The organism is Natrialba aegyptia DSM 13077 (genome assembly GCF_000337535.1).
GTDB lineage: Archaea > Halobacteriota > Halobacteria > Halobacteriales > Natrialbaceae > Natrialba > Natrialba aegyptia.
Genome location: NZ_AOIP01000015.1, coordinates 394,897 through 510,239 on the forward strand (window position 1 = coordinate 394,897; position 115,343 = coordinate 510,239).

At 62.5% G+C, this 115,343-nt stretch carries 100 protein-coding genes, 4 tRNA genes and 1 pseudogene (2 of these 105 only partly in view); 51 read left to right on the forward strand and 54 right to left on the reverse strand.

What is annotated here, in order from left to right; all coding sequences use genetic code 11:
* Both C480_RS05965 and C480_RS05970 read left to right on the forward strand, forming a co-directional pair.
* On the forward strand, window positions 1-1,066 hold the 3' portion of the coding sequence (locus tag C480_RS05965) for a sulfatase-like hydrolase/transferase (protein ID WP_006664721.1). 407 nt of this gene lie to the left of the window's left edge; only the last 1,066 of its 1,473 coding nucleotides appear in the window; the start codon falls outside the window, past its left edge; it ends in the stop codon at window positions 1,064-1,066.
* A gap of 270 nt (window positions 1,067-1,336) precedes the next feature.
* Window positions 1,337-2,308 carry a succinylglutamate desuccinylase/aspartoacylase family protein gene (locus tag C480_RS05970; protein WP_006664722.1) on the forward strand — a complete coding sequence of 324 codons (972 nt, stop codon included), beginning with the start codon at window positions 1,337-1,339 and terminating at the stop codon, window positions 2,306-2,308.
* A 256-nt stretch (window positions 2,309-2,564) separates the two neighbouring features.
* Here C480_RS05970 and C480_RS05975 read toward each other — a convergent pair whose 3' ends face one another.
* Window positions 2,565-3,329 carry an SDR family NAD(P)-dependent oxidoreductase gene (locus tag C480_RS05975; protein WP_049903351.1) on the reverse strand — a complete coding sequence of 255 codons (765 nt, stop codon included), beginning with the start codon at window positions 3,327-3,329 and terminating at the stop codon, window positions 2,565-2,567.
* A gap of 109 nt (window positions 3,330-3,438) precedes the next feature.
* Window positions 3,439-3,879 (reverse strand): hypothetical protein, encoded by a 441-nt coding sequence (locus tag C480_RS05980; RefSeq protein ID WP_006664724.1) that lies wholly within the window; start codon window positions 3,877-3,879, stop codon window positions 3,439-3,441.
* A gap of 434 nt (window positions 3,880-4,313) precedes the next feature.
* Here C480_RS05980 and C480_RS05985 point away from each other — a divergent pair, with 434 nt between their 5' ends.
* Window positions 4,314-6,296, forward strand: coding sequence for an archaea-specific SMC-related protein (locus C480_RS05985; protein ID WP_006664725.1), 1,983 nt, complete (start codon window positions 4,314-4,316; stop codon window positions 6,294-6,296).
* Between the two features lie 250 nt (window positions 6,297-6,546).
* Here the strand turns inward: C480_RS05985 and rdfA are convergent, their stop codons facing one another.
* The 3 genes from rdfA to C480_RS06000 all read right to left on the reverse strand — a co-directional run bounded on the left by rdfA (window position 6,547) and on the right by C480_RS06000 (window position 9,664).
* A complete protein-coding gene (gene rdfA, locus C480_RS05990) occupies window positions 6,547-7,278 on the reverse strand; it encodes a rod-determining factor RdfA (RefSeq protein ID WP_241433790.1) in 732 nt (243 codons plus the stop codon).
* A 284-nt stretch (window positions 7,279-7,562) separates the two neighbouring features.
* Window positions 7,563-8,354 (reverse strand): IclR family transcriptional regulator, encoded by a 792-nt coding sequence (locus C480_RS05995; protein WP_006664727.1) that lies wholly within the window; start codon window positions 8,352-8,354, stop codon window positions 7,563-7,565.
* 146 nt (window positions 8,355-8,500) lie between these two features.
* The gene (locus tag C480_RS06000) at window positions 8,501-9,664 is read right to left on the reverse strand and encodes an acyl-CoA dehydrogenase family protein (protein ID WP_006664728.1); all 1,164 of its coding nucleotides are present in this window, start codon (window positions 9,662-9,664) and stop codon (window positions 8,501-8,503) included.
* 198 nt (window positions 9,665-9,862) lie between these two features.
* Between C480_RS06000 and C480_RS06005 the strand changes: the two genes are divergently transcribed.
* The 4 genes from C480_RS06005 to C480_RS06020 all read left to right on the forward strand — a co-directional run bounded on the left by C480_RS06005 (window position 9,863) and on the right by C480_RS06020 (window position 16,131).
* Window positions 9,863-10,900, forward strand: coding sequence for a TAXI family TRAP transporter solute-binding subunit (locus C480_RS06005; RefSeq protein ID WP_006664729.1), 1,038 nt, complete (start codon window positions 9,863-9,865; stop codon window positions 10,898-10,900).
* Between the two features lie 135 nt (window positions 10,901-11,035).
* Entirely contained in the window at window positions 11,036-13,123 is a 2,088-nt protein-coding gene (locus C480_RS06010) for a TRAP transporter permease (protein ID WP_006664730.1), read from the forward strand.
* Window positions 13,124-13,232: 109 nt separating this feature from the next.
* A complete protein-coding gene (locus C480_RS06015; RefSeq protein WP_006664731.1) occupies window positions 13,233-14,804 on the forward strand; it encodes a long-chain-fatty-acid--CoA ligase in 1,572 nt (523 codons plus the stop codon).
* 187 nt (window positions 14,805-14,991) lie between these two features.
* A complete protein-coding gene (locus C480_RS06020; protein ID WP_006664732.1) occupies window positions 14,992-16,131 on the forward strand; it encodes an acyl-CoA dehydrogenase family protein in 1,140 nt (379 codons plus the stop codon).
* A gap of 57 nt (window positions 16,132-16,188) precedes the next feature.
* Here C480_RS06020 and C480_RS06025 read toward each other — a convergent pair whose 3' ends face one another.
* Window positions 16,189-17,331, reverse strand: a complete 1,143-nt coding sequence (locus tag C480_RS06025) for a thiolase family protein (protein WP_006664733.1) — start codon at window positions 17,329-17,331, stop codon at window positions 16,189-16,191.
* Window positions 17,332-17,465: 134 nt separating this feature from the next.
* Between C480_RS06025 and C480_RS06030 the strand changes: the two genes are divergently transcribed.
* The 3 genes from C480_RS06030 to C480_RS06045 all read left to right on the forward strand — a co-directional run bounded on the left by C480_RS06030 (window position 17,466) and on the right by C480_RS06045 (window position 22,039).
* Entirely contained in the window at window positions 17,466-18,356 is an 891-nt protein-coding gene (locus C480_RS06030; RefSeq protein ID WP_006664734.1) for a 3-hydroxyacyl-CoA dehydrogenase family protein, read from the forward strand.
* Window positions 18,349-19,170, forward strand: coding sequence for an enoyl-CoA hydratase/isomerase family protein (locus C480_RS06035; protein ID WP_006664735.1), 822 nt, complete (start codon window positions 18,349-18,351; stop codon window positions 19,168-19,170). Before C480_RS06030 ends, C480_RS06035 begins: the two co-directional genes overlap by 8 nt.
* 832 nt (window positions 19,171-20,002) lie before the next feature.
* Complete coding sequence (locus C480_RS06045; RefSeq protein ID WP_006664737.1) at window positions 20,003-22,039, forward strand: lipopolysaccharide biosynthesis protein; 2,037 nt, start codon at window positions 20,003-20,005, stop codon at window positions 22,037-22,039.
* A gap of 48 nt (window positions 22,040-22,087) precedes the next feature.
* Here C480_RS06045 and C480_RS06050 read toward each other — a convergent pair whose 3' ends face one another.
* Together C480_RS06050 and C480_RS06055 are read right to left on the reverse strand one after the other, a co-directional pair.
* Entirely contained in the window at window positions 22,088-23,179 is a 1,092-nt protein-coding gene (locus C480_RS06050) for a GNAT family N-acetyltransferase (protein ID WP_006664738.1), read from the reverse strand.
* Window positions 23,180-23,193: 14 nt separating this feature from the next.
* A complete protein-coding gene (locus C480_RS06055) occupies window positions 23,194-24,141 on the reverse strand; it encodes a polysaccharide deacetylase family protein (RefSeq protein WP_006664739.1) in 948 nt (315 codons plus the stop codon).
* Window positions 24,142-24,703: 562 nt separating this feature from the next.
* Between C480_RS06055 and C480_RS06060 the strand changes: the two genes are divergently transcribed.
* Window positions 24,704-27,778 (forward strand): FAD-binding and (Fe-S)-binding domain-containing protein, encoded by a 3,075-nt coding sequence (locus C480_RS06060; RefSeq protein WP_006664740.1) that lies wholly within the window; start codon window positions 24,704-24,706, stop codon window positions 27,776-27,778.
* Window positions 27,779-27,901: 123 nt separating this feature from the next.
* Here C480_RS06060 and ahbB read toward each other — a convergent pair whose 3' ends face one another.
* Entirely contained in the window at window positions 27,902-28,966 is a 1,065-nt protein-coding gene (ahbB, locus tag C480_RS06065; RefSeq protein WP_006664741.1) for a siroheme decarboxylase subunit beta, read from the reverse strand.
* A gap of 255 nt (window positions 28,967-29,221) precedes the next feature.
* Between ahbB and C480_RS06070 the strand changes: the two genes are divergently transcribed.
* Window positions 29,222-30,211 carry a linear amide C-N hydrolase gene (locus C480_RS06070; protein ID WP_049903279.1) on the forward strand — a complete coding sequence of 330 codons (990 nt, stop codon included), beginning with the start codon at window positions 29,222-29,224 and terminating at the stop codon, window positions 30,209-30,211.
* A gap of 730 nt (window positions 30,212-30,941) precedes the next feature.
* On the forward strand, window positions 30,942-31,160 hold the full coding sequence (locus tag C480_RS06075) for a hypothetical protein (RefSeq protein ID WP_006664744.1): 219 nt from the start codon (window positions 30,942-30,944) through the stop codon (window positions 31,158-31,160).
* Window positions 31,161-31,468: 308 nt separating this feature from the next.
* Here C480_RS06075 and C480_RS22060 read toward each other — a convergent pair.
* Window positions 31,469-31,812: pseudogene (locus tag C480_RS22060) on the reverse strand (transposase); the annotation flags it as partial.
* Between the two features lie 351 nt (window positions 31,813-32,163).
* Here C480_RS22060 and C480_RS06085 point away from each other — a divergent pair.
* Window positions 32,164-32,646 (forward strand): acyltransferase, encoded by a 483-nt coding sequence (locus C480_RS06085; protein WP_006664747.1) that lies wholly within the window; start codon window positions 32,164-32,166, stop codon window positions 32,644-32,646.
* A 1,803-nt stretch (window positions 32,647-34,449) separates the two neighbouring features.
* On the opposite strand, the gene C480_RS24165 is transcribed toward C480_RS06085, so the two are convergent.
* Both C480_RS24165 and C480_RS24170 read right to left on the reverse strand, forming a co-directional pair.
* Complete coding sequence (locus C480_RS24165) at window positions 34,450-34,965, reverse strand: hypothetical protein (RefSeq protein WP_241433791.1); 516 nt, start codon at window positions 34,963-34,965, stop codon at window positions 34,450-34,452.
* Window positions 34,916-36,088 (reverse strand): outer membrane protein assembly factor BamB family protein, encoded by a 1,173-nt coding sequence (locus C480_RS24170; RefSeq protein ID WP_241433792.1) that lies wholly within the window; start codon window positions 36,086-36,088, stop codon window positions 34,916-34,918. The genes C480_RS24165 and C480_RS24170 overlap by 50 nt, the downstream gene beginning before the upstream one ends.
* A gap of 568 nt (window positions 36,089-36,656) precedes the next feature.
* On the opposite strand from C480_RS24170, the gene C480_RS06095 reads away from it, so the two are divergent.
* From C480_RS06095 to C480_RS06105, 3 genes are all read left to right on the forward strand, one after another.
* Window positions 36,657-37,961 carry a PQQ-binding-like beta-propeller repeat protein gene (locus C480_RS06095; protein ID WP_241433793.1) on the forward strand — a complete coding sequence of 435 codons (1,305 nt, stop codon included), beginning with the start codon at window positions 36,657-36,659 and terminating at the stop codon, window positions 37,959-37,961.
* A gap of 116 nt (window positions 37,962-38,077) precedes the next feature.
* Window positions 38,078-38,761 carry a hypothetical protein gene (locus tag C480_RS06100; protein WP_006664749.1) on the forward strand — a complete coding sequence of 228 codons (684 nt, stop codon included), beginning with the start codon at window positions 38,078-38,080 and terminating at the stop codon, window positions 38,759-38,761.
* Window positions 38,762-38,936: 175 nt separating this feature from the next.
* On the forward strand, window positions 38,937-40,004 hold the full coding sequence (locus C480_RS06105; protein ID WP_006664750.1) for an anthranilate phosphoribosyltransferase: 1,068 nt from the start codon (window positions 38,937-38,939) through the stop codon (window positions 40,002-40,004).
* 457 nt (window positions 40,005-40,461) lie between these two features.
* Here the strand turns inward: C480_RS06105 and C480_RS06110 are convergent, their stop codons facing one another.
* The 6 genes from C480_RS06110 to C480_RS06135 all read right to left on the reverse strand — a co-directional run bounded on the left by C480_RS06110 (window position 40,462) and on the right by C480_RS06135 (window position 45,989).
* On the reverse strand, window positions 40,462-41,172 hold the full coding sequence (locus tag C480_RS06110; protein ID WP_006664751.1) for a hypothetical protein: 711 nt from the start codon (window positions 41,170-41,172) through the stop codon (window positions 40,462-40,464).
* Window positions 41,173-41,177: 5 nt separating this feature from the next.
* The gene (locus C480_RS06115; protein WP_006664752.1) at window positions 41,178-41,888 is read right to left on the reverse strand and encodes an RAD55 family ATPase; all 711 of its coding nucleotides are present in this window, start codon (window positions 41,886-41,888) and stop codon (window positions 41,178-41,180) included.
* Between the two features lie 65 nt (window positions 41,889-41,953).
* A complete protein-coding gene (locus C480_RS06120) occupies window positions 41,954-42,481 on the reverse strand; it encodes a chemotaxis protein CheD (RefSeq protein WP_006664753.1) in 528 nt (175 codons plus the stop codon).
* Window positions 42,482-42,571: 90 nt separating this feature from the next.
* Window positions 42,572-44,665, reverse strand: a complete 2,094-nt coding sequence (gene cheA, locus C480_RS06125) for a chemotaxis protein CheA (RefSeq protein WP_006664754.1) — start codon at window positions 44,663-44,665, stop codon at window positions 42,572-42,574.
* Window positions 44,653-45,708: a chemotaxis-specific protein-glutamate methyltransferase CheB gene (cheB, locus tag C480_RS06130; protein WP_006664755.1), complete on the reverse strand. Its 1,056-nt coding sequence runs from the start codon at window positions 45,706-45,708 to the stop codon at window positions 44,653-44,655. The genes cheA and cheB overlap by 13 nt, the downstream gene beginning before the upstream one ends.
* The gene (locus C480_RS06135) at window positions 45,708-45,989 is read right to left on the reverse strand and encodes a hypothetical protein (RefSeq protein WP_006664756.1); all 282 of its coding nucleotides are present in this window, start codon (window positions 45,987-45,989) and stop codon (window positions 45,708-45,710) included. Before C480_RS06135 ends, cheB begins: the two co-directional genes overlap by 1 nt.
* A 148-nt stretch (window positions 45,990-46,137) precedes the next feature.
* Between C480_RS06135 and C480_RS06140 the strand changes: the two genes are divergently transcribed.
* The 5 genes from C480_RS06140 to C480_RS06160 all read left to right on the forward strand — a co-directional run bounded on the left by C480_RS06140 (window position 46,138) and on the right by C480_RS06160 (window position 52,290).
* Entirely contained in the window at window positions 46,138-46,932 is a 795-nt protein-coding gene (locus C480_RS06140; RefSeq protein ID WP_006664757.1) for a ParA family protein, read from the forward strand.
* The gene (locus C480_RS06145) at window positions 46,929-48,176 is read left to right on the forward strand and encodes a chemotaxis protein CheW (RefSeq protein ID WP_006664758.1); all 1,248 of its coding nucleotides are present in this window, start codon (window positions 46,929-46,931) and stop codon (window positions 48,174-48,176) included. The genes C480_RS06140 and C480_RS06145 overlap by 4 nt, the downstream gene beginning before the upstream one ends.
* A 140-nt stretch (window positions 48,177-48,316) precedes the next feature.
* A complete protein-coding gene (locus tag C480_RS06150; RefSeq protein WP_006664759.1) occupies window positions 48,317-49,987 on the forward strand; it encodes a globin-coupled sensor protein in 1,671 nt (556 codons plus the stop codon).
* 12 nt (window positions 49,988-49,999) lie between these two features.
* Window positions 50,000-50,473 carry a chemotaxis protein CheW gene (locus tag C480_RS06155; RefSeq protein ID WP_006664760.1) on the forward strand — a complete coding sequence of 158 codons (474 nt, stop codon included), beginning with the start codon at window positions 50,000-50,002 and terminating at the stop codon, window positions 50,471-50,473.
* A 125-nt stretch (window positions 50,474-50,598) separates the two neighbouring features.
* Window positions 50,599-52,290 carry a globin-coupled sensor protein gene (locus C480_RS06160; RefSeq protein ID WP_006664761.1) on the forward strand — a complete coding sequence of 564 codons (1,692 nt, stop codon included), beginning with the start codon at window positions 50,599-50,601 and terminating at the stop codon, window positions 52,288-52,290.
* Window positions 52,291-52,513: 223 nt separating this feature from the next.
* Here C480_RS06160 and C480_RS06165 read toward each other — a convergent pair whose 3' ends face one another.
* Together C480_RS06165 and C480_RS06170 are read right to left on the reverse strand one after the other, a co-directional pair.
* The gene (locus C480_RS06165) at window positions 52,514-53,281 is read right to left on the reverse strand and encodes a bacteriorhodopsin (RefSeq protein WP_006664762.1); all 768 of its coding nucleotides are present in this window, start codon (window positions 53,279-53,281) and stop codon (window positions 52,514-52,516) included.
* Window positions 53,282-53,290: 9 nt separating this feature from the next.
* Window positions 53,291-54,937 carry a methyl-accepting chemotaxis protein gene (locus tag C480_RS06170; protein ID WP_006664763.1) on the reverse strand — a complete coding sequence of 549 codons (1,647 nt, stop codon included), beginning with the start codon at window positions 54,935-54,937 and terminating at the stop codon, window positions 53,291-53,293.
* Window positions 54,938-55,288: 351 nt separating this feature from the next.
* On the opposite strand from C480_RS06170, the gene C480_RS06175 reads away from it, so the two are divergent.
* Window positions 55,289-56,098 carry a CheR family methyltransferase gene (locus tag C480_RS06175; RefSeq protein ID WP_006664764.1) on the forward strand — a complete coding sequence of 270 codons (810 nt, stop codon included), beginning with the start codon at window positions 55,289-55,291 and terminating at the stop codon, window positions 56,096-56,098.
* A gap of 318 nt (window positions 56,099-56,416) precedes the next feature.
* On the opposite strand, the gene C480_RS23430 is transcribed toward C480_RS06175, so the two are convergent.
* On the reverse strand, window positions 56,417-56,587 hold the full coding sequence (locus C480_RS23430) for a hypothetical protein (protein ID WP_160164247.1): 171 nt from the start codon (window positions 56,585-56,587) through the stop codon (window positions 56,417-56,419).
* Between C480_RS23430 and cheY the strand changes: the two genes are divergently transcribed.
* Both cheY and C480_RS06185 read left to right on the forward strand, forming a co-directional pair.
* Window positions 56,586-56,942, forward strand: a complete 357-nt coding sequence (cheY, locus tag C480_RS06180; protein ID WP_006664765.1) for a chemotaxis protein CheY — start codon at window positions 56,586-56,588, stop codon at window positions 56,940-56,942. The two genes, C480_RS23430 and cheY, sit on opposite strands and share 2 nt — an antisense overlap.
* 6 nt (window positions 56,943-56,948) lie before the next feature.
* Window positions 56,949-58,169: a chemotaxis protein CheC gene (locus tag C480_RS06185; RefSeq protein ID WP_006664766.1), complete on the forward strand. Its 1,221-nt coding sequence runs from the start codon at window positions 56,949-56,951 to the stop codon at window positions 58,167-58,169.
* Window positions 58,170-58,220: 51 nt separating this feature from the next.
* Here the strand turns inward: C480_RS06185 and C480_RS06190 are convergent, their stop codons facing one another.
* The 4 genes from C480_RS06190 to C480_RS06205 form a co-directional block, all read right to left on the reverse strand.
* On the reverse strand, window positions 58,221-59,105 hold the full coding sequence (locus C480_RS06190) for a CheF family chemotaxis protein (protein WP_006664767.1): 885 nt from the start codon (window positions 59,103-59,105) through the stop codon (window positions 58,221-58,223).
* A gap of 92 nt (window positions 59,106-59,197) precedes the next feature.
* A complete protein-coding gene (locus C480_RS06195) occupies window positions 59,198-60,871 on the reverse strand; it encodes a type II/IV secretion system ATPase subunit (RefSeq protein ID WP_006664768.1) in 1,674 nt (557 codons plus the stop codon).
* A 14-nt stretch (window positions 60,872-60,885) separates the two neighbouring features.
* On the reverse strand, window positions 60,886-61,644 hold the full coding sequence (locus C480_RS06200) for an ATPase domain-containing protein (protein WP_006110327.1): 759 nt from the start codon (window positions 61,642-61,644) through the stop codon (window positions 60,886-60,888).
* A gap of 15 nt (window positions 61,645-61,659) precedes the next feature.
* Window positions 61,660-64,110 carry a FlaD/FlaE family flagellar protein gene (locus C480_RS06205; RefSeq protein ID WP_006664769.1) on the reverse strand — a complete coding sequence of 817 codons (2,451 nt, stop codon included), beginning with the start codon at window positions 64,108-64,110 and terminating at the stop codon, window positions 61,660-61,662.
* 389 nt (window positions 64,111-64,499) lie between these two features.
* Here C480_RS06205 and C480_RS06210 point away from each other — a divergent pair, with 389 nt between their 5' ends.
* Window positions 64,500-65,294, forward strand: coding sequence for a DUF7500 family protein (locus C480_RS06210; protein WP_006664770.1), 795 nt, complete (start codon window positions 64,500-64,502; stop codon window positions 65,292-65,294).
* Window positions 65,295-65,400: 106 nt separating this feature from the next.
* Here C480_RS06210 and C480_RS24495 read toward each other — a convergent pair whose 3' ends face one another.
* The 7 genes from C480_RS24495 to C480_RS06240 form a co-directional block, all read right to left on the reverse strand.
* Window positions 65,401-65,535, reverse strand: a complete 135-nt coding sequence (locus C480_RS24495; protein WP_275040126.1) for a hypothetical protein — start codon at window positions 65,533-65,535, stop codon at window positions 65,401-65,403.
* A 92-nt stretch (window positions 65,536-65,627) separates the two neighbouring features.
* Window positions 65,628-67,355, reverse strand: coding sequence for an archaellar assembly protein FlaJ (gene flaJ / locus C480_RS06215; protein ID WP_006664771.1), 1,728 nt, complete (start codon window positions 67,353-67,355; stop codon window positions 65,628-65,630).
* 192 nt (window positions 67,356-67,547) lie between these two features.
* On the reverse strand, window positions 67,548-68,738 hold the full coding sequence (locus C480_RS06220; protein WP_006664772.1) for a FlaD/FlaE family flagellar protein: 1,191 nt from the start codon (window positions 68,736-68,738) through the stop codon (window positions 67,548-67,550).
* Window positions 68,735-69,214: a flagellin gene (locus C480_RS06225; protein WP_006664773.1), complete on the reverse strand. Its 480-nt coding sequence runs from the start codon at window positions 69,212-69,214 to the stop codon at window positions 68,735-68,737. The genes C480_RS06220 and C480_RS06225 overlap by 4 nt, the downstream gene beginning before the upstream one ends.
* A 26-nt stretch (window positions 69,215-69,240) precedes the next feature.
* On the reverse strand, window positions 69,241-69,738 hold the full coding sequence (locus tag C480_RS06230; protein ID WP_006664774.1) for a flagellin: 498 nt from the start codon (window positions 69,736-69,738) through the stop codon (window positions 69,241-69,243).
* A 200-nt stretch (window positions 69,739-69,938) separates the two neighbouring features.
* Window positions 69,939-70,607, reverse strand: coding sequence for an archaellin/type IV pilin N-terminal domain-containing protein (locus C480_RS06235; RefSeq protein WP_006664775.1), 669 nt, complete (start codon window positions 70,605-70,607; stop codon window positions 69,939-69,941).
* Between the two features lie 2 nt (window positions 70,608-70,609).
* Entirely contained in the window at window positions 70,610-71,197 is a 588-nt protein-coding gene (locus C480_RS06240; protein ID WP_006664776.1) for an archaellin/type IV pilin N-terminal domain-containing protein, read from the reverse strand.
* A gap of 234 nt (window positions 71,198-71,431) precedes the next feature.
* On the opposite strand from C480_RS06240, the gene C480_RS06245 reads away from it, so the two are divergent.
* The gene (locus tag C480_RS06245; RefSeq protein WP_006664777.1) at window positions 71,432-71,626 is read left to right on the forward strand and encodes a hypothetical protein; all 195 of its coding nucleotides are present in this window, start codon (window positions 71,432-71,434) and stop codon (window positions 71,624-71,626) included.
* A 166-nt stretch (window positions 71,627-71,792) separates the two neighbouring features.
* Here C480_RS06245 and C480_RS06250 read toward each other — a convergent pair whose 3' ends face one another.
* The 3 genes from C480_RS06250 to C480_RS06260 form a co-directional block, all read right to left on the reverse strand.
* The gene (locus C480_RS06250; protein WP_006664778.1) at window positions 71,793-72,656 is read right to left on the reverse strand and encodes a CheF family chemotaxis protein; all 864 of its coding nucleotides are present in this window, start codon (window positions 72,654-72,656) and stop codon (window positions 71,793-71,795) included.
* A complete protein-coding gene (locus tag C480_RS06255) occupies window positions 72,653-73,933 on the reverse strand; it encodes a HEAT repeat domain-containing protein (protein ID WP_006664779.1) in 1,281 nt (426 codons plus the stop codon). Before C480_RS06255 ends, C480_RS06250 begins: the two co-directional genes overlap by 4 nt.
* Before the next feature lie 95 nt (window positions 73,934-74,028).
* Entirely contained in the window at window positions 74,029-74,847 is an 819-nt protein-coding gene (locus tag C480_RS06260; RefSeq protein ID WP_086009641.1) for a hypothetical protein, read from the reverse strand.
* Window positions 74,848-75,032: 185 nt separating this feature from the next.
* On the opposite strand from C480_RS06260, the gene C480_RS06265 reads away from it, so the two are divergent.
* Entirely contained in the window at window positions 75,033-77,816 is a 2,784-nt protein-coding gene (locus tag C480_RS06265) for a hypothetical protein (RefSeq protein ID WP_049903289.1), read from the forward strand.
* A gap of 649 nt (window positions 77,817-78,465) precedes the next feature.
* On the opposite strand, the gene C480_RS06270 is transcribed toward C480_RS06265, so the two are convergent.
* Together C480_RS06270 and C480_RS06275 are read right to left on the reverse strand one after the other, a co-directional pair.
* Window positions 78,466-78,539, reverse strand: a tRNA-Ile gene (locus C480_RS06270).
* Between the two features lie 68 nt (window positions 78,540-78,607).
* Window positions 78,608-79,228: an FxsA family protein gene (locus C480_RS06275; RefSeq protein ID WP_006664783.1), complete on the reverse strand. Its 621-nt coding sequence runs from the start codon at window positions 79,226-79,228 to the stop codon at window positions 78,608-78,610.
* A gap of 108 nt (window positions 79,229-79,336) precedes the next feature.
* On the opposite strand from C480_RS06275, the gene C480_RS06280 reads away from it, so the two are divergent.
* Both C480_RS06280 and C480_RS06285 read left to right on the forward strand, forming a co-directional pair.
* A complete protein-coding gene (locus C480_RS06280) occupies window positions 79,337-81,037 on the forward strand; it encodes a DUF255 domain-containing protein (protein ID WP_049903291.1) in 1,701 nt (566 codons plus the stop codon).
* An 81-nt stretch (window positions 81,038-81,118) separates the two neighbouring features.
* Window positions 81,119-81,922 carry a TrmB family transcriptional regulator gene (locus C480_RS06285; protein ID WP_006664785.1) on the forward strand — a complete coding sequence of 268 codons (804 nt, stop codon included), beginning with the start codon at window positions 81,119-81,121 and terminating at the stop codon, window positions 81,920-81,922.
* A gap of 5 nt (window positions 81,923-81,927) precedes the next feature.
* On the opposite strand, the gene mptA is transcribed toward C480_RS06285, so the two are convergent.
* Window positions 81,928-82,866 carry a GTP cyclohydrolase MptA gene (gene mptA, locus C480_RS06290; RefSeq protein WP_006664786.1) on the reverse strand — a complete coding sequence of 313 codons (939 nt, stop codon included), beginning with the start codon at window positions 82,864-82,866 and terminating at the stop codon, window positions 81,928-81,930.
* A 403-nt stretch (window positions 82,867-83,269) separates the two neighbouring features.
* Here mptA and C480_RS24500 point away from each other — a divergent pair, with 403 nt between their 5' ends.
* Entirely contained in the window at window positions 83,270-83,398 is a 129-nt protein-coding gene (locus C480_RS24500; protein ID WP_275040125.1) for a hypothetical protein, read from the forward strand.
* 454 nt (window positions 83,399-83,852) lie between these two features.
* Here C480_RS24500 and C480_RS06295 read toward each other — a convergent pair whose 3' ends face one another.
* Window positions 83,853-84,257, reverse strand: a complete 405-nt coding sequence (locus C480_RS06295) for a VOC family protein (RefSeq protein WP_049903293.1) — start codon at window positions 84,255-84,257, stop codon at window positions 83,853-83,855.
* A gap of 220 nt (window positions 84,258-84,477) precedes the next feature.
* Here C480_RS06295 and C480_RS06300 point away from each other — a divergent pair, with 220 nt between their 5' ends.
* From C480_RS06300 to C480_RS06310, 3 genes are all read left to right on the forward strand, one after another.
* Window positions 84,478-85,548 carry a nucleotidyltransferase domain-containing protein gene (locus C480_RS06300; protein WP_006664788.1) on the forward strand — a complete coding sequence of 357 codons (1,071 nt, stop codon included), beginning with the start codon at window positions 84,478-84,480 and terminating at the stop codon, window positions 85,546-85,548.
* 355 nt (window positions 85,549-85,903) lie between these two features.
* Entirely contained in the window at window positions 85,904-86,692 is a 789-nt protein-coding gene (locus tag C480_RS06305; protein WP_006664789.1) for a hypothetical protein, read from the forward strand.
* Between the two features lie 130 nt (window positions 86,693-86,822).
* Window positions 86,823-87,455: a DsbA family oxidoreductase gene (locus C480_RS06310; RefSeq protein ID WP_006664790.1), complete on the forward strand. Its 633-nt coding sequence runs from the start codon at window positions 86,823-86,825 to the stop codon at window positions 87,453-87,455.
* A gap of 30 nt (window positions 87,456-87,485) precedes the next feature.
* Here the strand turns inward: C480_RS06310 and C480_RS06315 are convergent, their stop codons facing one another.
* Window positions 87,486-88,424: an NAD(+)/NADH kinase gene (locus C480_RS06315; protein ID WP_006664791.1), complete on the reverse strand. Its 939-nt coding sequence runs from the start codon at window positions 88,422-88,424 to the stop codon at window positions 87,486-87,488.
* Between the two features lie 115 nt (window positions 88,425-88,539).
* Between C480_RS06315 and C480_RS06320 the strand changes: the two genes are divergently transcribed.
* Window positions 88,540-88,779 carry an amphi-Trp domain-containing protein gene (locus tag C480_RS06320; protein ID WP_006664792.1) on the forward strand — a complete coding sequence of 80 codons (240 nt, stop codon included), beginning with the start codon at window positions 88,540-88,542 and terminating at the stop codon, window positions 88,777-88,779.
* A gap of 43 nt (window positions 88,780-88,822) precedes the next feature.
* Here C480_RS06320 and C480_RS06325 read toward each other — a convergent pair.
* A tRNA-Gly gene (locus C480_RS06325) sits at window positions 88,823-88,893 on the reverse strand.
* Between the two features lie 227 nt (window positions 88,894-89,120).
* On the opposite strand from C480_RS06325, the gene C480_RS06330 reads away from it, so the two are divergent.
* Complete coding sequence (locus tag C480_RS06330) at window positions 89,121-89,915, forward strand: NAD+ synthase (protein ID WP_006664793.1); 795 nt, start codon at window positions 89,121-89,123, stop codon at window positions 89,913-89,915.
* Between the two features lie 98 nt (window positions 89,916-90,013).
* Here the strand turns inward: C480_RS06330 and C480_RS06335 are convergent, their stop codons facing one another.
* Window positions 90,014-90,877, reverse strand: coding sequence for an enoyl-CoA hydratase/isomerase family protein (locus tag C480_RS06335; RefSeq protein ID WP_006664794.1), 864 nt, complete (start codon window positions 90,875-90,877; stop codon window positions 90,014-90,016).
* A gap of 60 nt (window positions 90,878-90,937) precedes the next feature.
* Between C480_RS06335 and C480_RS06340 the strand changes: the two genes are divergently transcribed.
* The gene (locus C480_RS06340; RefSeq protein ID WP_006664795.1) at window positions 90,938-91,981 is read left to right on the forward strand and encodes a DUF7114 family protein; all 1,044 of its coding nucleotides are present in this window, start codon (window positions 90,938-90,940) and stop codon (window positions 91,979-91,981) included.
* Window positions 91,982-92,196: 215 nt separating this feature from the next.
* Window positions 92,197-92,268, forward strand: a tRNA-Thr gene (locus C480_RS06345).
* Window positions 92,269-92,374: 106 nt separating this feature from the next.
* On the opposite strand, the gene C480_RS06350 is transcribed toward C480_RS06345, so the two are convergent.
* A complete protein-coding gene (locus C480_RS06350; RefSeq protein ID WP_006664796.1) occupies window positions 92,375-92,686 on the reverse strand; it encodes a DUF7091 family protein in 312 nt (103 codons plus the stop codon).
* A gap of 173 nt (window positions 92,687-92,859) precedes the next feature.
* Here C480_RS06350 and C480_RS06355 point away from each other — a divergent pair.
* Window positions 92,860-92,965, forward strand: a tRNA-Ile gene (locus C480_RS06355).
* Between the two features lie 391 nt (window positions 92,966-93,356).
* Here C480_RS06355 and C480_RS06360 read toward each other — a convergent pair.
* Window positions 93,357-94,040: an Hsp20/alpha crystallin family protein gene (locus C480_RS06360; RefSeq protein ID WP_006664797.1), complete on the reverse strand. Its 684-nt coding sequence runs from the start codon at window positions 94,038-94,040 to the stop codon at window positions 93,357-93,359.
* A gap of 212 nt (window positions 94,041-94,252) precedes the next feature.
* Window positions 94,253-94,411, reverse strand: coding sequence for a DUF7559 family protein (locus C480_RS23755; protein ID WP_006664798.1), 159 nt, complete (start codon window positions 94,409-94,411; stop codon window positions 94,253-94,255).
* Window positions 94,412-94,540: 129 nt separating this feature from the next.
* On the opposite strand from C480_RS23755, the gene C480_RS06370 reads away from it, so the two are divergent.
* Together C480_RS06370 and C480_RS06375 are read left to right on the forward strand one after the other, a co-directional pair.
* A complete protein-coding gene (locus C480_RS06370; RefSeq protein ID WP_006664799.1) occupies window positions 94,541-96,310 on the forward strand; it encodes a radical SAM protein in 1,770 nt (589 codons plus the stop codon).
* A 141-nt stretch (window positions 96,311-96,451) separates the two neighbouring features.
* Entirely contained in the window at window positions 96,452-96,874 is a 423-nt protein-coding gene (locus C480_RS06375) for a TRAM domain-containing protein (protein WP_006110373.1), read from the forward strand.
* A 92-nt stretch (window positions 96,875-96,966) separates the two neighbouring features.
* On the opposite strand, the gene C480_RS06380 is transcribed toward C480_RS06375, so the two are convergent.
* The 4 genes from C480_RS06380 to C480_RS06395 form a co-directional block, all read right to left on the reverse strand.
* On the reverse strand, window positions 96,967-97,737 hold the full coding sequence (locus tag C480_RS06380; protein ID WP_006664800.1) for a geranylgeranylglyceryl/heptaprenylglyceryl phosphate synthase: 771 nt from the start codon (window positions 97,735-97,737) through the stop codon (window positions 96,967-96,969).
* Between the two features lie 88 nt (window positions 97,738-97,825).
* Window positions 97,826-98,548 (reverse strand): YkgJ family cysteine cluster protein, encoded by a 723-nt coding sequence (locus tag C480_RS06385; protein ID WP_006664801.1) that lies wholly within the window; start codon window positions 98,546-98,548, stop codon window positions 97,826-97,828.
* A gap of 29 nt (window positions 98,549-98,577) precedes the next feature.
* Entirely contained in the window at window positions 98,578-99,378 is an 801-nt protein-coding gene (locus C480_RS06390; RefSeq protein ID WP_006664802.1) for an MBL fold metallo-hydrolase, read from the reverse strand.
* 69 nt (window positions 99,379-99,447) lie between these two features.
* Complete coding sequence (locus C480_RS06395) at window positions 99,448-99,729, reverse strand: MarR family transcriptional regulator (protein WP_006664803.1); 282 nt, start codon at window positions 99,727-99,729, stop codon at window positions 99,448-99,450.
* Between the two features lie 261 nt (window positions 99,730-99,990).
* On the opposite strand from C480_RS06395, the gene C480_RS06400 reads away from it, so the two are divergent.
* Both C480_RS06400 and C480_RS06405 read left to right on the forward strand, forming a co-directional pair.
* Entirely contained in the window at window positions 99,991-100,698 is a 708-nt protein-coding gene (locus C480_RS06400; protein ID WP_006664804.1) for a class I SAM-dependent methyltransferase, read from the forward strand.
* Between the two features lie 64 nt (window positions 100,699-100,762).
* Entirely contained in the window at window positions 100,763-101,797 is a 1,035-nt protein-coding gene (locus C480_RS06405; protein WP_006664805.1) for a glycosyltransferase family 2 protein, read from the forward strand.
* 72 nt (window positions 101,798-101,869) lie between these two features.
* Here the strand turns inward: C480_RS06405 and C480_RS06410 are convergent, their stop codons facing one another.
* A complete protein-coding gene (locus C480_RS06410) occupies window positions 101,870-102,832 on the reverse strand; it encodes a DUF368 domain-containing protein (RefSeq protein ID WP_006664806.1) in 963 nt (320 codons plus the stop codon).
* Between the two features lie 277 nt (window positions 102,833-103,109).
* Window positions 103,110-103,934 (reverse strand): amidohydrolase family protein, encoded by an 825-nt coding sequence (locus C480_RS06415; RefSeq protein ID WP_006664807.1) that lies wholly within the window; start codon window positions 103,932-103,934, stop codon window positions 103,110-103,112.
* Between the two features lie 191 nt (window positions 103,935-104,125).
* Between C480_RS06415 and thsA the strand changes: the two genes are divergently transcribed.
* On the forward strand, window positions 104,126-105,670 hold the full coding sequence (gene thsA / locus C480_RS06420) for a thermosome subunit alpha (RefSeq protein ID WP_049903299.1): 1,545 nt from the start codon (window positions 104,126-104,128) through the stop codon (window positions 105,668-105,670).
* Window positions 105,671-105,763: 93 nt separating this feature from the next.
* On the forward strand, window positions 105,764-106,138 hold the full coding sequence (locus C480_RS06425) for a HalOD1 output domain-containing protein (RefSeq protein WP_006664809.1): 375 nt from the start codon (window positions 105,764-105,766) through the stop codon (window positions 106,136-106,138).
* A gap of 20 nt (window positions 106,139-106,158) precedes the next feature.
* Here the strand turns inward: C480_RS06425 and C480_RS06430 are convergent, their stop codons facing one another.
* Together C480_RS06430 and C480_RS06435 are read right to left on the reverse strand one after the other, a co-directional pair.
* The gene (locus C480_RS06430; protein WP_006664810.1) at window positions 106,159-107,010 is read right to left on the reverse strand and encodes an SAM hydrolase/SAM-dependent halogenase family protein; all 852 of its coding nucleotides are present in this window, start codon (window positions 107,008-107,010) and stop codon (window positions 106,159-106,161) included.
* On the reverse strand, window positions 107,007-107,525 hold the full coding sequence (locus C480_RS06435) for a nicotinamide-nucleotide adenylyltransferase (RefSeq protein ID WP_006664811.1): 519 nt from the start codon (window positions 107,523-107,525) through the stop codon (window positions 107,007-107,009). The genes C480_RS06430 and C480_RS06435 overlap by 4 nt, the downstream gene beginning before the upstream one ends.
* 288 nt (window positions 107,526-107,813) lie before the next feature.
* Here C480_RS06435 and lonB point away from each other — a divergent pair, with 288 nt between their 5' ends.
* Window positions 107,814-110,057, forward strand: a complete 2,244-nt coding sequence (gene lonB, locus C480_RS06440; protein ID WP_006664812.1) for an ATP-dependent protease LonB — start codon at window positions 107,814-107,816, stop codon at window positions 110,055-110,057.
* Between the two features lie 15 nt (window positions 110,058-110,072).
* Window positions 110,073-111,125, forward strand: a complete 1,053-nt coding sequence (locus tag C480_RS06445; protein WP_006664813.1) for a CPBP family intramembrane glutamic endopeptidase — start codon at window positions 110,073-110,075, stop codon at window positions 111,123-111,125.
* Window positions 111,126-111,130: 5 nt separating this feature from the next.
* Here the strand turns inward: C480_RS06445 and C480_RS06450 are convergent, their stop codons facing one another.
* Window positions 111,131-111,601 (reverse strand): MGMT family protein, encoded by a 471-nt coding sequence (locus C480_RS06450; protein WP_006664814.1) that lies wholly within the window; start codon window positions 111,599-111,601, stop codon window positions 111,131-111,133.
* A gap of 105 nt (window positions 111,602-111,706) precedes the next feature.
* Between C480_RS06450 and trpC the strand changes: the two genes are divergently transcribed.
* The 4 genes in view from trpC to C480_RS06470 are tightly spaced (at most 24 nt apart) and all read left to right on the forward strand, a layout consistent with a single transcriptional unit that may run on beyond the window.
* Window positions 111,707-112,567: an indole-3-glycerol phosphate synthase gene (gene trpC, locus C480_RS06455; protein ID WP_006664815.1), complete on the forward strand. Its 861-nt coding sequence runs from the start codon at window positions 111,707-111,709 to the stop codon at window positions 112,565-112,567.
* On the forward strand, window positions 112,564-113,841 hold the full coding sequence (gene trpB / locus C480_RS06460) for a tryptophan synthase subunit beta (RefSeq protein ID WP_006664816.1): 1,278 nt from the start codon (window positions 112,564-112,566) through the stop codon (window positions 113,839-113,841). Before trpC ends, trpB begins: the two co-directional genes overlap by 4 nt.
* On the forward strand, window positions 113,838-114,818 hold the full coding sequence (gene trpA, locus C480_RS06465; RefSeq protein ID WP_006664817.1) for a tryptophan synthase subunit alpha: 981 nt from the start codon (window positions 113,838-113,840) through the stop codon (window positions 114,816-114,818). The genes trpB and trpA overlap by 4 nt, the downstream gene beginning before the upstream one ends.
* A 24-nt stretch (window positions 114,819-114,842) precedes the next feature.
* Window positions 114,843-115,343: the 5' portion of a 2-amino-3,7-dideoxy-D-threo-hept-6-ulosonate synthase gene (locus C480_RS06470; RefSeq protein WP_006664818.1), read on the forward strand. 297 nt of this gene lie beyond the right edge of the window; the window shows 501 of its 798 coding nt (coding positions 1-501); the start codon lies at window positions 114,843-114,845; its stop codon lies off the right edge, out of view.

Genomic DNA, 115,343 nt, shown 5'->3' on the forward strand with positions numbered 1-115,343 from the left:
TGCCTTCGATCCGACTGACGTGAAAGAGCTGGAAGGTGTTTCTGGAAATCTAAAGCGCGCGATCACGTCCGGGAAGCCGGTGCGTGCGTTGGCGAATACGTTCTGGCGGGGGTACCGAGAGTTCAATCCCAAATGGCACGACTATCAGAAAGCCGACGGTGCTGAATTTGCGGACAGGTTCCTCGAGTGGGAAGCCGAACGGGACGGACCGTGGGCCGCGTGTGTCAATGTGCTCGATGCGCATTATCCGTATACTCCGACGGCGGAATACGATAACTGGTCCGGGGAGAAAATTCGTGATCTCCACGAGTCACTAGCCGGGCGGACGTTGAGTGACCAGTATTACGGCTCGAACGGCCGGCCGTGGGGAGAACTCAAAGCGCTCGAATCGCTCTACGACGGTGGTATTCGACAGGCAGATGCGGTGGTCAAACAGCTTGTAACGACACTCCGAGAGCGCGGCGAGTTAGACGAGACGCTTCTCGTCATTACGAGCGACCACGGCGAAGGATTCGGAGAGCGGTCGTTCGTGGCCCCGGACTGCCGTGCGGTGACGCACAGTTGGGGCGTCCACGAGGAGATAACGCACGTGCCGTTGGTGGTGAAATGGCCGGAGCAACACGCGTCCTGGACCGAGACGGCACCTGCATCGTTGACCAATATTCCCGCAGCGATGGAGCGGGCTATAGACGGACCGGCTAGTATTCCCGATCCATCGGACGACCCGCTCCTCGACGGCCCGATCCTCACGATGACCGAACGACTTCGAAGGGAGGACCGACCCGACCGACCCGAACCGTATTTCGGTCCGTGGAAAGCGGTTTACGAACCGACAGGGGATGACGGTGCCGTTCGGAAGCACGTGGTACGTGGGGAGACGGATCCGGACGTCGCTACCGTCGACTGCATCAGTGCCCAGGCCGCCGTGGAATCGCACTCGAGCGATTCGAGAACGATCGTTACAGAGGCGTTCGATTCGCTGTCTCCAAAGCCGGTTGCTGATGGGACAAATGAGGTCGATGATGACGTAGAGAATCGACTGGCTGATCTCGGTTATCTCCGATAATCGCGCCGGGCAAGACGACCGGATCGGTTTTCACGAGTAAGAGTCACGCCACTGACCAGACTACGGACGATCGTAGCCACTGCGAGTCACTGCACACCCGATCGCACGATGGCTATGCGCTCGGTGTGTGAACTGTTACAGGTGTTACTATACCTGCCACAGTCCTCGGGTGATTTCGGCTCCTCGGTACAGTAGATAGCAGAACCCCGCTCTGCAACCGGCGGCCGCAACTACATACCGCCAGCCGTCGAACGACAGTACAAGAGTTCTATGAGCCCCGAAACGCACACCGACGAGGAGGTTACGCTCGCACGATTACCCTCCGGCGTCGCGCTCACGACGACAGTGCACACCTACAGCGGCTCTGCGGACGGCCCGACACTGTATGTCCAGGCCGCACAGCACGGCCGCGAAATAAACGGCACCGAAACCCTCCGGCGCTTTCACGACCGGTTGCCCCTCGAGTCGCTGTCCGGAACGATCGTCGCCGTTCCCGTCGCAAATCCGCTCACCTTCGACCGCGTCTCCTACACCGCGCCGGAACAGTTCGACAGCGTCAACCCCAACATGAACCGCGTCTGGCCTGGCGACGCCGACGGCAGCCTCCACCAACGGATGGCCGCCCGCCTCTGGGGATTTGCCGTCCGGGCCGACGCCATCGTCGACCTCCATACCGGGAGCCCCGATTTGCTTCCGCACGTCGTCTACCGGGAAGGCGATGAGCGCGCTCGAGACCTCGCCAAAGCGTTCGGAACGGACATCCTGCTCTCGGAGGAGGCCGGCGAGGACGCCCCCGAAGAATGGCATCGCCGCGATTTCGCGGGCAAACTCCGCGTCGCCGCCGCCGAGGCGGGAGTTCCCGCGATCACACCCGAACTCGCACACAGCAAACAGATCGTCGAAGGCGCCGTCGAAACCGGCGTCGACGGGTTGCTCAACGTCTGTCGATCGCTCGGACTGCTTCCCGGAAACGCGCCACGCCGCGAGCAAACCGTCGCCCGAAACCACCTCGGACAGGTCACTGCCGACGACTCCGGGCTGTTCCGTCCCGCTCCCACCCTCGAGTTCGGCAAGATCGTTTCGGCCGGCACTGAACTCGGAACGGTGTACGATCCGACGACGTACGAGGTGTTGCAGACGGCGACGGCGGACCGGAAGGGGCTGTTGTACTCGCTGACACAGGAGGCGACGGTGACGGCGGGCGACAAACTCGCCAGTGTGGCACTGGTGCGCGAGCAATAGCGGCGGGCTGAGACACGAGGACGGGCAGAAAAATTACGAGAGTCCGAGCAGCGAGAAGCCGTCTGCGGAGACGAGAACGATCGTCCACGCGCCGAGTCCGACTGTTAGCTAGCCGACGGTGGCGCGAGGGCGATCGTCGACGAGTAGCGCGAGCAGGGACGTGAGGTGTATTCCGACGAGGATCGGTTCAACAAGAGCGATATCGGGGAATCCGTACCGATCCCACGCTCGGCGGGCGCTCGACGGATCGGTCGGCCTACGCGGAAAAGCCGCCGTCGACGACGAGGCCGTGACCGGTGATAAACGACGCCTCGTCGCTCGCCAGGAACAGGATTGCGTCCGCGACTTCCTCGGGTTCGGCGAGGCGCTTGAGCGGGTACTGTTCGACCATCTGCTCGCGGGCCCGTTCGGGGTCGTCCTGCTGAGACAGGTACTGATCGAGGAGTTGCGTCTCGGTAAAGCCGGGGCAAACAGTGTTCGCGCGGACGCCGTACGGGCCCGCTTCGGCAGCGACCGCACGGGTCATATTGAGGACGGCTCCCTTCGTCATCGAGTACGCGGCCTGTTTCGGTAAGCCGAGGATGCTCGCCAGCGAACCGACGTTGACGATCGAGCCGTGTCCCTGTTCTTTCATGTGGGGAAGCGCGGCGTGACAGCCGTTCCAGGCCCCGTTGATGTTCACGTCGATGACGAAGTCTCGAATCGAGTTCTCGAGTTCTTCGAGGCTCCCGCCCGGGTGGCCGGTACCGGCGTTGTTGACGAGCACGTCGAGTCCGTGCGTCTCGGTGATGTCGTCGATCACGTCGTGAAACTGGTCGCTGTCGGTCACGTCGAGTTCGTAGAACGAAGCGGTGCCGTTCGAGTCCGCGTTCTCGAGTTCGTCGGCGACGGCCCGGCCGCCGTCGTTGTCGACATCCGTGACGATGACGTGTGCGCCTTCCGCCGCACACCGTTCGGCGGTTGCCTTGCCGATCCCTGCCGCTGCGCCCGTGATGACGACGGTTTTCTCGGAGAGTCGCATGAATCCAGTATCGGGCGGACGATACATAAATTCGTTCATCGTTTAGCGGCTGTTCGTTGTCACTGTTTGCTGCTGTGACGATACGAAGAACAGTGGTAACTACACTGGCTTACAGGCAGTCACGTGTAGCGTCCGAGCGAGTTCCGGCGTGCGATCGTAGGGCGGTCTCCGGGTCGGCGTCCTCGCCAGGTGCTTTCGACTCGCGACACGGGCGCTCGGGGAGGATACGGTAGTCGATGAGTTCGTCGTCTGCAACGATGACGACCAGAATGTCGCTCTCTGCGACGGTGTCGAATTCCGATCTGGAAACGACCAGTTGGTCGACGATCTGTCCGTCCTCCTCGAGCAGGAGCACGACGTGCTCGCCGTCGACGATTCGGTCGACGACGGCGACGTAGCGCTCCGTATCGGCGGGCGTCTCGGTCGTGTGGGGTGGGCGAGCACCGCCGACAGTACCGATTCCGAGTCCGCCAAGCGTCGTCCCGGCGAGGACGGCGAGTCCGTGCAAAGCGGTGCGTCGCGACAGGCTGCGGGAGCGGTCCGAAACCATGGGCTCGCTGGTTGCGGTATCCTATATAAACCCGCGCCGGCAGGGAACCGGTGATGGCCACAACGTGTGAAACGATACCATTGCTACCTCCACTACAGAGTAATAGTCACAATAAATATAGATACTAGAACATGACGGATAATATATGATATTCGGCGGTAGTAATCTGATGATGGAAAAGCGAGTTTTTCGGAGGTGATTGCCCATATACAGCCATAATACTCGAATATAATCTACTGACGGAGACAGCAGACCAACAAGAATCGAACTGAGACGGACAGATAATATAAATATGATTTCTATTATGGACTCAGTATCTGTACTGACGACGTTTATGGCCGGTCAGGAAGTCGACCGATTACCCGACGCACCCCCGGCCCACGAGCCGAGATTCCTCCAAAGGTTTATCAACTGACTAGGAAGTAATTCGAATGATGGCTACACAGGAGTCCGTCGCCCATGAGGCACGATTACGGGCGCAGAACATCGGTGGGATCGACGAGACGACAGTCGAACTCGAATCAGGGATTACCGTCCTTGCAGGACGAAACGCGACAAACAGAACGTCGCTTCTCCAGGCGTTTATGGCCGCTCTCGGGGGCTCGTCAGCCTCCCTCAAGGCCGACGCCGAGGAGGGATACGCCGAACTCGAACTCGACGACCAGACCTACACCCGAACGCTCAAACGAACGGGAAACACCGTCGTCACCGACGGCGAGCCGTATCTCGACGACCCCGAGCTCGCCGACCTCTACGCGTTCCTGCTGGAATCGAATCCGGCCCGTCGCGCCGTCACGACCGAAGACGACCTGCGCGAAATCATCCTTCGACCGGTCGACACCGACGAGATCGAGCGCGAAATCTCGCGGCTAACTGACGAGAAAAACGAAATCTCGAACGAACTCGATCGGCTCGACTCCCTCAAGAACGACCTCCCTTCGCTCGAACAGCAACGCACCGATCTCGAGGGGAAAATCGAGGACAAACGGGACGAACTCGAGGCCGTCAAAGCGGCAATTGAAGAGGCCGAAGCGAACGCGGACACCCAACAGGAGGGCCAGGACGAACTCGAGGAGAAACTCAGTGAACTCCGCGAGCGTCGCTCCGCGCTCGAAGACGTCCGATTCGACCTCGAAACCGAACGCGAGAGCCTCTCCGCCCTGCGCGAGGAACGCGACGACCTCGAAGCCGAACAGGAAGACCTCCCTGCACTCAACTCACTCGACCGTGAGGAAGTCGACGCCGAAATCGACCGACTCCAGCGCCAGTCCCAGTCGATCGACGGGGTTATCAGCCAACTCCAGAGCATCGTCCAGTTCAACGAGGAGATGCTCGAGGGCTCTCACCCCGAGATCCGACAGCTGCTGGCCAACGACGACACCGAGTCGACCGACCAGGCGATCACCGACCAACTAGTCGACGACGGAGCGGAAACCGTCCGCTGTTGGACCTGCGGCAGCCAGGTCCAGCGCAGCGAAATCGAAGCGACGATCGACCGCCTTCGCGAACACCAAGAGACCAAACTCAGCGAGCGCGACGACCTCGAATCCCAGATCGAATCGCTGCGCAGCGAACGGCGAGAGATCGACCAGACGCGACAGCGCCACGAGCGCGTCGACCGACGACTCGACTCCGTCACCGACGAAATCGAACAGCGCGAAGCCCGACTCGACGACCTCACCGATCGCCGCGAAGAACTCGAGAGCGAAATCGACGACCTCGAAACCGAGGCCGCCGAACTCGAAGCCGAAGCCGACGACGACACCGAGGACGACGAAGAGAGCCTCCTCGAACTCAACCGCCGCGCGAACGAACTCGAGTTCTCCCTCGGCAGACTCGAACGCGACCTCGAGACGACGACCGACGACATCGAGGACATCGAATCCGCACTCGAGGACGAAGACCAACTCGAACAGCGCCGCGACGAGATTCGCGACGAACTCGAGGAACTCCGCACTCGGATCGACCGGATCGAGCGCGAGGCCGTCGAGTCGTTCAACGAGCACATGGACGCCGTACTCGAGGTGCTCGAGTACCGGAATATCGACCGGATCTGGATCGAACGCGTCGGCAAGACGGTCCGCGAAGGCCGGCGGAAGGTCGAGCAGACGGCGTTCGACCTCCACATCGTCCGCAGTACGGCGGACGGCAGCACGTACGAGGACACGATCGACCACCTGAGCGAGAGCGAACGGGAGGTCACCGGCCTGATCTTCGGGCTCGCCGGCTATCTGGTCCACGAAGTCTACGAGGAAGTGCCGTTCATGCTGCTCGACTCGCTCGAAGCGCTCGACTCGAACCGTATCGCGGCACTGGTCGAGTACTTCGAATCCCACACCGACTTCCTCGTCGTGGCACTGCTGCCCGAGGACGCGGCGGCGCTCGACGACGAGTACGATCGCGTGACCGAAATCTAGCGCTCGCGTTCAACACCCGTTCTGGTTCTGAACGACGGGATCCGATTTTCGAAACCAGTACTGCCCCCGAGCGTTCCGCAGATTGCCACGAGTGGTGACCAGTATTCCGCAACTTGAAATCCGATCACTGTTCCCGATCGTGGTCGCATCCCATAACAATAGTACGTCTGTTATGGGTTGTTCGAGAAGCAAGGCGGTCTGCAGTCCAACTGGCACCCGGACATCGACGGTCTCCGGCCGACGATTCCCGCTACGGCTCATAACAGTCACACGCGCCCGATTCCAGCAAGTCCGCTACATCGTACTGTTTTCCACACCGTTCACACAGTACCTGCACGTCCGCGAAAACCCGGCGCGGACCGACCCGCAACTGATCCGTCTCCTGCAGTCGATCGAGTTTACTTTCCGTGACCGAGACCGTTCGCTGGCGCAATTCCTCGATCGTTCGGGCCGTCGCCGCTGCACTCGGGCCGTCAGTTCTCGATGGCGCAGTGGCGTTTCGGTACCCCGTCAGGTACGATCTGATCGCTCCGTACGAGACGAACTCGTCGGTTACCGTCTCAACAGCGACGCCATCTCGCTCGAGTCGCCGTTCGAGCTGTGTTCGTTCGCCACGGCTCCCGGTTTCCCCGGAGAGCACCGCATAGAGGTGCGAGACGTCTTCAGTGATCGTTTCGATCCCTGCCGCCGTGAGGACCGCCCGCAGAAGTTGCTCGTTGAACCAGTCTGCAAGCGATCGAAGGCTCGCATCGGTTTCGGGGTTCGTCCAGCGGGCCTCGAGTTCATCGCCGACGCCTGCAAGTTCGCGGTCGTACTCGGAGATGAGTCGAGCGACCTTCGGTTGCGGGCCGGGTTTCGAGCGCGATGCGGGGACAGCGGGTGTGGACGTATCGGATTCGCTCGACCCGGGAGGAGTCGTCTGGGGGTCCTGTCCCGCGTTTTCGTGGGCACTCCGATCGGGGCTGTCGTCCTGGTCGTCCATCGAGAGTCGTCCGAAGAGTTCACGTTCGCGAGGAAAGCCGTTTCGGTGCTCGGCGTTGGACTCGCGGTCGAGTGTTTCGGCGTGGCAGGTGAAAGATTCCGCATACTGGAACGCGACGGGAAGAGACGACAGCGTGCACACCACGCGGCAAGAACGCATATGTATGCGGAGTGAACTGGCAGGGTAGCAGAGAGATTGGTTCCGTATCGCGGACGGAGGGGGATATTCGACGGGACGAACGGGTGTCTGCAACGGACGATTCCAGCATCCGAATCGAGGGGGCGTTATCCGTAGGCGAGCGTGACCCTGATCTCCCCGGCCTTGTCCCAGAGCCGGTTCGGGAGGTCGTCGTGGACGTACTCGTCCGTGAAGCGACTCGTCGGGCCGAACACGCTCAGCGCGCCGAGGAGGTCGTCGTCGGGCGTATAGACGGGGACGGCGACGCTCCGGAGGCCGTCCATGTGTTCTTCGTTGTTGACGGCATAGCCCTGGTCGCGGATCTGCTCGAGTTCGGCGGCGAGGGTGTCGGGATCGGTGATGGTGTTGTCCGTAATCGCGTCGAGGCCGGCCGTCGCGACGAAGTCGGCGACGGTGTCGTCGTCCCATTCCGAGAGGATCACCTTGCCGGAGGCCAGCGAGTGAAGCGGTCTGCGTTTGCCGATCATGGTATCGGAGAGGCTGCCGTACCGGTGGACGTAGACCCCCTCGTACTCCTCTTCGACGATGAAAACGGCTCGTTCGTCCGTCTCCTTGCCGAGTTCGAACACCGAGCGCTTGGCGGCGGTGTAGCCGCGTCGTCGGGTTCGTGCCTGCTCGCTGATTTCGAGAAAGCGAAAGCCGACGTAGTAGGCGCCGTCGCGTTCGATCACGTAGCCGAGATCGGCCAGCGTGGTGAGGTGGCGATAGACGGTGCTCTTGGTGAACTCGGTTCGGCGCGTGAGTTCGGTGATCGTCACGCCGTCTGCGTCCGCGAGCGTCTCGAGGATTGCGAACGTCTTGCGGGTCGTCGAGACACCCGCGTCGTTTCGTTTTCCTCGGCCGCGGTCCCTGCTCATATCGAGAGTATTCCGCGGCATCTCAATGAATGTTCCGAATAATAAAACAGAATCTGCGGAGTGTGAAACCCGAAGGAGGACGGGTGGATCATGGTGAACCGGGAATTGAGAATTGGGGAACCGAACGGAAAAAGAGGAGAAGAAAAGGACGGCCGCACACCGGCAAGTTACTGGTATGCCGGAATGCCGGTCAGATCTTCGCCGAGAATCAGCGTGTGGATATCGTGGGTGCCCTCGTAGGTGTAGACCGTCTCCATGTTCGCCATGTGGCGCATCGGCGAGTAGTCGGTCGTGATGCCGTTGCCGCCGAGCATCTCGCGAGCGACGCGGGCCTGATCACGGGCCATGCGGACGTTGTTTCGCTTCGCCATCGAGACGTGCTGGGGCCGCAGGTCGCCGCGCTCTTTGAGGTCCGCGAGTCGGTACGCGAGCAACTGGCTCAGCGTAATCTGGGTCGCCATCTCCGCGAGTTTGCGCTGCTGGAGCTGGAACTGGCCGATCGGTCCGCCGAACTGCTCGCGGTCGGTCGCGTACTGGCGGGCTTCTTCGAAGGCGTCGCGAGCCGCGCCGATTGCCCCCCACGCGATGCCGTAGCGGGCCTGCGTGAGACAGGAAAGCGGCCCCTTCATCCCGGAGACGCCGGGAAGCACGTTCGATTCGGGGACGTGAACGTCGTTCAGCCCGATCTCGCCGGTGATCGACGCGCGCAGCGAGAGCTTCTCGGTGATCTTGTTCGTCGTGATTCCGTCGCGGTCGGTCTCGACGAGGAAGCCGCGAACGGGGTCGTCCTCGGCCGAGCGGTCGCGCGCCCAGACGATCGCAACGTCCGAAATCGGCGAGTTCGTGATCCACGTCTTCGAGCCGTTGATGACGTAGCCGTCGCCGTCGGCCTCGGCGTAGGTCTCCATCGACGACGGGTTCGAGCCGTGTTCCGGCTCCGTGAGGCCGAAACAGCCGACCGCCTCGCCCTGCCCGAGCTTGGGCAGCCACTCCTCCTTTTGCGCTTCGCTACCGTAGGCGTGGATGGGGTACATGACGAGTGCCCCCTGCACGGACGCCATCGAACGCAGCCCCGAGTCGCCGGCCTCGAGTTCTTGCATCAGGAGTCCGTAGGCGGTTTCGGAGACGTTCGGCGAGCCGTATCCCTCGAGGTTCGGCGCGTAGAAGCCGAGCTCACCCATCTTCGGGATCAGCTCTTTCGGGAACGTGCCCGCCTCGAAGTGCTCGCCGATGTCGGGCTTGACGTGTTCCTCGACGAACTCGCGGGCGGTGTCCCGGATCAACCGCTCTTCCTGGTCTAAATCCGCTTCGAGCTGAACGAAATCCAGCATGTATCATACTTCGCCAACGATGCAATAGGCGTTGCGATACGTGTTACCAGTACAACACCTCAGTGACACGCCCGCGCTGGTTCCCAGTTTCTTCCTCACCCCGTCTTCTGTATAATTCTCTTGTCTGAGGCTCTGATAGACAGGTTTGATCAAATGATAACGGAAGAATTATACGATGGAAATATGTAACGGCTTGTCATGGAGGATCGACCGATTTCCACGAACAGGGGGACGACTCGACGATCGCTGCTTGCAGCAACCGGAATCGGAACGGCCACGGCGCTGGCTGGGTGCCTCGGCGGTGATGAGGGCGATGTCGAAGCAGGAACCGTTCGAATGCGAACGTCTCAGTCGACGACGACGGCCTACTCTGCCAACGAGGGGATTGCAAAGGTCATCAGCGATAACAACGACGACCTCACCGTCGAAGCGCGGACGAGCGAAGGGACCGAAGCGAATCTCGGTGCTCTCAACAGTCAGGAGGCGGAAATGGTCTACATCCAGAACTGGTCGGCCCAGGACGTCCAGGAGGGTGCCGGTGACTTCGACCAGCTCGAGTTCGAGATGGCGCAGGTGTTTCACTTTTATGACCTGCCGTGGTTCTTCCTGTCGCCGGGTCTCGAATCGCTCTCGGGCATCGAGTCGGGGACGACGGTTTCGCCGACGCCGCGGGGTTCGGGGACAGCCCCTGCGCTCGAACGGGCACTCGACTATGCGACGGACGACTACAATCGGACGAGCGTCGGGTACGGCGACCAAAGCGGGTCGCTTAACGAAGGCAGCCTCGATGTCGGTGTCGGGACGTACATGAACTTCAGTATCGTGCCCGGGTGGGTACAGGAGATGCTGAACTCCGCCGACCTGAACATTCTCGACGTGGACGACTCGACGCTCGAGGAGTGGGAGAACGACGGCCGCCTGCTCGTTCAGTCGTTCGGTGGCGACGAGATCGACGGCACTCAAAACGCTCCCGAGGAGGTTCACTGTCCGACCTTCGCGTACAACTTCGTCTCGCGAGCGGACCTCGACTACGATACCGTTTACGACTTCCTCGAGACGATGCACGAGAATCGCAGCGCGCTCGAGGAATATAGCGCCGTCCTCGCTCGGCTCGACGACGAGGCGTTCTGGGTCGAGAACATGTACAGCGATGTTCCGTTCCACGCTGCCGCGGCGGACTTCTACGAGGAGATCGGCGTCTGGCAAGACGAGTTCGAACGGGCTGACGAACCGTAACTCACGATGACTACTAGTAGCCGCCTCTCCCGCCGTGCCCGACAGTCGCTCAGTGGAATCGGTCCGTTGGATGTCCTCACTGGGATCGTTTACGTGCTGGGCTTGGCGTTAACGCTGTTGACTATCGGATACGCGATGAAAATCGCGTTCGCGATCCAAACCGACCTGTTCGCGGAGACCGACGAGTACGTGAACGTTTTCCTCGGGCTCGGGTTGGCGCTGTACTACTTCGATTACGCTCGCACGCAGTACAGCGATTCCGCAACAGGCGACGATGCTGCGACCGCTCCTTCCGGGGATGACACGGCTCAGCCGGCCGATACCGCCGGCACTGGTCGAACTCTTCGGTCGCTCAAAACAGCGTACGCACGGGTTGATCCGATTATCGCCCTCTTACTCGGAGTGGCGGCGATCGGCGCAGTGCTTTACGTCCACACCAATTACGCTCGGTTGACCGAGTCGGCGCACCTCCTCGGATACAATACGACCGACCATCTGGTCGGTGTCCTCTTGATCACGCTGGCGATCGACGCAACGCGACGGGCGTTCGGGAACGTCATCGCGGCCGTCGCCGTCCTCTCGATCGCCTACGCCCACACGGCGGTCGGGCCGAGCTTGCCGGGCCTGTTCTACCACACCGGAATGACCTGGGAAACGATCGCGGAAAACGGCGCGATCAGCGTCAGCGGCGTCTACGACGAGACCCTCATGCGGATCGGTTCGACGTGGGTCGCGATCTTCATCATGTTCGCCGGTATCGCCAAGGCCTACGGCCTGATGGATTTCGTCCTCGACGTCGGTCGTGAACTCGGGACGAGTCTGCGGACGGGCGTCGTGCAGATTGCCGTCATCGCGAGCATGGTCATGGGATCGATTACAGGAAGCGCCGCAGCAAATACGGCGACGACTGGCAGTTTCACGATCCCGATGATGAAAGACCAGGGCGTTCGCGACGAGTTCGCCGCATCGATCGAGGCGGTCGCCTCCGCCGGTGGACAGATGTTGCCGCCCGTGATGGGCGTTGCGGCGTTCCTCATGGCCGACTTCACCGGCGTCAGCTACGTCGAAATCGTCCAGGCCGGCGTCGTCCCCGCGGCGCTGTTCTATCTCAGCGTCTGTATCGCGGTCCACTTCACGATCCTCAAGTTCGGCTGGGTCTCTCGGGACTTGTCGACGTTCGACTGGCGGGCGCTCGTCGGCGGTCTTCACTTTACGATCCCGATCGGCGTGCTCCTCGTCACGCTCGTCTACCTGCAGTACACGCCGCTTTCGGCCGGACTGTACACCATCATCACGCTCGTCGGCGTGATGTACGTCCGAAATATCCTCGTCGGCGTCTTCGACGTGGGCGAGGAAGATATCACGCTCGAGATCGGAGAGACGAGTATTGCGGGAGACACGATCGGCTGGAACGTGCTCGCGACGACGAAGCAGACCCTAGACGGCCTCAAGCAGGGCGGCACCGAAATGGCACCGCTCGTCGGCGTCCTCGCCGCGATGGGGCTCATTATCGAACTGCTCGAGGGGACCGGCCTCACCCAGGGGATCGCGACGACGATTATCGGACTGGGCGACGGAGTCTCCCTCTTCGGACTGGGAAGCGGGCTCTTCATCGTCCTCTTCCTCGCGATGGTCGCGAGCATCATGTTCGGTCTCGGAATGCCCACGCCGGCGGCGTACGTCCTCGTCGTCGTTCTGGTCACGCCCGGGATCATCGGTATGGGCGTGCCCCAGATCACGGCACACATGTTCGTGTTCTACTTCGCGATGCTCTCGGCGATCACGCCGCCGGTCGCGATTTCGGTCGCGATCGGCTCCCGGATCGCGGATTCGAGTTTCCTGCAGTCCTGCCTGCAAGCGCTCAAACTCGGTGCGCCCGGGTTCGTGATCCCCTACGCCTTCATCACGAATAACAGCCTTATCGACTGGTCCGGCGAAACGCTGATCGCGTTCCCCGTCGTGCTGGCGGGAACCATCGGGCTGATCGTCGCGACCGTCGGCTTCGACGGGGCGCGGGATCTCTCGGTTCCGGTTCGCGGACTCTACACCGTCGCGGCGCTCTGTGCCATGTTCGGATCGGTCGCTCACATCGCGGTCCAGATCGTCGCCGCCGCCGCCATCGTCGGCGTGTTACTCCACGCCCGGTTCGTCGTCGGGTACGAAATTCCGGTCGAAACCGACACCGACACCGAACCCGGCATCGACACGTCGACCGGGGACTGATCGGTCCCGTCAACCGACCCGCTCGGGCCCGCTCCTCGCGAACGACCGAAGTAACTGGGATAGAGAAGTAATAACCCTTTTGTGGCCCTCAAACGACCCTACACAAAGTATGACAACTCTCGTGAGAGACGTTGGCGAGACGGTCGAGTCGACCCCCGATGCTCCCGCGATCGTCTACGACGGCCGGACGCTGACCTACGAGCAGTTCTGGACGCGCGCCGGGCGGTTCGCGACGGCGCTCGAAAACAACGGCATCGGCGAGAACGACCGCGTCGGCATCTATCTCCCGAATCTCCCCCAGTTCGTAACGGCGTTCTACGGGACGCTGCGCGCCGGCGGCATCGTCGTCCCGATGAACCCCCAGTACAAGGCCCGCGAAATCGGTCACCTGCTGGGCGACAGCGGCGCGAAAGCCGTCGTCTCGCTCGCGGACAACGTCTCCAACGTCGTCAACGTGCTCGACGATACCGACGTCGAACAGGTCGTCAGCGTGGGTGGCGATGTCGACGGTGCGACCGCCTTCGACGAGTTCCTCGCGGACGAGACTAACGCGGTCGTCGACCGGGCCGACGACGACGTGGCAGTCCAACCCTACACCTCGGGGACGACCGGGACCCCGAAGGGCGTCCTGCTCACGCATCAAAACATCCGCTGGACGACCAAGGCCAACGCCGACGTACCCCACGGCGGCTTCCAGGCCTCGGACCGACTCGTCGGCACGCTGCCGCTCTTTCACATCTACGGCATGTCCGTCGTGATGAACGGCGCGATGTACAGCGGCGGGGCCTACTACCCCGTTCCCGAATGGGACGCGACGACGGTGATGGACCTCATCGAGACTGAGGAACTCTCCATCATGTTCGGCGTCCCGGCGATGTTCAACGACATGATCAACCACTCCGACGCCGCGGCGTACGACCTCGATTCGCTTCGGTTCGTCAACTCCGGCGGCTCGAGTCTTCCGCGAGACGTCCTCGAACGCTTCGAAGACCGCTTCGGCGTCGAACTCTACGAGGGCTACGGTCTCACGGAGACCAGCCCAGTCACCCACGCTAACCGCGAGGGCGCACGCCGCAAGGGCAGCATCGGCACGCCGCTCGACGGCCCCGGCGACACGAGCGTCGACGCCAAGATCGTCACCGAGGATTTCGAGCCCGTCCCACGCGTCGACGAAGGTCCGATCGACGAAGAGGAGGCGGATCTGCACGAAATCACCGGCGAACTCGTCATCTCCGGACCGAACGTGATGAAAGGCTACTACGAACTGCCCGAGGCGAACGACGAGGCCTTCACCGAGGAAGACGGCACGCGCTGGTTCCACACCGGCGACATCGGCTACTGGGACGAGGACGAGTTCTTCTTCGTCGTCGACCGCGAGAAGCACATGATCGTCACCGGCGGCTACAACGTCTACCCGCGCGAGGTCGAAGAACTGCTCTTCGAACACGAGGACATCGCCGACGCCGCCGTGGTCGGCGTGCCGGACGAGCGCCGCGGAGAGACCGTCAAGGCGCTGGTCGTGCCGACGCCCGACGCCGACGCGACGCCCGAGGAGATCAAAGCCTACTGTCTCGAAAACCTCGCGGAGTACAAACACCCCCGCGAAGTCGGGTTCGTCGAGACCCTTCCGCGGACGACGACGGGAAAAGTCCAGAAGTTCAAGATCCGCGACGGAGACTAGCCGCCTCGCGACTACTCGCCTCGCGACGACCGCGCTGAACTCGAGTTGCCGACCGTTCGCCTGTGGCACCGTCAGTTACGAGTATATGACAACGGAGTTAGTTTACAACGGTTGCTTATCGACACCAATCGTTTGCAGCGTTTGAGATCATCGAAGCTATTTTGTGACTCGCCGGTGAGCATCGGATATGGCTTTCAGTCTATCCGACGAGCACGAGGCGATTCGTGAGGCCGTTCGCGAGTTCGGCGAGAACGAGATGAAGCCGGTCGCAGAAGAGTACGACCGCGAGGGGAAGTACCCGCTCGAACTGCGCGAGAAGGCCGCCGAGTACGATTTCGTCGCGCCGGGCATCCCGATCGAGTACGGCGGGGCCGGCATGGACAAGATCTCGAGTACGATCGTCACGGAAGAACTCTGGCGCGCCGACCCGGGTATCGGCTCGGCCGTCGGTTCCGCCGGCTTCGGGACGAACATGATCGTCGAGTTCGGCGACGAGTGGATGAAAGAGGAGTGGCTCCCGAAGATCGCGGGCGGGGAGATAGCCTCCTGTTCGATGATTTCCGAACCCGCACACGGGTCGAACGTTGCGGGTATCGAGACGGTGGCTGAGAAGGACGGCGACGAGTTCGTCCTGAACGGGAACAAGATGTGGATCACGAACGGCACGGTCGCCGATATCGGCGTTCTGATGGCCAAAACCAGTCCTGACGAGGGCCACCGCGGGATCACCGCGTTCCTCGTGCCGATGGATTCCGACGGCATCTCGACGGACAAGATCGACAACAAACTCGGCATCCGCGCCTCAGATCTCGCGGAGGTCGTCGTCGACGACGTCCGCGTTTCGGAAGAGAACGTCATCGGCGAGGTCGACGAGGGCTTCTACCAGCTCATGGAGTTCTTCGCCTCCGGCCGGACGAGCGTCGCCTCCCAGGCGGTCGGTGCCGCACAGGGCGCGCTCGACGCCGCGATCGAATACGCCGGCGAGCGCGAGCAGTTCGGCCAGAAGATCAAGGACTTCCAGGCCATCGAACACAAGCTCGCCGAGATGGCGACCCGCGTCGAAGCGGCGCGCTCGCTGACCTACCGGGCCGCGACGGAAGTCGAGCAGAACAACCAGGACATCGCCGCGCAGTTCTCGAGCATGGCGAAGCTGTTCGCCAGCGAGATCGCGGTCGAGGTCGCCGACGAGGGCATCCAGGTCCACGGTGGGTCGGGCTACGTCACGGACTACCCCGCAGAGCGTTACTACCGCGACGCCCGCATCACGAAGATCTACGAGGGAACGAGCGAGATCCAGAAGAACATCATCGCAGATCAGTTGCTGTAGACGGTTTTTCGCTCCGTTTGCTTCGTTCTCCTCGGTTCTTTGTGTTCTCCGTTTTCGTCAGGGCGCAGGAACGCTGAACTCGACCGCAGCCCCCTGTCCGTAGCCGACGCACATCGTCGACAGGCCGAGCCCGCCGCCGCGCTTTCTGAGTTCGTGAATCAACGTCACGGGCAGTCGCGCGCCCGACGCGCCGAGGGGGTGGCCAAGCGCGATCGCGCCGCCGTTGACGTTGAACTCGTCGTCGTCGAAACCCAACTCCTCCTGGCAGTAACGCGTCTGGCTGGCGAAGGCCTCGTTGAGTTCGACGAGGTCGTAGTCGGCCGCCGAGCGGCCGTTTCGCTCCCAGATGCCCCGGACCGCCGGCACCGGACCGATGCCCATCACTTCGGGGTCGACGCCCGCAACCTCGTGGTCGCCGACCTCGGCCATGATCTCCAGGCCGTGGTCTTCGGCGAACGCGCGGCTCGTGAGCATGACAGCGGCCGCGCCGTCGGAGATCTGGGAAGCGTTGGCGGCGGTGACGGTACCGCCTTCCTCGAAAGCGGGCGGCAGCCCCGAGATCGTCTCTCGGGTCGTACCGGGACGGAGCCCTTCATCCTCCTCGACGACCTGCTCTCCGGTATCGATCGGAACGATCTCGTCGTCGAAGCGACCCGCTTCGCTCGCCTCGCAGGCGCGTTGCTGGCTGCGAGCGCCGTAGGCGTCTTGCTCCTCGCGGCTGATGTCGTATCGGCGAGCGACGGTTTCCGCGGTCTGGCCCATCTGGAGATCCGCGGCGTCGTACTGGGCTGCAATGGCGTCGTAGGACCCGATTCCCTTCCGGCGCTCGTTGCGGGTCATGTTCTCGACGCCGCCGGCGACGATGACCTCGCGCTGGCCGGCCCGGATGGCGTCGCTCGCGCTCATGATCGCCTCGGCCGAGGAGGCACAAAGCCGGTCGATGGTGGTTCCCGGCACGCTCTCGCCCAGGTCCGAAGCGAGGGCGATCACGCGGGCGAGGTTGTTGCTCTGCTCGTCGACCTGCTTCGCACAGCCCCACCGGATGTCGTCGACGTCGTCACCCGCGAGCCCGGTGCGCTCGAGCATCGTATCGACCAGCGGCACCGAGAGTTCGGCGCTACCGGTGTCGGCGAAGACACCGCCCTGTTTACCCTGTGGCGTCCTGACTGCTTGTACGACTACTGGTGGGGTGTCGCTCATCGGTTGTCACAGGGTTTCAGGGGGAGGGGTAAAGTCGCTCCGTTCTCGGCGAGATCCTCTCGCCCGGCCGCTGTCTACACCCTTTCGGTGTGTGAACAGGAACGCTTTTGATCAATTCCTGTGTGGGTTTGACCATGCAAGTCACAGTGCTCGGAGCCGGGAGCATGGGCCACGGAATCGCACAGGTCTCGGCGATGGCGGGCTACGATGTCGTCCTTCGGGACATCGAGTCCGAACTCGTCGAGAAGGGTCTCGAAGGAATCCGCGAGAACCTTCAGGGCGGCGTCGACCGGGACAAGGTCACCGAAGACGAAATGGAAGCGACGCTCGGACGCGTCGAGGGCACGACCGACCTCGCCGCGGCCGTCGCCGACGCCGAACTCGTCGTCGAAGCCGTCCCCGAGGATATGGATCTAAAGCAGGACGTGCTCTCGGCGGCGGAAGCCGAAACCGGCGAGGAGACGGTGATCGCCTCGAACACCTCCTCGCTCTCGGTGACCGAGATGGCGAGCGCGCTCGACCGACCCGAGCGCGTCGTCGGCCTGCACTTTTTCAACCCGCCGCACCTGATGGACCTGGTCGAGATCGTGATCGCCGAACAGACCGACGACCGAACTGAAGCGTTCGCCGTCGACTACGTCCGCGAGATCGACAAGGAGGACGTGGTCGTCCGCGACAGCGCCGGCTTCGCCACCTCGCGACTCGGTCTCGTGACTGGACTCGAGGCCATCCGAATGGTCGAGGAAGGCGTCGCCAGCCCCGCAGATATCGACGAAGCGATGAAACTCGGCTACGGCTACCCCATGGGCCCGATCGAACTCGGCGACCACGTCGGACTGGACGTGCGCCTGCACATCGCCGAACACCTCCGCGAGGAACTCGGCGAGCGGTTCAAGCCACCGCAGGCGCTGCGCCGGAAGGTCCGCGCGGGCAACCTCGGCAAGAAATCCGGCGAAGGCTTCTACGTCTGGGAGGACGGCGAACGCGCCGGCATGAGCGGTGACTGGGGTGAAGACGATGCGTGAGGACGACCTCGCCGCACTCGATACCGAACTCGAACTGGTCTCCGTCTCGGTCGGCGAGCACGCCGAGAAGGTCGGAACGATCGCCATCGAACGTCCCGACGCCCGGAACGCACTCAACGGCCAGGTCCGAACCGAACTGAAAGAAGCCGTCGCCGCCGCGGAAGCGGACGACGCGGTGCGCGTGCTCGTCCTCACCGGCGGCGAGGGTTCGGGCGCGTTCGTCGCCGGCGCGGACGTCACCGAGTTCAAAGATCGCGGCCTCGTCGAGCAGCGCGAAGCCAGCGAGCGCCCGCGGGTCTACGAGAGCGTCGATGACGCGTCGATCCCCGTCATCGCGCGGATCAACGGCCACGCCCTCGGCGGCGGTTGTGAACTCGCACAGGCCTGCGACGTTCGTATTGCAGCGGCGGGGTCGAAGCTCGGCCAGCCCGAGATCAACCTCGGCCTCATTCCGGGCGGCGGCGGCACCCAGCGGCTCGCCCGCCTCGTCGGCGAGGGCCAGGCGATGCGGCTGATTCTCTCCGGTGAACTCATCGACGCCGCGGAGGCGAAGGAAATCGGCCTCGTGGATCAATGCTACGAGGAAGAGGAACTGGACGACGGCGTCTATGAACTCGCGAGTTCAATGGCCGCGAAGAGTCCGATTGCACTCGAGTTCGCCAAGAACGCGGTGAAGGCGAGTTCGCGGATGGGACTCGAGGAGGGGATCGAGTACGAATCGGAGCTGTTCGTCCAGTTGTTTGCGACCGAAGACAAAGATGAAGGAATCGGGGCGTTCCTCGAGAGTCGCGACCCGGAGTTCACGGGCGAGTAGTACATCGACGCAACTAGTTCGGTAAGTGAGTGGAACGTAATCTAATCGGGAATGAGATATTTTAGTTCATCCATTTGATTTCGACTGGAAGTGGGGAACTGATGCGCTGTCGGTTCTGGGGACGGCGCTATCGAGACCCAAGAGACCGGGAGTAGACCGGCGAATGGGCGCAATTGAACACAGTGTAAATTCTGCTTGAGCGTGCCAATAGTGGTACAGTAGTTGTTTCACTGAGTTCCAGTATCGGGAATCCACGCAAAACCATAGTGAGCGAACATATGATCGGAGATGGTAGATCTACGGGAGAACGCTAGTGCGGAAGTGATCTGTTCGGCCGCTCGCTTCGCGCGGCGATGCTGCCCGAGCGATTCGTGGTACCACCGGTCTCACCGTGCCCGAAACCGCTTCGGGCACATACCGACGCGACAAGGGGCACATCCGGGGAGTATCCCCGTTCCGTGGCCGAGCAGAGACTTGGGATATTTCGAATCGCTCGGCGTCATAGCGGCTTATTCGCTGTATAATAAACCCAGAATAGCCACGATGAACGATCGATGAATCTGCTCTGTCGGTCGTCACTCTCTCCACGTCAGCGGTCGAACGCGCGGACGAGTTCTCCGACAGAACAGCGTGATCACGGGTCTCTTTTCGCCGCCATCGACGGGCGCTCGATCGTCGCTGCGTGCCTTCGGGACGCCGGCACCGTAGTGGCATCACTGGTGGCGTCGACGTCGAAAGTCGTGGGCGAGTGCACGCTGGGAGTCGGGGCGCCGGATGGGTCGGTCACCGTCGAGTCGGACGACACCGAATCGCGACGATTGCACCAGAACGCATGAAACGGAGCATCACGAGCGGATTTCTCTCGATCGTCAGTATCAAATTTCTCCTGATCAGCCTCGACTTTCTCTCGTCACCGCTTTTGACACGATTCCTGGGCAAGGGATACGGTGACTACGCAGTTCTGATGTCGATATTTGCGATCTACATGATCTTCGTTAGTTCGGGCGTCGGTGACGGCGTGCGAAAGTACGTCGCAGAGGAACGCGACAGGGACCACTGGGACGAACACGTCGTCGGGTTCTACCTCCGCCTGGCGATCCTCCTCGCAGCGGTCGGGTGTTTCGGGCTCGCTCTCGCGGTCCAGACCGGGTTCGTGACCGCCCGACTCGGAACGTCGTACCGGACGTACTTTTATCTCCTCTCGCTGCTCGTGTTCACCTCCCAGTTCCGCGAGTACACGCGGCGGACGCTCATGGGATTCGGTCTCGAGCGCTACTCCGAGCCGCTGCTCTTCCTCGATAAAATCCTGTTTATCATCGTCGGCGTCGGCCTCGCGTCCCTCGGCCACGGCGTCCCTGGAGTCCTGATCGGTCATATGGTCGGCGCGGTCACGACGTCGATCGTCGGAATCGCACTGATAAACCGGACGGTATCGCTGCGGACCGCGCTCACCCGATTGCCGCCCAAGGACTTCCCGCGCCGTGAACTGTTTACCTTCAATGCGCTCAGTATCGTTCTCATCCTCTGTTTGACGTCACTCTACGAACTCGACGTCATGATGCTTGGAGTGCTCGGAACGACGCAGGAAACCGCCTACTACAAGATTTCGCTCACGATCGCGGAGTTCCTCTGGATCGTCCCGTTGGCGCTGCAGAACGTGCTCTTGCACTCGACCTCGAACATCTGGTCGAACCACGACCGCGAACGGATCGACTCGATCGCCGCCCGCGTCACCCGATACACGCTGTTGTTTACGTTACTGCTCGCGATCGGCATCGGCTCGCTCGCCCCGGTCGCGCTACCGATCGTGTATCCCGCCGAGTACATCGCGAGCTACGTCCCGATCCTCCTGTTGCTTCCCGGCTGCGTCGGGTTCGCGCTTGCGCGGCCGATCCTCGCGATCGGACAGGGCAAGGGCGACCTTCGCGTCCTTATCGCCTCGACCGGCGCAGCGGCAGTTGGCAACATCGTACTCAACGGGCTGTTGATCCCCCGATACGGAATGTACGGTGCCGGCGTCGCAACGAGCCTTAGCTACGGATTCATGTTCGTGTTTCACGTCTGGAGCGCCAGAGAAATCGGATTCGACCCGGTCACCGGTGCGCGAATTCCGCAGGTCGTTTTCGCGGGCGGGCTCGCTGCAATTCCGATCGGTCTGCTGGCACGAGTTCTCGGCGATTCGTTCCTCTCGCTGGCCGTCGTCCCGCCCGTCGGCGCGGCGGTCTTTCTCGCGGCCGCGCTCCTCGTCGGCGCACTCGACGTAGACGAGATCATCGTCGTCCTCGAGGCCGCCCCGGACCCGATCGGTGCACTCGGCTCGACTCTCCGCGCCGAACTCGATGTCGGTGATACCGACCGCGAAGCGGACGGCGAGACGACGATGGCCGACGGTGACGACGGTGTGTCGCCCCAGACCACCCCCTCCGCTGACAACCGACGCGAGACTGAAACGAGTTCCGCCGGCACGGGAGGGCAGTCACAAACGGCTGTGCAAGCGACCGACGAGTTCAGTGGCAGCGAGAGTGGAAGTGACAGCGGCAGTGGCGCAGAACGGACGATGCTGACGAACCGGAACTGGAACCAGCTCGGTGACGCGACGACGACGATCCACTCACAGGCCCTGTCTGATAGCCGCACGGACGCATCGGCCGCTGAAGAGGGACAGCGACTGGAGGAACGAGAACGAGAACGAGAGCAGGAACAGGAACGAGAACGGAACGCAGCGCCGGCGGACGGTTCAGCGTCGGATGCCGACGTGCACGAGCGACTGGAGACGCTCGAAACGGGGATCGAACGGCAGAACGACCGGCTCGAGAGTCAGCGACGGACGATCGAGCAGTTGATCGATGAACTCCGGCGAGGGCGGTAACGGGTTCGTGTCGCCGCGACGAGTGGGACAGGAACAAGCGCGGTTCAGTCAGCCGCTATCGGCTTCGCAGAACGCGAGTCGCCAGTTCGAGTCGTCCGTGAGCCGTCTTCCGGAGCGGGTCCAGTCCAGCGGCGGCTCCCCGGCCGGTCGGGAAACGTGTGTCGACGACGAGGTGACCCACTTCAGCGGCGCTCGCTGATCGCTGTGGAATCCCCGCGCTCGTAGCACCGACTGGGGGATCACCGATCCGGGCGCAGCGATAACGTCCGCGTCCCGGTTTTCTCGAACCACCGCGTCGAGAAGTGCAGCCAGTCTAGCCCGCCGAGATGAACTCGTCCCCTTCGCGAGCGGGAGGACATCGGCGATTCGGACGGTCGTCGGACCGTTCGTTCGGTCCCGGCGGCCGTAAACGACCGCCGCAACGGGCGCTTCGCCCCGAGTTGTGACGATCGTTCGGTACGTCCAATGGGGATTTGCAAAACGCCACTCGTAGAACGTCTCGTCGCGGACGACGTGAAACTCCGGAATCGTCTCGGACGACGCCAGCGTCGCGAGCAGCGAGGCCGGCACGTGATCGTACCGCGAGAGTTCGATCGCGTCGCTCGAATCGGCGAGCCGATCCCGAATCGAGACGTACCCGCTCGCCAGCGACCGGACGACCGGCTCGACGGGCGCGAGTCGCGACAGCCACGCGGTCGGGTTCTGGAGGCGGTAGAACGTCTCCCGGTCGCTGACGACTTGCCAGCCGAGTTTGAGGTTCCCCGGAAGCGACCGGTGATTCGGGAAATTGAAGAATACATCCGCGTCATCGTACCGGTTGATCGCCCGCTCGGTCAGCCGCGTGAACAGCCCCTGTCGCTGGTGTTCGGGACGGACCATCGAATCGCACGGCTGAAAGGCGCTGAACTCGTCGTCGCCCGCAGCGAGACGGAGCGGGAAGAACGCTCGTGCACCGACGAGTTCGTCGCCTCGCCGTGCGACCATGATCGGGACGGAGTCGACGTACGGATTCCGTTCGTACTTCCACGCGAACCAGTCCTCGCCCATCCGTCCGCCCAGCACGTCGGCGAACAGGTCGAGAAACGCGTCCCTGTCGGCCGGTTCGTACTGTCGAATCTCGTACGGGTTCGGATCAGTCATCGGCAGCCATTCCGTTATGGAAGGGTCGTGGATTTGTGTCGCGGGCGACTCTCGCGTCGCACCCTGTCGGCGACCGTGGCCATCGTTTCGACGCGTACGTCGTCCGTCCGCCGACGGCGGTCGATGTATCGGATAATCGACCGCAGCCGCTGGTAGTGAGCCGGCGTTTGGAGATTGTGAGGATGAAGCCACAGGTGCAAGACGCCGTCGGTTCCCGCAACGCGGTCGACCCCGAATTTCACTTGTCTAACTACGGGATCTTCTCCGAACGCGGAAAACGGTTTCTTGTACTCCGCGTCGAAGTTGAACAGGTAGATCGACGCCGGAACGTTGACCAGACCGTACTCGTCGACGTACGGGTCGACGACCGGGGGTGTCGGTTTGCCGACCACGGCGCTCGAGACTTTCGTCAACTGTCGGACCAGGGTGCTCTGTGAGTCGCGCAACCGATTCGTGCCGCGATAGCAGTCGAATCCGTGCGCTTCGAGGGTGTCGCGGTGTCGAATTCGATTGACGGGGAAGACGAACGATGTCAGGTCGTGACCGCGTCGTTCCGCGGCCTGAACGCAGTTTTCGATCTCTCGCGTCGCGAACTCCTCGTCCATCCGCTCGTGGTCGAAATGAACGTGTGTGAAGCCATGGCCGGCGATTTCGTGGTCGACGGCGGCGGTTTCGATCTCGCGGACGAGTTCGGCCCCACACCAGATATCGTTCGCAGCGAGTCCCTCGACCGACTCCTGGCAACAGCGTTCGCCGGCGGGGTGATTCCGATGGGCGGTAGAACACGAGTTCAAGAACAGATGCCCGGTCACCGCCCACGTAGCCGGGATTTCGTAGGTATCGAAGAGTTCACAGAGGCGACGCCAGTTCCGCCGGGTGTCCTGCAGAAACGACTCCGAGACGGCTTCATCGTGGAATCCCCAGCCGAGTTCCGCGTCGAGAGAGAGAACGATCGTTCCCATCGGATCACGTGAGCGGGCCGGGCGTGGTCGCTGCTCGGAACTGAACTCGCATCGTCTGGCAGGACAACGAGAGAGACTGGGTTCGGTTCGTCCTCGTCGCGTAACGTTGGCGGCTCATTCTGATGGAAACGTTGATACCGCCGCCTATAGTACCTCAGACGTTAAATTGAGGATTATATCGTCCTACAAATATTGTCCATCTGAACCCGACTAGAGTGGCCGAAAGTCGCCCAAACTAATCAGGTTTCGTATGGTAGTTTGAACCCGAAGTCGAGAGCCACAACTGCCGGTTCGAGCGCGTCACGTTCGTCTGTGTTCGACGGAATCGACCGGTTGAACCGCTAGTTACTACTAGTTATGGCTGTTGTCATCGCCGTCCGTTGTTCGTGGCAAATCTGTTCACCGCAGCGACTGCGGCGGCACGAGTCGATGTTTCACTTTCGAAATGGTTGGATCACCACGGATATCGACACCCCGTCCGTGGAGACGTCGACCGGACCGCTCGGACGGTCTCCGTTTGCAAAGGACGACGATTTAAGCCGCCACCGGGCAAGGGACAGATATGTCCCTGGAGCCGAGTGCCGACCCGGCCGCCGACCGGCGCGCGACTTACGACTACCGGAGTTCGGACGTCGATCGGCCGGCGCTGGTCGACGACCTCATGCGGCTCGTCACGTGTGAGATACGGGCGGATACGTATTCTCGACAGCTCTATGCGACCGATGCGAGCGCCTACGAACTAACGCCGATCGCCGTCGCGTTTCCGGAGTCGACCGCCGATGTCGCCGGCATCCTCGAGTACTGTGCCGAACGCGAGATTCCAGTCTTGCCCCGGGGTGGCGGGACGAGTCTCGCCGGACAGACGGTCAATCGCGCCGTCGTGCTCGATTTCACGCGGCACATGAACGAGATTCTGGAGATCGACCCCACCGGCCGAACGGCGACCGTCCAGCCCGGAACGATTCTCGGCACCCTGAACGAGGCACTCGCGCCCCACGACCTCAAGTTCGCACCCGATCCCGCCTGGGGAGACAAAAGCGCCATCGGCGGTGCGATCGGGAACAATTCGACCGGCGCGCACTCGCTCACCTACGGGAAGACCGACGCCTACATCGAGTCCGTCGAAGCCGTCCTCGCCGACGGCACCGTCACCGAGTTCGGCGCGGTTACGCGCGCCGAAATCAACGACCGCGCCGACCCGGAGGGCGATCTGGAAGCCCGGATCTACGCCGAGGTGGCGAGGATTCTCGACGAGGATGCTGAACTCGTCGACGAGACGTATCCGGACCTGAAGCGAAACGTCTCGGGGTACAACCTCGATCGACTGGTCGCCGAGTACAGAGGAGAAACGCTTCCCAGCGGCGAGGAGACGGGTGAGCCGGGAACGGTGAACCTCGCGCGCCTGCTCGCCGGCAGCGAGGGCACGCTCGCGATCGTCACCGAGGCGACCGTCTCGCTTGAGTCGGTTCCCGAGACGAAGGCGGTCTCGCTGCTTTGCTACGCCGACCTCCACCAGGCGATGGCGGAGGTCGAACCGATCCTCGAGCACGACCCCGCGGCCGTCGAGGTGTTAGACGACGTGCTACTCGATCTCGCGCGAGAGACGGCCGAGTTCGGCCCCGTCACCGAGATGCTCCCCGAAGGAACGAACGCCGTCCTCCTCGTCGAGTTCTACGCGGACGACGCGGCCCACGGCCGCGAGCAGGTCGCCGGCCTGCTCGCCGATCGCTGTCCGGACGCGGCGGCCGAGGGTGAGCCGGCAGCCGATGCACCGCAGACCGACGCCGAGCACCGCGCGATCGACGCGCTCGAAGCCTACGACGACGCGGAGCGCACGAAGCTCTGGAAACTGCGCAAATCCGGCCTGCCGATCCTCCTCTCGCGGACGACGGACGAAAAGCACATCTCGTTCATCGAGGACACCGCGATTCCGCCCGCGCAACTCCCGACGTTCGTCGAACGGTTCGAGGAAATTTTGGAGAACCACGACACCTACGCAACGTTCTACGCCCACGCCGGCCCCGGCGTATTGCACGTGCGCCCGCTCATCAACACGAAGACGGAGGTGGGACTCGACCAACTCCACGGCATCGCGGACGCCGTGACCGATCTCGTGGTCGAACTCGGCGGCTCGGTCTCGGGCGAGCACGGCGACGGCCGCGCGCGCACCCAGTGGAACCGCAAACTCTACGGCGACGAACTGTGGGAGACGTTCCAGGAGCTGAAGACCGCCTTCGACCCCGACTGGATTCTCAACCCCGGCCAGGTCGTCTTCCGCGAGGACGATCCCACCGACCTCCGAGAGCACTTGCGGTTCGACCCCGACTACGAGTTCGATTCCGGCTTCGATCCCGAACTCGAGTGGGACAACGACAACGGGATGCAGGGGATGGTCGAACTCTGTCACGGCTGTGGCGGCTGTCGCGGCGAGCAGGAGACGACCGGCGGGGTGATGTGTCCGACCTACCGGGCAAGTCAGGAGGAGATCACGGCGACTCGCGGGCGGGCGAACGCGCTTCGCCAGGCGATGAGCGGCGAGATGGATCGGGGCGAGGCCGTCTCGGACGAGTTCGTCGAGGAGGTGATGGACCTCTGTATCGGCTGCAAGGGCTGTGCCGTCGACTGTCCGAGCGAGGTCGACATGGCGAAGCTCAAGGCGGAAGTGACACACGAGTACCACCAGCGAAATGGCGCGTCGCTGCGTGACCGGCTCTTTGCGAACGTCGCGACGCTCTCGAAGTGGGGCTCGCGGCTCGCGCCGCTGTCGAACGCCGCGACATCGGTGCCGGGTGCGCGCAAACTGCTCGAGGCGACGGTCGGCATCGATTCGAACCGGTCGCTCCCGACGTTCGAGCCGGTGACGTTCCGGGAGTGGTTCGCGAATCGCGGCGGCTCCCGCATCGCCGAGCGAGAGGCCGAGCGCAAGGCGGTCGTCTACCCCGATACGTACACCAATTACAGCAACCCCGTCGCCGGGAAGGCCGCGGTTCGCGTGCTCGAGGCCGCGGGCGTCCACGTGACGGTTCCGGGCGAACTCGACGACACGGGCCGGCCGGCGTTCTCGAAGGGGTTCCTCGAGAAGGCCCGAACGACCGCCCGCGAGAACGTGGCGGCGCTCTCGCCGCTCGTCGCCGACGGCTGGGACGTCGTCGTCATCGAGCCTTCCGACGCGGTCATGTTCCAGTCGGACTACCTCGATCTGCTCTCGAGCGACTCCGCGGAGCGACTCGCCGGGGCGACCTACGGCGTCTGCGAATATCTCGATGCCTTCCGCCTGGACGAGACGATCGAATTCGATGACAGGTCGACCGACCGGTCACTGACCTACCACGGCCACTGCCACCAGAAGGCGACGAAAAAGGACCACCACGCCGTCGGCGTCCTCCGCCGGGCGGGCTACGCCGTCGACCCGCTGGACTCCGGCTGTTGCGGGATGGCCGGCAGTTTCGGCTACGAATCCGAACACGGCTCGATGAGCGACGCTATCGCGTCGATCCTGTACGAACAGGTCGCCGACAGCGACGGCGAGCGCGTCGTCGCCCCCGGCGCGTCCTGTCGCACCCAACTCGAGAACCGACCGACGGCGACCGAGAAGCCGCCGACGCCGATCGAACTGGTTGCAGCGGCGCTCCCGTAACGGGCCAATCCGGGCCGACTCGAGCGGAACTGGATCGCCGTCGTCGGCGTGGTCCGCACGGACAAGCGCTTCGGCGCCGTTCTTCGCGGGCGGGCACTACGTCACGGTCGCTGAAATGACGCGCTACTCACCGTCGGCCCCTGCGTTGGAGGCGATAACGATGTCGTCGTACCGCGCGCCGGTCTGTTTCAGCGTCTCCGTCGAATAGAGTCGATCGTGGTCGACGGGGAGGTACTCCGTCGCGAGTTCGTCGATCTTCTTCTCGACGGCTGCGGCATCGCGGCCATGGATCATGGTAAACAGGTTGTACGGCCAGTCCTGTGCCGGTCTGCGGGGTCGGTGGTAACAGAGCGTGACGTAGGGTAACCCGCCGGCGCGCTCGCCCCAGGCGTCGAGTTCGTCGTCGGGCACGTCCCAGACGACCATGCAGTTGGCGTCGAAGCCGGTGACGACGTGGTTGATGATACAGCCGATGCGTTTGATGCAGCCGTTCGCCTGGAGTCGCTCGATGGCCTCGAGAACGTCCTGGGTCGGATAGCCGAGTCGCTCGGCCACGTCGCGGTACGGCGTCGGCGAGAGCGGAAAGCCGTCCTGGATGGCGAGCAACAGGTCGGCCTCGAGTTCGGAGAGCGAGCCGGTGGCCTCCTCGCTGATGCGGGTAGCCGAGGTGTCCGTTCTGGTCGTCAGCGACTCGCGAGCGAAGCGATCGGTGTTGACGACGGGGAACTCGAGGTCGATGTAGTAGTCCGTGAGCATCGGGAGGTTGAGCACCGAACAGCCCGTTCGCTCCTCGATTTCCGTCAGGATGGCGTCGCGCCGAGCGCGGGAGCCGGCAGTGACGACGAACCAGATGTTCCACTCGTGATCGCGGGCGTAGTTGTGATTGACCTGGCGGAACTCGTTGATGGTCGCCGCGATTTCGTCGAAGCGGTCCTCGGGTGCCCGCACCGCGGCGAGCGTCGAGGAGCCGATGACGGGCGGGTTGAGTACGGCACCGAAGCGGCGGACGATACCGGCGTCCATGAGCGTTCGGACGCGGTCGACGGCGGCCGTTTCGTCGATACCGAGTTCTGCACTCACCTGTTGGAACGGACGCTCCTCGATCGGGAAGCCGCTCTGGTAGCCGTCGATCAGCGCCGCGTCGATATCGTCGATGGCGTCGCGCCAGTCCCCCGCCGGAGTGGTCATTGGCGGATCTAGGGAAACGGGACCCGTATCGCTTTCGGGTCGGCCTCGATGGCGCACCATTCGTCTCCGAGACGGAGAGTCATCGAAACTGGTGATACCGGCACACATGAAATACGTTTAACATCTCGGCAAGCATGGAACAGTGCAGATGATGACCCCAACCGGACAGGTGTTCGAGACCGGAACCGCCACACAGCACGTCCGTATGGACGACGATCAGTTTCGACTGGCAGCCGCGGTCGCGGGGTGACAGCGATGTGTACTCGCCTGGTCTATCTCGGACCCGACGGTCGCGTTCTCACGGCCCGCTCGATGGACTGGAAACGGGATATCGGAACCAACATTTGGGCGCTTCCCCGCGACATTGAGCGGACCGGCGAGGCCGGACCGAACTCGCGTTCCTGGACGGCCGAGTACGGAAGCGTCGTCGCAACCGCCTACGACGTCGCCACCACCGACGGCATGAACGAATCCGGCCTGGTTGCCAATCTCCTCTGGCTGCCCGAATCCGAGTATCCAGACCCCGATGACGAGACGCCGACGCTCTCGATTTCGCTCTGGGCCCAGTACATGCTCGACAACTTCGCCACCGTCGCCGAGGCCGTCGAGCACGTCCGCGAGGACGAGTTCGCGGTCGTGACTGACCGGGTGCCGGGCGAGGATCGCCTGGCCGCGCTGCACCTGTCCCTCTCAGATGCAACCGGTGATAGTGCGATCATGGAATACGTCGACGGCGAACTCGTCGTCCACCACGACCGCGACTACCAGACGATGACCAACTCGCCGACCTTCGACAAGCAGCGGGCGCTCGCCGAGTACTGGGAGCAGATCGGCGGCACGGTCATGCTGCCCGGCACGAACAGACCGGCCGACCGATTCGTTCGGGCACGATTCTACACGAACGCGATTCCACAGGTCGAGGATCGCCGCACCGCGACGGCGAGCGTGTTCAGCGTGATCCGCAACGTCTCCGTGCCACACGGCATCACCACGCCGGATGCGCCGCACATCTCCTCGACGCGCTGGCGAACGGTCGCGGACCACAAGGACGGCATCTACTACTTCGAATCGGCGCTCACGCCGAACGTCTTCTGGGTCGAACTCGATGAACTCGACTTCTCGCCCGACGCCGCAGTCAGAACCCTCCAGTTGGGACCGGATCAGTCCGCCGTCTTCGCCGGCGACGTGTCCGATCAGCTAGCCGCCAGCGATCCCTTCCCGTTCCTCGGCGTTTCCGCCGAGTAGTGGCTCCCGTGTTTCCTCACTGACCATCGTGGCGGTGAACTCGATGCTCGGCGTGTGACGGATGACCGAAGCCGATACCGCCTAGTTGATTCGGATCGCCGTCGCCGATCGACTTCGGGATTCTGCAGCGGTAGGTGCCGGTTAGTAGCGGTGACGAACTTCCCGGGGTTATTCTTCGGTTAGTCGACGCTCATACTCGGATTGCATTACGTGTAGGGTGAGAAGCACCGGGAAGAGAAGAAGTGGCCACAACCACGAAACCATCAGAACAAGCAGGGTGAACTGCACGGCAAAGAGCATCAATAGAATATCTCTCTGCCTCTCGGTATCCATAGACATCGTATTATCATGCTGTGAGGGTTGCGATACATATTCCGATTCTAACCAGTCACTTCACACGGGTACTGAGGAGTTCTGTCGCCGAATTCTCCCTCCTACTGATCGAATTGCAACGGCGTCCTCATACCGGAAACACCTCTTTGTCCCCACCAGGCGGTAGATATAAGTCACTACCGTTCAACAATTAGAACGGAAGCCATTAAACGGACACGAAAGTGTCCCGGATGTTGGGACCATCCGAGACGTGGCTTCCAAACCCACGAGGGTTTGCAGCCATGATTGCATACATACTCACGGGATATAAACATCCCGCACGACTGATGCATCAGCCAATTCGACCAGCAGCAAGCATCTCCTGTCGACTTACGAGCGCAACGAGGTGTCAGTTGGGATGAGCGACGACGCCGACGACAGCGCCCATGGTGGCGATGGCGGGGACGATACCAACCACCCCGAACGACTCGACCAGTGTAAGCTACCGCGCTGTCCCCGCTGTGGAACCCCGATCGCACAGCGAACCATGATCGGCCCCGGCGAGGCCGTCGCCGGCCCCTGCGGCTGTCGCGTCGCTCCCAACGTCGGCACGCGATCCGACTCGGACCCCGACTAAGCCACGGCCACCGCAGGCCGAGTTCACACGCTGAACTCGGGTCGCGGCGGCCAGCCGAGTTGCCGGTTGGTGTTCGAGGGCACCATCGGGATCACCACTCCCGTTATCACCATCACCATCGACCCACCATCGATCCACCACTGCCCTCGTGCCCGCCGGTGAACTCGGCCCGGAATCGCGACAGTCCGACAGGAGAAGACCGCGGACAACTCGGAAAACAAAGAAAACGGCATCGGCAAGGCAAGCGTTCCGATCCGTTGGTCAGCGATCTCGTTTTCCTTTGCCCAGAGCGTGTCATAGAATCCACCTCAGAATATCTCACAGCTCGGATCGTTTCCTCGCTCGTAGTTGGTGATGGCAACGACGAGTCGTAGACAGAGCGCAACAAATACTTCTGTTCGTGCGTGAACCCGGCCTCGGGCGCGCGGACGTGCCCGAGGCTGCAGTCCTTGACCGCGTCGGTGGTTCGTTCGACGCCTGTCCGGTTGTTGTACGTCTCGTCCAGGATAGATTGCTTCAGCTGAACGTCCTCGCTATGTTCCTCGATGCGATCTTCGACCCTGTACCCGATGTCTTTCGGGTCGTCAGTGTTTCGTGGATTGTACGGAGCGATTGGCACGACCCCTCCGGCCAGCAGGTGGTGGTGCCAATCGAAACGCTCCCGATTGTGTTAGCAGCGGCGGCCGTCCTCGCGACGGTGACTGCGGCCTATATCGCTATTAGCCTGACATCTTCCCTGCCACTCGAAAGGTGTCATAGAACTCTTCCCAAAAATTGGTTTCACCCATTACGTCGGTGAATTATCCGATGTGTAGGCATTCAAACACACCAATAAGTGTATGCGAAACCAGAGAAAATGCTCACGCCGAAATGTTTAGTGAGATCAGTCCTGCGACGAGCATGGTCGAACTGAATCGACTCATTTCGTCTGAATTGCTCGTGGAGATCGAAACAACTGCGATCATTACCAGCGATAGTGTAATCAAAACGGCGAAGACCAGTTATGACCGCTAATATCGACGAATCTGCTCGGATTGTTGAATCTACGATTGGACAGTCGGAGATCAGAGAACACGTAACTGTACACGACTCCAGTATTGGAGACGAATGCAACATCTATGAGCGGACATCCATCAAAAAGTGCGAGATCAGTGACGCTGTCGTTGTCAATGCGGGTTCGTACGTCGAGAACACGAGGATCGAAACCAATGTCCAGGTTGGTCCCAATAGCAATATTGTCGGAGTAACACACGAACTGAGCGAACAGGGTATGGAGTTCCGGAATGATTTGTTCGAGGAGATTGTACTGCGCGAGGGATCCTTTATCGGCGCGGGAGTTGTTCTTGCCCCCGGTGTTGAACTCGGAGCAGGATCAGTAGTCGCAGCAGGGTCAACCGTACTCGAAGATGTCGACCCAGGGAAGATCGTCCTCGGCTCTCCACCAGCTCAACGCGTTATTGACCTCCATGAATGGGTGAATCGATAAGTCCATCCCTGCTGCTGGTAGGCTCTCCGAGTAGACCTTGTCTGGAATCGTCGTGGGATACCGCCTAACGAAATGAGATTATTCGGTGTGTGGTTACCCTGTATGTAACGTTCGCTGGGATCAACACAATCGGTACGCGGGCCATTCTATGACAGCCTCCGCTATTACTAATGAGGGATGTGGCATTGAAATTGATGAGGGGCAAAATAGCGTATCTTCACAGCATTGTGGCTGCTAAGACTGGCACTTCCCAACAGACGTAATCAGCTGAATCGTATCGTCGAGTTGATCACGAGAAAGTCTGCGTCTGGATGTGTTCAGCATCCGTTTACAGCCGTCGTCCGACCGCGAAAGAGTGGGCGCGACCTGCCCGAACAGTTCACATTCCAGACGTTCTGTGGCTGGATTCGCCACGAACTATAGTAGCCACTGAAAGTCAGTGCACACCTGGTCGTGCGACAGCTGTACGATCAGTGTGTAAACCGTTTCAGTTGTTACTATAGAAGCAGAGGCAGAGCGGCGGTGGAAGATCGAGACGAACGTATCGGCGTCCCGACGCGTACGCTCCGGTCGCGGGCTGACAGCCAGCCCGCGACCCTGGGCCGGCGAGTCTTCAGTAATAGCACTCGTCAGAAACCGCTTCAACTCCCTCCTTCACGCTGAGGTCAACACTCAGTTTTCAGCGTACCTAAATACTTTATACGCCCCACATCAAAATAAAATGTGGAATATATTACCGAAAACTCGGTAGTTTCACCGGATGGATTGGGTCCTCGGTTCGGCGTGCTCGTCGGCAGCTACGTAGCCGCGCTGATTGCGCCGACGCTTACTCTGTTTACTGTGGAGTATTTGGGCTTGCGCAGCAAAGTGCTTGCATTCGCCGTTCTAGGAACGATCGGTATTACTATCGGTTCCGGGACGGCATTCCTAACAACCGCCAACGGACAAATAGCCTCTTGGCTGAACTCAGGTTGGGTAGCCTGGCTCTTCCCGCTTCTCGGACTCGTTCCAATGATAGCTTACCATTTTAGTGTCCTCGAGGTGGTCGCTTTCTATCTCATTGACCCGGCTTCCATCCCCGTGTCAAGTCTCGTCGGTGCGACTGGGTTCCTACTCGGGATTGTCGCAGCTGTGGCAGGTGAGATTGCCATACTCACGGCTCGTAATCGGGTTGCGTCTTCCGCTATCGCATCCGAGAACGTCCTGATAGAATGGACTTCCAGGTGGCCGCGGGCTCACAGAATAAAAGTGCAGATATTCACCATGGTCACGGGATTGGTCCCAGTTGGACTACTTTCATTTTGGCTTCCTCCACACCTGACTGTGTTAACTGCTCTCGTTGTCGTCGTCACAGTATCTAGTACAACAAACACAGTGCTGTCTGATAGAGCCTATAAGCTTACTCCGGCTGGGTTAGAGCTTCGTCGGAGTGGAGGTGGAAAATTGGTGACCTGGCACCAATTTATACCAATGTCACAGATGGAATACATTACAGTATCGGAGAACGATGTAATATTGCATCGATCAGGTCTGTTACCGAGTATTCGATTCGATCGAAACGATCTCCGGTTTGATGACGAAGAAATCATCAATAATCTCGAAGAATACCTTAATAGACGAGAATAAGGTGACACAGATCCGTCCCATAGCGTGATAACCCTGCCTCACGGAGCGTCTTCTTGCCCTGTGCTTTCGCCTCGTCGTCGCTATCACAAACTACGAACACGGAGACGATCCGGGAAGCACGATCATCACGATGTGAGAAGAGTTCTATGACACCCTCTTGCCCAACCTGAGGTCTCCTTACTCAGATTGGTCGTTCACGCTAGTCGAGTCGTCGACGCCGGCCTTCCGGCGCAGCCACTCGAGGCCGAACGCCCCGCCGAGAAGGCCGGCACCGGCCGTGAAACCGGGCACGGTGTCATCAGTGTCGTTCTCGGTGTCCGTCTCGTTTTCAGCGTTCGACTCGTTTCCAGTGTCCTCCGTGCCGCCGTTTCCGGTTCCGGCATCGCTATCATTGCCGTCGGCAGACGCTCCGTCGTCGCCGTCGCCGTCGTCTCCCACCGTGTCGCTGTCGTCATCGCCGCCTTGGTGATCGTCTCCTCCGTCGGATCCGTCTCCCTCGCCGTTTCCTCCGTCCGTGTCGTTGTTTCCGCCACTCTCGTCGGATCCATCCTGCTCGCCGTTTCCGCCGTCCGTGTCGTCGTTCTCGCCACTGTCATCGGATCCGTCTCCTTCGTCGTTTTCGCCGCCCGTCTCGTCGTTTTCGTCACCCTCGTCGGGCTGGTCGTCCCCGCCGCTTTCGTCGCGAAGCGCCACGAGTTCGCCGTCGTGGTCGACGTAGATCNTCGTCGGGCTGGTCGTCCCCGCCGCTTTCGTCGCGAAGCGCCACGAGTTCGCCGTCGTGGTCGACGTAGATCGTCTCGCCGCTGATCGCACGAATCCGTCCAACCGGCACATTGTCCGTCGAGAGCGCCCACTTCTCGGACCCGTCGTACTTGTTCAGGGCGACGAGTTCCTCGTCGTAGTCCCGCCACTCGGGATCTGGGGGGCCCCCGTCCCGAGTGAAATACACGAACACGGTTTCGCCGCTGATAACGGCTTGCCCGTAGGTGTACATAACGTCGAGACCCCAATTGTATTCGCCACCGCGGATCGAATCACCGCCGTACCCGTTGTCGCCACCGCCGACGTGGATCTCCTCGCCGAACGCTATTTGTCCGTACCCCATGTCTACGGACTCGCCCGTTTGCGCATCGTGCAACGGCACCTCCGGAGAGCCACTGATGTCGTAACCGACTGCTTCCGACGTTGCGTAGATGGCATGGGTATAGTCACTGGAGCTAATGTAGGTTCCCTCCTGCCAGACTTCGGTACCTGTCTCGGGTTCGAGAGCGATCGGACCGGCACCCGTGACGCTGTATATCACGCCGTTTGCCGCGGCGGTCGCTGCAACGAACTCGTACTCGTCCTCCTCGTTACCGTACGGCGCAGCGGTGATCGACTCCTTCTTCCACCGAACCGAGCCGTCGTCGGCTTCGAGTGCGTACAGCGTGCCGTCGGCGACGGCGTACACGCCGCCGTAGGCGACCGTCTGCCAGGCGATTTCCTCCTCGGGATCGAACTCGGTTTCCCAGCGAACGCTTCCGTCCGACCGGTCGAGCGCCACGATTTCGTTACCCGTGAAGAAGACGGTCTCGCCGGCGACCGACGGATCGCTCGCGTCCACGTCCGCGTTCTCCCAGACGACGGTGCCGTCCGCCGCGTCGAGGGCGACGACGCCGCCGTCGGTCGACGCGTAGACCGTCTCGTCGGCGACAGCGATGGTACTCCCGCCCGCACCCTCGACGGACCACGCGGCCTCGAGTTCACCGCCGCTGAACTCGTGGCCGTCCGCGATGTATCTGGCGTGACCGGGGTCGCCTCNCCCTCGACGGACCACGCGGCCTCGAGTTCACCGCCGCTGAACTCGTGGCCGTCCGCGATGTATCTGGCGTGACCGGGGTCGCCTCGGTGTGACGGCCAGTCCTCGTTCGGTCCCGGATCGCGATCCGGATCCGGAAGCTCGTCGGTATCAGTCTCGGCGGCACCAGCCCCCACCGAAGCGAGTCCAGTCCCGATTGATAGCGCTACACCAGTCGCCAGTACGGATCGACGGTTCCACATAACAACACGTCCGTAGAAATACCAGTTATAATCCTATCTAGCAGTTAACGTTACTTTGTAGCGGTGCAACCGTTTCAAACGATACCAGCCCTCCCCCCTATCTGGTAGTTAAGACGACTTGTTAGCTGTCCAAGTGTCTCGAACGTTCTTTCTCGCGGAGGGACTTTCCGCAGGGTTTCGGGACGATCACGACCGTCCGATCCGTTTCAGTCGTAGTTCTGAATACAGAACCCGTGTTACCAACTACTGGTAGAAGCATCCGGTCTACAGGTAGCAAATTATACAGGTTTCGACTGACTAGGCGGAAGCGATGCCCTCTACGCGCCGGTCGTTTCTCGCAACGTGTGCCGTCGGCTGTAGCGCCCTCGCAGGCTGTTTTTCGACCGCCGATCCCGCCGCCGAGGGTTCGTGGTCGCGTCGAACCCTCGGGAACGCTCACACCGGGCGGTCGACCACCAACGGTCCGACGGCGGGACCTCTACACGGCCTGGAACCGAGAGCGCCCCGACAGCGGCGTGGTGAACTCCTCGCCGGTCGTCGAAGACGGCACCCTCTACCACGCCTACTCGCAGGAAGCAATGTCCGACGAACCCGGGGGCGCGTGGGTCGAGGCGTTCGACGCGGCGACCGGCGATTCCGAGTGGACGACCGAACTCTTCCGAACCGACGAGTCCTATTACTTCTATCACTCGGACTCGATGGTCGTCGACGGGGACCGGCTGTTCGTCCAGACCAAACCAGGGTTGACGATGCTCACCACCGACGGAGAGGAACAATGGACGTTCGAGAACCTCTATGAGAACCAACAAACCCCCGACGTAGTCACACCCGTCGTGACCGATGACATTGTCGTGTGCGGCACGTACGGTTCGGGGATCGACGAGCAGAACCCGATCGTCTACGGCGTCGATCCCGAAACGGGAGCGGAGCGCTGGCGAACGACCCTCCCCGAGTGGGGAGGAATGTGGCAACTGTCCGCGAGCGAGGAGGTCGTCTACGTCCCGTCCGTTCGACGGGGTCTCATCGGTCTCGATCTGGCCACGGGAGAAGAACAGTGGCGCTGGGAGGGACCTATTAGTGGGACGCCCACGGTCGTCGACGACCTGTTGGTCTTTGCCCTCCGAAATGAAGACGAAAATCAAAACGAAGACGAGAACGAGTTTACCCTCGCCGCGATGGATCGACACGATCGCTCGCTTCGCTGGCAGGTGCCGATCGGTTCTCGGTGGGCGGATGCGGGGCTGAGCGTCGCCGACGGCCGCATCTATCTCGAAACTAACTTCGGCGTCGAAGCGCGGCGCCTCGAGACGGGCGAACGCGTTTGGCGATTTGGCGGTGATCAAGACGACTACGGCAAGAGTTCGTCGGACGAACCGCTGGTTAGCCTCGCCGCGACACCCGTCGTCTCCGGGGACGCCGTCTACGCTCCGGGATACGTCCAACGCGAGACGACGTTCGGTCACTTGTTCGTCATCGACGCTGATACGGGAGAGGAACTCGATCGAATAGAGATGGGACGAAATGAAAAAGCCCGGGCGGCGACGCCGGCGGTCACGTCCGACCTCGTCTTTCTCACCGCAAATCACGGAACCCTCTACGCGTTCGGCGAGTGCGAGTTCAGCGTGGCCGGGCGGTGCCTGCGCAGTTGAGACCTCGACCGGCGGTTGACCATGTCGTCGGTCCGACCACGACGAATCAGTGAACTCGTTTCGTTCTCGGAATCGAAGACGACCGTTTTATTACATGTTATTTTGACGTGTTTTGTATGCTCTCCACGCTCACCAAACCCGCCGTTGTGCTCGTCGTCGGGATCGGGTTGCTGCTGAATCCAGTCTACTTCGCATCGGACGATCTAACCGGAAGTGGGACTGAAATCACCTACACTGTCGAAGCGATCGAAAACGAAAGCGATGCGGAACGTGTCGTCGAGTTCTCCGAACAAACGCTTCGCTGCGGAACCGAGCGGGCCTGTGCGCTCGAACGGCAAATCGCTTCGGAGGGAGCGGTCGAATACAACGGGTCGGTTCAAACCCTGTACGGGAGCGAGTTGGATCGGTGGAATCCGTACACCGACGCGTGGAAGCGGTACAAACTCGTTACCATCGGCGGCGAGTTCTACATCCCGACGACGGAGTACCGGGACAACGTGACGGTGTTGGGACACGAGAACGCGACGACGATGGAGGCGCTCGATCACATAGCGGTTCCGAGTAACGAGACGACTTCGAACGTCCGCAAGGCGATCGAAACCGGATCGATTACCCTCACCGACCAGCGGATCCCCGAGTTCGAACGGGGCGATCCGATCGCACACGATGGAGACGTGTATTACGGGACCACGAGCGCCTCCAACTGGGGGTTATCGGAGGGCGTCCTACTGGGGCGGCTTACCCTCTTCATCACCGGCGGATCACTGATCGTTTCCGCCTGGTCTCGGCAGGGTCGCTGATTCAGCGGCCGGTATCGTAAACGGCGTTCACGCTACTTCGCTCCGAAGAGAGCAGCGAGCGGAGACGGTGGGTGACCGCAACAGCGTTCCTCGGGTAACGCGTACAACGGCGAACGTGTCGGTAAACGGGCCCAGAAGCGGGAGGCTTTTGCGCCGCCCGTCCGAAGAAACGGCCATGGCTCAGGCAACCCAGGAGTTCGGCGAGTGGCCGCTCAAACGGCTGATGACGGAGGTCGTCGGATCGGGACACAAGTCCGCCGACGACATGACCCGCGAACAAGCGCGGGAGGCGCTCCAGCGCATTCTGGCGGGCGAACCCGACGAGACAACCCTCGGCGCGTTCTGGCTCGCAAACCGCTGGAAGCGAAACAACCCCGAGGAGCTGGCGGCCTACACCGACGTCATGCGCGAGGAGTCGGTGATCACCGCCGAACCGGACGCCGACCCGGTCGACTGCGGCGCGAACTACGACGGCAAGCACACCTCCGCCATCCTCGGCGTCGGTGCCGGCGTCGTCGCCGCCGCCGCGGGCACGCCCGTCGTCGTCCACTCCGGCGACCGCGTCCCGACGCAGAAAGAACCCGCCTACAAACACGTCCTCGACGAACTCGGAATCCGAACCGAACTCGCACCCGATGAAAGCGCCGACATGGTCGACGAAACCGGCTTCGGCTTCTACTACCAGCCCGAGTTCAATCCGGGCATCCACGACCTGCACGGTCGGCGCGACCAGATGGGCGTTCGCACGTTCGTCAACACCGTCGAAACCGTCGCGAATCCGGCGAACGCCGACGTCCACCTCGGCTCGTTCTACCACCTCGCGTTCGCGAAGAAGATGACCGATCTCCTGAAAGAGAGTGCTGAACTCGACTACTCGCGGGCCATCTTCTTCCAGGGGATGGAAGGGTACGACGACATCCGCCCGGGCTACACGAAGGTGGCCGAGTGGGACGAGGGCGAGGAGTTAGCCGACGACGAAATCGAGACCGCCGAGTACGGCATGGCGATGGAAGCCGAGGATCTCGCCGTCGACGACGTTGCAGGAGACTCGGCCGCGATTACCGAAGCAGTCCTTGCTGGCGACCGCAACGACGAGTTCGCTGACGCGATCGCGCTCAACGGTGCGGTCCGAATGTACGCTCGCCGAGACGTTGACAGCCTCGATGCGGGACTCGAACGCGCTCGCGAGGTCATCGGCGACGGCAGCGCCGAAGCGGTGCTCGAGGAACTGCGAGCGTTCTAGGACATCCGCGACCACGCATCACCTCCATTACGTATCCGGGAACCTATTCCAGGTACGATACAACTGCGGCCGGTTGTGCCACTATCGATCGATTCATCCTGATCCGCTCACTCGGAACTGCTATCGTCCAGTGAGTGAATTTCGGTCGCGGAATGACCGGAACGAGTTCACTCACGCATGCGGTGACAAACATGCGGTTACAAACCGGCATCCATTTGGAACGCGTTCAAACAACCGGCGTTCACCGGCGCTTAGCTGACGTTTCGGCGCGCTGTCCGGTAGCAAAACCCGGACGAGGTATCGCGGACGCAGTTCGACGTGTAGGGCGGTCGCGATACCTCTCTGATTGAAAACATAGTTGGGAAACTGGTACTCGTCGATCTGCGCGTGGGTTTTCCGCACACCCGTTCGGTGTTCGATCGCCAAATACGGTTCGTTCGATTCGCCGGTTCGCCGATCAGTTCGTTCGATCAGAACCGTCGTCGGAAGCGTTCGTCGACGACTGTGATCGGCCGTTGCGATCGCTGTTACTGCCGCGCGTCTCGCTCTCGGTGTCCGTGGCGTTCGGTGGTGACTGTGCTGACTGCCGGTCGTCACCCCCTGCATTTCCGTCTCGATCGCCCGCTTCGCCTTCGTCTCCGTCGCCAGATTCACCGTCATCCGGGTCGTCGACGTTCTCCTGTGATCGTCGGATTTTGGCCATCGAACGGCCGAAGATCGATCGACCGTCGCCGAACAGGCTCGGCTTTCCATCGTGAGCGTTGGACTGGGCCGCCCGCTGGCGCTCGAGAAACGCCGGTTTGCGAAGCGTTTCGGTGCTGTCCGCCGGGGGCGTATCGATGTCGACACCGCGGATCGCATCCGGCAGCGTGTCCTCGGGGTCGTCCGTCTCCTCGGCGTCGATGATCGTCTGGCCCTCGACGAGTTCTTCCCAGACTGCACCCGGCGACTCGCTCGCCCGACCGGCCGCCTCGTCGCGGCCCTTCTGGTAGGCGAGGTCGACGAAACTCTGGTCGTAGGTCGTCCCCACCTGTTCGGTCAAGCGGTCGAGTTCCTCGGGATACGTCTCGCCCAGTCGCGTCGCGACGCCGAGTGCGTACGCGCGTTCGACGACCTCCTCGCGGCCGTCGATCGACTCCCAGTCGGTGCCGAATGTGTCGTCGTACATCGGAGTCAGGTCTGGATGTTCGTGTTCGGGTCGACTCGCAGGCCGCGATTCGTGAACTCGGCCTGTCGAATATCACAATCGATCCGGGTACCGCGCATTTTGATGATCTGGACGCCGCGGGTCATCCCGCCGGACTCCAGGTAGTTGTGCATGAAGACGACGCCGTGAGCAAGGTAGTGGCCGTCCGAGTACGAGGAGGGATCGGTCATCTCCGAGATGAGGACGACCGTCGCGTCGGCGCGCTTTAACTTCGTCAGGAACTTGATCAGCGCGTTGAGGTCGTCCGAGAAGTAGTACTCGAGCAACATCGTCGAGTCGATCACCAGCCGGTCGACATCGCGCGATTCGACGAACGCGACGAGCTGGTTCGAGAGGTTCTCGACGTTTGAAGGGAACTCGCCCGATCCTCGAGACGACGAAGAGAAGAGTCGTTGCGCTTCCGTATCGAAGACGTTGAGCACTTTCACGTGGCCGGAACTGACCGCCTTGTCGAAGCCGAACTCATAGTTCGCCATGTCGTTGACGAGTTCGGTTTGGGATTCGTGAAGCGTCAGAAACAGCGTGGTTTCGCCGTCGATGGCTCCTTTCGTGACGAACTGCGAGCAGAACGTCGTCTTGCCGCTGCCGGGCGGGCCGCTGATGACGTACAGGCGGTCTTTCAAGATGCCGCCGTCGACCAGTTCGTCGAATCCCGGTACACCCGATGAAATTCGCATTGTCGGGAATCAGGAACGTGTCCGATAAATAAATTCTGGCGGCCCGCCCGGCGACGGGTGGGCGCTCAGAGGCGTCGAACGACGCCGTCCGCGCTCGTCACCGTCAGCGTCTCCGTCGACGGGTCGAACGCGAGCGAGCGGCCGTGGTAGCCGCCGAAGTCCGTCGCTCGAATGCGGACGTTCGCGGCTTCGAGTTCGCGCCGGACGGCCGCGACGTTCCGTTCGCCGACGGGTGCGAGTCGGTTGAACTCGAGCATCCGCGCGCCGCCGGCGACTTTGGCCCACGAGCGCGCGGGGTGGCCGCCGTGCTCGCGGAACGCGTCGAGCATCGATTCGATGCCCGTATCGGCGAACTTCGCGTCGGGGTGGGTGCCGTTCGCGTCGGCGGCAGCCGGGAGCATGAAGTGCAAGAGTCCGCTCACGCCGGCGGTTTCGTCGTGGATCGCGACGCCGATACAGGAGCCGAGTCCGCTCGTCTTCAGCGTCGCGCCGTCCGTCGTGAGTGCGAACTCGGCGAGCCCGACTGGGATGGCACCGGTTTCGTCCGGGTCGCGGGTTCCCGGCGGTCGATCGATCCGCGTGTGGTCAGGCATTTCTTGTGTCCTCCGTGTTGTGGTGGTTGGGGTGGTTGTGGGCGGAGTGGTCGTTGTACTGATCCGATGTGACTCCGTACCGGGAGGTGATCACAGCGTATCTACGTCGAGGATCATCACGACTTCGCCCTCGCCGAGGACGGATGCCCCGCTGATCCCGGGCGCACCGCTCAGGACGCCCTCAAAGGGCTTGATGACGACCTCCTCCTGGCCGATAACGTCCGAGCAGCGGATGCAAACCTGTCTGACGTCCTCCTTGATGCGGACGACCATGTCGTCTCCGTCGGGTTCGGTGTCCGGAACGTCGAGGCGGTCGCCGAGCGAGAGCAGCGGGTAGACCTTGTTGTCGTGAGTGACGGTCTGTCGGCCCTCGACCGACTCGAGCGTCACGTCTTCGAACTCGGAGATTTCGTCGATGTTCTTGATCGGAACGCCGTAGGTTTCGTCGCCGGCGGTCACGAACAGGACGCGGACGATGGCGACGCTGACTGGCAGCATAAGCGTGATAGCGGTCCCCTCGTCGGGTTCGCTCTCGACGTTGATCGAGCCGTCGACGCCGCGGACGACCTGGTTGACCACGTCCATCCCGACGCCGCGGCCGCTGACTTCCGTGACCTCGTCGGTCGTCGAGAAGCCGGGGTGGAAGATGAGGTCGTAGACCTCGGAGTCGTCCAGAAGTGCGACCTCGTCCTCGCTCATGATACCCTGCTCGACCGCCTTGGAGCGGATTTTCTCCACGTCGAGGCCGCCGCCGTCGTCTTCGACCGTCACGGAGACGCGGTCGCGCTCGCGTTCGCCCGTGAGCGTGATCGTCCCCTCGCGGGGCTTGCCCTTGCGTTCGCGCTCTTCGGGCGACTCGATCCCGTGGTCGACGGCGTTCCGGATGAGGTGCATCAGCGGATCGCTCAGTTCGTTCAGGATCGAGCGGTCCATCTCGATATCGACGCCCTCCATCCGGAAGTCGATCTCCTTGTCCTGCTCGCGCGCGAGGTCGCGAACGACCCGCGGGAAGTTGCCGACGATCTTCTTCAGCGGCACCAACCGGATTTCGAGGACGGTATCCTGCAGGCTCGCCGTGATCTTGCCGTGCTCCTCGAGTTCGTCTTCGGCCTCGACGAGGTCGCTGCCTTCGATGATCTTGCGGAGCTTGATCCGGCTCGTGACCATCTCCTCGACCTGGTTGTAGAGCTGATCGACCTGTTCGACATCGACCCGAATGGATTCGACTTCCTTGCTGCTGTGGGTGACGCTCGATTCGCTCGTCGAGTCCGAATCGCCGTCGGTCGACTCGTCGGCGTCGGCGTCGGCGTCGGCACCGGCATCGGCGACATCGTCGGTCGCATCATCCCCATCCCCATCGCCGTCGCCGTCACTGTTCCCGTCGTCTCGCTCCTCGGCGACGATCCCGTCGGTCACTTCGGCGACGGTGACGCCCTCGACGTACCGGTCGTCCTCGAAGAACGACGCGACGGCGTCCCGGTCCGCGTCCGAATCGGTCGTCGCGACGTAGGCGTCGAAGGCGGCGTCGAACTCGCCGTCCTCGATCGCCGCGTTCGAGGGGACCGTCCGAAGCAACTCGAACTCGTCGTTCGCCGAGTCGATGACGAACATCGCGTCGACCTGGGGCGAGCCGGTGTCGGCGACCTCGAGTGCGGCCCGGTAAACGCTCGTCTCGGCCTCGAGTTCAGCGAGGTCGATATCGTCGGCGAGTTCGGCGAGCGGGACGTCGCGGTCGCTGTCGACGGCGTCTGCGTTTGCCGCCGACCCATCAGTCTCGTCGCCGTCGGCTTCAGCAGCCGCCTCCTCGTCGATCGACGCTCGAATCGCCTCGATCGTCTCCGCCGGATCGGTATTCGTCTCGCCCGTGTCAGAGATTTCCTCGACCATCCGGGCCAGGTGGTCGACGCCGCTGAAGATGAGGTCCATGCGCTCGGCCGTGACCGCGAGTTCGCCGTCGCGGATGCAGTCGAGCAAGTCCTCGATCGCGTGGGCGAGGTTGCTCGCCGTCGTATAGCCCATCACGCCGAAGTTGCCCTTGAGGTTGTGGGCGACCCGGAACACGGTCTCGATGGCATCTGAACTCTCGGGGTCGTCCTCCAGATCGAGCAGGGCGTTGTTCAACTTCTGGATGTCTTCCTGGCTCTCCTGGACGAAGGTGCTGGTCGCGTCGCTCACGCGGACCACCCCCGGAAGGCGTTCGTGATTCCTTCGGCGATCCGGTCCTTCGGAAGGACCATATCGACATCGACCCGTTCGGCGGCGACCTTCGGCATGCCGTAGACGCGGGACGTGTCCTCGTCCTGGACGATCGCCTTCCCGCCGGCGTCCGTGATCGCCGCGAGTCCGGCTGCGCCGTCGGCACCCATCCCGGTGAGAACGACACCGGCGAGATTGCCGGTGACCGTTTCGGCTGCGGTTTCCATCGTTACATCGATCGCCGGCCTGACGTTATGTCGTTTGGGGCCGTCGCCGTGGGAAACGGAAAGCGTCCCGCCGGTCGCGTCGGTCACCCGAAGGTGCGAGCCGCCCTTCGCCAGGACGCCCTCGCCGGGGCCGACGGTATCGCCGTCTCGCGCCTCTCGAAAGTCGTACGCCGTTCGGTCGTTGAGCCGTTTTGCGAACCGCTCTGTGTAATGATCTGCCATGTGTTGGACCACCAGTACCCGCAACCCTGCCCGCGGTGGCAGCTCGGACAGCACTCGTTCGACGACCCGCGGGCCGCCGGTCGATGCACCGATGACGAGCGTCGGATCGCAGGGGAATTCGGCGTTGACGGCGATCGGCTGGGGGTCGGACCGCTCGCGGCTGGATCGGTCCGTCTCCATCCCCGCCACGTCCGCCTGCGCGACCGCCCTGACCCGATCGACGATCGTCTCCTGCTGGGACCAGATATTGACCGAGCCGTCCCCCGACGGCTTCGCCAGGAAATCGACCGCTCCGGCCTCCAGCGCGTCGAACGTCGCATCCGCGTTGCGCGTCGTCTGGGAACTGATGACCAGCATCGGAATCGGATGCTCGGCCATCACCCGTTCGATGACCTCGTGGCCCGTCAATCCCGGCATCTGGATGTCGATCGTCGCCACGTCGGGATCGTGACGCTCGATGAACTCGACCGCCTCGGTGCCGTCTTTGGCCCGGGCGACCACGTCGATGCCGCCGTCTTCGAGGATCTTTCCGAGCGTCTCGCGCATCACCGCCGAATCGTCCGCGATAACTGCTCGAACCATTAGCTGCGTCTCCCGTCTCCGTGACGGGCAGGCGGCCGATCCTGCACGCAGTGGTGTGTTCCGCCGCGATCCCATCCCGATCGGTTCGCCGTCCACGTCGCCCCGTCCCGTCTCTCCGGTGCCCGAGTCGGACCGCCGAGATACCTCTCCCGGCGTTCGGTCCACCCGACCCCATCGCCCGACGCGCCAGCACTGACCGCCCGACGGACGGGAGAACCAGCCACCGCGGCCGCCGCAACCGCCGTCTCGACGGTGTCGACGCTCGATCCGTTCACTGCCATGGCACTGGTTTGTAATGACCTCCGCATAAAGCGTTCGGCCGCTGTGGTCCGCCGCGAGCGTGACACCGCAGACACCGCCACGACTACTGCCGCCACGAACCCCCTGGCCGTGTGAGTTATGTAGGCAGAGTTGAAACGACTCACTCGAATGGCGGGAGCTGCTCGGCTGTGTGTGACAAATCAGAAAGGAGGCGTCGGAAAGACGACCGTCGCGATCAACCTCGCCGGTGCGTTGAACGAACTCGGACGGGACGTGCTCTTCGTCGATCTCGATCCGCAGGGCAACGCGACCGAGGGGCTCGGACTGCTCGAGGCCTACGACGACGAGCCGCCGTCGCTGCTCGACGGCCTCGTCGATCCGGCCGGCGTCGAACTCGACGCCTTGCGCCGTGAGCACGCGGAGATGGACGTCGTCACGAGTAACGTCGATATGAACGCGGCAGAATCGACGCTCGTCCAGGAACCGGACGGCGAGACGCGGCTGGATACGCTGTTGGACCGGTTCGAGGCCGACGGCGACTACGACGTCACGATCGTGGACTGTTCGCCACACCTCGGGCTGTTGACGGACAACGCGTTGTACGCGACGGAAAACCTCGTGATCCCGGCGCTCGCCGAACCGACGAGCAAGCGCTCGCTCGAGTTGCTGTTCGACTACGTCGGGGCGCTCGAGATGGACCACGACGTGACGATCGAGCCGCGGGCGCTGGTCGCCAACCGGATCGAGAACACGCGGGCGGCGACGGAGATGCTCGAGTGGTTCGACGAGGCGCTACCGAGCGTGCCGCTGTTTCGGGTCCGAAAGCGGGTCGCCCTCCAGCGGGCGTTCGCTGCCGGCAACTCCGTCTTTGCAGTCGACGAGGAGACGGACATGACCGAGGTGTTCCTCGACATGGCCGAGACGGTCGACGAGCAGTGCAGCCCACAGGAGGTACCGGCATGACCGACGACAGAGCACGACGCATCCGAGAGATGCGCAACCGCGCGACCAGTGGTACCGAAAGCGACGACGCTGAGACGGCGTCCGAATCTGAATCCGAATCCGAATCCCAATCCGAGGCTGAAGCTGAGACAGAGACTGAATCGACGGCTCCAACCGAAACCGAACCCACCCCGTCGGGCGCAACGGAGACGGAGCGGGAAACAGCGACCGCTGCCGACGCGGAACCGAACCCGGATCCGGACACAGACACAGACACGGACGCAGACGACGCGGTGAACTCGAGTCGGAACACGGACGCGGCCCACGCAGAAGACACGTCGACGACCGAACCAGCACCTCTCGACGAGACACAGGAGGACGAGGTGGCCGTCACCGATGGCGATGGCAACAGTGCCGAAACCGGCACCGGTGGAGCCGCTACCGAAACTGAGAGCGCACCCGCCGACGCTGCCGCCACCACCGGCACCGACACTGGAACCGATACCGACACCGGCGACGTCACAGTCAACTACGACGAAACCGAGACGACCGCCGACGCGACCGTCACCGCAGACGCGACCGCCACCGCCGACGCCAGTGCCAACGCTAACGCAACCACCACCGAACTCGGCGGCGCAATCGCCGGCCAATCCGCCGTCGCAAACCTCGCGGACGTCGGCTCCGAGCCGACCGTCGACGCCTCGGCCATGATGGAGGATACCGACGGCTACGGCGAGGGCACCGCCGGTCGCAAGAACGAGATGTTCGAGCAGGGCAACACGCTGATCCACTCCGCCCACGACGACGAGTCGACCATCCAGATGCTCGAGTTCTATCTCAACGAGAACCGATACGCCATCGAAATCGATCGAATCAGCGCCATCGTCGAGATGAAAGACATCACGCGCTTCCCGCGCGGACCGGAAGCGATCGACGGCGTGACGGACCTGCGCGGCGAGATCACGGGCGTTCTCGATCCGACGACGATGCTCGACGTCGAGCGCAACGAACTCTCGGACGACCAGTACATCGTGGTGCTCGAACGCGACGACGACAAGCAGAAACTCGGCGTCCGCGTGACCGACGTGTCCCAGGCGGTCACCTACCGCGACTCCCAGATCGACGAGACGGGCAGCGTGATGGACGCCGCGGGCGACCACCAGCACGACTGCGTCCGCGGCATCATCAAGAAACAGGACGGCGACGACCGGACGACGCTCGTCGCCTGGCTCGACATCGACGAACTCATCGAAACAATCGACTAGGTGAGACGCCGTTGTCCGTTGCGACTCGGGTATCGATCACCGGTCGAGTAGCCACCGTATATGACTGTTATGGCCGGCCAGCGCCCGTCTCACCCGAATCTGCAAAAACACTTATTTAGCTGACTATCACTGTCACGACTATGCCCAGAACGGACGGCGGAGCCTCCCGTCTCGAGACCGCGGCCGACACCGACCGCGCCACCGAGCGCAACGGCCCGGCCTCGAACGCGGACGGAGACGCCATCGCGAACGTCACCGTCGACCCCGCAAGCGTCGACCGCGCAACCGAACTCGTGTCGCTGGACGCCGAGGACGAGGCCCGACTCGACTCGCTATCACACATCTTCGAGAGTGCTCGGTCGGAGCTCCCCGAAGACGCCGTCGAGGCCGCCTGTCGCCATCCCGCGGTCTCGACCGCCCTCGACCAACAGCCCGACGCGAGCACGCGCGACCTCGAAGCCGCGCAGTCGGCGCTAATTGACGGTCTCGAAGGGGGCCGAACCGACGCTGCGTTCTTCGACGACCGGCTGTCGAGTCCAGCCATCGCGACCCTCCTCGCGGCCGGCCCCGACGCCTACATCGGCTCGTTCGGTGCCATCTACGAGACGCTCCTCGCCGAACTCGGTGCCGACGTGAAAGCCGAGTTCGGGAGCGCGGGTGGAGACGGTGTGCCGGGTGGCGATCGTAATCGTAATCGTGACCGTGACGACGACACCGGCTCCGTCGATGCTGCCGGCGGTGACGCCGTCGACGACGCCGTCGACGCGGTGGTCGATCGAACGCTCTCGCTGCTGCGCCTGACCCTGGTCGACCAGCAACTCGCGATACGCTCATACGCGAGCGCCCACGAATCGCAGGTCGAGTCGTACGAACGGCAACTCGAAGAGGACGACGCCCGGCTCGCGGAGTACGAGTCCCGACTCGAGGAACAGGCCCGAACTCGCGACGACCGCGAGAATACCCACGCGCGCATTCAGGACACGCTCAGCGACGCCGCGAACTCGACCGCCGCCGTCACGGACCGGACGACCGAGATTTCCGAACTCGCGAGCGAGCAGTCGAACGCGATGAACGAGATCGCAAGCGAAGTCTCGGGCCTCTCGGCGACGGTCGAAGAGATCGCCTCGAACGCCGAGGAGGTCAGTGCGACGAGCGAACGCGCCGAGGAAATCGCGAACGACACCACGGACACGGCCGAGGAGGCCATCGACCAGATGGAAGGTGTCGAGGAAGCCACGGACGAGGTGACGGCGGACGTCGAAGACCTGCGCGAGAGCGTCCAGAAGATCGACGAGATCGTCGACGTGATCAACGACATCGCCGATCAGACGAACCTCCTCGCGCTGAACGCCTCGATCGAGGCGGCGACGGCGGGCGAGGCCGGTGACGGCTTCGCCGTCGTCGCAAACGAGGTCAAGTCCCTCGCCGAAGAGTCCCAAGAGGAGGCAAAGAACATCGAGCGGATGATCGGGCAGATCCAGAACGATACCGAGGAAACAGTCGAAAGCCTCGATACGGCGAACGAGCGCGTCTCGACCGGCGTCGATCTGGTCGAAGAGACGGTCGACAATCTCGAACGGATCGAAGACTCGGTCCAGGAGGCGAGTACCGGCATCCAGGAGGTCGCGACGGCAACCGACGACCAGGCCGCGAGCACCGAGGAGGTCGCGAGCATGACCGACACCGCGATGGAACAGTCCCAGCAGGTCGTCGACGGCCTCGGAACGATCGACGAGCACGCGACGACGGTCGAGGACCTGCTCGAGGAGATCGAAACCGACGTCCGTCGACTCTCGACGGACGCGAACTGATCACTACCGCCCATGAGCACGACGAACACGGACGACGGCACGCAACAACCCGACGAGAGCCAGACGGACGCAACTGCGAGTGCGAGCGCACACGTCCTCGAGTTCGATCTCGGCGAGAACAGATACTGCGTCGATATCGGGTACGTCGCGGAGATCGTCAACACCGACGAGTTGACGCCGATCCCGAACACGCCGGCCCACGTCGAGGGCGTGATGGATCTGCGCGGCGAGACCACGAAAATCGTGAATTTGCGGACGATTTTCGGCGAGGACGCCGGCGATGAACTCGGGAGTCGGATCATCGTCTTCAAGCGAAAGCGCGGGTCGACGGATCGGATCGGGTGGCTCGCGGACGAGGTCCACCAGGTTCGACAGCTGGAGACGGACGCCGTGGATACGTCGGTCGAGGGGGACGGGATCGCGGGGATCGTTCGCCAGGACGACGAGTTCGTCCTGTGGATCGATCCGACGGCGGTTCGGGTGTGAGTCCCTGACGCGTGGATCGGCCGCCCGAGAGCGGTACTCGATTCGGGGGTGCCGACTCCGACCGGGCGTCACCACTCGGCTGCCTGCCACCAAGTATATGATCGGATCGGCGAAAGAAGGACTTAATGCGTACGCAACGCGACGAGCAACGGGATCGGAACCGAGAGTCGGGTCCGAATGCGGATTCGGATTCGAACGGCGGAGCTGAGTTCAAGATCGACGCGACGAATCGGGGGCAGGTCGACGGGGAAGCACTCGCCGACGAAATCGGTCTCGACCGCCGCGAGATCGAGTGGCGAAAGGAGTTCACCGGCTTCGGCCCCGAAGACGCCGACCGACTCGAATCGATGGAATCGCTCTTCGACGACATCGCCGACGAAGTCGTCACGGAGTTTTACGATCACCTGCAGTCGGACGCGGCGGCGACGGCGATCATCGATAGTTCCTCGAAGTCAGTCGAGGCGCTCAAACGAACTCAGGCCGAGTATCTCAGGGATCTCGGCCGCGGCGAGTACGGCAAACAGTACGTCGAGCGCCGGGCCAGGATCGGCAAGATTCACGACATGCTCGATCTGGGACCGAAGTTCTATCTCGGCGGCTATACCATCTACTACGAGGGTATTCTCGATGCGCTCGCCGACGAGGCGAAAGCCGATATGGAAGCGGCGGCTGCCCCCGCCGGTGCGGCTGAAACCGACGTTGAAAGCGGCGTTGAAAACGGACGGAAAAGCGGGAGCGAGACTGGAGCCGAGATCGCAGGGACAATCGACGCAAGCGACAGCGACGACCCGCTCGTCCCGCTCTCGCAAGCCCGTGCGATGGTCAACGAGATGGTCGAGCACTCCCTGTCCGCGCTCAAACTGCTGAACGTCGACCAGCAGATCGCGATGGACACCTACATCACCGCCTACGCGGACGTCGAGGCTGAACTCGAGCACCGAACGCACGTCTCGCAGAACGTCCAGCAGTCCGTCACTGAACTCCGGGAGCGGTCGGCGGAGGTTTCGGACCGCTCCGGTGAGATCAGCGAGTTGGCGGCCAGCCAGTCCGACGCGATGGGTGAGATTTCGAGCGAGGTCGCGGGACTCTCGGCGACGGTCGAGGAGATCGCCTCGAACGCCGAGGAGGTCAGTGCGACGAGCGAACGCGCCGAAGAAATCGCGAACGATACCACGGACACGGCCGAGGAGGCCATCAACAAGATGGGCGTTGTCGACGAGGCGGCGGATGAGGTGACGGCGGACGTCGAGAACCTGCGCGAGAGCGTCCAGAAGATCGACGATATCGTCGACGTGATCAACGACATCGCCGATCAGACGAACCTGTTAGCGCTGAATGCCTCGATCGAAGCGGCAACGGCAGGCGAGGCCGGTGACGGCTTCGCCGTCGTCGCCAACGAGGTCAAGTCCCTCGCCGAGGAGTCCCAGGAGGAGGCGAAGAACATCGAGCGGATGATCGACCAGATCCAGGACGATACTGAGGAAACCGTCGAGAGTCTCGAAACCGCAAACGACGAAATCGAGAGCGGTGTCGAACTGGTCGAAGAAACCGTCGACAATCTTGAACGCATCGAAGAATCGGTCCAGGAGGCAAGTACCGGCATCCAGGAGGTCGCGACGGCGACCGACGATCAGGCCGCAAGCACCGAAGAGGTCGCGAGTATGACCGATACTGCAATGGACCAATCACACGAAGTCGCCGACGAAATCGAGGCGATCGTCGAGCAAAACGATCGGGTCGACGAGTTGGTCGACGAAATCGAATCGGAAGTCGACCGACTCGCACAGGACGAACTGTCGAACTCTCGTCGCCACTGAAAGGCGCTGCCAGTCAAAGCACATCTAATCGCACGACAACTGTGTGAGGAGTGTGTAAACAGTTTGAGCTGGTACTCCAGGCGGGCTCTCGAGTTCAGTTGCAGTTGGTGGCGGGGCTCACGAGTATCGAACGGAGCGGCGCGAATTGAACGGGCGGAAAGCGTCGAGCGAAGACGGGGAGAACGGAAGCTCGATGGAGAAACGAGCGGCCGAACAGCACGGCTCACTCTGCGCGCTGAACTGTCTTGGGAACATCGCCGGCACTGTCGCTATTGCCGGCGGTATCGCCCGCAGTCGGCGGCGAGTTCATCGGAGCGGCCGGTGCGGTATCGCCGAGTGCAGCCGCGCTCTCGAGAACCAGGCTGCCGAAGCCGGCGAGCCAGACGATATCGAGGTACGTCGCGAGCGTCTGGCCGACGAACGCGTCGGTAAACGCGAGGTTTTGCTCGGACAGCATCCCCGTCACGAGGAGGCCGACGAACACGAGGACGGTCAGTTTTTTGAGTCGGGTGTACAGCAGCGTTCGTTCACTGCCAGTTCGTTTCTCACCGGGTGCGAGCGGCCCGTACAGCACGCCGGCCAGTGCGATCACGCCGGCCACGATGACGAGCGAGACGAGCGTTCCGGCGCGCCCGCCGAGAATCCAACTCGCCACCGTCGCCCAGAGACTGATCAGAATCGCGCCGAACGCCGCCAACGTGTACCGGCGGTCTGCACCCGAAACGGCACCGAGGACGTAACAAACCGTTCCCCAGGCGATCGAGTACCCCAGAAACCGTGCGATGGACTCCTCGCGACCGGTCGTCGTCACGGTCAGCAGCTCCGCAGCCATGAGCAGATACGCCGCGCACATCGCAGCGCACGCACCGACGACCGCGTAGCCGTACCGTCGCGAGTTCACCGCGAGCCGACGCGTCCGGACGAGGAAGCCGACGGTCATCGCCGCGAGGATCGCACTCGTTAGCGTGAAGGTGGTGGTGTGTTCGATCATCGGCACTCGTCAGTCGTCACCCGCGCCGGGGACGCCAGCCGCGGCCGGCGTCGCACCGGTCTGTCTCCCGATCGTGAACGTCGCAAGCAGTTCGTTCAGCCGCTGTGCCTGCTCGTCGAGGTCGCCCGCCATCGACGAGACGTTCTCGGTCGTCGCCGTCGTCTCCTCGGCTGCAGCCGCGACCTGTTCGGACTGGCTACTCGTCTCCGCCGAGACGCTGGTCACGTCGTCGACGATCGTCGCGAGTTCCTGGGCTGAACTCGCCTGGTCGTCTGCAGTCTGGGCGATTTCCTGAATGCTCGCGTCCATCTGATCCGCTTCCGTGGTGATCGTTTCGAGCTGGGATTGGAGTTCCTCGACGCGCGTTGCGGTCATCTTGATGTTCGAGTCGACCGTCGTAATCTCGTCTGCAGTCGTCTCGGTTCGGTCGCGGATCGATTCGAGCGTGCCCTCGATTTCGTCGACGGCGTCCATCGTCTCCTCGGCGAGGGCCTTGATCTCGTTGGCGACGACGGCGAAGCCGTTACCGCTCTCGTTCGCGCGGGCCGCTTCGACGTTCGCGTTCAGCGCGAGAAGGTTCGTCTGGTCGGCGATGTCGTCGATGAGCGAGATGACTTCGCCGATCTGATCCGCCTCGCGGTTGAGTTCGTCGACGGTCCCGACGACGCGTTCGGTCGTCGCAACCAGTTCGTCGATGTTGTCCGCCGCGTCGGCGGCAGCGTTTTGGCCGTCGTCCGCCAGCGTCGACATCTCCTCGGACTGGGTCGCGATTTCGGAGGTCGTCGCGGCGACTTCTTCGGTGGCCGCGGAAAGGTCACTGACCTCGCTTGCCGCAACTTCGAGGTCGTCGGTTTGTCCCGTCGCTCCGTCCGCGATCTCCTGGACCGACTCGGCGACTTCCTGGCTGGCTGCGCGGATCTGCTGGCTCGAGCCCTGGAGATCCGCGGACATCTCATCGACCGTCTCGCTCGTCTCCTGAACCTCGATGACGACATCGCCGATCTGGTCGAGCATCCGATTGAACGAGTCGGCGATCGCTTGCATAGCCTCGTCGTCGACCTGCGGATCGAGGCGCTGGCTGAGATCGCCGTCGGCACACTCGTCCATCACGGCCGAAAAGCGCTGTGCCTCCTCGACGAGGAGGTGGTTCTGGCGCTCGGCCTGGTGCTGGAGGTCTTGAATCCGCTCTCGCTCGGCCTCCAACTGTTCGGCCTGCTTCTCGGCCTCTTGCTGGGCCGTTTGCGCCCGCTCTCGTTCGCTTTCCATGTCCTTGAGCGTCGTCTCGAGGGAGTCACGCATCGTCCCAACCGACCCGTATAGGCGGCCGATCTCGTCGACGCGATCGGTTTCTACGTCCACGTCGAACTCGCCGTCACCGATCCGCTCGGCGCTATCACCGAGTTGGCGAAGTGCGAGCGCGACGTTGCCGCCGAGGACGATCCCGACGAGCCCGAGATTGACCGAGAAAACGACCAGTAATCCGGTCAGCGCGGCGATGGCTCGGTCCTGGACTCCGTCCGCCGGCCCGTTGACGATGTGGAGTCCGAACAGCACTCCGAATCCGATCGTCACAGCGGCGACACAGCCCATCGCGACGGCTATTTTGACACTATACTGGCGTCGAATCGTCGTTGGTATCAGTGAATCGAGTTGCATCCCGTAGTCTCCTCGCAGCGGTGGTATAGGGCCCGTTCAACCGGCTGGCTGAACTGACTCTCGATAGTACCGTATCCCTCACACTCGGCGTACATAACCGTTGTTGCCAGCGACTCGGACGACGAGACACGACACCACAGGCCAGTCACTTCCCACTCGAACTACGGCAGCCTCCACGTTAGTGTCACCATCAGGTCCTCGGTATCTCGGGGCTTGCCGGCGATTTCCGCGTTGAAACTCCACCACATATATTCGAATACACATATACGAAGCAACGATTTAAGACACGTAAGACGGCTACACAGTGCCGGAAGATTATTATTGCACAAAATCTGAGAGTTACGTAGAACCGTGACTGTCGACGACTCGTTCACTGCGCTTCTCGATTATATGGAAACCGAATTGGGATTTTCGCCCAGCCACTACAACGATAGCTACCTCGACCGACGAGTCACGGCTCGACTCCGGCGAACGGAGTGTGACGACTACGACGAGTACTTCGAGTACCTCCGGGCGAATGCCGACGAACAGGCGGCGCTGCTCGATTCGATGAGTATCAACGTCACGGGCTTCTTTCGCAATCCTGAGGTCTGGGATGGGCTCCGAGACGTTCTCCGAACGCTTTCGGCGAGCGAACGGCAACTCACCATCTGGAGTGCCGCCTGTGCGGACGGGCGCGAACCCTACTCCCTCTCGATGCTCGTCCACGACGACCCTCAGATCGACGAGACCGCCGTCGAAATCCTGGCGACCGACATTAGCGAGGACGCGCTCGATGTCGCCCGCGAAGGCGTCTACGAGGACTCCCGAACGACCGACCTCGGCGGTGAACTCGGGTTCCTGTCGAACTACGAGCAGTACGTCGACCACGATCCCGACGCCGACACGTATCGCGTCCGCGAGTCGGTCAAACGATCCGTCACCTTCGAACGCCACGACCTCATCAGCGGTGCGTCGAAGTCCGGGTTCAACCTCGTGACCTGCCGGAACCTGTTCATCTACATCGACACCGAGTACAAGCGCTCGATGCTCGAGACGATCGCCCGGTCGCTTCGCCGGGACGGCTATCTCGTCATCGGCAAGAGCGAGACGATTCCACCGGCCCTCAAGTCCACGTTCGAGGCCACTGACAACCGCCATCGGATCTACCGCCGAACGTAGGACCGAGTAACGCGTTTGTTTTTCCCGCCGCCCGGATGTACTAACCCGTATTCTCGCTTCTATTATCAGATATAGAACCGGTTTATGCCCATACGGTTGTAAAGCTTATGGCCGTTCGGCAATGCAGTCGACCGAAACCGTCCTCACTCGGGCGGCACACAGGCAGTATCAGAGCCGCTACCCCCGATCATCGCGAACGCCGATCTTTCGGACTCCCCGATTCCCGTCACACGCTTGGTTTACACGCACCACCATCAACTATCNAGCCGCTACCCCCGATCATCGCGAACGCCGATCTTTCGGACTCCCCGATTCCCGTCACACGCTTGGTTTACACGCACCACCATCAACTATCACCCTCGCCCTCACCACCACTATTGCCATCACCACGGCTCTCACCGGCGCTCTCACAGCCGTGTTTATCACAGCACCCAGTGTCATTATCTTGGTCAATATCATTAAGTAATCTGAGTGTATTGACTCGTCCATGGATGTGCTGATCACGGACGATTCCGGCTTCATGCGGGATCTCCTCCGTGAAATTTTGGAGGAGGACCACACCATCGTCGGCGAGGCCGAAAACGGGGTCGAAGCCGTCGAGCTCTATCAGGAAGAACAGCCGGACATCGTCTTTATGGACATCGTGATGCCGATCAAAGACGGGATCGAGGCGACCGACGAGATCACCGATATGGACTCCACCGCAAAGGTCGTCATGTGCACCAGCGTCGAGCAGGCCGAGCAGATGAAAGACTCGATCAAAGCCGGTGCCGAAGGGTACATCACGAAACCGTTCCAGAAGGAGAGCGTCCTGGAAGAACTCAACAGCATCGCCGCCGAGTAATTCTCCATGCAAATCGACATCCGCGAGCTCGAGACCTACCAAGAGCTCGCTCACGACGGTGCCCGATCGGCCGCCGAGTCGCTCTCCCAGCTCACCGGCATCAGTACGACCGTTCAGGTGACGAACGTCTCCCTGATGGCCTCGTCGGATCTCCAGTACGAGTTCATCGGCAACGAGTACGCCGGCGTCAACATCGACCTCTCCGGCGAAATCGCGGGCGAGGTCGTCCTGGCGTTCGACGAGCAGGGACGCAAGGCCATCACGGACGAGCTCGTGCCGGCCGACGATCCGGCGAAGAAAAAGAGCAGCATCAAGGAAGTGGGCAATATCATGTCCAGCGGCTTCGTCGACGGCTGGGCGAACTACCTGAACGCGAAGATCAAGAGTTCGCCGCCGGCATACATCGAGGGGACGGGTACGGACGTGCTCCCGAAGTCCGCGACGAACGAGGAGAATTACCTGTTCGTCTTCCGAAGTCGCGTCGAGGCGTCCCACGACGGCGTTAACGAGCCGATCGACTTTCGAATCCTCCTCGTTCCCGACTCGAGTTCGCTCGAGCGGGCGTTCGAGCCGAAGACCGACGACATCGTCTCGGTGGAGAAGCTCAAGGTTTTCAACGACATGACCAAGGAGGGGGCGGAGAAAGCCGCGACGAACATCACGTCGATGACCGGCATCGATACGACCGTCGAGATCAGCCGGCTGACGCTGGTGCCGATCGAGGACATTCCGATGGAGGTCGGCAACAAGCGCTACGTCGGCACGGTTATGCCGTTCGACGGGAAATTCAGCGGGAATCTCGTGATTCTCTTCGACCAGCCCTCCGGCCGGGCCGTCGTCGATTCGCTCGTGCCGATGGAGACCGACGAGCAGTGGGGGTCCGTCGAACAGGGAGCGTTGAAAGAACTCGGCAACATCATGACCAGCGGGTTCGTCGACGGCTGGGCGAACGTGTTGAACGCCGAGATCAAGCACGAACCGCCCCAGTTCGTCGCCGACACCGGCTCCTCGATCATGACGCCGATCACGGCCCAGATGGCCGAAACCGACGACCACGCGTTCATGCTCGATTCGAACATCCAGACCAACAGCGACCAGGTGTTTACCTGTCAGATGCTCGCGCTTCCGCGCCGCGCCGAACTCAAGCAGGCGCTCGACGATCTGCTGATCGAGAACTCGGAGAATACGCGCGTGGATCCGGACGAACTCTTCGACCGCCAACGATAGCGCGTCGTTCGTCGTTTCTTCCTCTATCTTTCTCCCGGTTCGACCCGAACCTCAGGCGTTGACGTCTTCGATCCGTTCGCTCACGATAATCCGTCCCTTCGCCGTCAGCGACAGCCCGTTGCCGTTCTCGAGCACGAGGTCTTTGTTCTGGACCGAGTTCAACACGTTCGTCACGTAGGCCGGGTCGCCGTCGAGCATGTTCGTAAAGTCGATATCGCCGCCCGTCGCGTGAATGCCGACCAGCACGCGCTTTTCGGGGTTCGTCAGATCGATATCCGCCACCTCCTCGCGCAGGTCGTCGAACTCGAGGCGGAGGAATCGGCCGAGCAGGTTGACGTACTGGCTCTTGGCCGGCGAGATCAGCGAGGTTTTGGTCAGTCCGGCGTCGGTGTCGGTATCGATGTACTTGACGACCAGCGTGACGCGGTCGTCGCGGTCGCCGAGTTTGTTCGAACGCTCGATTCGCATGACGGTTTCGACATCGAAGCTGAACGTGTCGCGTTTGGTCGTGACCTCGATTTGCCGGTTCTTGATGCGGATCTTTCCCGGGACGACGGGGGTGTCTTTCACGCGACCGCCGACGCGTGACGGATGTTTGACCGCCGCCTTTCGGCCGTTGAGCAGACAGCGGAAGAGAATCGCAACGAAGGTGTCGACGGTTTCGCCCGTGCTCTCGATGACCGCGCTTCGCGTCCGCCCGTCCACGTCGTACCCGATCGTCACCGTGTCATCGAAGAACTGCTTGACGTGGCTCGGAACGTTGCCGACGTTAATATCGATCACCGTCGAGAGCGGAATCGTCGTCTTGTCGTCGTTCGTCGCGAGGACGAGCCGCCGTCTGGTCATGATGATCCGCCCCGATGTTGGCGTGGCCGGCGACTCACCGTGGTTGCGGAAAAACCGGCCAGTAAAGTCGGCGACGACGTCTTCAGTCATACACCGTTCTTCTAGGCGAAATCTCTTAGCTCTTTACACGACGGTCGCTGACGAAGCCTCACCACCGGTCACAGTCGTCGCTCGCCAGGTCGTCAGTCCGGCCGCGTCACGTGGAACGGCAGGCCTTCGACGCCGTCGCGCTGGAAGGAATCGATCGCCGAGTTCACCTCGTGATACTCCAGGATGTTCTCCTGGATCATCCGTTCGATGATGTCGGCGCGGAACTGGAGGTCGTCGTAGATGTCGCGGGTGTCGGCGTAGCCGAGCAGGGTTGCGATCTGTTCCTCCAGGACGTAGGAATTGTTCATCCCCTGGAAGACGATTTCGTCCTCGACGGGGTCCCAGTAGAACACCTGTCGGGTGACGACCCCGTCCATCTCCTCGGAGTAGCCTTCGATCTCCTGCACGCTCGTGACGCGACGGAGCACGTCGTCGCCCTGTTTCACGCGGTTCTGGAACAGCGCGACGTCGGCGTTGTCCATGAACGTCTCGGGAACGTTGATCGGGTCCCCGGTAAAGCGCTGGATCATCGAGACGATATCGCTCGCGTGGAAGGTCAGCATGACCGGGTGGCCGGTCTGGGCCGCCTGGAACGCCATGCGACCCTCCTCGCCACGAACCTCGCCCACGACGATGTACTCTGGGCGAGACCGCAGTGCAGCCTCGACCAGATTGAACATGTCGACGTCCGCGCTGTCCTCGCTGCGACTTTCCCGCGTCAGGAGCTGCTGCCAGGTGTCGTGAGGCGGCAGCACCTCGGCGGTGTCCTCCGCGGTGTAGATCTTCGAGTCGCGGGGAATGAACGTCATGATGGAGTTCAGCGTCGTCGTCTTCCCCGACGCCGTCTCGCCGACGACGAAGACGGTGCGCTCGTTCTCGAGACACAGCCAGAGGTACGCCGCCAACTCGGGCGAGAGCGTTCCCCAGTTCGTAATCTGGGTGACCGAGAGCGGTACCTCGTCGCCCTGACGGATGGTGAGGCTCGGCCCCTTCACGCTCACGTCGTCGCTGTAGATTACGTTCAGACGCGAGCCATCGGGTAGCGTGGAGTCGACGATCGGCTCGGCGTCGGTCATCGGGTTCCCGATTCGCTCGCCCATGTTGCTGAGCCAGCGATCGAACTCGTCCTGGCTGCCGAAGTCGACCGTCGTCTCGACCATGCCGTAGACGCCGTGGTCGACGTAACACTCGTTGGGGCCGATCACGTGAATGTCCTCGTTGGCCGGGTCGCGCATGACGGGTTCGAGCGGTCCCAGACCGACGATGTCCCGATTCAGTCGGTAGCGGATGTTCTCGTAGGTTTCCTGGGGGACCTCCTGAATCCCGGGGTGGAAGCGAACCTTGAGCCGCTCGACAATGTTCTCGACCGCCTCGCCCTTGATGTGGGTCGACTCGGTCAGGAGTTCCTCGATCCGGTCGCTGTACTCGGCGTCCTTCTCGGGGGCCGTCTTGCTCGCGCTTCGGCGAAGCAGCGAGTCTTTGACCGTCGAAAAGACCGATTGCTCCTCTTCCGAGAGCGTCGGTTCGACGGCGAAGTACTGCATCTTCGTCCCGACATCGCCGTAGATATGGCTGTAGATCGGTCCACCGACCGGATACAGCACGTTCGGATGTGACGTCTCGTACTCGGCGGAGGGCTCGTCGATCAACAGCGGGAACTCGCCCGTGATCTGTCTGAACTTCTTTAGGTGCTCGCGGAGGTGCGGGCGACGCGCGGCCAACTCCTGAAGCTCGTCCGACGGCTTCGGCGTTCCCATTTCGGTCATGCGACCGTCACCCTCTAGGCAACACTCCGGTTCTCGATCACGATTCCCGTCCCCGACCGAACCGAGTACCCGATCCGGTCGCCGACCTGTTCGCCCATGCCCGCAAAGCGCTTGATGAACAGCTGCCGGCGGATGTCGTTGCCGACTTCGATCATCTCGAGTTCGATGAAGACGTCGGCGATGGATCGGAACGGACCGATCGCTTCCTCGCCGACGGTCGAGGGGTCGACGGTCAGCACGACGATCTTGCCCTGGGAGATCACGTCTCGCAGGAACGAGATGATCTCGAGGGCGGCCTGTCGCTCCTCGTTTTGTCTGACCAGCGCTTCGAACTTCGGATCGTTGCGCAGGATGGCGTCGAAGGTGTCGATGATGATGACGTCTGCGGACCAGAGGGTGTCCTCGTCCATCAGATCGGTCAATAGATCCTGGCGCGTCTGTTCCTCCTCCGTCGAGGAGAGGACGCCGCCGCTGTCTAAGTCGCCGTGGAGGAACAACAAATTCTCGAAGAGGAGGTGTTCCTCCACGTTGTAGTTCAGCGAGTCCATCTGCTCGACGAAGCCTTTGACCTCGAGTTCGGTCGAGAGAAAGGTAACTGACTTGCCGGTCTCACAGAGCCCGTAGGTGAACCGCTGTGAGATGGCGCTCTTGCCGGCACCGTAGTCGCCTTCCATCAGTACGATACTCCCGGTCGGGATACCGCCGCCGAGTTCCTTGTTCAGTCGGTCGCGGTCGTCTAAGCCGAGTGAGAAGATGTTTTTAAACTGACTCATCGTCGTCTCGTCTCCTTACTGCTGGTGGGTGTGGTCGTCGGTGGTGCGTTCGGTGTCGGACACGCGGTCGTCGTGAGTGTGGCCGTGCGTACGGTCGCGATCACGATCGCGAGGCCGGTCGTGCTCGAGATCCTCCGGCGCGAGCAGGAGTTTGATGCGTTCTACCTGCCAGCCGTCGAGATCTGCCGGCTCGTCGGAGACGAGGGGCTTTGCGGGTTGGGCCCGGTCGGCTCGCCCGCCAGCGCCCCGTCCGGCGTTTCCGCGGGTGTCACACAGTCGCGCGCCGGACGCCGACAGTACGACGTCGGAATCGACCCAGATCATCTGTCCGCCGTCGGCCACCTCGGGCTCGGCGAGTTCCGTTCGCTGCCCGTCCGACGGTGAGTGGGTCATCGACTCGGTGCCGACGGACGGCTCGGCCCCGCCGGTCTCTACGGACTCCGTGGAGTCCGCGGAGTCCTCGGCCTCTTCGATGAAGATCTTCTGTGCATCGTTGGTTTCGAGATCGGCCGCGTCCGCGCGTTCACCCTGCTCGGGCTCGTCCGACCGCTCGCGGGCGCGGGACGGTTCGTCAGTCAGTGGCCCCGTCGCCTCGTCGGCGACGTCGTCCCCGTCCGCACCGAACGGATCGGTGCCCGCATCCGGATCGAGCGGTTCGTCCGTGGTGAACTCGAGTTCGAGATCGTCGTTCTCGTCGGCAGTGGCGTCGTCGGTTGCTTCGGTGGCAGTGTCGCCATCGACATCACCCTCGGCATCGACTTCGAGTTCGATCTCCGTCTCGTTGCTGTCGCCGGGAGCCACGTCAGTTTCCTCGTCGAACGCCAGTTCCTCGTCTGCGGCCGCAACTGCTGTGTCACCTTCTGTATCCGCTGGTGGAACGTCGGTTGGTGCTCCTTCGACTGCGACAGGGTCGTCCACCGGCTCTTCGTCCGTTCCCGTCGATTCGGGCTGGTGCTGTTCGGCTGCGGCCATCGCCTGTTGGACCGCAATTCCCTCCGCGTCGACCCACTCGTCGAACGGTCGCCGTTTCTTTTCCGGCGTCGCGATCTGGCTGATCCACCACAGGCTGCGCTTGTGATCGACGCCGAGCGAGGAGTGGGGGTCCGGATCGCCGATATCCGGCCCGCCGCCGAATCCGTTCAACACCGTCTGGAGGTGCGATTCGACCGACCCGCTCACCCAGTGAATCGAGCTGTAAAACCGGAGCGTCCGGGCCGCGCCGTTGAGGCCGAGTTCGTCGACGAGATATTCGAGCCAATCCATCACGACGAACTCGGTGTCGTACTCGGAGGGGATCGTCTCCAGATACGGCCGGCCGCCGTCGTCCCACGGAGCGACGGTGTCGGCCGCCGCGTTCCGAGACGGGCCATCCGCCTCCTCGATCGGACCGTCCGCAGCCTCGATCGCTGAGTCATCCGCAGACTCCGTCGTTTCCGCGTCCGCCGCCGCTTCCCCCTCGTCGAATCCGAGGTCGTCGGCACCGGTCTCGGGATCGGATTCAGGTTCCATCGGGGGCTCGGTCTCGTCCATTTCAAGCGCCGGAGACCCATTGCCTTCGTCAGCCGTCTCCTCGCCGGCCCCAGCCTCCTCATCCCAGCTTGCGTCGCCCGACTCGTACTCGGATTTCAACTCGTCGAACGAGAGATCCCCGTCACCGCCCGTCTCACCGTCCGAATCCGAATCGTCGTCTCCTTCTGAATCCATACTCAGATCGTCCTCCAGATCGCCGTCTTCCTCGAAGTCGGCCCCGTCCTCGTCGTCGATGATGCTCTCGTCGAGGAACTCGTCGGCTTCGGCACTCGCGATGTCGTCATCGATCGCCTCGTCTTCCACCTCGTCGCCGGAACTGTCGAAAAGGCTCTCGCCGCCGAAGTCGCCGCTTCCGGGGGCACCGCCACCGGGACCGGCGGTCATCGAATCCGTCAGCGAATCGCCCTCGACGAAGGGGTTTACCCCCTGAGTGACCATCTCGTACACCTCGAGCAACTTGCGGATGTTCTCCTCGATATCGTCGAGTGACTCGCTGATTTTCTCGTTCTCGCTTTGAACCGTATTCACCGTCGACGACAGCGATCCAACGTTGTTTTCCATCTCCTCGACACGGGATTCGATCTCGCTCGAGACGCCACCGCCACCACCGTCCATGGCGTCCATCTCGCCCATCTCACCCATCTCACCCATCTCACCCATCTCGTCGAGCGACATCGACTCGTCGTCGAGGAACTCGTCTCCACCGTCACCGAGATCGCCGTCGTCAAAGAGATCACCGTCGCCGCTTCCCTCACCACCGCCACCGCTGCCGCCACTGCTCCCGCCAACGCTCTCGTCCGTTCGCGTCCCGGGCATCAACTCGTCGTCACTCATACTACCGGCGAGGTCACCACCGACCAGGTCATCACTGCCGTTCCCGGAGCCCGAGCGGTCGTCGCCGTCTCCGAGTATATTTCCGATTATCGAGAGTACCATGGTGAACCCGTTCTGCTAGCGTCGTTCGTCCTCGCTCTCATCGCCACCTGCTGCCGGCCGCCGAGCTGCACTCGGCGATCAGCTCGCCGCTCACGGTGGCACCAAGTCGTCATTCAAGGAAACTATAACAACCTACGTATTAAGTAATTGTGGCCGATCCGACAGCCGAGACGGCCGCACCACTCCCCGGACAGGCGCTGTCCCTGCTCCTGTACTCGCTTACCGTTCTCATGTGGTCACACCACACTCACGCAACCCCACCACACTCACACGGCCACACCACCACATCACACTGCTGAACTCGTCTCGCTGAACTCCGTTCTCACACGTTTCAACCCGAACAAAGGTTTCTTTTTCGTTGACGTGGTACACCCAGTATCGATCGTTCCATGACAGATAGTAACGAGGGTGACACACCGGACCCGAAGGAAAACGCGGACGTTCCGCCCGTCCTCCCCGGCGAACAACCATCGGGAACCAAAGGCGGCGGCGCGCTTTCCCCCGAAGACCTCGACTTTACCGACAGCCCCTACGTCGCCGAAGTCTCCGACAGTCGCTACGTCGTCTCCGCCGACCACTCCCCGCCCGACGTCACAGAACAGTCGTCTCCATCAGCACCGCGCCAAGACAGTTCGCAGCCCCAAACGCACTCGCAATCCCACAAACAGGGGCAACCGCAAAACCACCCATCACAGCCAGCCCGAGAGCAAGAGCAACAGCAAACCCAAACCCAAGAACCAGGCCAGCAACCCCCCGACACACAACCACAACGTCAACCGCAGTCACAACCACAGTCACAATCGCAACCACAACAGCCCCCATCACAGCCACAGCAACACCACCCCCAACACCCACCCAGCCCCGAACACGCCCGCTCGATCCTCGCCGCTGAACTCGAACGAAGCGACGCTCGGCTCGCAGTCGACATCGTCGCACAGTTCGGCACCGATACGGTTCGCCACCGAACGGCGTCGGACGACGTCGTCGGAACCTTCGACAACCTCGTCCTCTGGTATGCACAGCACGTCGCGCGCAAAACACCCACGATGCAAACAGCATCGTTACTGCTCTCAAAATCCGAGTTCTCACCCACAATCACGCCCTCGCAGGTTCGAGAGGCCGCCGTAAACAACGGACTAGACGAGTCGGCGACGATCGGCGAGTTCATCGCTGAACTCGAGTAACGACGGATCCAGACGCCGTTGCGTAGAGCCGTCGTCTCCGGGACCGATCTCGACAGTTCGTCTCACCGGTCCGGGCGTCTCCATCCTCGAAGCTCCCTCTTTCGTTCTAGCCACCGTTCAGAAAGATAACTGCACCCATAAACAGGGACAACAGAATCGAGAATCCAAAGAGCAACAGTCCGCTCTGTATTGATTCGATACCGCGATCGGCCGTCGAAAATCGAAGGTGGTCGTCCGTCATCTTCCCGTCTCGGTCGTCGTTTCGGCGGAACCATGAATTGTCTTTCGGCCGGCAGCGGCGGCCCGAGACCGACGGGGAGGCGACGGTTTCGATCAGAGATCGACGGAAATCAGCACGTCGACCAGTCGTTCCGTAAGCGTCCCCGTGATCGAACCGATCCAGAGCAGTACCGCGAAGTGAATGTAGGAGTTCCCGAAGTGGCCGCCGTCGGCGACGCGAAGGACGAGCGACGAAATGAACGCGTTGAAGATCAGGACGAGGACGATCAGATACCGGAGAATAGGCACGTTATACTGGTCGGTGTGGACGAGCGAGCCGCCTGCAACCTGTCCCTCCAGGTCAATGTTGAAACTCGACAGCATGAGCGCCAACTCGAGACCCATGAAGAACGCGAACGCCGAGGCGGCCGTGATCCCGTAGATGACGCCGACCAACGTCGTCGTCTGTTGCTTTCGCTCCTCGCGCAGGTTGATGATCGCGCTCATATTCGAGCTGATGAGTTCGCCGAGTCGCTTCGGTCCGCCGCCCATCTCCCGGCCGATCAGGTACATCTCGCTGAACTTCTGTATCAAGAACGTATTCGCGTCGCCGGTAAAGTACCGCCAGGATTTCTCGGTGCTCAGGCGCATGTTCAATCGGCGATAGAGGTCGTCGATGTTCTCGGTAAGCGGCCCGAAGTCCTGCGTCCGGAGCGTCGCGAGCACCTCGGTAGTCGTGCTCTGTTTTGCACTCTCGCTCGTCCCCAGCGCCCGGATAAAGTTCGGAAACGCCCGATCCCGATCGAAAACCTGCCGCTCCTCGTACCAGAAGACCGTGCCGGGAATCAAGAGCGGAAGCGTCGCGATCGGCATGTAAAGCAGCGACGGGAGCGCGTGGATCGGAACCGCGCTCGCGCCCGGGACGAGATCGAAAAGCAGCGCGACCATACCGACGATGAGGAGACCGCTCAGACCGAGTCCGACCACGGTCGATCCGAGGATCCGTTTCTTCGTCGCAGTTCGATACCCGTCCTCGAGGTACCAGATCGGGTCGTCGGGCACGACGGCACGGATCACGAAGAAGAACCCGACCTGGATGAACACGAACAGGACGATCACGATGCTCGTCGTCAGCGTCGGATCGTTTCCGGTCAACAGCGGCAGAACGATCGCGAACACGAGTGCGAACGTCATCGAGATGATCAGCGAGAGATAGAGATCCTTCAACACGTCCAGATTTCCGAGCGATTGCTGGTAGACCGTCGAGTACTTCTCGACGAGAACGTCCTGTTCCTGGTGGAGGAACTCGCCGAGTTCCTGGCCGGCACCGAGTGTGTAGGCCATCCGTTCGAGCAGATCAGCGACGGATTCGCTCGGTACGGCTTTCGCCCGACGGCGACACGCATCGCCGAGACTCAGATGCCAGACATCGACGAGGTCGACGATGCGCTGAATCTCGTCTGCGAGTTCACCGTACTCCTCTTCGCGTGCGAGTTGGCGCAGGACCTCCATCCGGTCTATGTTCGTCGTCGAGAGGATGGTCATGTGGATGACGAACAGGTGAAACCGATTCTCCATCTCGATGCGGCGCTGGTCGACGGCCAGTCTGGGATAGCCGATCGCAGCGAAGAAGATGAGCAGGCCGAGGACCGGAATCAGGAGTTTGACGAGGAGAAAGGCGTCGAGAACGACGGCGATACCGATCGTCGCGAGAAAGAACAAAAATGCCGGCAGCAAGACGCCGGGCACGTACAGCCGTGCCGGGAGATCCATCTCGTCGTACGCCTGAATGATGGACTTGCTGAGGTCGTTTATCGCCGCTGTGTTGTCCGCAATACCCATGTGCGTGATTCCGATTTCCGCTCCATCGAGTGGCCGTCCGGCACAACCCTCGCCACTCACCGGCCGGTGACGGCCGAGGACCGGTAGTTGTCGTACTCGCACCTACTGCTGCTCGTCATACAAAACTTCTGGCTGGTGTGCGATGACGGCTGCAAAACTCTCGAGAGAACGAGTAGCGCCCGGAGACCGAACTCACTCCTCCCGCCCGAGTTCACCCGATGGCGGCGTTGCCTCCGGCGTCGCAATCCCCGCAATGTACTGGAGGCTGCGTTTGTGTTCCGCGTTACTCAGCACCGATTTCGGCTCCAGGTCGTCGTACTCGGGTGGCGTCGGCGCAGCGCCGTCGTCGCCGGACCCGTCGCCAAACCCGTTCAAGAGTGTGTGCAAGTACGTTGCGACCGGCGTCGAAATCCACTCGACCGACTCGTAGTAGGCGATCGTCTGCGCCGCCCCGGTGATCCCGGCCGCGTTCACGAGGAACTGCACCCATTCGAGCGTCGCGAGTTCAGCATCGTTTCTCGCAGGATGGCGAACCAGATAGGGGAGGTCGCCGACCTCGCCGTTGGTACCTTCGAGAATGGGGTCGGCTTCGGTGACGGCGGTATCGCCAGCGGTTCCGTCCGTGTCCGCCGCTTCCTCCGCGTCGGGATCAAACGCAGTCTCGGATGTCGTTTCCTCCTCCTCCTCCTCATCGCTGTCGTCGACGACAGACGCGGTGTCAGACTCCGACTCGAGGTCGGCGGGCGACTCCGATTCGAATTCCGCATCGTCAGCGTCGAGTTCGAGGTCATCCTCGAAATCCGCTTGCGCGTCGAGCGTCTCGCCGAACTCGTCTTCGTCACCCTCCTCGTCGACTCCCTCGAAGCCGTCACTGAACTCGTCGTCAGTGTCGCCGTCGAGATCGTCGGCGGGGTCGTCATCGAGGTCGTCGTCGAGAAAGTCTTCCGCCTCGGAGTTGATGATGTCGTCGTCGATATCGTCGGCGGGGTCGTCTTCGCCGCCGAACACGCCGCCCTGGCCGGCGGCGGTTTCGAAGGCGTTGCCGAGTTCCTGATCGCCGACGAAGGGGTTGATCCCCTGGGTGACGATTTCGTACATCTCGACGAGTTTATCGACGTTCTGCTCGACGGTCGTGATCGACTCGCTGATCTGTTCGTTTTCGCCGCGGACAGTCTCGACCTGATTTCCGAGCGAGTCCACTTCCTTTTCGATTTCGTCGAGTCGATAGGTGAGTTCGGTGTCGTCTCCGTCGTCGCCGTCGTCGCCGTCGAAGCCGAGGTCGTCACCGATCAGTCCATCATCGCTCCCGAGAAGGTCATCCTCGTCTTCGTCCGGGTCCGGTTCGTCACCGCCACCGAGTTCGCTGAATAGCAGTAGTGTCATGCGTCATCCTCCCAGTAGAACGTAATCGTGTCTTCGTCGTCGTTGACGAGCACGACGACTTCCGTATCGCCGCTCACGTCGGCTGTCGAAATCGTAACCTCGACGACGCCGCCCGGGTTCCAGGTATTGGTGTCGGCATCGACTCGTTCGACCGCCGTTACCGTCGAGTAGGTTCCATCGACGAGCGCGTCAACGGCGCTCGGATCAGCCGGTACGTCCTTGCTACCGACGTTTTTCACCAGGACGCTCACGTTGTACCCGTCGCTCGTCGTATCGTTCTCGACCATCGCGTCCGGCTGTGACTCGTCGCTGATGATCGCGATGTCGGTTTTGATCTCGTCGGAAACGGTTCCCCCGCGCATTTCGATCGAGTCGCTCACTTCGCCGACCTCCATGACGACGGTTCCCGCAACCGCCGAGGCGATCACGAGACTGCCGATGAACATGATCAGGTGTGTCGCTGAAACGCTCGCCATCTAGTGTTCGTCCTCCATTTGTCCTCTCAGGTCGTGATCGCAGCCGAATCGGCGACGCCGCGTTTCGTCGTTATCCGAACGCTATCTTCGCTCTCGTTTCCGGTAAGTCCGATCTCGTCGTCGATCCGGTCATCGACGATTTCGATTTCGAGATGTGTCCCAGGAAGCCACACGTCACTCCGATTGCGCTCGGTGCTCCCAGCGAGAACCGTCGTCTCCTCGTCGACACCCCGTGTTGGATAGAACTGCCCGTTGACCACGACATCCGTCATCGTGACGGACAGTGACGCTGCGCCTTCATTAGTGACGTTCACGACCGCATCCGTCTCGTTCGTTCCATCGGTGTACTCGAACGATTCGATCGCGATCGCCGTATTCTGTTGCTCGCGAAACTGATCATTCTGGGCCGCAAACGCCGCACCAGTCTCCGCACCGACGCTGAAAACGGTCGGTACGATGGCGCTAATGGCAAGGAGAAACCCTACCAGTATCACCAGCACTGCGCCACTCGTACTGAACCCCATTAGGTCATCGTGACGTTTCAGATTCTTAAAAGCCCTCTGGCCAGTTCGTCGTGCGATGAGAGCAGCCGGTCGCCGACCCGTTTGCCAGCGCCAGGGGTCACTCGCCGATGAACCCGTTCTTGAGTAAGAGCGATCCGACAGGAGACGCGACAAGATCAGCGTTGAAAAAAGGTAAAAAGCGGTAGATCAGTGAGACCGATTTAGAGTCGGACTGCTTCACCGCTATCGGTGAAGAGATCGGGTGCGCGCAGTTCGACTTCGGTCGTCGCACCGGACGGCGAAACGATACTGAGCGACGACTCGTCACCCTGTCCGAACGGTTCCGCCGTGCTTCCGAACGGTTCGACCTCCGGATTAAGGATGATCGTGTAATCGTTGTCGTCGTCACCAAGGACGGCCTGATCGGATGCGACGTAGTTGTTGTTGTCGTCGATCACGGCGAAGTGTCCCGAGTTCAGTTCCGTAGCGTTACCCGACTCGGTGGAGTTGAGATACGTCCCGTCGGTGTCGTCGATCTTCGGCATGACGAGGTTCTCCTGTCCGTTGGGTCCGACGGCTTGAATGATCGTCTCGTTGAGATCGATCTCGTCGGAACCGGCTGCACCGGTCACCGTCAGGTTAACGGACGTGATGTTCGTGGGATCGTCAGAATCGGTGTCCTCAACGATACCGACTTCGCTGGTGATGTCGACGCGTTCGGAAACCAGATCCGTACTCTCTTCGCCCGTCGCTTCGGCCTGTGTCTGCAGCATGCCAGCCGTATTGATCAGCACGCCCGCGGCAATCGCAGCGACAAGCACCATCGCGATGAATACGATGAGCGTCCCGATACCAACCTGACCTCTCTCCGTTGTTTCGTTATCGAACATGGTTACAGTTTCACCGAGCTATCCTCGTCAGTAATCGTGGTCGGAACGCGGATCTCCATCTCGGTCGTCGCACCGGCGTCCGTCGTGAAGATCACCGACAGTTGATCGCCCTCTTCCAGCGTGCTATATACCTCGTTGAGGGAAACGATCACTTCGACGCGGTCGCTCGTTTCCGTCAGTACCGCTTCGTCAGGTGCCCCGTCAACACCCTGGATATTTTTGATTTCGACCCCGCTACCGTTATCGGTTGTGAAAGTCTCTTCACCCTCTGAACCGATGAATTGCGCAGTCGTCTTGTTCAGGTCGATCGGATCGGATCCGGCCGCCATCGCCATGACGAAGTTGAGTTCAGTGATGTTATTGTTATCACTTGCGTCGGAAACGTTACCCGACGCACTCACGATTTCGAGGCGGTCGCTCACTTGATCCGTCGATTCCTCCCCGGTAGCTTCTGCCTGCGTCTGCAGCATGCCAGCCGTATTGATCAGCACGCCCGCGGCAATCGCAGCGACCAGCACCATCGCGATGAACACGATAAGGGTACCAATCCCCACCTGACCACGGTCGTGGTCGTTGTCTGTTTCGAACATAGTTGGTTACACCCGGGAGTCCCGGGCAGTACCGCCTGATTCAGACTGATTGTTATTAAGTCTACTTGCCAAACTTGACACTCTTAACTCTAATTGCCGATAGCTGTATATCTTAAACCTGATGGCCGAATTAGATACCACATAAATAAGTCTGGTGGCCGATCCGTTCTCGGAGGGCCAGCTCCGTCCCCGTCGGCCGGGACACTTATCTGCCCAGTCCGACGAGTTCAGCGCATGAATATCGTGGATGGCGATAAGATCGAGTGTAGCCGCTGTGATGAACTCGTCTTACTCGACGATGCGAATATTCTCGGCAAGTCGAACAATCGGACGTATGCAAAGCCGCTCTGTGACGAGTGTCTGGAGAACGTTGGCGTGCCGCGAGGGTACGAGTTAGAGCGAGACGTGAGTTATCTCAAGAGCGATTGATCGGCGTGTATGTGCGGTAGCGTGGGTTGGTTGTGAGTTGGTTGTGAGGACGAGTTCTGGTTCGTAATCGAATCGCGTGTGCGAGTGCTTTCGTTGAGTTGAGTTGAACCGGTGTCAGCCAGAGGGAATGAGAAGCCGTTGGCGAGTCGCCACGTGTCGTCTGCCGTCACTTGTTATTCATCGCTTCGCTCGCGATATTGCGTCCGCGCGGCTTCAGGGCAACCTCGCGTCGCACGCGGACCTCCTCTAACACCTGCAACTCGATCAGGCGCTCGTAGATTTCCTCGACCTCGTCCGTATCGATGTCCAGAAACTCTGGCACTTCAAACGGCGAGACGCCCGAGTAGATCGCCATCAACACCTCTTCTTCCTTGCCGGAGAGATCGATCTGTGAGGCGTTTTTCTCCGCGCCGCGGTCCAGGACGGATTTCAACATCGCGCAGTTCTGGCTGGAGCCCGAGAGGTACGTCTGCACGCTCGAGCCGTCCTCCGTGTGCTCGGCCTCGATCACCGGCCGTTCCTGGGATCGAACCGTGCGTTCGTCGCCCTCGACCGTCCCGACATCGTCCACCTCGATCTGGACGAACTCGCCGCTTTCGATCGCGAAGTTCGCGACACCCTCGTTGATCTTCACGCGGGCCTTTCGCCACGACGAATCCTGGACCACGCCACCTTTCACCGCCGGATGCTTCACGAGCACGATCTCGCCGTCCAGAATCGCCTTCTGAATCTGCAGTTCGAACTCGTTGACCGCGTCCATCGAGATGAGATAGACGTTCGGCCCATAGTTGATGCTGATGTAGTCGGAGACCTTCGCAACGGTCTGATTGACGTCGTACCGGCCGCGAATCGATTGGATCTTCGAGAGTGGAATCGTCTCTTTACCGCTGTTGCTGACGATTACCAGTCGCTTGTTCGAAAGGACGAGCCGGCCGTTCGACCAGTTCGTGTCCGAGAGTTTGCGCCCCTCGCGGACGACCTGCGTGAACTTGCCGGTGACGTCTGCGAGTTTCTGTTCGCCCTTACTCATGCTGGATCACCAGTGACTGTCCCGACGCCGCCGAGTTTCGACAGCGCGGAGAACCCCCGCTTGCGCAGTCGGTCACTATCGGTTCGCTCGACGAAACTCGAGAGGCGGTTCCGAGAGGTATCGCCGCCGATCTTCCCCAGGACGAACAGCGCCTTGACCCGTAGTTCCTCGTCGCGAAGGTCGTCCTCGACGAGTTCGAGCAGTCGCTGTTCCAGCCCGTCGCTGTCGAGCAGCGACAGGCTCGTGGCGGCGAACTTCGAGGTCATTTCGTCGTCGTCGGCCATGGTCTCGATCAGGGCATCCTGTGCGGCCGCCGTCGAGGAATCGTTCGCGACGCGACCGAGCAGCCAGGCCGCGTTGCGCCGCTGGGCGGTCTCCGTACTTCGATCCAGAATCTCGATCAGCGGCTCGACGACTTCGTCCTCGTCCGCCGCCTCGAGTTCACCGACGATCTTCTCGCGGATCTGGTGGCTCGCGTTGGCGGGTGCCTCCGAGAGGAGTTGGACGAGCGAGAACATCGCGGTTCGACGGACGGTGTCCGCCTCGTCGCTCAGGGCGTTCGCGAGGACTTCGACCGCCTCGACGCTGCCGAGACGCCCGAGGGCGTCGACGGCGATGCGCCGGAGCACTTCGTCCTCGGCGTCGGCCACGTCGACGAGTTCGCGGAGCGCATTGTCGGTGCCGATGTCGGCCAGCGCGTACGCGATTTCGATGCGGACGGAGTACTGATCCTCGTGGAATCGCTCGGAAAGGGCGGGGACGCTTTCTGGGGATTCGATGCGTCCGAGGGCGCGGGCGACGCGCGTTCGCACGCGAGAGTCAGGATCGGAGATCCGGTCGACTAACGCGCTGACGACGTTGTCCTCGCCGATGCGGCCGAGGCCGGTCGCGGCGGCCATCCGGAGTTCCGGCTGATCGGCGGTCAGCCCGCGAGCCAGAACCTTCGCTTTCTTCCACTCGGCCAGGTCCTCGAGATCCTGCCCCGAGAGATCGCCGATGAACTCTTCGAGGGCGTCCTGGCCGTACTGGTCCAGCGCGTCGATGGCTGCGGCCCGAACCTCGTCGCTTTCGTCGTCCTGTGATGCCGTGACGAGCGCGTCGATCACCTCTTCGCGCGGCGAGCGCGGATTCCCCTGGAGCGGTTCCGCGTCGGCGCTCGCCTCGAGACTGCCGAGAATCTCGGCGGCCCGCCGACGAATGTCCGGATTTGAACTCGCCTCGAGATGTCGGATGAGTTGTTCGAAATCCGCGTTGCGTTCGAGTTCGAATAACGTCATGGCTGCGAGATCACCTGCCTGCGTCGGGGCGACGGAAGCGCAAGGTCGTCCCTGTGTGACAGTAGCCGCCCCGGTGGCATTGATTCTCGAGCATGTCACTCGTCACTCTCGTTGCCATTACCATTGCTAGATTCCGCCGTACTGTCTGATTCGTTCAGGCCCGTCTCGCTGGTGTCAGTATCGGTGTCGTCGGTGCTGTTTTCACCGTCTGCAGTGCCATCGCCGGCATCGTCATCAGCGGCTGTCCCATCGTCAGTCGCCGTCTCGGATTCGTTCGCTCCGGTCCCGGAGTCGGTCTCGGCGTCGTCTCCGTACTGCTTCGTCCGCGCGATTGCGTTCCAGAGTTCGACATCCGAGGCCTCTCCCGCTAAATGCTCTTCGGCCCACTGAGAGTTGACGGCCCAACCCTCGACCTGTCCATCGAAGGGATCGGTCACTTCCGTATAGAGATGGTTTACGTCGGACCCGCGGTCGATCAGCCCCTCGCTGAACACGCGATAGATCATCGCGATTTCGTCGTCGGACTCGGTCGCAGTCGTCGCGTCCGATTCGTAGAACAGAACCAGGTCGTTGTCGTCCGTATCGTGATAGAGGTCAGCAACGGTGATATCGTTCTCCTCGAGCAAAAAGTAGAACTCGCCCGGTGTCGCCTCCGGATCGTCGCCGGGATCGGTCGGATCGACGGGGACGCGACTGCTGCCGAACTGTTTGATCGTCCCCAGACAGCCCGCCGTCAGCCCGACTGAAGCGGTTCCGAACGCAGCTAGGGCTGCTCGACGAGTTCGTCCGGCGTTCCGCTCGTCCGTTTCACTCTCGGTACCCTCGTCACCCGACTCGGTCGTCAATTCAGCCTCCAGACAGTCCCGGTCGCCTCCGTCACCGCAGGCAGCTGTCCCCCCAGGATATCGTGGCATCGTTACGAACTCGTCACACCAACGGGTGAAAAATTCGTCGGCCGTTCGGGAGCGAATCAGTGGTGAACCGACGGTCGGCCCTCCGCCACACCCCGAATGGGCCGGCAATATGATATGAGTGCATTTCCTACTGGTCGGCAACGAGAGTCTCGACCTGGATCGGGGACGACGAAGACTGGAAAACTATGTCACGGAAGGAAAGGGTAACCGGTGGAGAGTCGGCGGAAACGGTAGCGGGGAGTCGGACGGAACGATCGATTCGAGCAAGTAGCCGATCGGCTGCTCCGACGACCGTTTCTGCGACGAGTTCGACCGCCGAAAATCGCCACCGGTCTATTTGGCGCGGGAGTCGCTTGTTCGTCGTGGTACTCGTGGTTCTGTCGCTCGGGACCGCGGGTTTGCTCACCGGTGGGATAACCGCCAGTGCAGTCGCCGATCCCACCACCGATTCACTCGCCCCGTCTGCGTCCGCGAGTCTCAGTACGTCCGCTTCCGACGCCGGTGAGTACGATGACAGAATCGTCGTGCGATTCGCCGACGACCACGTCGTGACCGGGAGCGCTGCGGAGTCGATGCCGTCCGATCCGGTCGTCACCGCAGGCGGCGAAGAACTCGTCGTCGTCGATGGCGCTGTCGAAACCGAAACCGGGGACGAAATCGTCGTCGGGAACAATACGGTTCGAGTCGCCGAAAACGATCCCGATCTGGTGGTCACCGACGGGGAGGTGCTAAACGATACGCTCGAGGTGACCGATGGCGGGGTCGTTCAGACGGTCGAAGGCGAAACGACGGTCGAAACGGACGACGGTGAGGTAGTAAAGTACACCAACTACAACGAGACGAATTTCGTCCCGGAAATCGTCGAGACGAACAGCCCTGGCGAGGGCGAACCCCTCGAGGTGACAGTCGAAATCACCAATACGGAGTACGGCACCGCGACAAGGGATGTCGACTTCACGCTTACGGACGGTGACGAAACGTTTGCAACACTTAACGAGTCCATCGAGTTAGATGGCGGCGAGTCGACCACCCATACCTTCGAATACGAAACCGAACGCGACGATCACGAGGCGACACGCGCTCTCGTAGAAGTGGATTACGACGGGACCCAGGACGACACCGATGTGACGATCTACGAATCGAAGGCCACTGTTAATATCACCGACTGGACGCGAAACACCGCCGCCGGCGACGAACTCGAGGTCACCGCCGAGATCAACCGCCACGGTAATTATCCACAGGGAGAACAGGAGTTCCTGATCGAGTTCAGAATCGATGGCACACACGTCACGACGAAACCGGTATCGATGGAGCCGGGTGGACAAGCGGTCGAGACGTTCACCTACGAGACGAGCGAAGCGGATTCGCCGTCGGTCGAGGCAACTATACGGAGCGGTCTCGACGGCGAACCCGACGACGAGGCTAGAGCCGTCGCGGAGGTCATCGGACAGGCGACACACGAAGAGAACGTTCGGGCGCAGTTTACCGACCGGAACCGACCGGACGAGGGCGAGACGCTCGAACTCGAGGCCGAAATCGAATACGACCGTTCCGATCGCATCCCGAACGAGCCGAAGGAATACCCGATCGAGTTCTACATCGACGGCGAACTGGTCGACAATCGAACCGTCGAACTGAACGGTGACGAGACCGTCACGGAAACGTTTACCTACGAAACGGAGCAGGGGGATGCGCCGCGGGTCGATGCCGAATTGAAGACACCCGGAACGGGCGATACGACCAGACCACGGATTAACGGGAGCGGTTTCGACGTCGAAATCCTCGATGTCAACGGGCCGGTCAACGAAACCCAAACGCTCGTTGCCACGGTCGGCATCGAAAATACCGGCGACATCGCTGGGGAGCAAGAAATTCGACTGCGTATCGATAGCGGAGCCGGCGATCCGGGTCAGACGACCAGACACATCCGCGGCCAGAAGAACGTCTCGCTCGAGGTTGGCGAACGAACGACCGAACGCTTCTCCTATCGAACTCGTTCGTCGGACGTCCCCCTGACCGAAGTTGCGATTCTCAGCGACGACGACGAAGCGACGCAGAACGCGATGGTCCGCGCCAAAACCTCGCGGTACGAGCCGCGAAACCTGACCGGCGACTACACGAACGAATCGAGCCGAGAACTGACGCTTTCCGCCGATATCAACAACACCGGCACCGAACCGGGCGACCAGTACGTCGAGTTCAGCCTCGACGGTGAACTCGTTCACGTCGATCGGGTGACGCTCGAGCCGTGGGAGTCTGAGACTGTCTCGACGACGATCGATGCACCGGCGGAGATCGGCGCACACGACTTCGCGGTCGAAACCGACGACGAACGCGCGGACACACTCGTCGGCGTCGGGGTCGAAGTCAGCGGTAGCGATCCGGATACCGACGGGACAGGCGGGAACGAGTCAGTTGCTGGAGGGACCGATTCGGGATCGGACGGCTCGCCGAGCACGGCGGCTTCAGGCGGCGGGATTCCGTGGCAACTCCTTGGTTTCGGCCTTCTCGGACTCCTCGTGGTGTTCGCACTCGTCGCCGTCGCGCTCCTCTACCGCCACGATCCGGAGAGCTTCCCGCCAGAGCCAGCGGCTGTTCCAGCAATTCTGCAAGCGGAACTGAACTCGCTCGCGACGCGAGTTCGGACGACCGATCTGGCGCTGCTGCTCGCGACCGCCAAACGAGCGATCGGCCTCAGCGCCGGGACGCTGATTGTCCGAAACGATCTCCCGCGGGCTGCGACGGTCCGCGTTCGCTGTCAAACGGCAACCGACACCGTGTTCTTAGAGGATTTCGAGTTACAGCCCGAGGAGCGGCGCGTTCTCGGCTCGCTTCCTGAGACGGACCAGTTCAAGGTCGGAGCTGGCGTCGACGACATCACGTCTCACGAGGAGGTTTTCGACCGCGATAACGGTGATGTCGGTGTCGTCCTCAGAGCGGAAGGGATCGTCATCGGCAATCTCGCCTGAAGCGTCTCACGTCTCTCCCTCCGGGTCGCTATTGGACTGTGAAAGAGGGGTTCCGATAGCCCCTGTATAATATACGCATAGTATCCTGTATTTAAACATATATAGAACAACAGTATCTGATCCGAACAGACAGTTACACCGCTAAGCGGAGGTTTTAGCCCAATATAAGCAGATCAGTCAAAGATGACTGTTTTCTTATTGTGGTCCCGATATCAGTTCCAAAGATGCCCTGAAGACAGTTTCCTGCCGAAATACCGGCATATCAGATAATGTGTCATCGTGAAAAGTATCCTCGAACTATATCCCAGATTAATGGTGTATATGAGAAATGGTCTGTATTCGTTCATAACTGCCCAGCGATTGAGAGACTCCCACGGACAGTGATCCAATCGGGTTGTTACGTACGAGTTCACTCGGCGAAGCAGCGTGTCCGGGACGGGGAGCTGAACTCGGATGGAGCCGGGACGATGCAATCACTCAGTGGGCAGAACAAGGGACACGTGTCAGCTGTTGCTGTTCGGGTAGTGGCCTGGGCGACTACGGTCGGCTTTCGGCGAGTTGAACTCCGGTGAACGCTTCCGCTCGCGGAACGACTCGTCCAAGAGCGGTTCTATCGCAGTAGCTTGTGGAGTAACGTGCCGCAAAAGGATGGGCCAACTCGGATTTGAACCGAGAGCCTCCACCTTATCAGAGTGGCGCTCAACCTAATTGAGCTATTGGCCCGCGACTGCACTCGTTAGTTGCTCGGTGGGATGTTTAAGCGTTTCTTTCCGTTCGTCCTGTGGGATAGGCTACCGCGCATAGCGACGGTCATCGTCCTCGTCGTCCGAGTTCTCCGTGGACTCGTCGCTGCCGCCGAGGTCGATACTGTACGAATCCTGGTTGTCAGTGCCGGTGTTAACGGTGTAATCGTCCGCACCCAGATCGTACGTGCCAGTGTCGGCGTTCGTGCCCGTACCGGAGCCGGCTGTGCTCTCCGGATCGCCGTTCGGGAAGCCAAACGTCCAGACGGACCCGCTTGCAAGGCCGCCGGTCTTCTTGTCCGCGTAGGGAACGATCACGTATCGCTTGAGAGCCGCTCGGATCGGGATTCGGGTGATCGGGACCGCGATGAGGAATCCGATGAGGTCCGTGACGAGCCCGGGCGTGAGCAAGAACGCGCCGGCGGCGATCAGGAGCCCACCGTCGAGTAGTTGGTTCGTCGGGGGTTCACCCCGTGCCAGCGAGCGTTGCATCTTTCGGAGCGTTCGCCGGCCCTCGGCGCGAACGAGGAGCATCCCCACGAGACCCGTGAGGACGACGAGGAGAACCATACCGATCCAGCCGATGTAGCTCGTCTGGCTGACGACGACGGCGAGGAGCACGGCGTCGAGAAACGGGATGAGCAACAGTGCGAAGATCCACCGGAGCATACCTCGATATAGCCGGCGAAGCATGAAAACCCTTTACTCTCACAACAGCACTCGATAGGGGTCCTGGGACAACGAAGGGCTTACGCCCGTCACCGGCCACCCTTCGGTATGGGAATCGGTATGGGCAGCGACGACGAAACGCGCGTCGAGTGGCGCGAGTGGGGCCAGGACGCCTTCGACGAGGCAGCGATGGCGGACCGACCCGTCTTGCTCTCGCTCACCGCGACGTGGTGTGATCACTGCCACGAGATGGACGCAGAGACCTACGCGGAGCCGCGAATTGCGGCGAACGTCAACGACAGTTTCGTCCCCGTTCGCGTCGACGTCGACCGACGCCCGCGCGTGCGTGATCGGTACAATATGGGCGGCTTCCCCTCGACAGTCTTTCTCGCGCCCGACGGATCGGTGCTGACCGGCGCGGGCTACCTCGGTCCCGACGGCATGCGTCAGGTGTTAGATAGCGTCCGGACGATGTGGGACACGAAGGGCAGCGGTGCCGGTCGCATCCCCCGGCCGCTCCGCGAGGACAACCCGCCCGCCGGCGCGCTCACGGGCGACATCGAGTCGGCGATGCTCGGTCAGCTCACCGAAACCTACGACGGGACCGCCGGCGGCTGGGGCGACAACCCGAAATTTCCGCTCCCCGACGCGCTCGAGTTCAGCCTCAAGCGCGACCGGGAGATGGCGCTGCGCTCGTTCGACGCGGTGAGCGCGAACCTGTTCGACGAGTACGACGGGGGCTTTTATCGCTTTGCGACGGAGCGGGATTGGTCCGGCCTTCAGCACGAGAAGCTCCTCGATTCGAACGGCGCGCTCGTGCGCGCGTTCGCGAACGCCTATCTACACACGGGCAAAGACGAGTATCGCACGCCGGCCGCGCGCACGGTCGAGTTTCTGACGACGACGCTCTGGAACGACGACGTCGACGCCTTCGCGAACAGCCAAGCGCCCGGCGAAACCGAGGCGCACGGACTCGACCCGACCGACCGCGAGGCGGCCGACGAGCCGCCGGTCGACGAGGTCGTCCTCGCGGGGCCGAACGCGCTCGCGATCGAGGGGCTGCTCACGTACGCCGCCTACACCGACGACGAGCGCGCCCGCAGATACGCAGAGCGCGCGCTCGCAACGCTCCGAACGGACCTGGTCGGTGCGGCCGAGGGTACGGACGAGGACCGGGGAATCGTCGCCCACGCGCACCCCGAAACCGTCGATGGAACCACAGCCGCGCCGCTCCTCGCGAATCAGGCGCGAACCTTGTCGGCGCTGACGACGGCCGCGAGCACGCTCGATCCCGCCGTCCTCTCGACCGCGAGGGCAGTCGCCGACGCGACGATCGACCGCCTTCACGACGACGACTCGTTCGTCGACGGGCCGGCGGCCGGCGCGGGGCTGCTCGAACGCCAACTCCGCCCGCTCGACTCGAATGTCGCCCTCGCCGAGGCGCTCCTCGAACTCGCGGTGCTCACCGGCGAGAACGAGTACCGCGAGTTCGCCCGGAAGACGCTCGAAGCGTTCGCCGGGGCGAGCGACCGATTCGGCGTCCAGGTCGCCCAGTACGCGACGGCCGTGTCCCGACTGCTGGAGGGGCCGCTCGTGATCGCCGTCGCCGACGACGTCGGCTCGGACCTGCACCGGGCCGCGCTTCGGCTCGCGGACCACGAGAAGGTCGTCGTTCCCGGCGCGGCCGCCGTCGATGGCTACGAGAGCCTCCCGGACGGCACCGCTCGCGTCGAACTCGGGGAGCGCGAATCGGCCACCGCCGAAACTCCGACGGAGTTGAGCGAGGCCGTCCAGTCCGTTCTCGAGTAGCGCTCGGGACTGAAACACGAGTGTTTGGCGTGAGAGCAAACCACCACAGCGTTTATGTTTCTTCGGTTGATTGCACAGATCATGGCCAGCCTCAGGGATCTCGGGCTTTCGGAGTACGAAGCGCGAGCGTATCGAGCGCTGTTGAACACCGGACCGACAACAGCCAAGGAGTTGTCACGCGCCAGCGACGTTCCGATGGGGCGCATCTACGACGTGCTAAACAGCATCGAGCAGTACAACCTCGTGCGAACCCAGACCGCGAGCCGGCCCAAGAAGTACGTCGCCGTCGAACCGTCGACCGCACTCGACCGCCTACTCGACGACAAGAAACGCGAACTCGCGGAGAAAGCGGATCAGTACGAGTCGATCGTCGACGACCTCTCCGATGAACTCGACGCGGCAGATCCCGTCGAGGAACAGTTCTGGACCGCCGCCGTCGGTCCCGAGGAGACGGTTGACCTCCTCATGGAGCGACTCGCAGCCGCCGACCGGCACATCGTCATGGTCGCCGCGGATCCCGTCCCCGAACGGGACGCCCAGACCGTCGGCGACAACGTGCTCGCGAAACTCGAGGACGCACTCGATCGAGGCGTCTCCGTCGATCTACTGATGACGCGACGGCTCGTCGATGCGCTCTCGAAAAACGTCGGCGAGCGCTATCGAACGACGCTCCAGGCCCGGGACGATTTCGACGTTCGGACGAGCGCAGAAGTGACCGGCTCGTTCAATCTCATCGACGACACCGAAGTCTGCATCCAGGTTCCAAACCCCCTTTCCTCCGGCGATGCGTTCGGAATGATCGACCTCAAAGACCCCGAGTTCGCGGCGAACGTCCACGACGAGTTCGCCCCGCGGTGGGACGACGCCGAGCCGTTGACGTTCTAACCGCCCTACTCGGAGCCGTTGCCGTTGACTTCCTCGCGCAGAGTTTGCATCTCGACGACTCGCTCGGCGTGTGCGTTGTGCTGGTGGATCGACTCGTCGTTCGACTGTTTCATCGTGAGGACCGCATCGTCCGGCAGATGGCTGAACTCGGAGACGACGCCCTCGGCCATCGAGCGCACGCAGTCCTCGACGAACTTCGCGTCCGCGTGGGCCGCGTAGGTCATGTGATCCTCGTCCGGCCGTTTGGCCAGGTTGTAGATCCGCGCGCTCATCGAATCCCGCGCGATGTCGATGACGTCGTTCAGGTCGACCGCGGGATCGCCGCCCGACTCGACGGCGAGGGTCGCGTGTCCGCGCTGGGAGTGGCCCGGCTGTGGCACCTCCTCCAGGAACTCCGTGATCGTCTCCTCCTCGACGCCCAGGTCCTCGAGCGTCTGTTTCGCGCGTGCGGCCGACATTCCCTGCGAACACGGACAGACAGTCATTCCCGTCACCGTCGCACCGATCTTCTCGCGGGTTCCCTCGTCCGTCGCCGTCGCCGAGGCGACGATATCGACGGTGTGTTGGGTCTCGCGGTCGCTCGCCGGCGTCTGCTCGCGGCGCATGAACTCGGCTTCCATCGAAACTTCGGCCTTCGACGTGTACTCGTGTTTCTCGAGCAGGCGTTCGGCGGCCTCGCCGCAGACCTCCTCGACCTGGTAGGCCTCCTCGCGGGTGGCATCCTCCAGAATCTCGTCGATGACCTCCATGTTGCGACTCATGTCCGCGCCCTTGCGCCAGGCGGGGAGGTCGACGAAGACCTCGAACTCGGCGGTGAGGACGATCGGGCGCTTGTCCTCGCGAGCGATCTTGACGAGCTTTTCGACGCCGGTGACGCCGACCTGACTCAGGCCGACGGTGACATCCGGCGACGTCGCCTGCACGTCCGGCAACTGGTGACTCATTGCCCGCATTCAGGGGAGCGCGCGATTATGCCTTTCGGAACGGTCAGTTCCCTCCAGCATCCCGTCGTTCACGTCGTCCGGGAGGGAGCTCCCGTCTTCCTGTCCTCGCGCTCTTGCACCCTCGCGTCGTTCTTTAAGTGCTTCTCGTCACAAGGTGTAGATACGACGGGTCACCGACGCGCCGTGTCGCGTCGGCTTTTCGCTGTTGATCGGTGTAACTGTTCGTCCGTATACGATCCCGCATAGCACGGTCGAATCCAGTATTGCGTTCGTTCTTTAAGTGTCTCTAGTCACAAGGTGTAGATACGACGGGAGGTCGTCGGTCTTCGAGTTCTTGACTCGGTATCTTACGTTCAGATAGATCTCACTTCCCAGAGGGTTCTCGAACCGGTGACGCTGCGCGGTGAACGCCGGGCTTCTACTGTCCAGTGATGGTGATTTCGGTGGGATTGCGCTGGAGTCGTTCGACCACTATTTCCAGGCGTTCCTCGACGCCGGATTCAATCTCGAGGAGTCGTCGAACCGGTGTTAACCGACGAGTTCGCTCGAGAAAACCCCGACGCGTATCGGGATTCACTGACGCGGGTGCCGGATTTTCTCTGTCTGCGGGCGAGTCTTTGAGCGCGGGTCTTTAAGTGCGAGTTGAAACACGAGGCAGAAACGGAGACGGGCGGACTTCGGACCGGCCGAAGGACAGTTCGGCTTCGAACTCACAGCGTCCCCGTGTCGCGATTACGGGCCGAGTTCAGTGCGCGGCCGTCGAAAGGTGGTTTCGATGGTCGGTGGCTCTCGACCGACCGCTTTGAACTCGGGTTCCCGCCGTGACACGAGGTGCACGACCGCGTGGTCGCGTGATCGCGCCGAACACGAACTCGTTTGGAGGGCAGCGCTTCTGACCGGTGCGCTTGGGGACGCCGGCCGAGAGCCGACGGCCGCGGGGACCGGCACTGCCCGGTAGAGGCGACAGTGGTCGGTCGCCGACGCGCTCAGGAGTCGATATCGAGAACCGGGTTCCACGCGACCTCCCACAGGTGACCGTCGGGATCAGCGAAGTACCCCGAATAGCCGCCCCAGTCGGCTTCCTGCGCCCGTTTCACGATGCGAGCACCGGCGTCCGCCGCCTCGCGAAGCACCGTATCGACCGCTTCTCGATTTTCGACGTTGTGCGCGATGGTGACGCCAGCAAACCCGTCTCCCTCGGAAGAGACCGTCGCATCGTCGGCGAGTGCGTCCCGCGGATAGAGCGCGATCCACGTCCCGTCTAACGGGAAAAAGGCGGGGCCATCGCCCTCCCGTTCGCGCATCGGAAGTCCCAATCCGTCCCGATAGAACGCGATAGCCTGCGCCATGTCTGAGACGCCCAACGTAACGAGAGATACGTGTGGATCCATACCACGGGTAGGCGCTTCCGAAGGAAAGCACTATCGCCACAGAACTCGTCCGTTTTCGGCAGATAGACAGCCGTCGCAGTAATCGAGGTAGCGATCTGCCACGAGTTCATCAGCCTCGACGCACCCGAGTTCCTTTAAGTGCTTCTGGTCACAAGGTGTAGATACGAGCGGAGACTCGCGGATTATCGCTTTCTTTGTAGCCGGTCACCAGTGTAGTGTGATGTCTCCACCGCCATCGGTTCCGTCATCCGTCCGCGAAGCCGTCGAGACCCATCTCGCGAGCATCGAGCGAGCCCACGACGTTACGACCCTCGTTGCGGTCGCTCGGGGTAGCCACGCCTGGGGCGGCGCGAGTTCGGCGAGCGACTACGATGTCGGGTTCGTTTTCGCGCCGAGCGATCTCGGTCGGTACGCGCACCTCGAGGGGCCACCGGAGACGATCGTCGAGGAGCGATGCGGTGGCGAGCCGGCTGATGGTGATAGTACCAGCGCCGCCGTCGAGTTCGACGCTGACGACGACTGCGACTGCGACTGCGACTACGACTATCAGGGCTGGGACATCCGGAAATTCGCGCGCCTGCTCGCGAACTCGAACGACGGGGCGATCGATCTGCTCCGGAGTCCGATTCGATACCGGCTCGCGTGTGATCGCGCCGTTCTCGATAACCTTCGGACATACGTCGAGCAGACCTACAACCCGATGGATCTCTACCACGCCTACCGCGGCATCGCGACGAGCAACTACCGCAAGTACGTCTCCAACCACCTCGTCCGCAGCGACGACGAACGCTTCCCGATTATCGAGGAGACGGCGGACGGGTACGTCGTCGAAGCGGCCGATGGGGCGAGCGAGAGCGACAAAGCGGGCCGGGGACGGGACGAAGGGGAGAGCGAGAGAACGATGTTCGTTGCCGATGACAACGAGCGGTTCAGTACCACGCAGACGAAACCGACGGTCAAACGAAACCTCACCATCTGCCGGGCAGCGATGGCCGCTCGCTACCTGCAAACCACCGGCGATCGCGGCGACCACGACCTGCCAGCGCTCGCGTTCGAGACGTTCCTCGACGATCAAGCGCCGGCCGTCTTCGAGCGCGAGCGCATCGCCCTCGCGCGGACGTTACTCGAGCGGAAACGTCGCGGCGAGGGCGACGCCCACATCGGTGACGCCGTCGGCCGCGAGTTCGCCACCCCGCCGGCTGAACTCGATCCCGCGGTACACGTCCGGGCGGGGCCCGACGCGGCGCAGTTGGACGAGTTCATCGACGAGTTGCTTGCGCCGGTCGAATAGCGTCGCGTATCTCCGTCGTCTTTGCCCGTCATCCTTTAAGTGCTTCTAGTCATAAGGTGTAGATACGACGGGTCACCGACGCGCCGTATCGCGTCGGTTCTCTTTCGTTCGTTTCGATCGTCGAGTGGTATCGTCACCCCGAAACCAGTACCGGAAGCGACGACCGAGACTGCGGGTGTTCTTTAAGTGCCTCTGGTCACAAGGTGTAGATACGAAGGGCTTTTTGGCGCTATCGATCCACTCGCTCGGAGCGTTTGCTATCGCGCTGTATAGCTGTCGGATTAATCATCAGTTCCGCTGAAACGCTGCGAAAACGAGCGAGCCTTTTTCAGTCTCCCTGTCCGAGCGACAGACGATGCAAGACGACGGTACAGACCCCGGTCGCGGTTCAGTCCCCGAGCGGGCGGGAACCGTCACCGCCCGCCCGGACCGCCCCCGCGAGCGGCCGTTAGAGACGCGCCCCGGTGCTGGCACGCTCTCCCGTGCGGCCGCAAAGCGGGATACGACCGTCCGCCAGTGGGGTGTCGTGACGCCGAGTGCGACCGTCATCGGGCGTGCGGAGTCGCCCGAGGCGGACCTCTCGGAGAGCGTTCGCCGCCTCCACGACGAACAACACGCCGCGACGCCCGGCTACAGCGAGCGCGCCCACCACCTCGATCGAGTGCGGACGACTCAGGCGCTGTGTAACGCGCTGGAACTGACGCCCTGGCAGCGCGACCTCGCGCTCGGCGTCATGGACGAAATCGACCTCACCGAGTTCGGCAGCCAGCGCGCGATTCCGAAGGTCGCGCTGGTCGTCATCCGCCACGTGGTCGACGTCGACCGGCGGGCCTACTTCGGACTCGACGACGTCGACGCCCAGGCCCTCTCGGCCGATCGAATGGACGAACTGTTCGGCCAGTATCGCTCCCACGACATTACCGAGGAGTCGACGTTCAAGCGCCTCGCCGCCACGCACGGCCTCGATACGACGAGTCTGAACCGGCTGCGTCGCGTGTTGAAGTCCCAACTGGAAGACGAGTTGCCGGCCTACGGGCGGAATCCGTACCGCGATCCGAACCTGCCGGCGACGACCGACACGGACACGGACACGGACGAAGGCGACGCGGACGCGAGCGACGACCAACCGCCGAGCGAAAAGTAGCGACCGGCGGACAGAGAACCGCAAACGGAGCGGTGGCGCGCCAATAACGCGAGGGACACCGCCCGGACCGGGATGAACGGGCCGTTCTCCCTTCCATCGGCTTTTCCGTCCGTATCACCTACCCCCGTCGATGACCGCCCACTCCGCCGGTGACCGGCTCGAACTGTACGCGGACTACGTCTGTCCGTTCTGCTATCTCGGCACCCGCTCGCTCGCACAGTACCGCGAAACGCGCGACGAACCGCTCGCGGTCGAGTGGCACCCGTTCGACCTCCGCTCCGGGAAGCGAAATCCGGACGGCTCGATCGACCACGACGCCGACGACGGCAAGGACGACGCCTACTTCGAGCAAGCCAAGCAAAACGTCGAACGGCTGCAAGACGAGTTCGGCGTCGAAATGACGCAGGTGTTTGCCGGCGAGGTCGACTCGCTGCCGGCCCAGCAGGCCTCGTGGTACGTCTCCCAGGAGTATCCCGACCGGTGGGCCGCGTTCGACGAGGCGATCTATACCGCCCTCTGGCAGGACGCCCGCGACATCGGTTCGCCCGACGTCCTGGCTTCGCTCGCTGAATCCGTCGACCTGCCCGTCGACGAAATCCGTTCGGCAGTCGACGACGACGGCCTCCGAAGTGAACTCGAGGACCGCTTTCGCAGCGCACAGCGCCGGGGCGTCTCCGGGGTTCCAACGTTCGTCGTCGACGGAACGGCAACGAGCGGTGCCGTTCCGCCCAAACACCTCGCCCGACTGGTCGAACAGCGCTGACGACGCTCGCCACATCCGACGCGAAGGACACTACCCTAACTTCTCGAGCGCCTCGAAGAACTCGACCTGCGGGCCGACCAGCGTAACCGGTTCGGGAGCGACCGAAACGGTGACCGTCGCAGGCGGGTCCAACCGCTGTCGATCACGGCCGTCGCTGATGACGTATGCGGTCTCAGCGTTCGTCACCGAGAGCGTGACCTCCGTCTCGGCATCGACGACCAGCGGAGGCATGCTCTCCTCCGCAGCCGCGGCCATCTGTGTGACGACGAGCGAGTTCGCCGTCGGGTGAACCAGCGGACCGCCCTCGCTCAGGTTATACGCGCTCGATCCGGTCGGCGTCGAGACGAGCACGCCGTCTGCATGGCCCTCGACGTACTGGCGGCCGTCGACTCGAACGTCGATCGTCGCGCCGCCGCCGTGACCGCGCCGCGGCCCGTGGACGACGATCTCGTTGAGCGCCGGATCGAGCGTCCAGCGGCCAGCTGTAGGCGTCTCACCCGTCGATCCGCTGGCTTCGTCTCCACCGTTCCCAGTCGCTTGCAACCGCACGAGTTCACGCTGTTTGGTGGAACGGTCGGCGTCGCTCCGAAGGTGTTCGACGACGGCGGGAACGACGGTGAGCGCATCGTCGGGGGAGACGGCGTTGAGAAAGCCCACTTCGCCGAGGTTGACGCCGAGAATCGGCGTGTTTCCGACCTCGCGGGCGACGTACAACAACGTTCCGTCGCCGCCGATACTCACGACGAGGTCACAGTCCGCCATCGCGTCAACCGGGACGCCGGACTGGTCTATATGCTCGGCGGTCAGTTCGTCCACGACGGTGGCGTCGTCGGAGGGGACGCCCGTCTCGTCAGCCGCAAGACGGTCCTGCAATGCCACGGCGAGGTCCCGCGCGCGTTCGTTAGCGCGCTGGGCGACGATTCCGACGGCGGCATTCCCGGTCGCGTCTGCGTCCGCGTCGTCTGCCATCGCCCGCGACTACCCGTGCAGACGACAAAAAGCCACGCCTCGCGACGACAGTAACAACGGACTAGCCGCCCGTTCGCTGTCCATACTTTTCCGACGCGGCCGGTCACTCCCGCACATGGCACAACGCACGACGACGGATGAGTCCCTTTCGCGAGAGGAACTCGCGACGTACTTCGAACACCTGGCGGCGGAGTTTCGTTCGGGTGACGAACAGATCGATATCGAAGTCGGCAATAAAACAGTGACGCTCAACCCTCCGGAGACGATCGATACCTCGATCGATGTGGTCGAGCGGTCGACGATGTTCCGCGGCAACCACGAGACGGTGCGGGTCGAACTGAACTGGAAACCCTGATAAGCGGCGCTATGGATCCCGGGGTTGTAGTCGTACGCTCCCATGCGCTGGCCGGGAATTGAACCCGGGCTATGAGCTTGGGAAGCTCATGTCCTACCACTAGACCACCAGCGCTCGGTCGTGTCGTACCGCAACGCGTCGAGTGCAGCGCCACTCGACGTGACTATCGCAGTCTATTGGTCGATCACACTTGAACGTAGCGCTCTCGGGTGCACGTTCCGTTTCCCGTGGCCCCCACGACTGCTCGCGACGCTACCATCACCGCCACACAGAATTGACCGGTTGGTCAGTTTTTGTCCACGTGGGCAGCCTATTAGACACCCGCACTCATACAGTGGACTATGATCGACCCTCGTTTCTCGGAGGCCGAACTGGACCAGTGCCGCGAACACATCACGTCCTTCATCCGCGAGCAGATTGCAGCCGCAAACGCCGACGGCGCTGTCCTGGGTCTCTCCGGCGGGATCGACAGCACGCTGACCGGCCATCTGGCAGTTGATGCGCTCGGAGCTGACAACCTCCATGCGCTCGTATTACCCGCGACCGTCAGCGGTGACGAGAACATGAGCGACGCCGAGCGAGTCGCCCGAGAACTCGACATTACGTACGACGTGATCGAAATCGAGCCGCTTATCGACTCGCTGCTTACGGCCTACCCCGAGGCGAAAGGCGATCGCGAGGCGGTCGGCAACGCACGCGCTCGCGTTCGAGCCGTGCTGAACTATCTCGTGGCGAACCACGAGAACCGGCTCGTGCTGGGTACCGGAAACCGCAGCGAGGCCGCCGTCGGCTACTTCACGAAGTACGGTGACGGCGCGGTCGACTGCCACCCGATCGGCAACCTCTACAAGGCGCAGGTCCGCCAACTCGCCCGCCACGTCGGTGTCCCCGAAGACCTCGCATCCAAGACCGCAACCGCGGAGTTGTGGACCGACCAGACCGACGAGGACGAGCTGGGAATCAGCTACGAGACGCTCGATTCGATCCTCGTCTCTCACATCGACGGCCCCCTCTCCGTCGCTGCAACCTGCAGAGAACTCGACGTAACGCCCGAGACAGTCGACCGCGTCCGCGAGATGTACGAACGCAGCGAGCACAAGCGACGGGCACCGCCGTCACCGGACCCGCTCACGTAACTCCCCGTCGACGAACTGGCTCCCCCGATAACTCTTCGCAGGTGAACTCGGCCGGCTCGCCGCCACAGAGGTAGATCCCACGTGACCAGCCAGCGCCGTTACTCAAGCACCGACCCGATATCCTCGGCGTGGCGAGCAACGAGTTCAGCGAACGCCTCGGCTTCGCGTCGTTCCTGCGTTTCCCGCTCGCTATCGTCCCGAACCCGACGCTTCAGCACCGCCAGTGCGTCACCCGGGTTGTCAGCGATCGCCTCAGCAACCGTCCGCGGATCGTCCTCGAGACGCGAGATGAGTCCCAGCCGCAGCGCCTCCTCGGCGTCGATGGTGCGACCCGACAGGGCGAACTCGAGCGCGTTGCCCCGCCCGACGAGTTCGGGAAGGCGGACGGTGCCACCCCAAGCGCCGAACAGGCCGAACGTCACGCCCGGTTCGCCGTAGGTCGAGGCGGGCGTCCCGACGCGCACGTCGCAGGCGAGCGCGAGTTCGAGACCGCCGCCCATTGCCGGCCCGTCGATACCGGCAACGACGATCGCCGGCGAAGCCTCGATAGCGCGAGCGACGCGCTGTCCCAGTCGCGCGAACTCGCGTGCCCGTTCGCGGTCGCCGTCGAGGTCGTTCACGGCGTCGAGGTCGGCGCCGGCACAGAAGGCGGGGCCACGGCCGCGAAGGTAAATAACGGGTGCCGTCGGTACTGATCGAGCGCCTGCCGCCGACGGCGACTCCCCGCGGTCGGCCGATGGGAGGGACGTTTCCGACACCGGAGGCGAAGGAGAGGTCGAAGGCGAATCCGGAGTCGAACCAACGGATTCGATCGCAGCCGCCAGCGCATCGAGTCCCTCGATCGTCAACGCGTTTCGGGCATCGGGACGATCGAGCGTAATCGTCACTATCCGATCCGACGACTCCGGCTCCGACCGCGACCCGTCACCGTCAGCAGCGCCCGGATCGTCAATGTCGATCATGACAGGAGTCGATCCGGCGTTTCCAAAGGTCTTTGCCTCCGCCCTCGTAACATCCTGCTAATGGACAAGGCCGACTCCTGTCGGCGTGCTGCCGTCGACGCTCTCGCGGATGTGGAACCACCGCGATTGGCTTCGCTCCTCGATACCGTTCTGGAGGACGCCTCGATGCTCCCAGGCGTCCTCACCATCGAGAGCGCCACGATACACACACCCGAACTCTCTAGCCCCCTCGACGATTCGACTTCAAAGAGCGATCGAGAGCAAGACCACCCCCAGCGCCGAGACACCGACCGGCCCATAGAGTCCACCGAACTCGACACTGACACACTCCTCACCCACGCCGCCGGCGTCCAACTGATCTACGAGGGACTCCGACTCACACGTGAACTCGCACACGAAGACTCCTGGTGCGGCGACAACGCCCACGCGAATCAGCCCACGCCCGCGTCCCAGTCCCAATTACAATCACAGTCACAGTCACAGTCACAGCCAGAGCACCACCCACAGTCACAGGCTCAATCTCAGTCAGATCCCCACTCTCAGCCCCAATCGCAATCGCAGTACACCGACGATCTCACAATCCTCGCCGCAGACATCCTCGTCGCCCGCGGCTTCTCCCTGCTCGCCCGAACCGACGCCGCCGACAAAGCCGTCCACACCGTGCAGGCCTTCGGACGCGACCAGACCAGACGCGCCGAACTCACCAATACACCCACACCCCCGACCGCAACCTCTACAGCAAGCACACAACCCAGCACAGCCGCCAACCCAACCGCCGAAACAACCTCCTCAAAATCCACCACGTCCGCAAACACCGCAAAGACAACAAAGGCAACGCTCTCCCCCCATTCAATCAACACCAATCTCGAACGCGATATCCTCGAACTCGCCGTTCGCACCGGCGCAGCCACCGCCGACACATCCCCCTCCGCTTTCGCCCTCGAACTCGCAACCACCCTCACCGACACCCTCCTCCCCACCGACACCTTCCTCCCAACCTTCCCCCCAGTCACGGACGGTCTCGCTGAACTCGGCCATCTCGCTGCCGATCAAAATCACGAAAAAAACTCGGCCGGTTGTGCCCCATCTGCAACCGATCCATAATCCCGTTCTCCCAGTCGTTCTCACTCGAGTGCAAGCTGAACTCGGCCAGTTATCACCATTGTCTCGTACCGAAAGCCAGCACCCACCACCAGTGGCGATGCCAGCACTCCAAACTATCGGTCTCCCAAACCTGAACTCCCGGAGTGAAATCGCATGACACGGCTGCTGTAGATGGAAAGGGATATAACCCATGGCACCACTCCATCTAAACGCGTGCCTGGGTAGCTTAGCGGTAAAGCGCGTCCTTGGTAAGGACGAGAGCCCGGGTTCAAATCCCGGCCTAGGCTTCGTTTCTCTCAATCAGTTCGGTATTCGTAACAGAACAATAGCGATACGGCGTCGAGTTCAGTAGCGACAGTCAAATAGTCGTGAACGCTGTCGTTGAGGATGTACCTACCACGTCTCGATTCGTCCCGCACGGATATCCTCGACACAGCCTTCACAGTCCGGATGGTCTGCTTCGTAGCACGCTGGACGGTACTGATCGTCGAGCATTGCTGCTCGGCGTTCTGCATACCGTCGGCAGACGATCTGTGCCCGGCCTTCGCTATCGGAGGGGAGTTGGCGAACGTTTTTGGCCACTTCATAGGCCTGCTGGGCTTCTTCGAGTTGGCGATCGGTCGACCCCCGAACCTGTTCGTACTGCTCGCCTGCCGCCTGAAGTTTCGAACGCAGGAACTGCGTGAGTCGACGACGATCCGACATACGCAGTAGTATCCGGTCGCCGACCACATAGACCCGTCGCTGCCCAGGTCTGTTGTGGCTGTCGGTAGTGTGATCGTATGCTTTCGCATAGTTGTCGAGGCCAATTTGCTACACCAAGACGGAGAGTAAGGGTTAACTACAGGCCACGTTTTTCTCTGCATAGACGGGAAACGGGGCCCTTAGCTCAGTCTGGTTAGAGCGCTCGGCTCATAACACGATCGCATCGATGCGGTCATGTGAGACACCGAGTGGTCGATGGTTCGAATCCGTCAGGGCCCATCCGCAAAAACTAGAAGTGTAGCCGGAACTGATTCAGCGTTCTTCAGCCACTCACCTCACCAGAGACGCCGTTTGCCGTTTTAGCTACGGTGGGTTCAGAATCGGACCGAACCAGCGACTGCTTCCGGGTCTTCGGACCGAACCGCTGCCCTGCGAAATCAGTGGCCGGGAACGGAGTGAGCGGCGTGACGCTCGCGCCGTGGCCGGCCGCCAATCACTATTGGAAGTCCAGCTTGGCTCTTCAGGGATTCCGGAAGTGAACAGGGGGCCGTCGTATCAGAGTTCAGATCGTGACGGCTGGAACGGGGCTACACCTCCAACCGGGGACTGCATGTGAGTGGTGACTGTGGACGCCGCTGAGTGTTCCCAATCGACTCGGAATTGAGCCCGTTCATTCGAGCGCGAGTTCACTGGAGGGAGTGGAGTCGATGTCGGTGGATTGTGAGTCGGTTGCGGTGGTGGTCGTGTTGTGGTTGGGGTTGGGGTTGGGGTCGCGATCGACGTTTGTAGTTGTGGTAGTTGTGGTTGTGCCGCTACTGGCGTCTGCCGACGGGGGTGTGGCGTCAGTTGTGTTCGTCGTTGTCGTTTCAGTGGTGGTGTCGTGTGTGTCGTGCGCGTCGTCGAGTTCGTCGGGTGGCGTGCCGTCGGACGGACGAGTATCGTCGAGTTCGATATCGTCTGCAGCCGGTTCCTGAAGCGTACTCGCTTTGGGAATTTCGATCCGGAGCGAGCCGGTGTCTGAGAGGGTTGCGGTTCCGGCGTTGGGGTCGACGACGGCATCGGCCGGGAGGTCGGCCGTGCCGCTGAGGTTGGTTCCACGGCCGGGAAATCGCATCTCGTAGCTGTCACGGAACGGGCGGAAACGGTCGACGCTGATCTTGACGGTTCCGTCCATGTACCGGACCTGGACGTCGTCTGGTTCGGCACCGGGAGCGTCGAAGACGACGAGATAGGAGTCGTCGTTTTCGAGGAGGTCGACGGGCAGTGAGCGCTGGTTCTGGATGCGACCGCTTGCCCGGCCGAGTTGGCGGTAGAGCACGTGTGTGATCGACGAGCCAAGGGACGGTTTGTTCACTCCGCATCACCTCTCGTGAAACCGACACGGCGGGCGGGAGCCAGTGCGCTGTGCTGGGCGGAGACCTGGGTGAGAGCACGTAACATAGCCGATGGGGAAACTACGATAGCCACGTTCTTATTAATTTTGGTGTTGAGTAAAATAACGTCTGACGCGACGGTCGATCGAGTTCGCTGGCGCAGTGGCGGATGGGCTGTACGGAGACTGGTGGCTCAGAGTTCGACCGGTTCGAGACAGTCGGTACCGCCGCAGACGGGACACGAGAGTTCGGAGCTGTCGAACTCGTCGGGAACGTCGTAGGTGTAGTGGTTCTCGAACAGGTCGAGGAAGCAGTCGTCGTCGGTGCAGACGATTTCTTCGGTCGGTGGCATGATCGACAGTACCGGGACCAGGACCATCAACGCGGCGGTTGCGGTGGTTCGTGTTAGACACCCTCGTTATCTCGCGTCTCGTGTCTCCCGTTAGTCACCGTTTTGTCGTTCGAGGCGCTATCGGTCGGTATGACTGGCTCCGGCTCCGGCTCTGGTCCCGACTCCGGGACGGAGACGGACGCGCTCTCGGTGACGATCGTCGACGGGTACGTCGACGAACCCGCACATTTCGGAGTCCCGCCGTACATCTCGACGTATCCCCGGTACACGGCGGGCGCGCTCGTTGATGCGGGCGTCCCGCGCGAGAAAATTACGTATCACACGATCGACGGTCTGCGAGACGACCCCGATCGATGGCGCGCTGTCGACGACGCCGATCTCATGATCTACCTGGGCGGGATGACCGTCCCCGGCAAGTACGTCGGGGGCACGCCCGCCGAACCCGACGAGGTACGCAAACTCGCGTGGACGGCGAGCGGCACGAGCCTGATGGGCGGCCCGGTCAAGTTCGGCGTCGGCGACGAGAACGCCGGCGCGACCGAAACCGAACGACAGGACTTAGACTTCGATTTCGTCGCCAAGGGCGACGTCGAGGCCGCCGTCCACGACCTCGTCGAAAGCGGCCTCGAGGGCTTCAACAATCGAATGCGGGACATCGACGAGGTCTCGCGATGGGCACAGGAGGGGGCCTTCATCGTCGAGCAACACCCAAACCACCCCGAGTACCTCATCGCCGAACTCGAGACCTCGCGCGGCTGTGCCTACCGGTGCTCGTTCTGTACCGAACCGCTGTACGGAAACCCCTCGTTCCGCCCGCCGCCGACCGTCGTCGGCGAGGTCGACGCGCTCGCGGACTACGGTGTGAAACACTTCCGGATCGGCCGGCAGGCGGATATCCTGGCCTACGGCGGGGACGGCGAAGCACCAAACCCAGATGCGCTCCGCCAACTCTACAGCGGTATCCGGGAGGTCGCGCCGAATCTCGAGACTCTTCACCTGGACAACATGAATCCCATCACGATCGTCAACTGGCCGGAGAAGAGCCGCGAGGGGATTCGGATTATCGCAGAGCACAACACGCCCGGTGACACGGCTGCGTTCGGGCTAGAATCCGCCGACCCCGTCGTCCAGGAGGAGAACAACCTGAACGTCACCGCCGAGGAGTGCTTCGAAGCCGTTCGCATCGTCAACGAAGAAGCGGGCTGGCGGCCGGGCGGACCGAACGATCCGACCGTCGATGCAACGACCAGCGACGCTCGCCCGCGCCGACTGCCCAAACTCCTCCCCGGCATCAACCTCCTCCACGGACTCAAGGGCGAACGCGAGGAAACCTACCGGCACAACCGCGAGTTCCTCCAGCGCGTCTACGACGAGGGCTACATGCTTCGGCGCGTGAACATCCGACAGGTCATGTCCTTCGACGGCACCGACATGTCCGATACGGGTGCCGAAATCGCGAACGAGCACAAGAAGCTCTTCAAGCGCTACAAACAGCAGGTTCGCGAAGAAATCGACAACCCGATGCTGGGGCGCGTTGTCCCGCCGGGAACCGTCCTCTCGGACGTCCACCTCGAGTATCACCAAGACGGGAAAACCTTCGGCCGCCAGCTCGGCACCTATCCGCTGCTCGTGGGTATCCCCGGCGAACGCGAACTCGGGCGGACGATCGACGTCGCCGTCGTCGACCACGGCTATCGCTCCGTGACCGGCGTTCCGTACCCGCTCGATCTCAACGGTGCTTCGATGGACGAACTCACCGCGATTCCCGGCGTCGGCGATCGGACGGCGGGCGACATCGTCGTCAACCGCCCCTACGAGTCCGTCACGGACGCCGGCCTCGAAACGGCGATCGAACTCGACGAGTTCGTGACGACGCGCCCGTTCGAGCACGCGGATTGAGGAGAGTGCGCGGATTGAGGAGAGTGCGCGAGTGGAAAGCGAGATGGGTCGACTGAAACCGGGCGTGTGGAGAAGAATTCTCGGTCGTGGTCGGTAGTTCTAATACGGATGAGCGTCAGAGGTGGAATTGAGGGTCTACCTGTGGAAATATCTGAAAAACTCCTGTGTCTGTTCAGTACGGAGGTTTCGGCAGAGGAGGACCGATACGTCATCGAGGTACCACGTCAGGAAGTCGAGACCGGCGACATCGATCCGGAGGAGGTCTACCGTGTGGCGCTCATCTCTCGCGAGGGCGAGGAGGGTGAGGTCGAGGCATCGGCGGCGGCACAACCGCAGCCACAGCCACAAACCGCCACTTCGGAGCCACAGCCACCGGTCGATGTCGGTGAAACGCGCTACGTCGAAATCGAAGATATCGGCAAGCAGGGTGACGGGATTGCCCGCGTCGAACGCGGCTACGTTATCATCGTTCCCGGCGCGGATGTCGGTGAACGCGTCAAGATCGAGGTCACCGAGGTCAAGTCGAACTTCGCAGTCGGCGAGATTATCGAAGACACGTTCTAACGTCACCGTTACCGGAGAGTGGCGCGCTGTCCGGTCCGAAACCGACGACCGAGGAGCCACTGGCGAGTTCGGCAATTCTCTTCACGTAACGCTCACGATTGGGGCGGGATCGTCTCGCGGTAAGTACCCGGATCGTCGTGAAAACAGTCGCCGACGACGATCGCATCCGCGCCGGCTTCAAGAATCGTGGTGGCTTTCTCGCGCGTGTCGATGCCGCCGCCGTAGAGCAGGACCGTTTCGTCGAGGTATCGCGCGGCTGATGCAACGTCTTCCGGCCCGCCGTAGGTACCCGAGTACTCGACGTAGAAGATCGGAAAGTCGTAGAACGTCTCCGTCGCGAGCGCCGCACCCGCGACTTGGGCGGGCGTGTACGCGGTTTCGACGCCCGAGACAGTTGCTGCCGCCGAATCGAGATGCTGGATGACGTATCCTTCGGCGATCAGGTTCGTCGCGAGTTCGGCGACGGCGTCGACGCCTTTGGACGTGACCAGATCGCCGACGAGGGGGACGGTACTGCCGGTGAGTTCGTCGGGTTTGCGCGCGACCTCGGTGAAGAGGTCGAGGTGTTTGCCGACGAAGTTGGTCCGGTCGCCGTTGTAGACGGCGGGGACGGCAATGGCTGTGGCGGCGTCTATGGTGTCGGTCGAGACCTGCGTGGCGCTGTAGGGTTCCTGAAGGACGGGGAGGTCGGGGGCGATGTCGTCGATCGCTCGAATCGTCTCGAGGGTGTTGGCCTCGGTCACGTCGTCGGACCCGCCGACGATCACGAGATCGGTGTCCGCGATGACGCCGGGATTGGCCGGTAACGGTTTGGCTGGATCGACTTTCGTGACGTGTCGAATGTCGTGCCACGCGATGTCCATAGCAAAACCGTCACAGACGCATGTGAATTTTCTGTCGATTTTGCGGCCCTGAGACTGACTGGCCGCCTGTCTGGACTCACACGGTCACTTAGTCGGAGAGTTGCGTTCCATCCGGCCGTTTCGCTCCTTCAGAATCGTGAACGACAACCTCGCCCGCCCCGGTATCGACGGGCGCGTACGCATCACGAACGTCGATCGCCTCCTCGAGTTCGCGAACGGCGCGTTCTTTGAGCGCGGCGGCGAGTGCTTCGGCGTCCGCGCGGGAGATGTCGCGACCGAGGCCCTCGCACTCGTGGGCGCGGACGACGCCGGCTTCGTCGACGGCCTCGCCCATCGGCTGGCTGGTGCCGTCGAGGGCGACGCTGAAGGGGTAGGTTCGACAGATCAGCGGGCGGTCGTCGTGGGCGGTGCAGGCTCCGACGCCCGCGTCGTCTTCCGCGTAGAAGACGCAGTCCCCGCAGCCGTCGGTCTGGAGCGCCCATTCGAAGGTTTCGCCTTCCGGTCCGTCCTCGCCCTCGGTGAGGCCGTAGGGCATCGGCCGGGCGACGTCGCGCCAGTCGCGCGCTTCGGCGGTTGTGTCCGATTCGGCGGTGTCGGAACCGGTGGCATCAGCGCTATCGCCCGCCGCGGCGGCGGCCTGTAATTCGCGAACTTCGTCGGGAAAGACCGTCGCCGTGTGCTCGTCCTCGCCGTGGCTCGTACAGCAGGCCCCACAGCGGGTGCACTCGAAGCCGATCGATTCGATGGCGTCGGCCAGGTCGTCGACGGAGAGTTCGCGGGCGCGGTCGAGTTCGGTTTCGAGCGAGGGCACACCTACAGCTACGCGGCGAGGCGGAAAAGTCAGTCGCTCCGACGAGCGCGAGCGACCGCGCCGTCCCACGAGAGGCGGCCCTCCACGGCGAGTTTCTCGAGGTGTGCGCGGACCGTCGCCCGCGCGAGATCGCGAACCCCGGTCAGGTCCTTCTCGTAGGCTGCCGCGAGGATCTCATCGAGCGTCTTGGCACCGCCCTCGACGGCGGTCAGGACCCGCTGTTCGCGCCGGGCGCGGTGGGCGAGGAGACGCTCGAGGGCCTCCCGCGGCGCGTCGATAACCGGGCCGTGACCGGGATACAGTACCGGTGGGTCCATCGCCCAGAGTCGGCGCAACGTAGTTACGTACGCGCGCATGTCGCCCTCCGGTGCCCCGACCACGACGCTGCCCTCGCGGACGGCGCAGTCACCGCAGACGACCGGGCCACCGTCTCCGACCTCGAATGCGACGTGATCCGGTGCGTGTCCCGGTGCGTCAAGAATACGGACGAACGCCTCGTCACCGTCGCCGAGCGAGAGCTCGGTTCCGGGAGTGAACTCGCGGTCGGGCGCACAGCCGGTCGCCTCCTGAAATCGGGCGGTGCGGCCGCGTCTGGCCCAGACCGTCGCACCGGTCGCGTCGGCGTAGGTTTCGACAGCACCGACGTGGTCCGGGTGGGTGTGAGTGACCAGGATGTGCTCGACGGAGCGGTCGGCGACGAGTTCGTCCAATGGGGACGTTTGTGCAGCCGGATCGACGAGGACCGCGGCGTCGTCGCCGATGAGATAGGCGGTGGTTTCGCCGGTCGGGGCCCGCGTCTGGACGGGAACGGAACAGGAAGTCACGTCCATAGGAACGTCTCATCGGCGGGTTGTATGTGCGTATCGAAGCGGGTCCAAAACGGAGCCGACTTCAGTTCCTCAGTTCTTGAGGTAGTAAACCTGCTTGCGCGCGTCCCGGAAGCTGTAGCGCGACCCCACGAGGCCGACATCCTCGAGGCGGTTGAGGGCGTAGCGAACGGTGCGGTCTGGAAGCAGCGATTCGTCGGCGAGTTGTCCCTGCGAGAGCGGTGAATCGGTTTCGAGGACTTTCGCAACCAATTTCGCGCTTGGTGGGAGATCGCGGAGACGGTCCCGGTATTCGTCCTTCGATAGGACCTCCTCGGCTGCGGCAGTGCCATCCTCTGCGGTACTCGTGCTCATACAATTCTGAGCGGAATCAGTGTTGGTAAAGCTTCCCTATATGTGGATAGGAACAATGAAGTTTGTATAAGGGGTTCAAATGTGGTATTAATACATGGAACCCATACGCACGATGAACAGAGACAGTGACAGGCTCCCGGTCTACGACGACGCACCAGCGAAGGTGACCCCTCGTCCAGTCGTTTGACTGTCCGGACCCGTCGGATTTTCCGAACGAGTCCAGTATCGTTTTATCCCACGACTACAGTAGTTTCGCCCAGTGTGAAAGGACAGGAGTGGTACCAGGCTGACGACGTCGCCGAGGAGTACGACGACAAGCGCTTTTCCAAGGGTGGACAGTTGATCGACCGACGGGAGAAGCAAGCAGTCCTCGAGGCGATCATGCCCGTCGAGGACCGTACGATCCTCGAAATCGCCTGTGGTACCGGGCGATTTACGGTTATGCTGGCCGAGCAGGGCGCGGACGTCGTCGGACTCGACATTTCGGCAGCGATGTTGCACCAAGGGCGAGCGAAAGCACAGCGCGCTGAACTCGCAGGGACACTCGAGTTCCTCCGCGGCGATGCGGGGCGGCTACCGTTTCCGGACGACCACTTCGATACCGTCATCGCGATGCGCTTTTTCCATCTGGCGGACGATCCGGAGGCGTTCTTGCGGGAGATGCGGCGGGTGGCGAGCGAACAGGTCGTCTTCGATACGTTCAATCGCTTTAGCTCGCGGAGTATCTACAACTGGGCGCTGCCGATGGGTTCGCGACTGTATTCGAAGGGCGAGGTAAGTACGCTACTCGCAAAGACGAATCTGACGCTGATCGATGTCGAAGACGATTTCCTCCTTCCGTACGGCCTCTACCGGGCAATTCCGAACGGGCTCGCCTCACCGCTTCGGTCGATCGACAGCGCCCTCGGCGGGCATCCGATTACGGATCACGCAGCGTCGGTATCGTACTGGAACACGCGGCTTCGGTAGTGGACGACGATAGCTGGCAGTAATCCCATCGTCTTTTTACTCCCCGGGTGTTCTACCACATAGTATGGAGCTCTCGGTAGTCGTCTCGACGCTCAACGACCGAGAGCAGTTGCTCTCCTGTCTCGATGCACTCGCCGAGCACACGCCAGCGACGACCGAAGTGATCGTCGTCAACGGCCCCTCTTCCGACGGCACGACCGGTGTCGTCCGCGACCGGCCCGATGTCGACGTTCTCGTCGAAATCTCCGAGCGGAACGCAAACGTCTCCCGAAACGTCGGCTTCAGCGTTGCAACCGGCGACGTAATCGCCTTCCTCGACGGCAGCTACGCCGTCGAACCGACCTGGCACCAGGCCATCGAGCAGGCACGCGCGGATGGAACGGATGTGGTAACCGGTCCCGCGGTTACAGCGGGGGAACCGATACAGTCACCCGACGAGACGGACGCGGACACAACCACCGCAGCCGGCGCGGCCAGCACAGCTACTCCATCGAGTTCCCCTAGCACGCCCAGCACACCCAGCGAACCCAGCCACCCCGCTGCAATCGACGGCCCCGCACAACCCCACACCAAAACCATCGCCGGCCGCTCGATCACGCTCATCAACGGGGACAACGTCGCATTCGATCGAACCGTTCTCGACGCACTCGACGGCTTCGACGAATACCTCGAAACCGGCGGCGACCGAGACTGCGCCCACCGGATCGCCGGACTCGGATTCGATACTAACTGGCGACACCAGATGGCCGTCCGTACCGAACTCGGAGCCGACGGTGGGACGATGACCGAACTCGATTGGGGGACGACCTACCGGGCACTCTCCTATCGGCTTGCGAAGAACTACGGCCCGCGACCGACGGTCGTCGCTCGGACGGTCGGCAGTGCACTCCGTGACGGGTTTAGCGGGGCTCGACGAATCGTCTCCGGTGAGGTGACACCGACTGGGTGGCTATCCGACGGAACGGACGTGGTTCAAAACGCGGCTCGCGGATTTGTAGACGGAACTCGTGCCCGCTACGGCGATCGGACGGCTCAGCGGAACCCGAACGGAATCTCGGTCAGACACGACCGCGCTGTTCGCGTGTACGACCGGCGGTAGCGATCGGGCGCAGTCGGGATCCCGTCGGCACGAGACGCCGATCGGCGATCGATAACCGATACTGCTCGCTCCTTACTCGGGATCGAACCCGCCAGCGAGTTCATCGAGGACGAACAGTGCGAGTGCACCGAGGGCCGCCCACACGACGGTCAGGAAGATGACGGTGGGGGACCAGGCGTGCGTATCGGCGATTTCGTGAAGCGGCGCGGGAACGGAGCCGGCGATCAGGCCGACGAGGAACAACATCGTGAGCGTCCAGTGCCGGTCGAGCGACGCGCGGACGACGCGGGCGATCGTGACGAGGCCGACGACGCCGCCGATGACGAAGAGGATCACGGTCGTGCCCGGGGCGACGAGCGTCTGGAGCGTTCCCGTCGTCGAGACGAGTTCGTGAAGCGCGTCGAGGAACGCGTGTAGTTCGGACATCAGGTAGACGTACTGGCCGAGGAGGATCAGGATGAGCGAGCCGGAGACGCCGGGTAGAATCATGGCGCTGACGGCGAAAGCGCCGGCAAGGAGGGTGCGGACGGGGCCCTGTCCGGGGAGTTGGAGGACGTTGCTGGCGACGAGTAAGGCGAGACCGGTACCAGCGCCCGCGGCGAGGACGTGTTCGGCGGTCGAGAACGGGAGGCTTCGAAAGAGGACGACGGCGGAGGCGGCGATCAGGCCGATAAAGAACCCGAAGAGTGCGAGGGGGTGTGAGGTTGCGAGCGAAGTGACGACGCTGCCGACGATTGCAATGGCAGTGAACACGCCGACGCCGAGCGGAAGCAAGAACGGGAGATCGAGTTCGAGGAGGGCTTCGCGTGCCCGGACGCGGCGGTCGGGATCGTAGCCGCGAAGGATGTCGAGGAGGCGGCCGGGCGTGAAGGCGGTGACGGCGGTGATCAGACGGCTATAGAAGCCGAGGAGGAGTGCGATGGTGCCGCCGGAGACGCCGGGGAGGGCGTCGGCGGTGCCCATGCAGAGGCCGTAGCAGTAGATTCGGAGGATCGCGAGGCGGTCGCCGACGCGCTGGGTGAGGTTATATCCCATCGATTGCGTGGAGGTGTGACCGCATCGTGTGCAGGGCTGGCGATCGGGAGGGTCGTCCGTGGTCCATACGTAGCGGGTATTGAGGCACGACCATAAATGGCGTCACTCCTTGCAGGAGTCGAGTTAGTGTGGCAACAGAACGGCGCGGGGATTATCGTAACGACGGGAAAGACCGGGCGGAGGACGGTCAGTGGACAGTCGCTGGAACGGAGGGGGAAGACGGAGCAGAGGGCGAAGACTGGAGGACGACGGTAAAAAACCGATGCCGTCGATCTAACTACACGTAGGCGTCCGGTGCGAGCGCGTCGATCACGCGACAGGCGTTCTTCGAAAAGGCACGCCAGAGTTTGTCCTCCGAGACATCGAGCGTGAGGATTTCCATGACGGCGACGTTCGGATGACAGGCGGGCGCGCCGCTTCCGAAAAGAACTCGATCCGGGTGTTCGAGCAGGGCGCGCTCGAGGAGGTCACGGTACTTGACGAAACTCGTCTCGACGTAGCAGTCGTCGAACTCGGCGAGCAGATCGATCGTCTCGTGCATTTTCGAGCGATCCAGGGGATGCCCGCCGAAGTGAGCGATAATAACGGGAAACGAGCGGCCAAGGATCGTCTCCGCGAGTTCAGCTGGCGTCGCGTCGGCGCTACCACGGACGAGCAGGGGAAGGCCGGTTTCTTCGAGCGTGTCGAGGACGTCCTCGTCGGGGAGGTCGTCGGTGAGGGGGTCGAGGACGAAGCCGTGAAACCGGTCGTCGTAGGCGTATTTTTCGACGTCTTCGGGGGTCGTGTGGAACTCTTTGCGGCGAGCGACGGCGTTGTGGAGACAATTCGTTGCGGTGCTGCCGAGGCGGCGAGTGCCGTTGATGCGAGCGAACGCGACGAACGGACGGTCGACGCTTCGTCTGGCGACCCCGTTGTTCGGGGCGACGTAGCTCGTTTCCGGCGTCGCCGGCGGGAAGACGATCGACCTGGTGATTCCCGCCTGACGCATCTCCCGTTCGAGTCGGTCGGGGGTGATCGACCGACCGCGGGGCTGCTCGCGTCGATCGGGCGTGAGCCGTGCGTAGCTATCGACGACGCGAAACCCGTGTTCCAGCTCCAGCATCCCATCCCATCGTTTCGAGTCGAACCATATTTTGCTACCGACTTCGTCGTTACGCGGGTCACGCGGGCACGCGATACAGGGAATCGCAAGACGGAGTGGGTGCGAGAGGGAAACGCTTATATAGAAGTGCTGACGACATAGTTAGTGAGGATTCAGCTATGGCACAACAGCGACGCATGGGCGGACAGCCTATGTTCATTATGAGCGAGGATAGTCAGCGAACACAGGGCCGGGACGCCCAATCGTCCAACATCATGGCCGGCAAGGCGGTCGCCGAGTCGGTACGGACGACCCTCGGCCCCCGCGGCATGGACAAGATGCTCGTCGACTCGGGCGGCGAGGTCGTCATCACCAACGACGGGGCGACCATCCTGAACGAGATGGACATCGAACACCCCGCGGCCCAGATGATCGTCGAAGTCGCCGAGACCCAGGAAGAGGAGGTCGGCGACGGGACGACGACCGCGGGCGTAATCGCTGGCAACCTGCTCGGGGAGGCCGAAGACCTCATCGAACAGGACGTCCATGCGACGACCATCGTCGAGGGCTACCACGAAGCCGCCGAGATCGCCCTCGACGCCATCGACGAACAGATCAGCGAGGCCGCCGTCGACGACGAGGTCCTGAAACAGGTCGCCGAATCCAGCATGACCGGCAAGGGCACCGGCGGTCTCACCGCCGAATCGCTCGCAGAAACGGTCGTCGAGGCCGTCCGCCACGTCGAATCCGACGAGGGCGTCGCCCGCGAGAACGTCACCGTCCACACCCAGATCGGTGCCTCCTCGAACGCGACCGAACTCGTCCCGGGCATCGTCATCGACGAGGAGCCCGCCCACGACGGCATGCCGACCGAGATCGAAGACGCCTCGATCGCCGTCCTCGACGTCGAACTCGGCGTCCGCACCGGCGACGTCGACGCCGAGTACGCCATCGACTCCATCGACCAGCTCAACGCCGCCATCGACGCCGAGGAAAGCGAAGTCCAGGGCTACGCCGAAACCGTCGCCGAAAGCGGCGCTGACGTCGTCGTCACTACCGAAGATGTCGACGACCGCGTCAGTACGTTCCTCGCCAACGAGGGCATCCTCGTCTTCGAGAACGTCGGCAGCAGCGACACCGCGGACATCCTCTCCGCAACCGGCGCAACCCGCGTCGGCGCACTCGACGACCTCGAAGAAGCCGACTTCGGCAAAGCCGACCGCATCCGCACCGCGAACTTCGGCGACGACGACCTCGCGTTCGTCGAGGGCGGCGCGGCCGCCGAAGCCGTCACCGTCTTCGTCCGCGGCGGCACCGAACACATCGTCGACGAACTCGAGCGCGCGATCGGCGACGCACTCGACGTCGCCGCGACCGCACTCGCCTCCGGTGAAGTCGTTCCCGGCGCTGGCGCGACCGAAATCGCCATCGCAAACAAGATCCGCGAGGAAGCCGCCGGTATCGAGGGCCGCAAACAGCTCGCCGTCACCGCCTTCGCGGACGCGCTCGATGTCGTCCCGCGGACGCTCGCGGCGAACACCGGCCAGGACCCGATCGACGCGCTCGTCGATCTCCGCGCCGCGCACGACTCCGAGGGCCGCGCCGGCCTGATCACCGATGGCGAAGACGTGACCATCGACGACCCGCTCGAGTTCGGCGTCGTCGATCCGGCAGATGTCAAGCGCGAAGCGATCGAGAGTGCGACCGAGGCTGCGACGATGATCGTCAGAATCGACGACGTCATCGCCGCGGAATAACTCGCTCTCGCCTTTTCTTCGGTTTCCGTACTGTGTCGGCGACTCTGACTGGCCAATAATGTTAAGTGTTAACACTCGAGACTACCGATCGTTATGTCCGGCATGGCCCCTTCAGATCGACTGACGCCGGTCGCCGAGGCGGTTGACCAAACCGTCTACTACAACGCCGAGAGCGAGACCTATCACATGTGGTGTGATGAAAGCGAGTACGAGCCGGTAACGACGGCACTTCCCCTCGCGGTCTCGTCGATTCATGGCGTCGATCCAGCCGCCCTCGAGCCACTCGCGGACAGCATCGATCCGGACGCTCTGAACGCACTCGTCGTCGACTGGTGTGAGACGACACGACAGTGCGCAGTCGACGAGCGAACAGGCTCGGTCTCGTTTTGCTTCTCACAATGTGAGATTACGATTTACGACGATGGGGAGATCGTCATCTATCCAGATCGAGCGACGTTAGTGAGCTAACAACGCGTCGGGGCTGCTTTTCACGCCGATTCGAGGGTGACTGATGCACCGACTGCCAGGCCGAACGTCTCGTCCCCGCGTCCCTGGTTCACGTCGAGTTCAACGTAGCCGTGGCTCCCGACCGTCGCAAGTTGCTCCCCGACGGGGACGGCTCCAAAGGTCGTTGCGACCGGCACCCGCTCGCCGTTTACACGCACGTGTTCGCAGTCCGCAAGGAACGATCCCGGAACGTTCGTGATCGCGTTTCCGAAGTCGTCGACGACCAGCACCTCGCCGGTTGCGCGACCGTCCGCGACCGTCGCGTCCGGCAGTGTGAGCGGCGTCACGGTCGACGTTGGCTCGAGAAACGCGAGTTCGGTGAGCACATCGAGGCGGTCGAGGCCAAACTCGTGGATGTCGCCGGCAGCGGGGGCGAAGACGTCTCGACCGTGGAAGGTGGTGTATGGTGAACTCGGGCCGGGCGGGTCGGTGGCTTGCTGGTGGCCGGCGACGGCTGGCGGATCGAGTTGTGTGTCGTCGATGATGTATGCGTCGAGTCCGGAGCCGATGGTCGGCTCGGAAGCGCTGGTCGTTGCTGCAAGTCGGCGGGCAGCAGGGAGCAAGACGCCATTGTCGGGGCCGACGAGGACGTGATCGCCTGCGCGGATAGTGAGTGCATTTCGGTCGGTGCCGACGCCGGGATCGACGACGACGAGGTGGACGGCGGAGGGGAAGTACGGGAGCGTCTCGTGGAGCCAAAAGGCGGCTGCTCGGATGTCCTGCCGCGGAAAGTCGTGGGCGACGTCGACGAGTCGAGCCGCGGTACGCTGCGAGAGGACGCCGCGCATCGCTGCCGGATAGGGGGTGCCGAAGTCTGAGGAGAGTGTAATCATTCGCCGTTCGAGTCGGAATCGCTGACCATTTGAATGCGTTCGAGACCGTTGGTTTCGTCGACGACTTCGGCGACGGCTTCGGGGACGAGGGCTTCCCAGTCGCCGTCGTTGATCATGCGTTCGCGGACTTCCGAGCCTTCGAGTACGTCGCGGTTGAACATCGGCGACTGGCGGATATCGATGCCGGCTTCGCGAAACAGTTGGATGACGAGCGGATTGTTCGAGTAGGCGACATCGAAGTCCGGGCTCATGCTCTGGACGTGGCTCACCCAGACGGAGTTCCGATCGAGGTCCTCGATGGGGACGGCGTAGGTCACGAGGTCGGTGTCGACGAGGGACTTGGTGATCATCATGATCCGTTCGCCGGCGGTGAACGGGTTTCGAACGGTGTGTGAGTGGTCGGCACTTCCGATGCCGAGTACGAGTTCGTCGACGTCTGCTGCGATTCGTTCGACCATGTTGTAGTGGCCGTTGTGGAAGGGCTGAAATCGACCGATGTAGAACCCCCGTGTCATGCCGAACAATGTTCGGGCAGTACGCTTAAGCGTGGCGAGTTACGGCACTGTGGAAGAATTACTGGGCGGATCGAGAGTGGGAACGAACCGGTACCGGTGAAACGACTCGAAAGCGGGCGGGAGCCGTTGGGTGCCCATCACGTTCTGGGACGACGGCCAGACTCGGTGGCGGATCAGAAACGAACGCACATGGCCCAGAACTGGCGTTTTCGGCACTACTAGCGGTTCTTCATATGGAGAAAGTATATCAGTGGCAATCCCTTCGAATCAGATACCGAACAGAGTTCTATGAGCAACGATACGAACGCTGACGACCCTCCCGAGGACGCCTCTGGGACTGTGCCACGCGAAGAGCAGGCACAGGACGAGGAGCGTGAGCGTGGACGGGAGTCCGAGCGTGTGCAGGACGGGCGCGACCGTGAGCGCTCGCCGCAGACGTCATCTCCCCCGGAGTCTACGCCGCAGTCGCAGTCACAGTCCACGGAGCGTCAGGGAGAACGGTCGCCGACCGACGGTGACGAAGATACTGCCGGTGACGACAATCGGCCCGACGATACCGACGATGTCGAGACCGTCGACGATCTCGGCAGTTCCGTCGAGGTCGATCCGGGCGTCGAGGTAGACGAGGAGATCGCCGAAGACGACCTTCTGGGCGGTCTCAAAATCGACTCGACGGAAGATATCGAGGTTCCGGATCGGCTCGTCGATCAAGTTATCGGACAGGACGAAGCACGAGACATCATCATCAAGGCGGCAAAACAGCGCCGTCACGTGATGATGATCGGCTCGCCGGGGACCGGCAAGTCGATGCTGGCGAAGGCGATGAGTCAACTCCTGCCGAAAGAGGAGTTACAGGACGTGCTGGTCTATCACAACCCGGACGACGGGAACGAGCCGAAGGTGCGGACCGTTCCCGCCGGAAAGGGTGAGCAGATCATCGACGCGCACAAAGAGGAAGCGCGAAAGCGCAACCAGATGCGCTCGATCTTGATGTGGATCATCATCGCAGTCATCATCGGGTACGCGATCATCAGCCCCGTCAACCCCCTCCTTGGCATTCTCGCAGCGGGGATCATCTGGCTGATCTTCCGGTACACCAGTCGCGGCACGGACGCGATGGTGCCGAACATGATCGTCAACAACGGCGACAAGCGGACCGCGCCGTTCGAAGACGCGACCGGTGCCCACGCCGGTGCGCTGCTGGGCGACGTGCGCCACGACCCGTTCCAGTCCGGTGGGATGGAGACGCCGTCTCACGACCGCGTCGAGCCGGGCTCGATCCACAAGTCCAACAAGGGCGTGCTGTTCGTCGACGAGATCAACACGCTCGACGTGCGCACCCAGCAGAAGCTCATGACGGCGATCCAGGAGGGCGAGTTCTCGATCACGGGCCAGTCCGAGCGCTCCTCGGGCGCGATGGTCCAGACCGAGCCCGTCCCCTGTGACTTCGTCATGATCGCCGCCGGGAACCTGGACGCGATGGAGAACATGCACCCTGCACTCCGGAACCGGATCAAAGGGTACGGGTACGAAGTGTACATGGACGACACCATCGAGGATACGCCCGAGATGCGGCGCAAGTACGCCCGCTTCATCGCCCAGGAGGTCGAACGCGACGGCCGCCTGCCTCACTTCACCCACGAAGCTGTCGAGGAACTGCTCCTCGAGGCGAAGCGTCGGTCGGGCCGGAAGAACCACCTGACGCTTCACTTCCGCAGTCTCGGTGGACTGGTCCGCGTCGCAGGCGACATCGCCCGCGCCGAGGATCGGGATCTGACCACCCGCGATGACGTGCTGCAGGCCAAAGGCCGCTCGCGCTCGATCGAGCAACAGCTCGCCGACGACTACATCGAGCGGCGCAAAGACTACGAGCTGCAGGTCACCGAGGACGGCGTCGAGGGCCGCGTCAACGGTCTCGCCGTCATGGGCGAGGACTCCGGTATCATGCTCCCCGTGATGGCCGAGATCGCGCCCGCACAGGGCGGCGGGCAGGTGATCGCCACCGGGAAGCTTCAGGAGATGGCCGAGGAATCGGTCCAGAACGTCTCCGCGATCATCAAGAAGTTCTCCGACGTGGACCTCTCGGAGAAGGACATCCACATCCAGTTCGTCCAGGCCGGACAGCAGGGTGTCGACGGCGACTCCGCCTCAATCACAGTGGCGACGGCCGTCATCTCCGCGCTCGAAAACATCCCGGTCGATCAGTCGATCGCGATGACCGGCTCGCTGTCGGTCCGCGGGGACGTCCTCCCCGTCGGCGGCGTCACGCATAAGATCGAAGCTGCCGCCAAGGCCGGCTGCAGCACGGTCATCATCCCCGCGGCGAACGAACAGGACGTGATGATCGAAGACGAGTACGAGGAGATGATCGACATCGTACCGTGTTCGAACATCAGCGAAGTCCTGGATGTCGCCCTCGAGGGCGAACCCGAGAAGGACTCGCTGCTCGACCGTCTCAAGTCGATCACCGGCACGGCGTTCGAGCAACAGTCGGTCGGCTCCGCCGGCGGCTCGAACCCGAGCCCGCAGTAAGCACAGACGAGACTAATGGCACAGTGGACGGCGTTTGCTGGGCTGACCGTCGTCGTCCTCGTGCTCTTGCTCGTTCTTTCTCACCTGACACAGACATCGTTTTCTTCGAGTTCCGACGCCGAGGCTCCCGCAGGCGACACCGCCGAAACCGACAACGGACTCGAAGCGTTCGACGCGACACAAGGAACTCGTGACGGCGACGCGCGCGAGTTCGGGGAGCGGTCGTCCCCTGCTACCGACGAGTCGGACGCGGGTACCCGCTACGACCGCCACGACCGGTCTGGGGCTGGCCGCGGCGACAGCAACGGCGGCAGAAGGGTGGACACGCCCGAGAACGCGGAGCCGCCGACGGGCGACGACGGGTCGAGTTCCCGAGACGATCGGGCCATCCACACCGACGATGGGCACCGCCACCCCGGCCACGCTGAACTCGATCCCGACGATCTCTCGACGGGGCTACTCCTGGCGAACGTCGCCGCCTCGCAGGGGCTGTTCCTAGTCGTCCTCCTCGGAGCCATCCTCTTCACTGCGATTCCGGCGAGCGCGCTCGGCATCGAGTTCAGCCTCGCGTATCTCACGAGCGGCCTGGCGGTGGGGACGGGAGCCGGGATCGCCCTCTACGCGGCGAACGAACTCGGGGCGGCGTTCGCAGAGCGGGTCGGGTTCGACCACGACGAGCAGCTGCGGTCGATGCTGGCACCGGACACGACCGGCGGCTGGCTCACGCTGTTGCTGGTCGTGCTTCCGATCATCGCCGTGTTCGAGGAACTGCTCTTTCGCGGCGCGTTGATCGGCGTGTTCGCAACGGGATTCGACATGTCGCCGTGGCTGCTCGCGGTCGTTTCGTCGGTTGCGTTTGCGCTCGGCCACGGAATGCAGGGATCGGTCGGTGTCGCCGTCACGGGCGCGCTCGGGTTCGTGCTCGCGGCGGTGTTTATCGCCACCGGAAGCCTGCTCGTGGTCATCGTCGCACACTACCTGATCAACGCCCTCGAGTTCGTGGTTCATGAGGGACTCGAACTCGAGTGGGCGACGCGAAGGAGTGTATCCAATCGAGAGTCGGAATAGCTGGCCTACAACTCCTCGAGCGAGCGTAATTTCTGTTCGACCGCCGGCGGAAGGGCACTCGGGCCGTCGCGGACGCGGTGGTCGGGGATCAAGATTGGAGCCGGGTTTTCGGCGAGCGCCGTTCGGACGGTCGTGTGGTCGGACTGCTCGTCGGCGTCGAGCGTCGGCGTGACCTGTGTGAGAGTTTCGACGTCGAGCTGGTCGCCGTAGGGGATCTCGCGGACCTGTTCGAGGACCGCCCGTTGGTCCGTGGGGACCGTCAGTGCGACCTGGACGTCATCGAACGCGACGGGATCGAGGCCGTCTAAGTACTCGAAGATGCAATCGAGCACTGGATGGTCGTCCTCGGCGTTCGATTCGGGCGTGTCGGGAACGGAGACGCTCAGCACCCGTCCGCTGGCGGCACCGAGTTGCACGTACCGGTCGAGATACGACGATTCGCGCGCGTAAATACCGGCGTCCGTAGCGTCCTCCATACGCCTCCGTTGGTGATACGGCCTTGAATAGTCGCCGGTCACACCGCCGTGAGCACCGCCGATGACGCAAGGTTTTTGTACAAAAGAGTACGTTGATGTACAATAATGACTCAGGGTAGGGAGCTCGCACCCGCGGTGCGGTCCATCCTTACAGCCGCCAGCGAGCGCAACGACACCGCCGAGCGCGACCCTCTTGCGGTCGATGCCCGGTCGCTCACCGACGCGATCGACCGAGCGGAACGAGACGGTCGCGTGCCGGTAATCGCGGAGGTAAAGCCGACGAGTCCGACGAGCGATGGCACTCGCGATGACGACCCCGTCGAACTCGCCACGGCGATGGTCGAGGGCGGGGCGACGGCGATTTCGGTTCTCACCGAGCCAACTCACTTCGGCGGCTCGCCCGAGGCGCTGACCCGCGTCCGCGAGGCCGTCGACGTTCCGGTCCTGCGGAAGGATTTCGTGCTCGAGGAGGCCGGGATGGACGTCGTCGAGGCCGATCTGCTCCTGTTGATCGCCCGGTTCGTCGGCGTTCGCGAACCGACCGATTCGCGAGCCAGCCGGAACGCGACGCGTCCCGAGGCTGAACTCGACGAACTCGTCACCGCCGCCCGCGACCGCGGCTTCCAGCCGCTCGTCGAGGTCCACGACGAGGCCGAACTCGAATCCGCACTCGAGGCAGGCGCGGAGATCATCGGGATCAACAACCGCGATCTCGCCGAACTCGAGGTCGATCTCGACACGTTCGAGTCGGTTGCACCCGAAGTGCCTGACGACGTAACCCTGATCGCCGAGAGCGGAATCTCGGGACCGGCGGACGTTCGCCGGATGCGCGAGGCCGGTGCCGACGCCTTGCTCGTCGGCAGCGCGATCATGGACCACGACGGCGACACCGACGTTACCGCGAACACGCGAGCGCTGGTGCGAGCGACGGCGGAGACGGAGACACAAACACAGAGACAGACATGAGCAACACCGAATCAGACCACGCAGACGCGTCCGCCGACCAAGCCAACCGCAAGCGAACGTTCGGCGACTACGGCGGCCAGTACGTACCGGAGGCACTGATGCCCGCCCTCCAGGAACTCGAGGACGCCTACGAGCGCTACGTCCTCGAGAACGAGGACGGCTTCATGGACGAGTTCAGCGAGCGAATGCGCGACTTCGGCGGACGGCCGACGCCGCTCCAGCACGCGGACCGACTCAGCGAGCGCTACGACCGCGACATCTACCTCAAGCGCGAGGATCTCGTCCACGGGGGCGCACACAAGCTGAACAACGCGCTCGGGCAGGTGTTGCTGGCGAAGTACATGGGGAAAGAGCGGATCATCGCCGAGACGGGGGCGGGCCAGCACGGCACGGCGACCGCGATGGCGGCGGCCCACCTCGACATGCCCTGCGAGATCTACATGGGGCGGACGGACGTGAACCGCCAGCGCCCGAACGTCTACCGGATGCGGATGAACGGCGCGGCGGTCAACCCGGTCGAGGCCGGCAGCGGGACGCTGAAGGAGGCGATCAACGAGACGCTCCGGGACTGGGCGACCACCGTCGAGAACACCCACTACGTCATCGGCTCCGTCGTCGGCCCGCACCCGTTCCCGCGACTGGTGCGGGACTTCCAGTCCGTCATCGGCGCGGAGGCCCGCGAACAGATCCAGGAGCAAGCGGGGCGACTCCCAGATAGCGTCGTCGCCTGCGCCGGCGGCGGCTCGAACACGATGGGAGCGTTCCACGAGTTCGTGCCGGACGAATCCGTCGACCTCTACGCGGTGGAGGCCGGCGGCTCGAGCCTCAAGATCGACGAGGAAGAGGGCGTCGCGCCGAACTCGGCGACGCTCTCGACCGGGACCGACGGCGTCCTCCACGGCGCGCTGACGAAGCTCCTCCAGACCGACGACGGGCAGATCGTCGAGTCCCACAGCGTGAGCGCGGGCCTTGACTACGCCGGCGTCGGCCCCGAACTCTCGCGGCTCGTCGAGACCGGCCGGGTCACGCCGACGAGCGTGGACGACGAGGCCGCCCTCAACGGCTTCCATCGCCTTTCGAACCTGGAGGGAATCATTCCGGCGCTCGAGTCGAGTCACGCGCTCGGATACCTAGAGGAGAACCACGAGGAACTCGGCGACCTCGTCGTCGTCAACGTCTCCGGACGCGGCGACAAGGATCTGGAGACGGTTCTCGAAGAGACCGAAAAGCGTGACCTCGAAGCCGCGCCGGACGTGGAGGTGTTCGACGCATGAGCCGCGAGACGCGAGCGGAGCGAGCGCCTCGGTCCGAGCGAACGGGGAACGAAGTGGCCCGTAAGCTGCGAGCCGACGGCGGCGAGCAACTGGCGACCGCGGACGGCGACATCGAAACCGCCATCCGCGAGAACCACCCTGCACTCATCACCTACATCACCGCCGGCGACCCCTCGCTCGAGGACACGAAGGCGTACGTCGAGGCACTCGACCGCGGCGGCGCGGACCTGATCGAACTCGGACTGCCCTTTTCGGAGCCGACCGCCGAGGGGCCGACCATCCAGGCCGCGATCAACCGCGCGCTCGACGCCGGAACGACGCCCGCACAGTTCTTCGACCTCGTGGATGAACTCGAAACCGAGGCCCCGCTGCTGGTGATGACCTACTACAACATGATTCTACAGTACGGGCCGAGCGAGGCGTCACGCGCCTCGAAAGCTGGCGCGGCGAAGCCGCAGAACAAGCCCGACGTCCGCCCGTTCGTCGAACGCGCGGCCGACGCCGGCCTCTCGGGCATCATCGTCCCCGACCTCCCCGCGGAGGAGGCCGACCCGCTTCGGGACGCCTGTGACGATCACGATATTGACCTCGTCTTCATCGTCGCGCCGACGACCGAGGGCGAGCGCCTCGATCGCATCATGTCCCGGGTCTCGGGCTTCGCCTACGTCCAGGCCCGTCTCGGGACCACCGGTGCGCGGGCGGACGTCTCGAACGCGACCCACGACAGCCTGGCCCGCCTCGCCGGCTACGACGTACCCAAGGCGGTCGGATTCGGCGTCAGCGAGGGCGACCACGCCGCCGAGATCGTCGCCGCCGGCGCGGACGGCGTCATCGTCGGCAGCGCGCTCGTCGACATCATAGCCGACCACGGTGCAGGCGATGCACCTGCGGCGGCCGAACTCGAGGCCAAGGCGCGCGAACTCAAGCAGGGTGCGCGCCGCGGACGGGAAGAAGCACCGGAACCAGAACAGCCATAACCGCAAGTTTGCTATACACTCGCAATGACTACAGCAGGACTCAACGCGCGACTGAACCGGATCGGTACAGACGACTCGTACGTAATCATCCCAATGGACCACGGCCTCACGATGGGTGCCGTCCAGGGACTCAAAGACATCGAATCGACCATCGACGGCGTCACCCGCGGCGGGGCCGACGCGGTGCTCACGCAGAAGGGGATCGCCCCCCGCGTCCACGATAACAAGAACGGGAAAGGCTACATCGTCCACCTCAACGGCTCGACGACCATCGGGCCGGACGAGCAGGACAAACGCATGACCGGCACCGTCGAAGAAGCGATCAAAGCCGGGGCCGACGCCGTTTCGTTCCACATCAACGTCGGCTCGAACTACGAACCCGACCAGCTCACCCAGCTCGCGGAGGTTACCGAGACGGCGGACCGGTTCGGGATCCCGGTGCTCGCAATGGCCTACGCTCGCGGGCCGGGCGTCGACTCGACGGATGCGGAGTCGCTCGGCCACGCGGTCCGGCTCGCCGAGGAA

Coding starts and splice junctions, on each gene's coding strand:
- C480_RS05970 (WP_006664722.1), top strand. CDS start 1,337: ATGAGCCCCGAAACGCACACCGACGAGGAGGTTACGCTCGCACGATTA.
- C480_RS05975 (WP_049903351.1), bottom strand. CDS start 3,329: ATGCGACTCTCCGAGAAAACCGTCGTCATCACGGGCGCAGCGGCAGGG.
- C480_RS05980 (WP_006664724.1), bottom strand. CDS start 3,879: ATGGTTTCGGACCGCTCCCGCAGCCTGTCGCGACGCACCGCTTTGCAC.
- C480_RS05985 (WP_006664725.1), top strand. CDS start 4,314: ATGGCTACACAGGAGTCCGTCGCCCATGAGGCACGATTACGGGCGCAG.
- rdfA (WP_241433790.1), bottom strand. CDS start 7,278: ATGGACGACCAGGACGACAGCCCCGATCGGAGTGCCCACGAAAACGCG.
- C480_RS05995 (WP_006664727.1), bottom strand. CDS start 8,354: ATGCCGCGGAATACTCTCGATATGAGCAGGGACCGCGGCCGAGGAAAA.
- C480_RS06000 (WP_006664728.1), bottom strand. CDS start 9,664: ATGCTGGATTTCGTTCAGCTCGAAGCGGATTTAGACCAGGAAGAGCGG.
- C480_RS06005 (WP_006664729.1), top strand. CDS start 9,863: ATGGAGGATCGACCGATTTCCACGAACAGGGGGACGACTCGACGATCG.
- C480_RS06010 (WP_006664730.1), top strand. CDS start 11,036: ATGAAAATCGCGTTCGCGATCCAAACCGACCTGTTCGCGGAGACCGAC.
- C480_RS06015 (WP_006664731.1), top strand. CDS start 13,233: ATGACAACTCTCGTGAGAGACGTTGGCGAGACGGTCGAGTCGACCCCC.
- C480_RS06020 (WP_006664732.1), top strand. CDS start 14,992: ATGGCTTTCAGTCTATCCGACGAGCACGAGGCGATTCGTGAGGCCGTT.
- C480_RS06025 (WP_006664733.1), bottom strand. CDS start 17,331: ATGAGCGACACCCCACCAGTAGTCGTACAAGCAGTCAGGACGCCACAG.
- C480_RS06030 (WP_006664734.1), top strand. CDS start 17,466: ATGCAAGTCACAGTGCTCGGAGCCGGGAGCATGGGCCACGGAATCGCA.
- C480_RS06035 (WP_006664735.1), top strand. CDS start 18,349: ATGCGTGAGGACGACCTCGCCGCACTCGATACCGAACTCGAACTGGTC.
- C480_RS06045 (WP_006664737.1), top strand. CDS start 20,003: ATGAAACGGAGCATCACGAGCGGATTTCTCTCGATCGTCAGTATCAAA.
- C480_RS06050 (WP_006664738.1), bottom strand. CDS start 23,179: ATGACTGATCCGAACCCGTACGAGATTCGACAGTACGAACCGGCCGAC.
- C480_RS06055 (WP_006664739.1), bottom strand. CDS start 24,141: ATGGGAACGATCGTTCTCTCTCTCGACGCGGAACTCGGCTGGGGATTC.
- C480_RS06060 (WP_006664740.1), top strand. CDS start 24,704: ATGTCCCTGGAGCCGAGTGCCGACCCGGCCGCCGACCGGCGCGCGACT.
- ahbB (WP_006664741.1), bottom strand. CDS start 28,966: ATGACCACTCCGGCGGGGGACTGGCGCGACGCCATCGACGATATCGAC.
- C480_RS06070 (WP_049903279.1), top strand. CDS start 29,222: ATGTGTACTCGCCTGGTCTATCTCGGACCCGACGGTCGCGTTCTCACG.
- C480_RS06075 (WP_006664744.1), top strand. CDS start 30,942: ATGAGCGACGACGCCGACGACAGCGCCCATGGTGGCGATGGCGGGGAC.
- C480_RS06085 (WP_006664747.1), top strand. CDS start 32,164: ATGACCGCTAATATCGACGAATCTGCTCGGATTGTTGAATCTACGATT.
- C480_RS06100 (WP_006664749.1), top strand. CDS start 38,078: ATGCTCTCCACGCTCACCAAACCCGCCGTTGTGCTCGTCGTCGGGATC.
- C480_RS06105 (WP_006664750.1), top strand. CDS start 38,937: ATGGCTCAGGCAACCCAGGAGTTCGGCGAGTGGCCGCTCAAACGGCTG.
- C480_RS06110 (WP_006664751.1), bottom strand. CDS start 41,172: ATGTACGACGACACATTCGGCACCGACTGGGAGTCGATCGACGGCCGC.
- C480_RS06115 (WP_006664752.1), bottom strand. CDS start 41,888: ATGCGAATTTCATCGGGTGTACCGGGATTCGACGAACTGGTCGACGGC.
- C480_RS06120 (WP_006664753.1), bottom strand. CDS start 42,481: ATGCCTGACCACACGCGGATCGATCGACCGCCGGGAACCCGCGACCCG.
- cheB (WP_006664755.1), bottom strand. CDS start 45,708: ATGGTTCGAGCAGTTATCGCGGACGATTCGGCGGTGATGCGCGAGACG.
- C480_RS06135 (WP_006664756.1), bottom strand. CDS start 45,989: ATGGCAGTGAACGGATCGAGCGTCGACACCGTCGAGACGGCGGTTGCG.
- C480_RS06140 (WP_006664757.1), top strand. CDS start 46,138: ATGGCGGGAGCTGCTCGGCTGTGTGTGACAAATCAGAAAGGAGGCGTC.
- C480_RS06145 (WP_006664758.1), top strand. CDS start 46,929: ATGACCGACGACAGAGCACGACGCATCCGAGAGATGCGCAACCGCGCG.
- C480_RS06150 (WP_006664759.1), top strand. CDS start 48,317: ATGCCCAGAACGGACGGCGGAGCCTCCCGTCTCGAGACCGCGGCCGAC.
- C480_RS06155 (WP_006664760.1), top strand. CDS start 50,000: ATGAGCACGACGAACACGGACGACGGCACGCAACAACCCGACGAGAGC.
- C480_RS06160 (WP_006664761.1), top strand. CDS start 50,599: ATGCGTACGCAACGCGACGAGCAACGGGATCGGAACCGAGAGTCGGGT.
- C480_RS06165 (WP_006664762.1), bottom strand. CDS start 53,281: ATGATCGAACACACCACCACCTTCACGCTAACGAGTGCGATCCTCGCG.
- C480_RS06170 (WP_006664763.1), bottom strand. CDS start 54,937: ATGCAACTCGATTCACTGATACCAACGACGATTCGACGCCAGTATAGT.
- cheY (WP_006664765.1), top strand. CDS start 56,586: ATGGATGTGCTGATCACGGACGATTCCGGCTTCATGCGGGATCTCCTC.
- C480_RS23430 (WP_160164247.1), bottom strand. CDS start 56,587: ATGGACGAGTCAATACACTCAGATTACTTAATGATATTGACCAAGATA.
- C480_RS06185 (WP_006664766.1), top strand. CDS start 56,949: ATGCAAATCGACATCCGCGAGCTCGAGACCTACCAAGAGCTCGCTCAC.
- C480_RS06190 (WP_006664767.1), bottom strand. CDS start 59,105: ATGACTGAAGACGTCGTCGCCGACTTTACTGGCCGGTTTTTCCGCAAC.
- C480_RS06195 (WP_006664768.1), bottom strand. CDS start 60,871: ATGACCGAAATGGGAACGCCGAAGCCGTCGGACGAGCTTCAGGAGTTG.
- C480_RS06200 (WP_006110327.1), bottom strand. CDS start 61,644: ATGAGTCAGTTTAAAAACATCTTCTCACTCGGCTTAGACGACCGCGAC.
- C480_RS06205 (WP_006664769.1), bottom strand. CDS start 64,110: ATGGTACTCTCGATAATCGGAAATATACTCGGAGACGGCGACGACCGC.
- C480_RS06210 (WP_006664770.1), top strand. CDS start 64,500: ATGACAGATAGTAACGAGGGTGACACACCGGACCCGAAGGAAAACGCG.
- C480_RS24495 (WP_275040126.1), bottom strand. CDS start 65,535: ATGACGGACGACCACCTTCGATTTTCGACGGCCGATCGCGGTATCGAA.
- flaJ (WP_006664771.1), bottom strand. CDS start 67,355: ATGGGTATTGCGGACAACACAGCGGCGATAAACGACCTCAGCAAGTCC.
- C480_RS06220 (WP_006664772.1), bottom strand. CDS start 68,738: ATGACACTACTGCTATTCAGCGAACTCGGTGGCGGTGACGAACCGGAC.
- C480_RS06225 (WP_006664773.1), bottom strand. CDS start 69,214: ATGGCGAGCGTTTCAGCGACACACCTGATCATGTTCATCGGCAGTCTC.
- C480_RS06230 (WP_006664774.1), bottom strand. CDS start 69,738: ATGGGGTTCAGTACGAGTGGCGCAGTGCTGGTGATACTGGTAGGGTTT.
- C480_RS06235 (WP_006664775.1), bottom strand. CDS start 70,607: ATGTTCGATAACGAAACAACGGAGAGAGGTCAGGTTGGTATCGGGACG.
- C480_RS06240 (WP_006664776.1), bottom strand. CDS start 71,197: ATGTTCGAAACAGACAACGACCACGACCGTGGTCAGGTGGGGATTGGT.
- C480_RS06245 (WP_006664777.1), top strand. CDS start 71,432: ATGAATATCGTGGATGGCGATAAGATCGAGTGTAGCCGCTGTGATGAA.
- C480_RS06250 (WP_006664778.1), bottom strand. CDS start 72,656: ATGAGTAAGGGCGAACAGAAACTCGCAGACGTCACCGGCAAGTTCACG.
- C480_RS06255 (WP_006664779.1), bottom strand. CDS start 73,933: ATGACGTTATTCGAACTCGAACGCAACGCGGATTTCGAACAACTCATC.
- C480_RS06260 (WP_086009641.1), bottom strand. CDS start 74,847: ATGCCACGATATCCTGGGGGGACAGCTGCCTGCGGTGACGGAGGCGAC.
- C480_RS06265 (WP_049903289.1), top strand. CDS start 75,033: ATGTCACGGAAGGAAAGGGTAACCGGTGGAGAGTCGGCGGAAACGGTA.
- C480_RS06275 (WP_006664783.1), bottom strand. CDS start 79,228: ATGCTCCGGTGGATCTTCGCACTGTTGCTCATCCCGTTTCTCGACGCC.
- C480_RS06280 (WP_049903291.1), top strand. CDS start 79,337: ATGGGAATCGGTATGGGCAGCGACGACGAAACGCGCGTCGAGTGGCGC.
- C480_RS06285 (WP_006664785.1), top strand. CDS start 81,119: ATGGCCAGCCTCAGGGATCTCGGGCTTTCGGAGTACGAAGCGCGAGCG.
- mptA (WP_006664786.1), bottom strand. CDS start 82,866: ATGAGTCACCAGTTGCCGGACGTGCAGGCGACGTCGCCGGATGTCACC.
- C480_RS06295 (WP_049903293.1), bottom strand. CDS start 84,257: ATGGATCCACACGTATCTCTCGTTACGTTGGGCGTCTCAGACATGGCG.
- C480_RS06300 (WP_006664788.1), top strand. CDS start 84,478: ATGTCTCCACCGCCATCGGTTCCGTCATCCGTCCGCGAAGCCGTCGAG.
- C480_RS06305 (WP_006664789.1), top strand. CDS start 85,904: ATGCAAGACGACGGTACAGACCCCGGTCGCGGTTCAGTCCCCGAGCGG.
- C480_RS06310 (WP_006664790.1), top strand. CDS start 86,823: ATGACCGCCCACTCCGCCGGTGACCGGCTCGAACTGTACGCGGACTAC.
- C480_RS06315 (WP_006664791.1), bottom strand. CDS start 88,424: ATGGCAGACGACGCGGACGCAGACGCGACCGGGAATGCCGCCGTCGGA.
- C480_RS06320 (WP_006664792.1), top strand. CDS start 88,540: ATGGCACAACGCACGACGACGGATGAGTCCCTTTCGCGAGAGGAACTC.
- C480_RS06330 (WP_006664793.1), top strand. CDS start 89,121: ATGATCGACCCTCGTTTCTCGGAGGCCGAACTGGACCAGTGCCGCGAA.
- C480_RS06335 (WP_006664794.1), bottom strand. CDS start 90,877: ATGATCGACATTGACGATCCGGGCGCTGCTGACGGTGACGGGTCGCGG.
- C480_RS06340 (WP_006664795.1), top strand. CDS start 90,938: ATGGACAAGGCCGACTCCTGTCGGCGTGCTGCCGTCGACGCTCTCGCG.
- C480_RS06350 (WP_006664796.1), bottom strand. CDS start 92,686: ATGTCGGATCGTCGTCGACTCACGCAGTTCCTGCGTTCGAAACTTCAG.
- C480_RS23755 (WP_006664798.1), bottom strand. CDS start 94,411: ATGCCACCGACCGAAGAAATCGTCTGCACCGACGACGACTGCTTCCTC.
- C480_RS06370 (WP_006664799.1), top strand. CDS start 94,541: ATGACTGGCTCCGGCTCCGGCTCTGGTCCCGACTCCGGGACGGAGACG.
- C480_RS06380 (WP_006664800.1), bottom strand. CDS start 97,737: ATGGACATCGCGTGGCACGACATTCGACACGTCACGAAAGTCGATCCA.
- C480_RS06390 (WP_006664802.1), bottom strand. CDS start 99,378: ATGGACGTGACTTCCTGTTCCGTTCCCGTCCAGACGCGGGCCCCGACC.
- C480_RS06395 (WP_006664803.1), bottom strand. CDS start 99,729: ATGAGCACGAGTACCGCAGAGGATGGCACTGCCGCAGCCGAGGAGGTC.
- C480_RS06405 (WP_006664805.1), top strand. CDS start 100,763: ATGGAGCTCTCGGTAGTCGTCTCGACGCTCAACGACCGAGAGCAGTTG.
- C480_RS06410 (WP_006664806.1), bottom strand. CDS start 102,832: ATGGGATATAACCTCACCCAGCGCGTCGGCGACCGCCTCGCGATCCTC.
- C480_RS06415 (WP_006664807.1), bottom strand. CDS start 103,934: ATGCTGGAGCTGGAACACGGGTTTCGCGTCGTCGATAGCTACGCACGG.
- thsA (WP_049903299.1), top strand. CDS start 104,126: ATGTTCATTATGAGCGAGGATAGTCAGCGAACACAGGGCCGGGACGCC.
- C480_RS06425 (WP_006664809.1), top strand. CDS start 105,764: ATGTCCGGCATGGCCCCTTCAGATCGACTGACGCCGGTCGCCGAGGCG.
- C480_RS06430 (WP_006664810.1), bottom strand. CDS start 107,010: ATGATTACACTCTCCTCAGACTTCGGCACCCCCTATCCGGCAGCGATG.
- C480_RS06435 (WP_006664811.1), bottom strand. CDS start 107,525: ATGACACGGGGGTTCTACATCGGTCGATTTCAGCCCTTCCACAACGGC.
- lonB (WP_006664812.1), top strand. CDS start 107,814: ATGAGCAACGATACGAACGCTGACGACCCTCCCGAGGACGCCTCTGGG.
- C480_RS06445 (WP_006664813.1), top strand. CDS start 110,073: ATGGCACAGTGGACGGCGTTTGCTGGGCTGACCGTCGTCGTCCTCGTG.
- C480_RS06450 (WP_006664814.1), bottom strand. CDS start 111,601: ATGGAGGACGCTACGGACGCCGGTATTTACGCGCGCGAATCGTCGTAT.
- trpC (WP_006664815.1), top strand. CDS start 111,707: ATGACTCAGGGTAGGGAGCTCGCACCCGCGGTGCGGTCCATCCTTACA.
- trpB (WP_006664816.1), top strand. CDS start 112,564: ATGAGCAACACCGAATCAGACCACGCAGACGCGTCCGCCGACCAAGCC.
- trpA (WP_006664817.1), top strand. CDS start 113,838: ATGAGCCGCGAGACGCGAGCGGAGCGAGCGCCTCGGTCCGAGCGAACG.